Source organism: Nocardioides sp. Z30_9, from assembly GCF_058215735.1.
Map to the genome: position 1 here is coordinate 498554 of NZ_JBZAJF010000001.1, position 113555 is coordinate 612108.

A 113555-nucleotide genomic window follows, 5' to 3' on the forward strand; every position below is an offset into this window, starting at 1 on the left:
TGTGGAAGCTCTGCGCGAAGCCCGGCAGCGCCGAGCCGAAGTTGCTCCATGCGGAGGCTCCGGGGCCGCCGCCGTGCAGCATCACCAGCGGCAGCCTGCCGGTGGCGGGCTCCCCTGCCTCGTAGTAGTTCAGCGTCAGGTCGCCCGCCTTGCCGGAGCGGCGGGTCGCCTCCTTGGAGAAGTCGGTCACCTCAGTACATCCCCGGGTCGATCTTGTGGCCGAACTCGTGGGCGCCGTACATCTGCAGGGCCCGCTCCGGGTCGTTCGCGGCGTGCACCCGGCCCGCGTGCGCGTCGCGCCAGGCACGCTGGAGGTAGGTGCCGTTCGCCAGGGCGCGGCCGCCGGAGGCCTCGAAGAGCGAGTCGATGGCGTCGATGGCGCGCTGGCTGCCCAGCACCTGGTCGCGGCGCACCTTGAGCCGCGTCTTCAGCGGGATCTTCTCGCCCTTGGCGACGTAGGCCTGCTCCTCGCGGATGTTGTTGACCAGCAGCGCCCAGGCCGCGTCGATCTCGCTGGAGGCCCGCGCGATCCGCACCGCGGCGAACGGGTCCAGGGACGCCTTCTCCCCGAGGTACGCCGCACGGGTGCGCTTCTGCTGCATCTCCACGTGCTCCTCGTAGGCACCCGTCGCCATCCCGATGATCGGCGTGGTGATCGTACCGGTGAAGATCGAGTGGAACGGGAGCTTGTAGAGCTCCGAGGGGTTGTGCTCCTGCCCCGGCCCGAAGCAGCGCCCGGTGTCGCCCATGGAGAGGGTGAACGCCTCGGGGATGAACACGTCGTCGACCACGATGTCGTTCGAGCCGGTGCCCCGGAGCCCGACCATGTCCCAGACGTCGATGATCTGGTAGTTCTCGCGCGGCACCATGAACGTGCGGAAGTCCACGACGTTGCCCTCGGCGTCGAAGACGAGCCCGCCGAGCAGCACCCACTGGCAGTGGTCGCAGCCCGAGGAGAAGCTCCACTTGCCGGAGAGCTGGAAGCCGCCGTCGGCGACCACGGCCTTGCCGGTCGGTGCGTACGACGAGCTCAGCCGGGTGCCGGTGTCGCTGCCCCAGACCGCCTGCTGCGCCTCGTCGCTGAACAGCGCCACCTGCCACGGGTGCACGCCGACCACGCTGGAGACCCAGCCGGTGGAACCGCAGGCCGAGGCGATGTCGCGCACGGCGGTGTAGAAGTCGACCGGGTCGGCCTCGAGCCCGTCGAAGCGCCGGGGCTGGAGCAGCCGGAAGAACCCGGTCTCCTCGATCTCCTTGATCGACGCCTCGGGGACGACCCGCAGGCGCTCGGCCTCGTCCGCCCGTCCGCGCAAGGTGGGCAGCAGGTCTCGGACGCCGTCCAGAACCGACTGGCTCATGGGTACTCCTCGTGCAGTGGGTGGTCGCGCTGAGCCTCAATACTAGAACACGTTCTAGGTTGCAGTCCACGACCCTGTCTCTGCTGAGCGAGACGAAAGCGGCCGGCTCAGTCGTTGGCGTCCTGCTTGCTGCGCAGCTCCAGAGCGATGTCGATGAGCTGGTCCTCCTGGCCGCCGATGAGCTTGCGCTCGCCGGCGATCTGCAGGATCCGGGCACCGGAGACGCCGTAGCGCTCGGCGGCGTTGCCGGCGTGCTTGAGGAACGAGGAGTAGACCCCGGCGTACCCCATCATCATCGTCATCCGGTCGAGGCGGCACTCATCGGGCATCGCCGGGCGCACGACGTCCTCGGAGGCGTCGATGATCTTCATGAAGTCCACCCCCGTGCGCCAGCCGAGCTTGTCGCAGATGCCGACGAAGGCGTCCAGCGGCGTGTTCCCCGCACCGGCCCCGAACCGGCGTACGGAACCGTCGATCTGGGTGGCACCGGCACGCACCGCCATCACGGTGTTGGCCGCGCCGAGGTCGAGGTTCTCGTGGCCGTGGAAGCCCACGGTGGCCTCGGAGCCGATCTCGGCGACGAGCGCCGAGACCCGGTCACTGACGCCCTCCATGATCAGGGCGCCGGCGGAGTCCACCACGTAGACGCACTGGCACCCTGCGTCGACCATGATCCGGGCCTGCTTGGCCAGCACCTCCGGCGGCTGGGTGTGGCTCATCATCAGGAACCCGACGGTCTCCAGGCCACGCTCGCGCGCCAGCGCGAAGTGCTGCTCACTGGTGTCGGCCTCGGTGCAGTGCGTCGCGATCCGGCAGATCGAGCCGCCGTTGTCCTGCGCCTGCAGGATGTCGTCCTTGGTCCCGACCCCGGGCAGCATCAGGAACGCGATCTTGGCCCGCTTCGCCGTCTCCGCGGCGATCTTGATCAGCTCCTGCTCGGGGGTGCGGGAGAAGCCGTAGTTGAAGCTCGACCCGCCCAGCCCGTCGCCGTGGGTCACCTCGAGCACCGGCACCCCGGCCTCGTCGAGGGCCGCGATCACAGAGCGCACCTCCTCACCGGTGAACTGGTGGCGCTTGTGGTGCGACCCGTCGCGCAGGCAGGTGTCGGTCAGGCGGATGTCCAGGTCTTCGGACCAGGTGCGGTCCAGGACGTTGAGCTGGGGGTCTCCGGCGATGCTCATGACAGGTCCTCTCCGGGGGTCTCGACTGATCGCTCGCTGCTCGACCGCCGCTGGGCCATCCCCTCACCGGCGCGCGCGGCGGCGGCCGTCATGATGTCGAGGTTCCCCGAGTACGGCGGCAGGAAGTCGCCGGCGCCCTCGACCTCGATGAAGATGCTCACCTTGGTCTGCCCCCGGGTCGCGGTCGTGGGCGGATCGAACTGCGGGTCCTGGAGCAGCCGGTAGCCCGGCACGTAGTCCTGCACGGCCTCGACCATCCGGTGCACCGACTCCGAGATCGCGTCCTGACCCTCGTCGTAGACCTCCGGGCCGACGGCGCAGAAGATCGTGTCGCGCATGATCATCGGGGGCTCGGCAGGGTTGAGGATGATGATCGCCTTGCCGTTCTCGGCGCCACCGATCGTGGAGACCCCGCTGGCGGTGGTGCGCGTGAACTCGTCGATGTTCTGCCGCGTCCCCGGGCCGGCGGAGAGCGAGGCGACCGAGGCGACGATCTCGGCGTAGGAGACCGGCGTCGCCCGCGACACCGCGGCGACCATCGGGATCGTGGCCTGCCCGCCGCAGGTGATCATGTTGACGTTGTCCTTGTCCGCGTGCTCGTCGCCGTTGACCGCGGGGATCACCGCCGGCCCCACGGCCGCCGGGGTGAGGTCGACGGCGCGGATGCCGGCCTCGCGGTAGCGCGGGGCGTACTCGCGGTGGATGTAGGCGCTGGTCGCCTCGAAGATCAGGTCCGGCAGCTCGTCTTGCTTGAGCAGCCAGTCCACGCCCTCGTGGCTCGCCACGAGCCCCTCGTCCCGGGCCCGCCCGAGCCCGGGACTGTCCGGGTCGACCCCGATCATCCAGCGCGGCTCGATCAGCTCACTGCGCAGCAGCTTGTACATCAGGTCCGTGCCGATGTTGCCCGGCCCCACGATGGCGGCGGTCAGCTTGGTCATCTCAGTCCTCTTGGTCGGTGAAGGTCAGGTGGACGGATCCGAAGTCGAGGAACTCGGCTACGAACTCATCACCGGGTCGTACGTCGATGGCCCGGTGCACCGAGCCGGGGAGGATCACGTGCCCGGCCTCGAGGGTGACCCCGAAGCCGGAGACCTTGTCGGCGAGCCAGGCGACCGCGGTGACGGGGTTCCCGAGCACCGCGTCGGAACGGCCCTCCGCGACCTTCTCGCCGTTGCGGGTCAGCACCGCGTCGATCGCCCGCAGGTCGATCGCGCGGGGGTCGACCCGCTCGGGTCCGAGCACGAACCCGGCGGAGGAGGCGTTGTCGGCGATGGTGTCGGCGATCTTGATGTTCCAGTCGGCGATCCGGCTGTCGATCAGCTCGATGGACGGTGCGACGTACTCCGTGCACCGGAGCACGTCCTCCTCGGTGCAGCCCGCCCCGGGGAGCGTCTCGCCGAGGATGAACGCCACCTCCACCTCCACGCGCGGGAAGCAGTAGCGCCCGGCAGGGACCGGCTCACCCTCGAACAGCTCCATGTCGGAGAGCAGGTGGCCGTAGTCCGGCTCGTCGACCGACATCATCTCCTGCATCGCCTTCGACGAGAGCCCCACCTTGTGGCCACGCACGGTGGCCCCGGCCCGGAGCCGGCGCCCGATCGTGTCGAGCTGGATCTCATAGGCGTCGACGACGTCGATCCCGGGCCAGGTCTCGCGCAACGGGGCGATCGGTCGGCGGGCCGTCTCCGCGTCCCACAGGGCGTCGGCGACCGTGCGTCGTACGTCGTCGGAGAGCATGCCGCAACAATAGAACCTGTTACAGTTTTGCGCCATGAAGCCCCGTGACGAAGTCACCGACGGTTCCGTCTACGACGTGGTCGTGGTGGGTGCCGGCGGCGCCGGAATGACCGCCGCCCTGACAGCAGCCAGCCAAGGGCTGGACACCGTGCTGATCGAGAAGAGCAACTACTTCGGCGGGTCGACCGCCAGGTCCGGAGGAGGCGTCTGGATCCCGGGCAACTACGCCCTGCGGGAAGCCGGCCAGGCCGACGACCTCAGCGAGTCCAAGCGCTACCTGGACGCGATCGTCGGGGACCGGGTGCCCAAGGTCCGTCGCGACACCTACGTCGACCGCGGCTCCGAGGTGATGGACTTCATCCGCGACCGGACGCCGGTGCGGTTCACCTGGGTCCCCGAGTACGCCGACTACCTGCCCGAGCAGCCCGGTGGACGCGCCCGTGGCCGCAGCGTCGAGCCGGTCCCGATGGACGCCCGCTTCCTCGGCGAGGAGCTCGAGCACCTGCACCCGCCGTACACCAAGGCCCCGGCCAACCTGATCGTCACCCAGGCCGACTTCCGCAAGATCAGCCTGGGCATGCGCACGATCCGGGGGCCGCTCACGATGATGCGGGTGGTGCTCAGCCGGATCATCAACAGCTTCCGCGGGCGCAAGATGTATGCGATGGGCAACGCGATCGCCATCGGGCTGCGCAAGGGTCTCCAGGACGCCGGCGTGCCGGTCCTCTACGAGACCGCCCTGACCGACCTCGTCGTCGAGGACGGCGCCGTGGTCGGCGTGCGCGTGGACCACGGCGGCGTCGCGCGCACGATCCGCGCCCGCCGCGGCGTGATCCTGGGCAGCGGCGGCTTCGAGCACAACCAGGAGCTGCGCGAGAAGCACCTGCCCCAGCCCACCCAGGCCGACTGGAGCACCGGCGCCCCGACGAACACCGGCGCCGGGCATCTCGCGGGCATCACCGCGGGCGCCTCCACCGACCTGATGGACGACGCCTGGTGGGGGCCGACGATCCCGCTCCCCCGCGGCCCGTGGTTCTGCCTGGCGGAGCGCAACCTGCCCGGGTCGATCATCGTGAACTCGGCGGGCAAGCGGTTCATGAACGAGGCGCTGCCCTACGTCGAGGCGACCCACGCGATCTACGCCGGCGAGGCGACCGGCGTCTCCCACGTGCCGGCCTGGATGGTGATCGACCAGCGCTACCGCAACCGCTACCTGTTCGCCGGGCTCTCCCCGCGGCAGCCGTTCCCAGGCCGCTGGTACAAGCACGGGACGATCAAGAAGGCCGACAGCCTCGAGGCCCTGGCCGCCGAGATCGACGTACCTGCCGACGCGCTGCGTGCGACCGTCGACCGGTTCAACGGGTTCGCGCAGACCGGTGTCGACGAGGACTTCCACCGCGGCGAGAGCGCCTACGACAAGTACTACTCCGACCCGACCGTGAAGCCGAACCCCTCACTGCACCGCATCGACCAGGGCCCGTTCTACGCCGTGAAGATCGTGCCCGGGGACCTCGGCACCAAGGGCGGCCTGGTCACCGACGAGCACGCCCGGGTGCTGCGCGCCGACGGCTCCGTCCTTCCCGGCCTGTACGCCGCCGGCAACGTCTCCTCGGCCGTGATGGGCAACACCTACCCCGGGCCGGGTGGCACCATCGGCCCCGCGCTCGTGTTCGGCTACCTGGCTGCGCTCGACCTCGCCGCCGCCCCCTACGCTGGGCAGCCCGTCAGACCCGTCGACAGCGAGGCCTCCTGATGCCCATCGACCCGCAGGTCGCCATCGGTGCCGAGCTGCCCGAGCGCACGTTCTCGTGGGACAGCTCGGACGTGCTGCTCTACCACCTCGCGATCGGCGCCGGGTCGCGGCCGGGCGACAACCTCGACCCCGCCGCACTGCGCTACACCCTCGACGACGAGAACCTGCAGGTGCTGCCCAGCTTCGGGATCGTGGCGCCGTCGTTCCACGAGACCGACCCGCCGCCACTGGACCTTCCCGGCTGCGACATCAACCTGGCCCAGGTGGTCCACGGCAGCCAGGAGATCGAGGTGGCAGGCCCCCTGCCCACCTCCGGGTCGGCCACCCTGCACACCCGGATCACCGACGTCTGGGACAAGGGCAAGGCCGCGGTGATCTGGCAGGAGGGCCGGGCGGTGGACGCCGGCGGGGACACCCTGTGGACGGTGCGCTCCTCGATCTTCGTCCGCGGAGAGGGCGGCTGGGGCGGCGACCGGGGCAGCTCCACCAAGGTGGAGATCCCCGATCGCGAGCCGGACTGCGACTCGTCGTACGCCGTCACGCCGCAGCAGGCCCTGCTCTACCGGCTCTGCGGCGACCGCAACCCGCTGCACTCCGACCCTGCCTTCGCGGAGTCGGCCGGGTTCCCCGCCCCGATCCTGCACGGCCTGTGCTCCTACGGCATCGTGCTGCGCACCGTGACCGACGAGCTCCTCGGCGGCGACGCCGGCCGGGTGCGCTCCTTCGCCGCGCGCTTCGCCGGCGTGGTCTTCCCCGGAGAGACGATCCGGGTGCGCGCCTGGCGCACCGACGCGGGGCTCGTCGTCTCGGCCACGGTCAGCGGCGAGGGCGAGCGTGACGGCGCCCCGGTGCTGGCCGACTGCTTACTGACCACCGCAGCGGTCTAGTCCGCTCTGGACGGCTTCCGGTCTTCCCCGGGAGCCCTGTCGAGGTCCCGCGCCGACGAGAGCCGCTGCGCCGCCCGCATCACCGAGCGCCCGAGGGCGGGCAGGTTCTCGTCGGAGATGCGGTCGCTGGGACCCCAGATGCTCAGGACCGCGAGCAGCCCACCCGAGGGGCCGAGCACCGGTGCCGAGACCCCCCACGCGGAGGCGTCGAACTCGCCACGACAGATGGCGTACCCCCGCTCGCGCGTGCAGGCGAGCTCCTCCTTCAGGGCGGCCCTGGTGGTGATCGTCGCATCGCTGTGCCGGCGCAACCGGGACGGCAGCAGCGCCTTCACGTCGTCGTCCCTCGACCAGGCGAGCAGTGCCTTCCCGGTCGAGGTGGAGTGCAGGCTCATGCTGCGTCCTGCCCAGCGCACCGCCACCACAGAGGCGGGAGCCACCTCGTCCACGCAGGAGAGGTCGCCGTCGCGCAGCACGGCGAGCGCCGCCGTCTCGCCGGTCTCCTCGGCCAGGTCCTCGAGCACACCGTGCGCGTGCCGCAGCACGGAGTCGCGCCCGGAGGTCTGCACGATCTCGACCAGCCCCGCACCGATCCGCCACCGATTGGTGGCGGCGTCGCAGCTCACCAGGCCGTGACTCTCCAGTGTCGAGAGGATCCGCCAGGCCGTCGCGCGGTTGAGCCCGCACCTGTCCGCGAGGGCGACCGTGCCGGCTCCGAAGTCCGCCGTGTCAGCCACCGCCTGGAGCAGGTGCACCGCCCGGTCGACCGACTGCACCCGCGATGCGGGCGACACCGTCTCCCCCGGAGAAGCGGCACCGGAAGGCAACGATCGCTTTCGCAGAGATTCGGTCACGAAGCCATGTTGCCCTTGACCTTGCCCTGGAGCCAACCTAAGTTCTGTTCGGATTACAAACAGAGGAGTTCGGATGACGAACAACGCGGATGCCATGTCGGGACTCTCCAACCATTCCCGGCGCGACCTGTTTCGCTACACCGGACTCGCGGCAGCTGCCGTCGGCGGCGCCCAGCTCCTCACGGGCTGCGGCAGCGACGACGACAGCAGCGCGAAGAAGAAGACCGGCGGGATCCTGGTCCACGGCGCCACGGGCGGCAGCACCAAGGACACCCTCGACGCGCACGCCCCGGTGACCAACCCCGACATCGCCCGCGTCAGCAACCTGTTCGAGCCCCTGCTGTTCTGGGACAGCCAGTACAAGGTCTCCCCCGGCCTCGCCGAGGCCGTGACTCCTTCGGCTGACGCGATGACCTGGACCATCGAGCTGCGCGAGGGCGTGACGTTCCACAACGGCAAGGACCTCACCGCCGAGGACGTCCTGTTCTCCATCCAGCGGGTCGCCGACCCCAAGGCGCCCACCTCCGCCGGAGTGGCCCTGGCGCCGATCATCGACCTCGCCGCGACCAAGAAGCTCGACGACAAGACGATCGAGATCAAGCTCAAGTCGCCGTACGCCCTGCTCGACTACCTGCTCGCGGAGTACACCTTCGGCATCGTCCCCGAGGGCTACGACCCGTCCAAGCCCCTCGGCACCGGCCCCTTCGCCCACAAGTCGTTCACCCCCGGCAAGGACAGCGTCTTCACCAAGTACGCCGGCTACTGGGGCGACGCGGCACTGGTCGACGAGCTGCACATCCAGGACTTCTCCGACCCCAACGCACAGGTCAACGCCCTGCAGGCCGGACAGATCCAGACCATCGACAACCTGCCCTACAACCTGATCGACACCCTCAAGGGCCAGGGCGGCAAGATCCTCGAGTCCGACACCGGCGCCTGGGTCCCGTTCACGATGCGGGTCGACACCAAGCCGTTCTCCGACGTACGCGTGCGCCAGGCCCTGCGACTGATCTGCGACCGCCAGCAGATGATCGACCAGGCCCTGAGCGGCTACGGCAGCCTCGGCAACGACATGTACGCCCCCTTCGACCCGGCCTTCGCCAAGGACCTGCCGCAGCGCGAGCAGGACATCGACCAAGCCAAGTCGCTGCTGAAGGCTGCCGGCCAGGAGGGCCTGCAGATCCAGCTGTTCACCGGCGACGACATCGGCTCGGTGGCTCCCGCCTCGGCGAACCTGTTCAAGGAGCAGGCCAAGAAGGCCGGCGTCGACGTGAAGATCACCAAGAAGAACCCCTTCTACGGTGACGACTACCTCTCCTACCCGTTCGCGCAGGACTTCTGGAACACACGCAACTACCTGCCGCAGGCAGCGGTGTGCGCCCTCAAGAGCGGCACCTACAACGAGACGCACTTCGACGACCCGAAGTTCGCCGGGCTGATCGCGGCCGCCCAGCGGGAGACCGACGAGGCCAAGCGCACCACCCTGCTCCAGGACGCGCAGGAGATCGAGTACAACACCGGCGGCTACATCATCTGGGGCTTCCGCCGACAGGTCGACGGCTACTCCAGCAAGGTCTCGGGCATCGAGCCGAGCAAGTACCTTCCGTTGGGGTCGTACAAGTTCCAGAACGCCTCCGTCTCGGCCTGAGTCGTGGCCGACGCAGCGACCCTGTCCAACGCCCTGGACGAGGTGGCACCGCCCAGGTCACGAAGCGGCGCGGTCGCCTGGGCCTCCTGGCTGGCGCGACGCGTCGGGCTGGCGCTGCTCACGCTGTGGCTGGTCTCGATCCTCGTCTTCATCGCGACCACCTCGCTGGGTGACCCGGTCCGGGCGATCCTGGGCCGGGAGTACAACTCCAACCCGGCCCGGGTCCAGCAGCTCACCGAGCAGCTCAACCTCGACGACTCGGTGTTCACGCGCTACTTCGACTGGCTCGGCGGTCTGCTCACCGGCGACCTCGGCACCTCGATCGCCAGCCAGCAACCGGTCAGCGAGATGATCAGCAGCAACGTCACGAACACCATGGTCCTGGTGCTGCTCTCGGCGCTGGTGATGATCCCGATCGCCTTCGGCATCGCGATGCTCTCGGCGAACTACCGCCGCCGCCGTCCGGACACGGTGATCCAGACGCTGCTGCTGGCGCTGGCCGCGCTCCCCGAGTTCGTGATCGGCATCCTGCTCGTCGCGTTCTTCTCCACCTCGGTGCTGCACCTGCTGCCGGCGGTGACGATCGTGAGCTCGGGCGGTCACCCCTGGGACGAGCCCAAGGGGATGATCCTCCCGGTGGCGACGCTGGTGCTGGCGGTGGCGCCGTACGTCTCGCGCATCATCCGCTCCACCCTCCTCGAGGTGCTGGACAGCGACTACGTGGAGCTGGCCCGGCTCAAAGGCATCCCCGAGCGGGTGGTGATGCGCAAGCACGCGCTGCTCAACGCGATCGTCCCCGGCATCCAGGTGATCGCCCTCCAGCTGGCCTGGCTCGCCGGCGGCGTCGTACTCGTGGAAACACTGTTCAACTACCCCGGAGTCGGCTTCCAGCTCGTCGACGCGGTCCGCAACCACGACATCCCGGTGGTCCAGGCGCTGAGCATGATCATCGCCGGCGTGTACGTCGTGGTGAACCTGATCGCCGACCTCCTCTCGATCCTGCTCACCCCGCGCGCACGGACGGCGATCTCCTCATGAGCACCTCAGCGACCCCGTCCACCCCGGCCCCAGCCCCGGAGGAGCTCTCCACGTGGCGCAAGGCGCTGCAGCAGAAGCGCTTCCTCGCCGGCGGCATCCTCACCGCCTTCGTCGCGCTGATCGCGGTGGCCGGGCCGTTCCTCGCGCCCCACGGCGAGAACGAGGTGGTCGGCCCGCCGTTCGCATCCCAGGGCATCTTCGGCACCGACTACCTCGGTCAGGACGTGCTCACCCGCGTGCTGCACGGCGGCACCGAGATCCTCCTGATCGCGCTCGCAGGCACGGTGCTCAGCATGGTGCTCGGCACGCTGATCGGCGTCGTCGCGGCGTACGCCGGCGGCTGGTGGGACGAGGTGGTGATGCGGCTCAACGACGTGATGCTCGCGTTCCCCCAGATCCTGCTCGCCCTCGTCGTGCTCACGGCCGTCAACCAGCCCAAGGCCTGGATCATCATCGTGCTCGTCGGCATCTCCAACGCGCCCCGCACCGCGCGGATCGCGCGCGGCGTCGCGCTCGGGCTGGTCTCCCGCGACTTCGTGCACGCCGCCGAGGCCCTCGGCGAGCGGCGCACCCGCGTGGTGGTGGCCGAGGTGCTGCCCAACATGAACGCTCCCCTGCTGGCCGAGGCCGGTCTGCGGCTGACCTTCTCCATCGCCCTGGTGGCGTCCCTGGGCTTCCTCGGGTTCAACACCGACCCCGGCGGCGCCAACTGGGGCCAGATGATCTACGAGAACCGCCTGGGCCTGGCCACCCAGCCGTGGGGCGTGCTCGCCCCCGTGCTCGTCATCGGCCTGTTCACGATCGGCACCAACCTGATGGCCGACGGCATCGCGCAGCTGAGCCAGCGAGGAGGGGACGACTGATGACAGCGCCAGCCCGCGAACCGGACACTGCCCGGATCACGACGGGGATCTCAGTCCAGGACCTCCGGATCGGCCTCAGCGCGCGCCCGGGCGTCGACGTCGTCGACGACATCGACCTCGTGCTGCACCCCGGCGAGGTGGTCGGCCTCGTCGGTGAGTCCGGCAGCGGCAAGACCACCGTGGGCACCGCCCTGCTCGGGTACACCCGGCCGGGCGCGCAGATCGAGCAGGGCAAGGTGCTCTACCAGGACACCGACCTGCTCGCGATGACGTGGCAGGAGGTGCGGCAGCTGCGCGGCGAGGAGATCGCCTACGTCCCGCAGGACCCCGCCTCCGCGCTGAACCCCAGCATCCGCATCGGCAAGCAGATCGTCGAGCTGATGGAGCTGCGCGGTCTCGGCACCCCCGAGAGCCGGCTGCAAGGGGCGCGCGACGGACTGGCCGAGGTCGGCCTCCCGAACGACGACGAGTTCCTCCGCCGCTACGCCCACCAGCTCTCCGGCGGGCAGGTGCAGCGCGTCGCCCTGGCGATGGCGTTCCTGCCCAAGCCGAAGGTGCTCGTGCTCGACGAGCCCACGACCGGTCTCGACGTCACCACCCAGGGCATGGTGCTGCGGACGATGAGCGCGCTGTGCCGCTCCCACGGGGTGGCCGCGCTCTACGTCACCCACGACCTGGCGGTGATCGCCAACATCGCCGACCGGGTCGCGGTGATGTACGCCGGCCAGATCGCCGAGCTGGGCGAGCGCGACGTGATCTTCAACAACCCCGCGCACCCCTACACGCGCGCGCTGCTGGACTCGATCCCGCACCTGAGTCAGGCCCGTGCCCTCGCCGGGATCCCCGGCCGCACGCCCGCACCCGGTGCGCGGCCGTCGGGGTGCCGCTTCAACGACCGCTGCGAGTTCGCGATCGACCAGTGCCGCCAGGCTGTCCCCGAGCTGCGCGAGGTCGCCCCCGCCCACGAGGTGCGCTGCATCCGTGTGGGCGAGATCGGGACCTGGGACATCTCCCGGGGCGCGGTGCCCGACACCGACCCCGCGAAGCCCCGCGACATCATCTTGAACATCGAGGACCTGGGGATCTCCTACGGTCGCAAGCAGGTGGTCTTCGACGTCAGCTTCGACCTCGGCAGGGCCGAGGTGGTCGCGCTGGTCGGCGAGTCCGGGTCCGGCAAGACCACGATCTCGCGCTGCGTCGGCGGCCTGCACAAGGACTGGACCGGGAAGATCGAGTTCGAGGGCACCCAGCTCGGCCACGGCTCTCGCAAGCGCAGCGCCGCGGACCGCAAGCGGATCCAGTACATCTTCCAGAACCCCTATCTCTCCCTGAACCCGCGCCTGACGATCGAGCAGATCGTCAAGCGGCCGATGGAGCTGTTCGGCATCGCCTCCGGAAAGGCGGCGACCGAGCGCGTCGTCGAGCTGCTCGACCAGGTCGCGCTCGGGCCGGCCGTGCTGAAGTACCAGGCGAGCAGGCTCTCCGGCGGTGAGCGCCAACGCGTCGCGATCGCCCGCGCTCTGGCAGCCGAGCCCGACGTCCTGGTCTGCGACGAGATCACCTCGGCCCTCGACGTGTCGGTGCAGGGCTCGATCGTCTCGCTGCTGGAGTCGCTGCGAGTCTCGCGCGGCATCAGCATGCTCTTCGTCACCCACAACCTGGCGCTGGTGCGCTCCATCGCCGACCGCGTGCAGATCCTGAACGCAGGACGGGTCGTGGAGTCCGGCTCCGTGGTCGAGGTGATGGACTCCCCGAAGCAGGAGTACACCCAGCGCTTGTTGGCGAACAGTCCGCGCATCGACTGATGTCAGCTGCTGCCCCGTCCCGGCTCTCGGGACTGCGGTTCGTCAACCCCCAGGACGGGTTGGGCTCCGCTCTCGGTCAGGCGTTCCGCACCATCGCCGCGGTCGACGGCACTCCCCTGCCGTGGCAGCCGCAGCAGCTCGAGGTCGCCATCGCCGGGGCCGGGCGGATGTTCGACCTCGACGAGTGGAACGCCTTCACCCACGGCACCTCGCTCCTCGTCCTGCGCCGGGGCCGGGTGGTGCACGAGTGGTACGCCGACGGCCTCGGCGCCGACGACTGCTTCCTCGGCGCCTCGATGACCAAGTCGGCGCTGGCCCACCTCGTCGGGACCGCCGTCGCGTCGGGTTCGCTGCGCCTGGCCGACCGGGTCACCGACCACGTGCCCGAGCTGGCCCGCACCGGCTACGCGGCCTGCACCGTGCACGACCTGCTCACGATGACCTCGGGCGTCGACTGGGTCGAGGACCACCGCGACCCCGACGGCCCGGCCAGCCGGCTCACGGCGTGCTTCGCCGGCGACGGGGGCGACTCGCGTGCGCTGCTCTCGCAGATCGGCGCGCGCTCCGCGCCCGGGACGCGCTACGAGTACTGCACCGCCGACTCGCAGGTCCTCGACTGGGTCCGCGAACGGGCCACCGGGGCGGCGTACGACGTGGCGCTGGGTGAGCTCTGGCAGGCCCTGGGCTGCACCGGCGACGCGTACGTCGGCGTCGACTCGGCCGGCATCCCGATGGCAGGCGGCGCCCTGGTCGCGACTGCCCGGGACTGGGCCCGGATCGGCCTGCTCCAGCTCGACGGCACCGTGGGCGAGGAGCGCCTGCTCGACGAGTCCTGGGTCGAGGAGAGCCTGCGGGCGGCGTACCCGTTCCTGGCGCCGGGCCGGCTGCCGAGCTCGATCACCACGCACGCCGGCTTCGGCCGGCACTGGTGGCCCACCGACGAGACCGGGCGACGCGGCACCGCTGACGGGAGCCGCGGCCAGTTCACCTACGTGGACCGCGACCTCGACGTGGTCGTGGTGAAGACCTCGCAGTGGCCCTACGAGGACTTCGTCTCCGACCGGCAGTTCCGCGACCTGAGCTATCTCGGGCTCGCCTCGGTGGCCCGGGCGGCCGCCGCCACCTCTTGACCGATGCACCACGCACCACGCACCACCTGACAGGGAGGCACCACCGTGCAGCACACGATGAACCGCAAGGTCATGATCACCTGCGCCCTCACCGGCGCCGGCGACACCGCCGGTCGCTCCGAGCACGTGCCGGTCACGCCCGAGCAGATCGCGGAGTCCGGCATCGCCGCGGCCCGCGCGGGGGCGACGATCATCCACATCCACGTGCGCGACCCGGAGACAGGCGTGGGCTCGCGCGAGGTGTCCTACTACCGCGAGGTCGTGGAGCGGATCCGGGCGAGCGACGTCGACGTCATCATCAACACCACCGCCGGGATGGGCGGCGACCTGATGCTGGACCCGCAGAACCCCACCGACTTCGTCGAGGGCACCGACCTGGTGAACGGGGTGGAGCGGCTCAAGCACGTCGAGGAGCTCCTGCCCGACATCTGCACGCTCGACTGCGGGAGCCTGAACTTCGGCGAGGGCAGCCTGGTCTACGTGAGCACACCCGACATGCTGCGCGACGGCGCGAAGCGGATCCAGGAGCTCGGCGTCCGCGTCGAGATGGAGATCTTCGACACCGGGCACCTGTGGTTCGCCAAGCAGCTGGTCGAGGAGGGGCTGATCGACGCGCCCCCGATGTTCCAGCTGTGCATGGACATCCCCTACGGCGCCCCCGCCGACCCGCGGCTGCTGGCGACGATGGTCGAGCAGCTCCCCGACGGCGCCGTGTGGGCGTCGTTCGCGCTCGGTCGGATGCAGATGCCGTGGGTGGCGCAGTCGGTGCTGCTGGGCGGCCACGTCCGGGTCGGCCTCGAGGACAACCTCTACCTGAGCAAGGGCGTGAAGGCGACGAACGCGCAGCTCGTCGAGCGTGCGCGGACGATCATCGAGGCCATGGGCGCGGAGGTCGCGACCGCCGATGAGGGTCGCGAGATCCTGGACCTGAAGCCGAGGGCCGCATGAGCACGCCTCCGGTGGCGGTCGACGACGTACGCACCGTGTGCTGCGTCGGGGCCGGAGTGATCGGCGGCGGCTGGGCGGCGTACTTCCTGGCACGCGGGTACGACGTGGTCGCCTGGGACCCCGCCCCCGACGCGGAGGCGCGGCTGCGGCACCTCGTCGACGCGGCATGGCCTGCGCTGACCCAGCTCGGGCTGGCGGAGGGCGCGGACCGATCCCGTCTCCGGTTCGAGCCGGACCTCGCCAAGGCGCTGGCGGGCGCCCAGTTCGTGCAGGAGAGCGCGCCCGAGGACCTCGACCTGAAGGTGAAGCTGCTCGCGGACATCGACGCGGCCGCCCCGGAGGGGATCGTGATCTCGTCCTCGACCTCGGGCTACGGGATGAGCGAGATGCAGGTCGCCTGCGCCACCCCCGGGCGCACGATCGTCGGGCACCCGTTCAACCCGCCGTACCTGATCCCGCTGGTGGAGGTCGTCGGTGGAGGGGACACCTCGCCCGAGGTGGTCGCCTGGACCTCGGACTTCTTCAAGCACGTGGGCAAGTCGGTGATCACGATGGATCGCGAGGTGCCCGGGTTCATCGCCAACCGGCTCCAGGAGGCGCTGTGGCGCGAGGCGCTGCACATGATCGCCGAGGGTGAGGCGACCGTGGAGCAGATCGACCTGTCGATCACCGACGGCCCCGGGCTGCGCTGGCCGCTCCAGGGCCCGATGCTGACCTTCCACCTCGCCGGTGGCCAGGGCGGGATGGCGCACATGCTGGACCACTTCGGCCCCTCGCTGAAGTCTCCCTGGACCAGGCTGGACGCCCCCGAGCTGACCCCGGAGCTGCGTGACGCGGTCGTGGACGGGTGCGACCGCGAGGCGGACGGGCGCACCATCGACCAGCTGGTCGCCGAGCGCGACGCGGGCGTGATCGCCGTGCTGCGAGCCCTGGGCCGCGTGTGAGCGAGACACAGGCGGCTCCCCCCACCGGGCCGCTGACCACCTGGACCGAGGGCGTCCGCGACGAGTGGATCGACTACAACGGTCACCTCTCCGAGGCGTACTACGTGCTGGTGCTCGGGAACGCCACCGACGAGGTGATGGAGGCGGTGGGCCTCGGCCCGGCGTACCGCGAAGCCACGGGGTCCTCGCTGTTCACCGTGGAGGCGCACATCCGCTACCTCGACCAGGTGGGTCCCGGCGAGGAGCTGGAGGTGCGCTCGTGGGTCGTGGGCGCCAGCTCGAAGCTGCTCTGGATCTGGCACGAGCTCTGGGCGGGCGGCACCCTGCGCGCGACCGAGGAGATCCTCGGCGTACACGTCACCGGCAGCGCCTCGTCCCCGTTCCCCGACGAGGTGCGGTCGAGGATCGAGGTCGCTCTGGTGCCGCCGGGCCCGGACGCGTCCCGCGCGATCCGGATCCGCGGCTAGCGCTCAGGCGTCCCGCGCGGCGGGGGCAAGGGCGGCGACGAACTCGAGCTTCTCGAGCACCGCGTCGGGGATCACGAACGGGTAGAGGTCCTCGTGGCCCATGCTGCGGTTGATCATGTTCAGCGCCACGCTGAGCGGGACCCACACCCCCACGACGACGTCGCGGAAGTGCGAGAACCGGGTGATCGCGTTGACGGTCGCGAGGCCGTACTCGGACGCGGTCTGGATGGTGTCGCTGATGTGCAGGTAGTGCGCCCACGTCTCGGCGAAGTCCTCGAACGGGTGCATCGTGGCGTAGCTGGAGATGTAGGACGTCTCCCAGCCCTCGGGTGGGCCCTCGGCGTAGTGCCGGTCGATCTCGGCCTGGTAGTCCTTCGACTCGTCGCCGAACAGCTCGCGGCACGGCTCGATCAGGTCACCCTGCACCAGCTGCCACTCGTAGTAGTGACCGACCTCGTGACGGAAGTGCCCGAGCATGGTGCGGTAGGGCTCCCCCAGCCGCTCGCGGACCTTCTCGCGGTGGGCGACGCGGCTCTCGGCGAGGTCGATGGTGATCAGGCCGTTGGCGTGGCCGATCACGACGTTCTCCTCGACGCTGCTGAGCAGGTCGAAGGCCAGCCCGTTCTCGGGGTCCTGGGCCTTGCTGACCACAGGGAACCCGAGGGTGTCCAGCTCGGTGATCAGGTGGCGCTTGGCGGCCTCGGCCGCCGGGTAGTTCGCCAGTCCAACGGCGTCCTCGTCGTTGGGCCGGGTCCGGGTCAGGTCGCAGGCGAAGCACTGTCCCCCGTCGGTCCGCGCCAGCCAGGTGCACCCGGAGAGCCCGATGTTCGTGCACACGAACCACTCGTCCCCGTGCCCGTCGACGTAGCGCCCCTTCGCGTCCACGGGCACGATCGCCCGCTCGTCGCGCGAGTAGCCGAGGCGGCTGCCGCAGGACACGCACGCGGAGTTCTCGAAATGCAGGGGCTGGTCACAGATACGACACCGAAAAGCCTTCACCCCGAGAGCCTTCCACAATCCCCCCACCCCAACCCCCCACGGGCCAGCAGATGGTCGATCCGATCCGAGGTGGTCGAGCAGCGAGCGTCAGCGAGCGGATAGTCGAGACCACGTTGGGTGGGCCGGCAGCCAGAAGTACGACGGCACACGACCCCAAGGTGGTCGAGCAGCGAGCGAAGCGAGCGGATAGTCGAGACCACTCAGGGTGACCCGACAAGCAGACACAAGCCGCGCCGAGGGGCTGAGTCAGTAGAAGTGCGGTGGCGCGTCCGGCTGCGGCGGAGGCCGATCCGCGCTGACATCCACCGTCCCGTGCTGATCCCGCAGGAACTGGAGCCCATGCGGACTGGTCCACAAGAAGGTCCCGGGCTCCAACGTGGTGTAGCCCCAAGTGGAGTGCGTCTTCAAGCGATGATGCTTCCGGCACATCGGCGCCACATTGCATGAGCACGTGGTCCCGCCCCGGTCATGTGGCACGCAATGCTCGGAGTCGCACTTGCGCGCCGGCCGGGTGCACCACGGGAACACGCAGTTGTGGTCGCGCAGCTGGGTCTGCTCGGCCAACCGATCGGGCACCTCGTAGGCGTTCACACCGATGTGGTCGTTGAGATCGATCACCGGCTTCACGGTCACCGCCGTGTCGGGGTTGGCGCACCAGGTGCGGACCTGCTCGGCAGTCACCCCGGTGCGGGTGTTCTCCACCCGCGCCAGGTGCAAGCCGTCCTCGCCGCGGACCGCGGCGTCGGAGAGGTGCACGTAGAGGACCACCTGGCGAGGCTTGGGTCGCCGGGCTCCCTTGCGTTGCGTGGTCTCGACTGGCCGCTCGTCTCGACTGACCACTCGCTGACGCTCGCTGCTCGACGGCCCTGGGGTCGCCTCCGCGTCGGTCTGGAGGTCGAAGGCGAGCTGCCTGCGGGCGAGCTCACCGGCGGCCATCGCGCGGCGGACGTCGAGGGACTCGGTGGCTCCACACAGCGCGAGCTGCTCCGCACCCTGCGCCAGGGCGGCGTCGAAGTCGAGGGCGTCGCCGAGGTCGAGCTCACCCTCGATCCTGGTGGTGCCATTGAAGGAGACCTGGTCGTGATGGAAGGTCACGTGCCGGCCGTCGGCCGACTTCTCGGCCCGCTCGATCGCGAGGTCGGGCATGAACCGGTCCACCGCTTCTGCGACCAGCCGCTCCAGGGCGGCGAAGCCGATCTTGTGCGCGAACGGCGCCACCTGCGCGTCCACGAACCTCGCCGCCTCCAGTGACAACGCGAGGGTGGCCTCGGCGACCCGGCGAGCCCGCCACACCGGCAGCACCCCGGTCTGGATCCGCGCCCACAACCGCGGGAGGCGGTACTTCAGCTCCAGCCCGTGCGCGATCAGCGCCTTGCCAGCGTCGGTGGTCTTCCCGATCGCCGCAGCGAACTCCGCGATCGCGAACTCCGCCACCAGCGGAGCACCCGGCCCGGCCAATAGAAGCCCGGTCTCACCTCCGCCGATCCAGGTGGCTGCTTCATGGATCGACTCCGGCGGGTGCTGCTCAGCCCACAGCACCGCAGCGGTCAAGACATCAGCCTCAGCACGGTCCGCATCAGCGCGCCGCTGCCGCGCGAACGACAGCACATCCGAGGCGGTGTCGAGCTCCTCGATGCTGGCCGTCGCGGTTGCTGTCATGGATCAATCCAAGCACCGGGCACTGACAGTTTCGGGCGAGAATCCCGTTGTTTTACGGGGGATCGGGAAAATAGTTGGAGAGATTTTTCGAGCTTCATGTCCCAGGTCGGTTGGGTTCCTTGCGCGGCGCGGGTTTGCTTGCCGGGTCGCCTTGCGTGGTCTCGACTATCCGCTCGTCTCGACTGACCACTCGCTGGCGCTCGCTGCTCGACGCAAGGCTTCGCTCGCTGCTCGACCACCTTGTGGTCGCGTGCCCCGGCGTACCTCCGGCCCACCACCCCGCGCGCCGTAGCCTCTCGGTGTGATGCGGAACTTGGCGATCCGACCTCTGTCGACCAGGGACGAGGGACTGCTCGTCCGGGCCACCCTCGGGAACCTGAACTGGCGCGAGGACCGCTTCACCGAGGACGACGTGCGGGACAGGCCTGAGTTCTGGCACTACACACGCCTGGACAGTGATCGCGGGGACTTCGGGTTCGTGGCGGAGGTCGGGGGCGAGCCGGTCGGGGTGGGGTGGGCGCTGTTCCTGCCCAGCGCGGACCCGGGGTACGGCTTCCTCGACGACTCTGTCCCCGAGGTGAGCTTGTGGGTCCGGGAAGACGGCCGGGGCGAGGGCGTCGGCCGACTACTGCTGGAGCGGCTGCAGCAGGAGGCCGCGGCCCGAGGTCTCCCCCGGCTCAGTCTGTCGGTCGAGGACGGCAACGATGCCCGGCGCCTCTACGCGTCCCTGGGGTTCACCCCGATCAGCGGGCGAGAGGCAGACGGAGTGATGGTCTGGGAGCAATAGGGTTCCGAGGAGCGACGTGACCTCGTGGGCACCGGGGAAGTGTGGCGGCTCGGCCACCTAGTGGTTGCGTGCCCCCGCGTACAACTGGCTCTCGGCTCACCCAACGTGGTCTCGACTATCCGCTTGTCTCGACTCTTCGTTCGCTGCTCGCCCACCGAATGGTTGCGTGCTTCGGCGTACGGCTGCCTGTCGAGTCACCCCGAGTGGTCTCGACTATCCGCTCGCGTCGCTCGCTGCTCGACCACCTAGTGGTCCCAACGTGGTCTCGACTATCCGCTCGTCTCGACTGTCCGCTCGCTGGCGCTCGCTGCTCGACGCTCGACGCAAGGCTTCGCTCGCTGCTCGACCACCTAATGGTTGCGTGCTTCGGCGTACGGCTGGCTCTCGGCTCACCCAACGTGGTCTCGACTATCCGCTCGCTTCGCTCGCTGCTCGACCACCTAGTGGCTGCGTGCTTCGGCGTACGGCTGCCTGTCGAGTCACCCTGAGTGGTCTCGACTATCCGCTCGCTTCGCTCGCTGCTCGACCACCTAGTGGTCCCAACGTGGTCTCGACTCTTCGCCGCACGGCTTCGCTCGCCGACCTGGTCGACCACCTACGGGGTCGCGTACCTCACCGCCGGTTGGCCGGAGCCGAAGTCAGCGGCCGGCGAGGTACTCCAGTGCCTGGCGGTAGCCGTCGATCCCCTGCCCGGTGATCTCCTTCGCGGCGTGCGGGGTGACGACCGAGTGGTGCCGGAACTCCTCGGGTCGCGACTTGGGGTCGCTGATGTGCAGCTCGACCATGGGCGCGACCAGCTGGGCGCAGGCGTCGTAGAGCGCCAGCGAGTAGTGCGTCCACGCAGCGGCGTTCAGGATCACCGGGGTCTCGTCGTCGGCGGCCCGGTTGAGCCAGTCGAGCAGCTCGCCCTCGTGGTTGGTCTGCCGCACCTCGACGTCGAGGCCCAGGTCGGTGCCCCAGCCGCGGCACAGCTCGACGAGGTCGGCGTACGTCGTGGTGCCGTAGATCTCCGGCTGCCGGCGACCGAGCCGTCCCAGGTTGGGTCCGTTGAGCACCAGGACCTTCACGAGGCCACCCCCCTCACGCGTTCGTACGCCGCCCGCAGCACGTCCTCGTCGGGATCGGTGAGGATCGCGGGACGGGCCAACCCGTCGAGCACCAGGAACCGGAGCTGGGCCCCACGGGCCTTCTTGTCCACGCGCATCGTCGCGAGCACCTCCTCGAACGGCAGGTCGGCGCCGACCTCGGCCAGCGTCGTCGGCAGCCCGACCGAGGCGAGCACGGCTGCGTGCCGCTCCGCCGTGGAGTCGTCGAGCCGTCCCACCAGCCGCGCGACCTCGGCGATGAAGACCATCCCCAGGGCGACCGCCTCGCCGTGGCGGACGCGGTAGCCGGTGCCCTTCTCGACGGCGTGCGCGAGGGTGTGCCCGTAGTTGAGGGCCTCCCTGCCCGGGTGCCCGTCGGCGCCACCGGTCTCCTTGAGGTCTCCCACCACGACGTCGACCTTGACGGCGATCGCCCGCTCCACCAGCTCGCGGAGCACGGCGGACCCGGGCTGCAGCGCCTCGGCGGGCGAGGCCTCGACCAGGGAGAGGATCTCCGGGTCGGCGATGAAGCCGCACTTGAGCACCTCCCCGAGACCGGCGACGAGCTCGGCCGGCGGGAGGGTCTCGAGCACGTCGAGGTCGCAGATCACGCCGGCGGGCTCGTGGAAGGAACCGACCAGGTTCTTGCCGGCACCGGTGTTCATCCCGGTCTTGCCGCCGACCGCGGCGTCGACCATGCCCAGCAGGGTCGTGGGCACGTGGACCACGGGGACACCCCGTAGCCAGGTCGCGGCGATGAAGCCGCCCATGTCGGTGGTCGCGCCGCCGCCGACGGTGACCACCGCATCGGAGCGGGTGAACCCGGCGGCGCCCAGCTGCTCCCACGCGTCCACGGCGACTTGCGCGGTCTTGGCCGACTCCCCGTCGGGGAGCGGCAGGCGCAGCAGCTCGACCCGCTCGCCGAGTCCGGCCACGACCCGGTCGGCGAGACCGGAGAGCGCCTCGGGGTACGCGAGCGCGACCCGGCGTACTTCCTGGCCCAGCATGCCGGGAAGCTCGTCGAGGACGCCGTTGCCGACGACCACGTCGTAGGGCGAGGCGCCGACGACGTGCAGCCGGGTCCGGTCAGCCACGGGTCTCACCCGGAACCTCGTCGGTGACCTCGTTGGGGACCAGCGCGAGCACCTGCTCGACCACCTCGTCGACCGCGAGGCCGTCGGTGTCGACGACGTGGGTCGCCACGGACTCGTAGACCGGGGTGCGCTCGTCGATCAGCTGCTTGATCCGCCCGCGCACGTTGCCCAGCAGCAGCGGGCGGGAGACACCGAGCCCCACGCGCTTGGCGGCGTCGGTGAGCCCTACGCGCAGGAACACCACCCGGTGGCCGGCGAGTGCGGCACGGGTCTGCTCATCGAGGACAGCGCCGCCACCTAGGGCGAGCACCCCGTCGTGGTCGGCCAGGGCGGTGGCCACGGCCTCACGCTCCAGCTCGCGGAAGTGCCCCTCGCCGGAGTCCACGAAGATGTCGGAGACCGGCCGCCCCTCGTTGGCCTCGACGTCGTGGTCGGTGTCACGGAAGCCCACGCCCCAGGCATCGGCGAGACGACGACCGACCGTGGTCTTGCCCGCTCCCATCGCGCCGATCAGGACCAGGCGCGGCGTGCGGCTCAACGGAACCTCAGGGTGTCCAGGTAGCTCTCGACGTTGCGCCGGGTCTCGGTCACCGAGTCGCCGCCGAACTTCTCCAGCACGGCGTCGGCGAGGACGAGCGCGACCATCGCCTCGGCCACGATGCCGGCGGCCGGGACGGCGCAGACGTCGGACCGCTGGTGGTGCGCCACGGCGGGCTCGCCGGTGGCGACGTCGACGGTGCGCAGCGCGCGGGGAACGGTGGCGATCGGCTTCATCGCGGCGCGCACCCGCAGCACCTCGCCGGTGGACATGCCGCCCTCGGTGCCGCCCGAGCGTCCGCTGGTACGCCGCAGCACACCGTTCTCGGTGACGATCTCGTCATGGGCCAGCGAGCCGGGAGTGGCCGCGAGCTCGAAGCCGTCGCCGATCTCCACGCCCTTGATCGCCTGGATGCCCATCAGGGCACCGGCCAGGCGCGAGTCGAGCCGGCGGTCCCAGTGCACGTGCGACCCGAGGCCCGGGGGCAGGCCGTGAACGACCACCTCGACGACCCCGCCAAGGGTGTCCCCGTCCTTGTGGGCCTGGTCGATCCGCTCCACCATCAGCTTGGAGGCGTCGGGGTCCAGGCACCGGACCGGGTCGGCGTCGAGGTAGGCGACCTGGTCGGCCGTCGGCACCGAGCCCGCCGGGGCAGGAACCCCACCGAGCTCCACGACGTGCGCCACCATCCGGGCGCCGGTCGACTGCTCCAGGAAGGCCGACGCGACCCGTCCGAGCGCCACCCGGGCCGCGGTCTCGCGAGCCGAGGCGCGCTCCAGGATCGGGCGGGCCTCGTCGAAGTCGTACTTCTGCATCCCGGCGAGGTCAGCGTGACCCGGCCGGGGGCGGGTCAGCGGAGCGTTGCGGCCCAGCGCCTCGAGCTCGGCGGGGTCGATCGGGTCCGCGGACATCACCCGCTCCCACTTGGGCCACTCGGTGTTGCCGATCACCAGCGAGACGGGGCCGCCCTGGGTGAGCCCGTGGCGGACGCCGCCGGTGATCTGGATCTCGTCCTGCTCGAACTTCATCCGGGCGCCGCGGCCGTAGCCGAGGCGGCGACGCGCGAGCGCGTCGGCGATGTCCTCGGTGGTCACGCGTACGTGGGCAGGGAGACCTTCGAGGATTGCGGTGAGCGAGGGGCCATGGGACTCCCCTGCCGTGAGCCAGCGCAGCATGGGGGCAGTCTTTCACGCACGCCGTGCTGCGGTGATCAGCCCCTAGTAGCCGAGGGTCCGCGCGAGCCACGGACCGATCAGGACCGCGAGCAGCGCCCCCACCAGCATCGACGGCCCGTAGGGCACCCGCGCTCGCAGGCTGCCGCGCACGAGTCCGACCACGACCCCTCCGATGGCTCCCACGAACACGATCAGCACCAGCCCCATCAGCAGCTCCGACCAGCCCAGATATCCCAGTGCCGGTCCCAGCACCCGGGCGAGACGGACGTCGCCGAACCCCCAGGCGTTCAGCAGCCACCAGAACACCCAGAACCAGCCGCCGATCACGAGCCAGCCCCAGCCCGCCCGGTAGAGCGAGTCGAGGTCCTGGTCGACCAGGGCCGCGAGGGGGACCAGGACGGCCAGCAGTGCGTACGTCGGGTGGATGATCCGGTTCGGGATCAGCGTCGTACGCCAGTCGATCACCAGCAGCACCACGCCGATCGGGGCCAGCGGGACCAGGTAGAGCAACGCCCCCGTCCAGCCCAGCGTCAGGCCGAAGAGTCCGCCGACCACCCCGGAGGACACCGCCAGCCACCACGCCAGGTGCGGCCGCGCCGCGATGTCGGCGTAGGGCTCCTTGGGCGGGGCAGCCGGCAGCTCGTGCGCGAACAGCTTGCGCTCTTCCTCGGTGGCCTCACCGCCCTCCTCACCCGTCGGGGAGGCGGGCCCAGGATCGGGCGCAGGAGCGGGCTCCGGTTCCGGCTCGGGCAGCCGGGCGACGAGCAGCGGCGCGAACCAGCCGAGCAGTCCGCTCACGACGAGGCAGGCCAGGGCGGCCTGCAGGTGGGCGGGATCGGTGAGGTTCACACGGTGAGGTTAGAGGACCGCTACCGGTCCTCGGCGAAGTCGTGCACAGCCCTGCGGGCCAGCTCGGCACGCCCGGCGTCGCGGACCAGCTCCACTGGTACGACGGCGCCGGTCATCAGCTCCATCTGGAGGATCGCCTGGTGCGCGAGCAGGTCGAGCCCGCTGACCAGCCGGCGACCGGAGTCCAGGGCGGCCCGCGCCATCGGCGTCGGCCACGGGTCGTAGACGACCTCGAAGACCGACGGCACCTCCGCGCACGCCGCGAGCAGCTCCGGTGACTGCGCCGAGGTGGGGATCGTGGAGACGACCATCTCGGCGCCGGCGAGGGACGTTCCGGTCGCCTCCGCCTCGGCGATGGAGCTCACGGACACCACGGGGGCCCTGGGGTGGCGGGCCACGGCGGTGACGGTCTCCTCGGCACGGGCAGGGTCGCGCACGAGCAGGTGGGCCGTCGTACACCCGAGCTCCGCCAGGGCGAGCAGCACTGAGGTCGCGGTCGCTCCCCCGCCGAGCACGACCGCCGACGCCGGCGCCTGCGGCAGGCGCTCGGTGATCGCGGCGATGGCGCCGGGGATGTCGGTGTTGTGCCCCAGTCGTCGGCCGTGGTCCAGGACCACGGTGTTGGCGACGCCGGAGAGCCGGGACCAGTCGTCGAGGGTGTCCACCAGCGGCACCACGGTCCGCTTGAGCGGCATCGTCAGCGAGAGCCCCCGCCAGGTCTCGTCGAGACCGTCCAGGAACGCCTCCAGGCCGGCCGAGTCGACGAGGATGCCGTCATAGGTCCAGTCGAGCCCCAGATGGGCGTACGCCGCCCGGTGCAGCGCCGGTGAGAGCGAGTGGGCGATCGGTGTCCCGAGGACAGCGCAACGCACCCGCTAGCACTCCTTGTCGGTGGTGCGGCAGTACTCCTGCAGTCGCTTGACGGCCACGTTGTGCTCGGCGAGCGTCGCGGAGAACACGGTCGTCTTGTTCTCGTAGTCGGGCACGAAGAACAGCCAGTCCCCCTCGGCCGGTGCCAGCGCCGCCTCGATGGTCTCCTTGCCGGGCGACCCGATCGGCCCCGGCGGGAGACCGGTGTGCACGTAGGTGTTGTAGAGCGACTTGTTGGCGCGCTCGGCCGCCGTGGTCCACACGTCGCCCTTGCGCTTGCTGACGTAGGTGACGGTCGAGTCCAACTGGAGCTTCATCCCCTGCTCGAGCCGGTTGTAGAGCACCCGGGCCACCTTCGGGTAGTCCTCGGACCGGTTCGCCTCGTACTCCAGGATGCTGGCCAGCGTGAGCACCTGCTCGGGGTCGAGACCGACCTTGGCCGCCCGGGTCGCGATGTCCAGCGAGGCCTCCACCTCGACGGTCTTCGCCACCATCTGCTTGAGCAGCCCGAGGGCCGTCTGCTTGGGCGGCACCGTGTACGTCGCGGGGTACAGGTAGCCCTCCGGGTTCCCCTTCGCCTCGGGTGGCAGCCCGAGCGCCTCCGGGTTGGCCAGGGCTGCGGTGACGGCCTTGCGAGGGATGTCGGTCTTGTCGACGATGGTCTTGACGATCTGGTCCACCCGCGCGCCCTCGGGCACGACGACGATGCTCTGCATCAGGTTCTTCGGGTCGATCAGCACCGACAGGGCCGCGTCCGCCGGCATCTTCTTCTTCAGCTGGTAGTAGCCCACCTGGATGTTGCGCGAGCGGTCGTTCTTCTTGGCCGCCTCGGTGAAGGCGTCGACGCTCTTGACCACGTCGGCGGCCTTGAGCTCGCGGCCGATCTGCGTCGACGAGGCGCCCGACTTGACCTCGTAGAGGACCGAGCCGGTGCCGGCTCCGGAGTAGTCGGGAGCGGGAGCGAACCGGTCGCTGATCTCGCCGTACGCCCAGCGTCCGCCGAACCACACGATGGCGAGCAGCACCACCAGCGCGAGCAGCACCGGCAGGCAGCCGCGGCGGAACCGCGGCCCCCGCGGTTCGCGCTCGTCGTTCTCGTCCGTGTCCACGAATCCACCGTCCGATCCACCGAGGAAGGGTTCGCCCTGGTCGTCGACGTGCGTCTGGTCGATCTGGCTCAACGCATCTGTCCTAGTCGCTCGTGTCCCCGGCTGGCAACAGCTCCCCGGCCAGTTTGCCGGTCTGCCGTTCCCGCTCGAGGGCTCCCTGCAAGATGACGACGGCAGCAGCCTGGTCGACCACGGCGCGGCGCTTCTTGCCCTTTCGCCCCTGGGCCCGCAGCTGCCCCTCGGCAGTCACGGTGCTCAGGCGCTCGTCGCACAACCTGACCGGGACCGGGGTGACCCGGTCGGCCAGGGCACGTGCAAACGTCCGCACTTTACCGGCCGAGGGGCCCTCTCCCCCGGACATCGAGCGGGGAAGGCCCACATAGATGCGGACCGCCTCCAGCTCCTCGACGATCGCCGCGATGCGGTCCAGGTCCCCGTCGGCCCGCGGAACGGTCTCGACCGGCGTGGCCAGGATGCCGGACGGGTCACTGCTGGCGACGCCGATGCGCGCGTCCCCGGGATCGATCCCCAGGCGTACGCCGCGCAGGCCGGCGGGAGCGGAAGTCTCCATCCCGCCCTAGCGCGCGAGCTCGCGACGGATCGCCGCGAGCGCGTCCGTGGCGCGGGACGGGTCGGTGCCGCCACCCTGGGCGACGTCGTCCTTGCCGCCTCCCTTGCCGCCCAGGACCTCCGAGGCGGCACGGACGAGGGTGTTGGCGGAGATACCGGCCGCGCGGGCGGCGTCGTTGACCGCCACCACGACCGACGGCTTGCCCTTGGCCGCGCCGAGGATCGCGCTGACCCCGGGCCGGTCCGCGGGCATCCGGCCACGCACGTCCAGTGCCAGGGTGCGTACGTCGCCACCACCGGCTCCGGGCGCCTCGTGACCCACGAACAGCACTCCCCCGATGTCCTCGGCACCCGCGGCGAGCTCGCCCGCGGCGGCCAGCAGCTGCTGCACCCGGATGCGCTCGATCTCCTTCTCGGCCGCACGCAGACGCTCGACCATGTCCCCGACGCGGTCGGCGAGCTGGTCGGGCTGGACCTTGAGCAGGCCGGTCAGCTGACCGACGAGGTCGCGCTCGCGGGCGAGGTACTCGAAGCCCTCCAGGCCGACCAGCGCCTCCACGCGACGGCTGCCCGAGCCGACCGAGGACTCCGAGGTGAGCACGATCGTGCCCACCTGGGAGGAGTGCCGCACGTGCGTGCCGCCGCACAGCTCACGCGACCACGGTCCGCCGATCTCCACGACGCGGACCTGCTGGTCGTCGTAGGTCTCCCCGAACAGTGCCAGCGCGCCCCACTCCCGGGCCTCGGCCAGGGTCATGTAGTCGGCCCGCACCGCGAGGTCCTGGCGCAGGGCAGCGTTGGAGACGCGCTCCACCGCCTGCACCTGGTCGGGGCTCAGCGCCTGCGTCCAGCCGTAGTCCAGCCGCAGGTAGCCGGGCCGGTTGTAGGAGCCCGACTGCAGCGCGGTGGGGCCGAGCACCTCGCGCAGCGCGGCGTGCACCACGTGGGTGCCCGAGTGCGCCTGCGCGGCGCCGGTGCGCCAGTCGGGGTCCACGGAGGCGGCGACCGCCGCGCCGGGGCGCAGCTCACCGTCCAGCACGCGGACCTGGTGGACCACCAGTCCCCGGATCGGGCGCTGCACGTCGAGGACCTCGAGCGCGCCGCCGTCCCACTCGATCGTGCCGGCGTCGGCGACCTGGCCACCGGACTCGGCGTAGAACGGCGTCCGGTCGAGCACCAGCTCACCGACCTCACCCTCGCCGAGCGCGTCCACGGCCTTGCCACCCGAGAGCAGCGCGACCAGCGAGGACTCGGTGTCGAGGGTCTCGTAGGCGAGCCACTCCGTGGGGCCGGACTGGTCGAGGATGGACCGGTAGACGCCGGTGTCGGCGTGCTGGCCCTTCTTGGCGCGCGCGTCGGCCTTGGCCCGCTCGCGCTGCTCGTTCATCAGCCGGCGGAAGCCCTCCTCGTCGACGCTGAGGCCCTTCTCGGCCGCCATCTCCAGGGTGAGGTCGATCGGGAACCCGTAGGTGTCATGGAGGGCGAACGCCTGGTCACCGGGGAGGCTGGTGCCGCCCGCCGCGCTCACCCGGGTGGCGGCGGAGTCGAAGATCGTGGTCCCGGTCTGCAGCGTGACCCGGAACGCGTCCTCCTCGGCGTACGCGACGGCCGAGATCCGGTCCCAGTCCAGCATCAGCTCGGGATAGCCCTGCGACATCTTGTCGCGGCTGACCGGCATCAGCTCCGGCAGCGCCCGGTCCTCGTAGCCGAGGAGCCGCATGGACCGTACGGCGCGACGCAGCAGCCGGCGCAGGACGTAGCCGCGGGACTCGTTGCCGGGCCGGACGCCGTCGCCGATGAGCATCATCGAGCTGCGGATGTGGTCGGCGACGACGCGGAAGCGGACGTCGTCGCCGGGGTCGGCGCCGTAGCGGCGCCCGGTGAGCTGCTCGGCCATCTCGATGACCGGGAACATCACGTCGATCTCGTACATGTTGGGCTTGTCCTGGAGCAGGAGCGCGATCCGCTCCAGGCCCATCCCGGTGTCGATGTTCTGCTTGGGCAGCCGCCCGGAGATGTCGAAGTCGGTCTTGCTGCGCACGGCGCTGAGCTCGTCCTGCATGAAGACGAGGTTCCAGATCTCCAGGTAGCGGTCCTCGGCGCCGAAGTCGCCCTCCTCGCCGTACTCCGGGCCGCGGTCGTAGAGGATCTCCGAGCACGGGCCGCCGGGGCCCGGGACACCCATGGACCAGTAGTTCTCGCTCTCGCCCAGCCGGATCACCCGCTCGTCGGGGAGGCCGGTGACCTTGCGCCACAGCTCGGCCGCCTCGGGGTCACCGTGGTAGACGCTGGGGTACAGCCGGCTCTCCTCCAGGCCCCAGCCGCCGTCGGCGAGAGGCTTGGTGACGAGGTCCCAGGCGAGCTCGATCGCACCCTGCTTGAAGTAGTCGCCGAAGCTGAAGTTGCCGCACATCTCGAAGAACGTGCCGTGCCGGGTCGTCTTGCCGACGTCCTCGATGTCGGGCGTGCGCACGCACTTCTGGACGCTGACGGCGCGCTTGTAGGGCGGCGTCTCCTGACCCAGGAAGTAGGGCTTGAACGGGACCATGCCCGCGTTCACGAACAGCAGGTTGGGGTCCGGCACCAGCAGCGACGCCGAGGGCACAGCCTGGTGGCCGGCTGCTTCGAAGTGCGCGACGAAGCGGCGGCGGATGTCGGCGGTGTCCATGGCTTAGGTGATCTCCTGCGTCGGTGTGGTCAGTTCTCGTGGTCCGTCGGGCGCCCAGCCGAGCCGGTCGCGCAGGTCGGACTCCTTCTCGTTCATGCCGGCCCGGACCTCGTCGGCGAAGAGCTGCGCCCCCACCCCGAGACTCGAGAGCCGGTCGCGGAGGCCGTCGGGCGTCAGCGCCTCGGCCGCGCGCCTTGCCTTGACCATCGCATACACGCCCGCTCCGGCGCCCGCGACGAACCACACTCCCCTGTTCATGGCGTCCTGTTCATCGCGTGCTCATGCCGCGCCGGTGCTCTCGGTGCCCCGCTGGGCGGCGCGGGACTCCCGGATGGAGGCCTTGTTCTCCTGGCGTCGTCGCCGGCGCGCGGCGCGCACCTCTCGGCGCATCTCGAACCGGATCCGGTTGCGCGACTCCGGGGACAGCGCGCGGCGCAGGCCGTGCCCGAACGCGACCGCCTTGAGGAGCGGCTCACCCACCGTGGTGCTGAGCACCACCCGGTCGGCGACGGTGGGCTCGAGGTGGGTGGTCCCCGCGTCGGTGATCACGTACGCCGGGTCGTCGACCCGGATCATCGAGGCGGACTGCCGCTCCAGCTGCTCGGTGAGCGCGTCCAGCCTGGCGCGCAGCTCCTCGGTCTCCCTCTGGGCCGCGGCGAGTGCCGCCGCCAGCTCCTGACGCGATCGCCTGCGGGCGCGCAGCACCAGCGCCACCACGAGGGCAGCGACCAGCAGTGCGCCGACCGCGACGGCGCCGGCGATCAGGACGGGCGGTTCCATGGTGCCCGACCCTACCTGCCGCGGATCAGGCGCCTGATCCGCTCCCACCGCTCCTTGAACGCGCTCTCCGCACCGAGGTTGGTGGGCTGGTAGTAGGTCTCGTCCAGCACCACGTCGGGGGCGTACTGCTGCTCGGCGATCCCGAACGGGGCGTCGTGGGAGTACTTGTAGCCCTTGCCGTGGCCGAGCTTCTTCGAGCCGCCGTAGTGGGCGTCGCGCAGGTGCGCGGGCACGGCGCCGATCTTGCCCGCGCGCACGTCCGCGCTGGCGGCATCGATGCCCTTGATCACCGCGTTGGACTTGGGCGCCAGCGCCAGCGCGATCGTGGCCTGCGCCAGGTTGAGGCGGCCCTCGGGCATCCCGATCAGCGCGACGGCCTGGGCGGCGGCCACCGCCGTGGTCAGGGCGGTGGGATCGGCCAGCCCGATGTCCTCGCTGGCCAGGATGATCAGGCGCCGTGCGATGAACCGGGGGTCCTCGCCGGCCTCCACCATCCTGGCGAGGTAGTGCAGCGCGGCGTCGGCGTCCGAGCCGCGGATCGACTTGATGAAGGCACTCGTGACGTCGTAGTGCTGGTCACCCTGCCGGTCGTAGCGCACCGAGGCCCGGTCGACCGCGGTCTCGGTGGTGGCCAGGTCGATCACGACCGGCCCGTCGTCAGTGGTCGCGCCGTCCTTGTTGGTCGAGCCGTCCTTGTTGGTCGAGCCTGTCGAGACCGCAGCCCCGGCCGCCGCCTCGAGGTAGGTCAGGGAGCGCCGGGCGTCCCCGCCCGCGAGCCGGACCAGGTGGTCGAGGGCGTCGTCCTCGATCGTGACCTGCCCGTCCAGCCCGCGCGGGTCGGTGAGCGCTCGCTGGATCACCCCGCGCACGTCGTCGTCGGTGAGCGGCTCCAGCGTGAGCAGCAGCGAGCGCGACAGCAGCGGGGAGATCACGGAGAAGAACGGGTTCTCGGTCGTCGCGGCCACGAGCGTCACCCAGCGGTTCTCCACCCCGGGGAGGAGACCGTCCTGCTGGGCCTTGCTGAACCGGTGCACCTCGTCGACGAAGAGCACCGTCTCCTGCCCCGTGGCGACGAGCCGGTTGCGGGCGCTGTCGATGGCGGCGCGGACCTCCTTCACGCCCGCGGAGACGGCAGAGACCTCCACGAAGTGCCGGTTGGTCTGGCCGGAGACGATCGAGGCGATCGTGGTCTTGCCGGTCCCCGGCGGTCCCCAGAGCAGCAGGGACATCGGCTGGTCCCCCTCGACCAGGCGACGCAGGGGTGCGCCGGGAGCGAGCAGGTGCTGCTGGCCGACGAGCTCGTCGAGGTTGCGCGGGCGCATCCGTACGGCGAGAGGAGCCGAGGTGTGCGTGTTACCGGCCAGGGTCCCCGACGAGCCGGTAGCCGCCGTCGAGGGTCCCGATCCGGGTCCGTCGTACGCGAAGAGGCCATCCACCGTGCGACCCTATCCGGCTGTGACCCGGCTCAGGACACTCCCGCCTCGTCGATGATCGCGTCCCGCGCCTCGCGGCGGCGGCGCTGCTCGGCGGGATCCGGGACGGGCACGGCCGACACCAGCCGGCGTGTGTACTCGTGCTGCGGGTGGCGCACGATCTGGTCGCGGTCGCCGATCTCCACGATCTTCCCGCGGTACATCACCGCGATCCGGGAGGCGAGGATCTCCACCACGCCGAGGTCGTGGCTGATGAACAGGCAGGCGAAGCCCTGCTCCTGCTGCAGCTCCTGGAAGAGCTGCAGCACCTTGGCCTGCACCGAGACGTCGAGCGCGGAGGTCGGCTCGTCCGCCACCAGCAGCTCGGGGTCGAGGGCGAGCGCCCGGGCGATGCCGACACGCTGCCGCTGACCACCGGAGAGCTCGTGGGGGTAGCGGTTGCGGAAGCCGCGCTGGAGCTGCACCTTGTCGAGCAGCTTCTCGACCTCGGCGTCCAGCGCCCGGCCCTTGAGCTTGCGGTGCAGGAAGAGGGGCTCCCCGATCGACTCACCGATCGGGAGCCGGGGGTTCAGCGACGACCCGGGGTCCTGGAAGACGATCCCGACCCTCTCCCGCAGCGGCCGCAGCGCCTTGGCCGACGCACCCTGCATCGCCACGCCGCCGATCTCCAGCTTGCCGCCGGCGACGGGCAGCAGGCCCAGCGCGGCGCGGCCGATCGTGGTCTTCCCGGAGCCGGACTCCCCCACGAGCCCGACGACCTCGCCGGAGCTGATCGTGAGGTTCACGTCGTCCACGGCCCGGAACACCGGCTGGCTGCCCCGCTTGGGGTACTCCAGGACCAGGTTCTCGGCGACCAGGATCGGGCTCCGCGTGCTTCGCTCGGCACGACCCCGCTCCTCCTCGGCCCTGGCCGCGGCCTCGGCGTCGGTGACCGCGCCGAAGTGCGGCACGGCCGTGAGCAGCTGGCGGGTGTAGGGGTGCTGCGGATCGTTGAACACGGCCTCGGTGGTGCCCGACTCCACGATCCGGCCCTGACGCATCACCATGATCCGGTCGGCCATGTCCGCCACCACACCCATGTCGTGGGTGATCAGCACCACGCCCGCATTGACGCGCTCGCGCAGGTCGCGCATCAGCTTGAGGATCTCGGCCTGGACCGTCACGTCGAGGGCCGTGGTCGGCTCGTCGGCGATCAGCAGCTTGGGCTCGCACGCCAGCGCCTGGGCGATCATCGCGCGCTGCCGCTGGCCGCCGGAGAGCTGGTGCGGGAAGGCGTCGAAACGCCGCTCCGGCTCGGGGATCTCCACCATGGTCAGCAGCTCGATGGCGCGTTCCCTGGCCTGCTTGGGCGAGACGTCGAAGTGCGAGCGGATCGTCTCGACGATCTGGAAGCCGATCGTGTAGACGGGGTTCATCGCCGTCATCGGCTCCTGGAAGATCACGGCGATCTCCTTGCCGCGGATGCGGCGCATCCCCGCCCCGGTCAGCCCGACGAGCTCCTGGCCCCTGAGCTTCGCGCTGCCGGTCGCCCGGCCGTTGGCGGGCAGCAGGCCGAGCAGCGACATCGCGGACTGGGTCTTGCCCGAGCCGGACTCACCGACGATGGCCAGGACCTCACCGGCGTTGACCTGGTAGGTCACGTCCACGGCGGCCGGGAACCACTCGCCGTCGACATAGAACGAGACGCAGAGGTCCTCCACCTCGAGGATCGGGCCGGTGCCCTCGGCGGGGTTCGTGGACTGGGGGGAACCGGGGATCGGGGTGCTCACGAGCGGCCTCTCCTTGCTGGCGTGGGCGGCGTCGGGGCATCTGTCAGGGTGAGTCCATGCAACCGACGGTGCGGATCAGGTCTCGATCGGCGCAGCTGCTGGGCGTGACGATGGTGCTGGTGTCCCTCGCCGGCCTGGTGTCGCTGGTGCTGGACAGCGCCGAGGCGACGCTGCGGCTCGGCGCCCCCGTCGTGCTGTTCGGGGTGGTGGGCTGGGCAGCGTTCTGGCAGCCCTACGTGGAGGTCTCCGACGGTGGCATCACGGTCGCCAACACGCTGCGCACGGTGGAGGTTCCCTGGCCCGCCGTACAGGCCGTCGAGGGCCGCTACGGCCTGCGCCTGCGTACGGCGCTTGGGCAGGTGACCGCCTGGGCGGCACAGGCGCCCTCGGGGCGCGACCGCGCCAGGGGCGTTCCCAGCACCGCGGCCGCACTGGTCCAGGAGCGCCTTGACCAGCTGCGGGCCGAGGGACACCTGGACGACCCGCGGCTGGAGCGCCCGCAGGCTGTCGTCCGCTGGCACCGTCCCCTGCTGGCGGCGCTGGCCGTGCTCGCCGTCGCCACGGTTGCCCTGCCGCTGCTCGCCTGAGTCCGGCACGCGCTGGGGGCAGGTCATCCTGCGTCCCCGTCCCGCTTCCCGAGCCCGCCGGTCAGCAGAGCGGCGCGCTGCATCTTGCGCGCGGACGGAACCCGCTTCTGCCGGGGGTCGAAGGCGTCGCGGAGCCCGTCGCCGATGAAGTTCACCGAGAGGGCGATCAGGATGATGAACACACCGGGCCACCAGAACAGCCACGGCCGGGTGGAGAACGCGGACTGGTACTGCGCGATCATGGTGCCCAGCGAGACGTCCGGCGCCCGGACCCCGAACCCGAGGTAGCTCAGCGAGGTCTCGAGCAGGACCGCTGTGGAGGCCAGCAGGGTGGTGTTCACGATGATCACCCCCATGGCGTTGGGGATCATGTGCTTGCGGATGATCCGGAAGCTGCTGGCGCCGGCGACCTTGGCCGCGTCGACGAACTCGCGTTCGCGCAGCGAGAGGAACTCGCCCCGGACCAGTCGGGCCAGGGTCGTCCAAGTGATCCCGCCCAGCGCCACGGCGAGCCAGAAGGCACCTGCCGACCCGACGAAGTTGCCCAGGACGGCGCCGATGACGATCACCGGGAACGTGATGAACAAGTCGGTGAACCGCATCAGGAGCTGGTCGACCCAGCCGCGGAAGTAGCCGGAGACCGCGCCGATGGTCATCCCGATGAACGCTGCCAGCAGGCTGATCACGAGCATCACGTTGATCGAGGTCTGGGTTCCCTTCATGGTGCGGGCGAAGATGTCGCGACCGATCTCGTCCTGCCCGAACGGGTGATCGCCGATCGCGAACCCGCTGCCGCCGAGCCACCTCGGCAGGCTCAACGTCGGCGCACCGCCGTTCTGCACCGCACCGGTGTTCACGTGGTCGAACTTCCACCAGCCCGGGATCCCCAGGGTGCCGATGGAGGAGTAGGCCAGCAGCACGATCACCAGGAGGGTGACCAGCCCGGCGATCGCACCTCGGTGCCGGAAGAAGCGGCGCCGCACGATCTGGCCCTGCGAGAGGCCGGCGACGTCCTTGAGCTCGATCGGACTCGCGGTCGTGTCGTCAGCCACGGTGTCCGTGCGCCCCGTCGGTTCCAGGGGCGTGCTCATCGGGACCCCCACAGGAAGGTGAGCTCCATCAGCGCACTGCGTCCTCTCACGAGCAGTTCTGGTCGGTGGCTCATGCGGCCACCCGGATGCGCGGGTCGAGCACCGCGTAGATGAGGTCTGCCACCAGGCTGGCGATCACCGCGAGGATGCCCACCACGACGATGTAGGCCATCACCGGGTCCTGCTGGTTCGCGTCGAGGGACTCCACGAACAGGCGTCCCATCCCGAACCACCCGAAGACGGTCTCGGTGATCACGGCGCCGCCGAGCAGCGTGATGATGTCGATGGGGACGATCGAGGCCAGCGGGAGCAGCGCGTTGCGGAACGCGTGCCGCATGATGACCGTTCGCTCCGTGAGGCCCTTTGACCGGGCCGTGCGGATGTAGTCCTGGTTCATCACCTCGAGCATCGAGGCCCGGGAGTAGCGCGTGTAGGACGCGAACGAGATCAGGATCAGCGTCGCGGTCGGGAGCACGAGGTGGGCCGCGGAGTCGATGGTGTGGATCCAGAAGTCGCCCTGCAGGTTCGGCGTGGAGCTGCCCAGCGTGGCGATCGGTCGGCCCTTGATCGCGGGGTTGTCGTTGTAGGAGCCCCAGCTCTGCAGCACCCGGTCGACGAAGATCAGGCCCGAGACCGGCACCGCCGTGAGCACCGCGGTGCGCGCGGACCGCGCCCGGTCGGGGCCACCCCAGGCGAGGCCGATGCCTGCGCTGATCACCAGAGCGCTCAGGAACAGCGCGAGGACCAGGGGCCAGCCCAGGACGCCCGCGTCCTTGGCCCAGGCCCAGAAGAACAGCAGCGGCAGCCACAGCGCGGTGCCGACTGCGGCGACCGTCAACGAGGAGTACAGCGCCTTGCGGTTGCGCAGGCCGGTGCTCAGCGCGGTCACCGCAAGCGCCGAGCCGAACGAGCCGAGGGCGATGAGCACGATGCCCAGCGCGGGGTCGACGAACCAGTCCGTCAGGTCGAGGTAGACGAGCAGGACGGCCGTGGCGAGAGCCGCGACGGCGAAGTTGCGCAACCGCGTCTTGGCGTCACCGGCCACCGCAGAGCTCACCACGATGCCGAAGACGACCGCGCACACCGCGATCGCGGCGGTGGAGATCACCGGATCCCGCAGGAAGTCGTTGAAGTCGATCGCCAGGAAGACCTTCGCCAGCACCGCGACCCAGAACACCGGCAGCGAGTAGAGCAGGAAGGACAGGAAGGTGATCGTGTAGTCGAAGCCGCTGTACTGGCGAAGCGCGCTGATCACGCCGACCAGCACACCGAGGATGATGGCGACGATGGTCGCCGCGCCGACGAGCTGGATCGTGGTTCCCACTGCTCCGCTGAGCAGCGAGGTGACCTGCTGGTTGGTCATCCAGTTGGTGCCCAGGTCACAGTTGCCGTACAGGCACCCGCTCGCGCCGCGCAGCCAGTCGAGGTAGCGCACGAGCACGGGGTCGTTGAGGTTGAGCTCGGCGATCCGGTTCTGGATCTGGGCCGCCTTGTTGGGGGCGGTACTGGTACGGAGGTCCTCGAAGGGGTCGATCGAGATGTCCACCAGGACGTACATGATCACCGTGGAGATCAGCACGACCAGGAGCGACATGGAAAGTCGCTTGACGAAGAACGAAACCATCGGGGGACCCAACCTGTGTGGGGGCGCGCGCAGCCGGACTCGGGAGGCGCAGCACTGGCGGACGTGGTGCCGGGTGCGGCCGGGGAACCGGCCGCACCCGCCACCAGACTCTTACTAGTCAAACATGCGTCGAACAGCGGTCAGCTGTTGGGGACCTTCCAGTTCCAGAAGCCCTGGAACATGGTCGGCGACAGCGGCCCGGGCTCGAGACCCGTGACCCGCTCCTCGTTGGAGATCGTCGCCCCCGGGTGCTGGAAGATGGTCAGACCGACGGCGTCCTCGAAGAGGAGCTTCTCCACCTCGGTCTGGATCCGCAGCTGCTCCGCGGGGTCGATGGTCACGCTGACCTCGTCGAGCAGCGCGTCGACCTTCTTGTTCGAGTAGCCGTTGAGGTTGTTGATCCCACCGGTTCCGAAGGTGGGCGGACCGCTCTCGGTCACACCGGTGGTGGTGGACTGCCAGCCGAAGATCACGGCGTCGTAGGTGCCGTCGCCGAGCTTCTCGCCCCACTTCTCGCTGCCGTTGTCGATCAGCTCGAAACCGGCCTTCGCGAGCGCGGGCTTCATGATCTCGAACTGGTTCTCACGCCGGACGTTGCCCTTGGCGTACATCACGCGCACCTTGACAGGCGTGGTGACGCCGGCCTGCTTGAGCAGCTGCTGCGACTTGGCGGGGTCGACCTCGGCGTACTCCGAGGAACCGTTCGCGGCCACGACCTCGTCGTACCCGGGGGTGCCCTCGGTGTAGAGGAAGGAGTCGCGGACGTTCGCATCGGACGTGATCGGCTTGATCAGCTTGTCGACGATCTCCTGGCGCGGCACCGCGTGCAGGAACGCCTGGCGCACCTGCTTGGCCTTGGCTGCGTCGCCGCCGTAGCTCGCCGGGTCGAAGGGACCCTTGTTGTTCATCACGAGGTCGATGTGCTCGTAGGTGGCGTCGAGGCTCGACTCGATCTTTGCGTTCTTGATCTTCTCGGCGGCCTTGACCACGTCCGCGGTCACCTGTGGCGACATCACGTCGATCTCGCCGTTCTCGAGCGCCTGGACCTGAGCCATCGGGTCCTCGTTCCAACGCACCGTCAGGGTGTCGATGGCGCCCTCGTGGTCCCCCTTGTACTCAGGGTTCTTGTCGAGGGTCATGAACTCGTTCTCCTTGAACTCCGTCAGCACGTAGGCGCCGGTGGAGAGAGTGAGATCCTTGTCCTCAGGCATCTTGGTGTAGTCGAAGCCGGTGTTCCAGAAGGCCGAGATCTTCTGCAGCGCGGCCTCGTCCTTGTCCTGGACGGCCTTCACGAGGGCGTCCTTGGCCTCCTGCGGGTCCTCGATGCCGAGGGCCTTGCCAGCGGTCACGTGCGCCGGGGTGTGGACCTCGACGTCGAGCTGCCAGTCGGCGAAGGGCTTGGTGTAGGTCAGCGTGAGCGACTTGCCGTCGTCACCGATGACCGGGGTGTCCTTGACCAGTGCGAGGCCGGGGACGGCGCCGTCGAAGTAGACCTTGCCCTTGGTGTTCTGGGGCAGGCCGGTCGCCTCGTCGCGCTTGACCTGGTCGGAGTCGATGGTGTTCACGTTGCCACTGCCGCTCGCCCAGACCAGGAGCAGGTCAGCCGCGTCGACCGGGGTGCCGTCAGACCACTTGCTGTCCTCGTTGACGGTGTACTTGACCGTCAGCGGGTCCTCGCTGACCTTCTCGTAGGTACCGAAGGACTCGTTGGTCTGGAGCTCCGAGTTCTGGTCGTAGTACCAGAACTGGTCGGTCATCAGGTACTTGATGACGGCATTCGCAGTGGAGTTACCGTTCGAGGTCTCGGTGTTGTACGAGTAGAACGGCTGGTTCCAGCCGAGGCTGAGGGACGTCTTCTTGTCCCCGCTGTCCTCGTCGGCCGAGGGCGCGGAGCAGGCTGTGCCCACGAGGCTCAGCGCAGCGACCACCGCCCCCGCAGCGAAGATCCGCTTGTTAATCACGTGTGCTCCTCTTCGTGTCGTCCCACCGTGTCTCGATGGGGCCGCGGTTGGGTCAGTCGAAGACGACTGACCCAACCAACATTAGGCACAGCTCGTGACCGAACTTGACCGTTGACGACCCGAAATGGGAATTGTTACCGGAGTGCGACTATTATCCCGAAGTAACGTTGCTCACACGGGCTTTTCGGGACGTGCGTCCACACCGGCTTCCTTGCGCTGCTCCGGGGTGATCGGAGCCGGGGCCGCGGTCAGGGCGTCGTAGCCGCCTCCGCTCTTCGGGAAGGCGATCACCTCCCGGATCGAGTCCGACCCGGTGAGCAGGGCGCAGATCCGGTCCCACCCGAAGGCGATGCCGCCGTGGGGCGGGGCGCCGTACGCGAACGCGTCGAGGAGGAACCCGAACTTCTCTTGGGCGGCCTCCTCGTCGAGCCCCATCAGGGCGAAGACGCGCTTCTGCACGTCGCTGCGGTGGATCCGGATCGAGCCGCCGCCGATCTCGTTGCCGTTGCAGACGATGTCGTAGGCCCAGGCGAGCGCGTTGCCGGGGTCCTTGTCGAAGTTCTCCACGTCCTTGGGGCTGGTGAACGCGTGGTGCACGGCGGTCCATGCACCGGTGCCGACGGCGACGTCGCCCGCGGCGGTCGCGTCCGCGGCCGGCTCGAACAGCGGCGCGTCGACGACCCACACGAAGCTCCAGGCGTCCTCGTCGATCAGGCCGCCGCGGCGACCGATCTCCAGGCGGGCCGCCCCGAGCAGGGCGCGACTGGGCTTGGTGGCGCCGGCGGCGAAGAAGATGCAGTCACCGGGCTGCGCCCCCACGTGCGCGGCGATGCCCGCCCGCTCCTCCTCGCTGATGTTCTTCGCGACGGGCCCAGCTAGCTCGCCGTCCTCCTTGACCAGGAGGTAGGCCAGCCCCTTGGCGCCACGCTGCTTGGCCCACTCCTGCCAGGCGTCCAGCTTCTTCCGCGGCTGGCTGGCGCCACCGGCCATCACCACGGCACCGACGTACTCGGACTGGAAGACCCGGAACGGGGTGTCCTTGAAGAACTCGGTGCACTCCACGAGCTCGAGGTCCAGGCGCAGGTCCGGCTTGTCGGAGCCGAAGCGGGACATCGCCTCGGCGTAGGTCAGGCGCGGCAGTGGGGTCGGTACGTCGTACCCGATCAGGGACCAGACGGCGGTGAGGATGCGCTCGGTCAGGGCGATCACGTCGTCCTGGTCCACGAAGCTCATCTCGACGTCGAGCTGGGTGAACTCGGGCTGCCGGTCGGCGCGGAAGTCCTCGTCGCGGTAGCAGCGGGCGATCTGGTAGTAGCGCTCCATCCCCGCCACCATCAGCAGCTGCTTGAACAGCTGCGGGCTCTGCGGCAGGGCGTACCAGCTACCGGGCTGCAGGCGGGCGGGGACCAGGAAGTCGCGGGCGCCCTCGGGGGTGGACCGGGTCAGCGTCGGGGTCTCCACCTCGACGAAGCCCTCCTCGTCCAGCACGTCGCGGGCCGCCTTGTTGACCTTGCTGCGCAGCCGCAGCGCGTGGCTGGGTCCGCTGCGTCGCAGGTCGAGGTAGCGGTACTTGAGGCGGGCCTCCTCGCCCACCGCGCCACCGGTCGACGTGTCGTCGATCGGGAACGGCAGCGGGGCCGAGCTGCTGAGCACCTCGACGTCGGTGGCGATTACCTCGATCTCGCCGGTGGGCAGGTTGGGGTTCTGGTTGCCCTCGGGCCGGAGACCGACGGTGCCGGTGATCTTCAGGCAGTACTCGCTGCGCAGGTGGTGCGCGACGGCCTCGTCCCGGATGACGACCTGCACCACCCCGCTGGCGTCGCGCAGGTCGATGAAGGCCACTCCCCCGTGGTCGCGACGTCGGGCCACCCATCCGGCGAGGATGACTTCGGTGTCGACGTGGCTCGCGCGGAGTTCGCCGGCCGTGTGGGTACGGATCACTGTTGCTCCTGTTGGTTGCTGCGGACACGCGGGCGCAGGTCCTCGACCGGCGGCATCCACGTGGTGGGGTCCACAGCGGTCTGCTCGCCGCTGCGGATGTCCTTGATCTCGGCGGGCTGGTCGGCCGCACCGGGGAAGAGCACGAAGGGGATGCCACGGCGCTCCGCGTGGCGGATCTGCTTGCCGAACTTCTGCGCGGCGGGCGCCACCTCGCAGGGCACGCCGTTGGCCCGCAGCTGCCCGGCGAGCACGTCACTCGCGGCGCGGCTGTCCTCGTCGGTCACCGCGACCAGCACGGCGCTGGGCACGGTCCGGTCGGCTGCCACGACTCCCCTGCCGAGCAGCGGCACGAGCACGCGACTCACCCCCAGCGAGATGCCGACGCCGGGGTAGGTCGCCCGGCCGTCGCTGGCGAGTGCGTCGTACCGGCCACCGGAGCAGATCGAGCCGAGGCTCTCGTAGCCGTCGAGCCGCGTCTCGAACACCGTGCCGGTGTAGTAGTCCAGGCCCCGGGCGATCTTCAGGTCGGCGACGATCCGGACCCGGTCGGTGACCAGGGTGGCGCAGCCCTCGACCACCGCGGCGAGCTCGGTGAGCCCCTCGTCCAGCAGCTCGTGGTGTACGCCGAGCGCGCGCACCTGCTCCACGAACGAGGTGTCGGTGGTGCTGATCCGGGCCAGCGCCAGGCAGCTCTCCGCCTGCTCGGCCGTGAGCCCTGCCTCCTCCACCAGCAGCGCGCCCACGCGCTCCTCGGAGATCTTGTCGAGCTTGTCGACCGTGCGCATCACCGCATCGAGGTCGGGGACGCCCAGGCCTGCGTAGAAACCCTGGATCAGCTTGCGGTTGTTCACCTGCAGGCGGAACCCGGGCAAGAAGTCGAGGCCGGCGAGCGCGTCGAGCATCACCCGGGCGACCTCGACGTCGTGGTGGAAGGAGAGGGAGTCACGTCCGATGACGTCGACGTCGGCCTGCGTGAACTCGCGGAAGCGGCCCTCCTGCGGGCGCTCCCCGCGCCAGACCTTCTGGATCTGGTAGCGGCGGAACGGGAAGTCCAGCTTGCCGGCGTTCTCCAGGACGTAGCGGGCGAACGGGACCGTGAGGTCGAAGTGCAACCCCATCCCGGCGTCGCCCTCCTGGTCGTGGATGCGCTTGAGCACGTAGACCTCCTTGGAGGTCTCCCCCTTGCGCAGCAGCTGGTCCAGCGGCTCCACGGCACGGGTCTCGATGTTGGCGAAGCCGTGCAGCTCGAAGGTCGCGGCCAGGCGGGCGAGGACCTGCTGCTCGACGTACCTCTGCCCGGGCAGCAGCTCGGGGAACCCGCTCAGCGGGGTGGGACGGCTCATCTCAGAGGCCTCGGGTGATCGGGGCGGAGGAACCGCGTCCCTCGTCCTGGAGCTCGAGCAGGAACGGGTTGGTGGCGCGCTCGCGGGCGATGCTGGTCTGCTCGCCGTGTCCGGGGAGCACGACGATGTCGTCGGGCAGGGTGAGCACCTTCTCGCGCAGGCTGCGAAGCATCGTCGGGTGGTCGCCGCCGGGGAGGTCGGTCCGGCCGATGGAGCCTGCGAAGAGCAGGTCACCGGAGAACATCACCTCGGAGACGTCCGCGTCGGGGTACGGCGAGCGGAAGGTCACCGAGCCCTCGGTGTGCCCGGGGGTGTGGTCCACGACGAAGCTCAGGCCGGCCAGCTCGAGCGTCTGGGCGTCGCTGAGCTCCTCGACTCGATCGGGCTCGGCGAACTCGTACTTGCCGCCGAGCATCATCGCGGTGGTCTCAGCGGACATGCCGGCCATCGGGTTGGCGAGCAGGTGCCGGTCCCTGGGGTGGATCCAGGCGGTGGCGTCGTAGGTGCCCGCGACCGGGGCCACGCACCACATGTGGTCGACGTGCCCGTGCGTGACCAGGACGGCGACCGGCTTCAGGTTGTGCTCGCGCACCACCTGCTGGACTCCTTCGGCTGCGTCCTTGCCCGGGTCGATCACCACGCACTCGGTGCCGGGACCGGTTGCCGCGACGTAGCAGTTGGTGCCCCACGGTCCGGCTGGGAAGCCTGCGATCAGCACCTTGACGCCTCCTGCTTCGGGGTTGGGGACCAGATTGGACTCAGCCAGCCTACTGTCCCGGGAACCCCACCTCGGCATGCGTACGATGTGACCAGGCCGAAGAGCCGGGCCGACAGCAGGTACGGACAACGCAGGAGCAGGTGTAGCGACGTGACCGCGCAGGGCAACTCCCCCGACCAGGGCCCCCCGGCTCGTCCCGGCAAGCCCGGTCCGCCGCCGCGTCCCGCGGCACCGCCGGTCCCGCGACCCGCCCCGCCTGCCGCTGCCGCTCCCCCGGCTCCGTCGGGTCCGCCGGCCAGTGAGTGGGGGCGCGTCGAGGAGGACGGGACCGTCTACCTGCGCACCGCCGAGGGCGAGCGCGTCGTCGGCCAGTACCCGGAGGGCACGCCCGAGGAGGCGCTCGCGTTCTTCACCCGGCGTTTCGACGCGCTCGAGTTCGAGGTCGCGCTGCTCGAGCAGCGCGTGCGCGCCGAGTCGCTGAGCCCCGACGAGGCGACCGAGTCGATCAAGCGGGTGGCGGCCCAGATCGCCGAGGCCAATGCGGTCGGCGACATCGTCGGGCTCACCGCCCGGCTCGACGCCCTCGGCCCGCTGGTCGGGCTCCAGCGCAACAAGCGCAAGGAGGAGCGCGCTCGCCGGCTTGAGGAGTCGCGCGCCCGAAAGGAGCAGATCGTCGGCGAGGCCGAGAAGATCTCCCAGGGCAAGGACTGGCGCAACGGGGTCAACCGGCTGCGCGACCTGCTGGAGGAGTGGAAGACGCTCCCCCGCCTGGACAAGAAGAGCGACGACGAGCTGTGGCACCGCTTCTCCGGCGCGCGCACGGCGTACACCCGGCGCCGCAAGGCGCACTTCGCCGAGCTCGGCGAGCAGCGCGAGGGCGCCCGGGTCGTCAAGGAGCGGCTCCTCAAGGAAGCGGAGGCGATCAGCGGCTCCACCGAGTGGGGGCCCACCTCCACCCGCTACCGCGAGCTGATGCAGGACTGGAAGGCGGCCGGCTCAGCCCCGCGCGACGTCGAGGAGAAGCTCTGGCAGCGGTTCCGCACCGCCCAGGACGCCTTCTTCAGTGCCCGCGAGGCCGCCAACGCCGAGGAGGACCGCGAGTTCGCGGCCAACGCGGAGAAGAAGCGCGCCCTGCTCGTGGAAGCCGAGGCCCTGGTCCCCGTGACCGACCTCGAGGCCGCCAAGCGCGCCTTCCGCGACATCAGCGAGCGCTGGGACGCCGCCGGGAAGGTGCCGCGCGACGACATCAAGCCCCTCGAGGCCCGGATCCGGAAGGTCGAGCAGGCGATCCGCTCGATCGAGGACGACAAGTGGAAGCGCACCGACCCCGAGAAGTCGGCTCGTGCGGGCGACATGCTCAGCCAGCTCGAGCGCGCCATCGCCGCCATCGAGGCCGACCTGGACAAGGCCCGCGCCGCCGGCAACGAGAAGAAGACCAGGGAGCTGGAGGAGAACCTCGCCTCGCGCCAGCAGTTCCTCGAGATGGCTCAGAAGGCCGCCGCAGACTTCTCCTAGTCCGCCGACCGGGCAAAACGTTCCGCCGTACGACGCCGACCGGGCAGAAACCTCTCCCGTACGACGCCGACCGGGCAGTTCTGTACACGCGCCCCGGACACAAGTGCCCGCTCACCGCGCTCCGGCGAGACGTTTGTGCCCGCTCACCGCGCTCCGGCGAGAGCTACTGGGTGACGCGGTAGGCGTCGAAGACGCCGTCGACCTGGCGGACGGACTTCAAGATGGCGCCGAGGTGCTTGGGGTCGCCCATCTCGAAGGTGAACCTGCTCTTGGCGACGCGGTCGCGGTTGGTGGTCAGGGTCGCGGAGAGGATGTTCACGTGCTGGTCGGAGAGCACCATCGTGATGTCCGAGAGCAGCCGGGCCCGGTCGAGGGCGTCGACCATGATCTGGACCAGGAACGTCGACTGTGAGCTGGGGGCCCACTCCACCTCGGCGAGCCGCTCGGGCTGGCTGAGCAGCTGCGCGGCGTTGGTGCAGTCGCGGCGGTGCACCGAGATGCCGTCGCCGCGGGTGACGAAGCCGAGGATCTCGTCGCCGGGCACCGGGGTGCAGCAGCGGGCCAGCTTCACCAGTACGTCGGTGGCCCCCTTCACCACGACCCCGGAGTCGTGCGCGGCAGCGCCACGGCGGCGCGGCCGGGTGATCGTCACGGCCTCGGCGAGGTCCTCGGCGGCCCCGTCGGTGCCACCGGAGACCTCGACCACCTTGCGTACGACGGTCTGGGCACCCAGGTTGCCCTCGCCGACGGCGGCGTAGAGCGCCGTCACGTCGGCGATGTTCAGCTCGTTCGCGACCTGGGTCAGGGACTCGTGGGTCATCACCCGCTTGAGCGGGAGACCCTCCTTGCGCAGCAGCCGGCCGATCTGCTCCTTGCCCTGCTCGATGGCCTCCTCGCGCCGCTCCTTGGTGAACCACTGGCGGATCTTGTTGCGCGCCCTCGGCGACTTCACGAACGTCAGCCAGTCGCGGGTGGGTCCGGCCGTGGGCGACTTGGAGGTGAACACCTCGACCACGTCGCCGTGCTCGAGCTCGGACTCCAGCGGGACGAGCCGGCCGTTGACCCGCGCCCCGATGGTGTGGTGCCCGACCTCGGTGTGGATGGCGTAGGCGAAGTCGACCGGCGTCGACCCGATCGGGAGCCCGATCACGTCGCCGCGCGGAGTGAAGACGAAGACCTCGGCGCTGTTGATCTCGAAGCGCAGCGAGTCCAGGAACTCACCCGGGTCGTCGACCTCGTTCTGCCAGTCGAGGAGCTGGCGCAGCCACGGCATGTCGGAGTCCTTGAGACTCTTGTCGGTGTCGACGCCGTTGCGCGAGTCCTCCTTGTACTTCCAGTGGGCCGCGACGCCGTACTCCGCACGACGGTGCATCCCCACCGTGCGGATCTGCATCTCGACGGGCTTGCCGGAGGGACCGATCACGGTGGTGTGCAGCGACTGGTACATGTTGAACTTCGGCATCGCGACGTAGTCCTTGAACCGGCCCGGGAGCGGGTTCCAGCGGTTGTGCAGCACACCGAGCACGCCGTAGCAGTCCTGGTCGTTGTCCACGAGGATGCGGATCCCGACGAGGTCGTAGATGTCGGAGAACTCGCGTCCGCCGTGGATCATCTTCTGGTAGATCGAGTAGTAGTGCTTGGGCCGGCCGGTCACCCGGGCGCTGATCTTGCTGCTCCGCAGGTCGGCCTCGACCTGGGAGATCACCTGGGCCAGGAACTGGTCGCGCGAGGGGGCGCGCTCGGCGACGAGCCGGACGATCTCGTCGTAGATCTTGGGATACATCGTGGCGAACGCGAGGTCCTCGAGCTCCCACTTGAGCGTGTTCATGCCCAGCCGATGTGCCAGCGGCGCGTAGATCTCCAGGGTCTCGCGCGACTTGCGCTCCTGGGTCTCCTGCTTGACGTAGCGCAGCGTGCGCATGTTGTGCAGCCGGTCGGCGAGCTTGATCACCAGGACCCGGATGTCCTTGCTCATCGCCACGATCATCTTGCGGATCGTCTCGGCCTGCGCCGAGTCGCCGTACTTCACCTTGTCGAGCTTGGTCACGCCGTCGACGAGGGCCGCGACCTCATCGCCGAAGTCCCGGCGCAGCTCGTCGAGGGTGTACGGCGTGTCCTCGACCGTGTCGTGGAGCAGGGCCGCCACCAGGGTCGGCTCGGTCATGCCGATGTCCGCCAGGATCGTGGTCACGGCCAGCGGGTGGGTGATGTAGGGATCACCGCTCTTGCGCATCTGCCCGCGGTGGTGCTTCTCGGCGATGTCGTAGGCGCGCTCCAGCAGGGCCAGGTCGGCCTTGGGGTGGTTGGCGCGCACCGTGCGGAACAACGGCTCCAGCACCGGGTTGCCGACCTGCTTGCTGGTGCCGATCCGGGCCAGCCTCGCGCGTACGCCGCGTCCGGTCAGGGTCGACCCGCGGTCCGCGGGCGCGGGCGGGGACGTGCCGGTGCCGGTGCCGGCCGGTGCCTCGGGGGCGGCCGCCAAGCGGTCCTCAGCCAACTGACACCTCCCTCAACCGGTCGGACAACACTCCCAGTCTAGGCACCTCGGCAGGCTCGCCGTTCAGACCCTGTGCAGCACCGTCAGGGGAACCTCGCCGATGGCCTGCCTTCCGGGCAGGAAGCTCAGCTCCAGCAGGACCGCCAGACCGTGTACGACGGCCCCGAACCCCTCGATCAACTCGGCGGTGGCGCGCGCCGTGCCGCCGGTGGCGAGCACGTCGTCGATGACCAGGATCCGCTCCCCCTCCGCCACCGCGTCGGTGTGCATCTCGAGGGTCTCCGCGCCGTACTCGAGGTCGTAGCTCACCGCCGCGGTGCGCCACGGCAGCTTGCCCGGCTTGCGGACGGGGACGAAGCCGACCCCCAGGAGCAGGGCCACGGGGGCGCCGAGAATGAACCCACGGGCCTCCATCCCCACGACCTTGTCCACCACGACGGCTCCGGTCTCGTCGCGCCCGGCGTCAGCCAGTGCCGCGACCACGGCCGTGAACGCGGCGTGGTCGTCGAGCAGCGGGGTGATGTCCTTGAAGGTCACCCCGGGCATCGGGAAGTCCGCGATGTCACGAACGAGAGCATCGATCAGTGCGCTGAGCTCCTCACGGTTCTCACCCACGGCCGGCGTCCTCACTTGCCGCGCTTGGAGCGAGGCTCACGCCTCGGCTGGCTGCGCTTGGCCGCACCCGAGTCGCGCATCGGCGCCTTCGGGTCGGGCACGGTCCGTCCCGATCCCGATGCCTCCGGTCGTCGCGGCGGGGCCTTCACCGGGGCTGCGCGCTCCTCCGGCTCGGACTCGAGGTCGTCGTGGTCCACAGGGGCGTCGTGCATCGGCAGGTCCTCGGAGAAGCTCGGCACGTCGGCGTACCGGTCCACGTCGCGCTTGGCGCGGGCCCTGGCGCGGGCGTCCTGCTGGGTGACCTCCTTCTCCCCCGCCTTCAGCTGCACCGCGAGCGGTGTGGCGATGAAGATCGAGGAGTAGGCACCGGCCGCCATGCCGACGAACAGCGAGAGCGAGAGGTCCTTCAGCGAGCCCGTCCCGAGGCTGACCGTGCCGACGTAGAGGATCACGCCGACTGGCAGCAGGGCGACGATCGAGGTGTTGATCGAGCGGACCAGGGTCTGGTTCACCGCGAGGTTGGCCAGCTGGGCGTAGGTGCGCTTGCCCTTGCGTCCCTTGCGGGTGTTCTCCTTCACCTTGTCGAAGACGACGACGGTGTCGTAGAGCGAGAAGCCCAGGATCGTCAGCAGGCCGGTGACCGTGGAGGGCGTCACCTCGAAGCCCGAGATCGCGTAGACGCCGATCGTGATGATCACGTCGTGGGCCAGCGCCACCAGCGCGGCGACCGACATCTTCCATTCTCGGAAGTAGGCCCAGATGAACAGCACCACCAGGACCAGGAACACCACGAGACCGGTGATGGCGCGCTCGGCCACCTGTTGGCCCCAGCTCGCGCCGATGTCCTGGGTGGAGATGTCGTCGCGTGCGTCGACCCCGACGGCCTTCGCGATGGCGTCGGTCACCTCGTCGGACTGCGTGTCGGTGAGCTCCTCGGTCTGCACCCGGATCGACTCGCCCGAGGTGTTCACGATCGGTGAGGAGGCGGCGTCGATCCCGGTGTCGGCGACGGCGGCGCGGATCTTGTCGACGTTGTCCTGGGTGACCTGGTTGGCCGGGAGGCTCACCCGGTACTCGACCCCACCCTCGAACTCGATGCCGAAGTTGAGCCCCTTGAAGAACAACCCGGCCATGGCGACCGCGATGATCACGATCGAGATGCCGTACCAGAGCCACTTGCGGCCGACGAAGTCGATCGAGACGTCGCCCTCGTAGAGCGCGTTTCCGAGCCTGCTCATCTTGCCCATCAGGAACCTCCTCCGACGAGCTGCGGCTGCTTGGACTGGGGAGCCTCGTCGATGCCGAGGGTCTCAGGAGAGAGCCCGGAGAACCGGGACCCGGAGTTGAAGAACTTGCGTCTCGCGAGCAGGGTCATCATCGGCTTGGTGAACCAGAAGAACACCGCGACGTCGATCAGGGTGCTGATGCCGAGCGCGAAGGCGAAGCCCCGCACCACGCCGATCGCGAAGATGTAGAGCACCACGGCGGCCAGCAGCGAGACGGCGTCCGCGGCCAGGCAGGTCATCCGCGCGCTGGCCCACCCGGTCTCCACGGCCACCCGCATGGACTTCCCGTCGCGCATCTCGTCACGTATTCGTTCGAAGTAGACGATGAAGGAGTCAGCGGTGATACCGACCCCCACGATCAGTCCGGCGATGCCCGGGAGGGTGAGCGTGAAGCCGGCAGCCTTGGCCAGCACCAGCACGGTGCCGTAGGTGATCACGCCGGCGACGACCAGTGAGGCCACGACGACGATGCCGAGTCCTCGGTAGTAGACAAGGCAGTAGATCATCACGATCACCAGGCCGATGCTTCCGGCCAGGATGCCTGCGGAGAGCTGGTTGCCGGCGAGCGAGGGGCCGATGGTCTCGACGGTGCTGTCGAAGCGCAGCGGGAGGGCGCCGTACTTCAACGAGTTGGCCAGTGACGACGCATCGGCCTCACTGAAGTCGCCGGTGATCTGGGCGTTTCCGTCGAGGATCGGCTCGTTGACCCCCGCGTAGGAGATGACCGAACCGTCGAGCACGATCGCGAACGTGCCCTGGTTCTGGTTGAGCGCGGTGGTCGTGTCGCCGAACACCTTGCGGGCCGTGCTCTTGAACGACAAGTTCACGGCCCAGCCGACCCCGTTGGGCGGGGTGCCGTAGGAGGCCGACTTCAGCTCGGTGCCCTCGATCAGGGACTTGGAGAGCAGGAACTTCTGGCCCTCGTCGTCGCAGGCGATCAGCGGCTGGTTGGGGTTGTCCGCCTTGGGTGCGGCCTCGTCGGCGGTCGGGCACACGAACTCGGAGAACTTCTGGAGCCACTCGATGCCCGGGTCCTGGGACCAGGCCAGCGGGTCGTTGACCGGTGCACCCTTCTGGGTGATCTGCGGGGCCTCCTGCGTGGGCGCCTGCTCAGCGGGGGCACTCGGCGTCGGTTCGGACTCCGGTGAAGGGGTGGTCGTGGCCTGGGGCTTGGTGAAGGGTGCGGTCCGCGGCTTGGGCGTGGCCGTCGCCTCCGGGGCCTTCTGCTGCTTGTCCTGGCCGGCCTTGCCCTTGGGGGCCGCCGACGGGCTGGCCGACGGGCTCGGGGAGGCGCTGGGCTCCTCGGCGGGAGTTCCCGGCTGCGGCGAACCGGCCACCAGCCGGAAGCGGAGCTGGGCGGTGCGCTTGACCGCCTCGACGAGGTTGGAGGCGTTCTCGCCGGGGATCTCCACGATGATGTTGCGGTTGCCCTGGGTGGAGACCTCGGCCTCCGAGACACCGCTGCCGTTGACGCGGGAGTCGACGATGCTCGCCGCTTCCTTGAGCTTCTCCTGGGTGATCGAGTCGCCCGCGGAGATGGCCGACAGCGTGATCCGGGTGCCACCCTCGAGGTCGAGGCCCAGGCGCGGCTTCCAGGTCTGCCCGATCGCTGCGAGCCCGTAGAGCACGCAGATGGTCAGTCCGAAGATGACCAGCGTCCGCACTGGACGGAGCTTGTTCTTCGCCACGGCGGTGTCCTCAGTCCTCGGTCTTGGTCGGGTCGGACCCGGCGGAACGCTCCCCCGGAACCTCGCCGGCGTCAGGTGCAGCCTCGGTCCGGGGCTGGTCCCCGGCACCCTCGAGCTCGTCCACACGGCGTACGACGACCTGGCGGGCCACCGTGACCACCACGCCGGGCGCCACCTCGAGCTCGGCCTTCCCCTCGGACAACGCGCGGATGGTGCCGAAGATCCCCGAGGACAGCACGACCTCCTGGCCCACCTCGAGTGAGTTCTGCAGGTCCTGGACCCGTCGTTGCTGGTTGCGGGCAGGTCGCATGACGATGGCCCAGAAGGCCAGCATGGCGACGACGATCACAAGCAGCTGCGCAGCGGCAGACACGAGAAACAACTCCCAGGGGAAGACAACAGGTGAAGGGCGCCACCTCAGGACCGCCGCAAAGCCAGGTGGCTCCGCCGGTCCACTCAAGGTCACCGACCGTGAAGTCTAACGGCCGAGAGGCGCTCAGTCCGACTGCGACCCGAACAGAACTGGGTCTTCTCCTGCGACTCCGGGCGGGGGCTTGAGCCCCAGGTGCACCCAGGCCGCGGGGGTGGCGATCCTGCCGCGGGCGGTGCGGGCCAACAGGCCCTGGCGCACCAGGAACGGCTCCGCGACCTCCTCCACGGTCTCGCGCTCCTCACCCACGCCGACCGCGAGCGTGCTGACCCCGACCGGCCCGCCACCGAAGCGGCGGCACAAGACGTCGAGCACGGCGCGGTCCAGGCTGTCGAGGCCGGACTCGTCGACCTCGAACAGCTCGAGGGCCGCGCGGGCCAGCTCGCGGGTCACCACGCCGTCGGCACGGACCTGCGCGTAGTCGCGCACCCGGCGCAGGAGCCGGTTGGCGATCCGGGGGGTGCCGCGGGAACGCAGCGAGATCTCGTGGGCGCCATCGCGCTGCAGCTCGACGTCGAGGAGGCCGGCTGAGCGGCGCACGATCCGCTCGAGGTCGGCCGGCTCGTAGAACTCGAGGCGGGCCGTGAACCCGAACCGGTCCCGCAGCGGGCTGGGCAGCAGTCCCGCACGGGTCGTGGCCCCGACCAGGGTGAACGGCGGGATCTCCAGGGGGATCGCGGTCGCGCCGGGCCCCTTGCCGATGACCACGTCGACCCGGAAGTCCTCCATGGCCATGTAGAGCATCTCCTCCGCCGGCCGGGACATCCGGTGGATCTCGTCGACGAAGAGCACGTCGCCCTCGTTGAGACCGGAGAGGATCGCTGCGAGGTCGCCCGCGTGGGTGATGGCGGGACCGCTGGTCAGCCGGAGCGGTGCGCTCATCTCCGCGGCGATGATCATCGCGAGGGTCGTCTTGCCGAGGCCGGGGGGACCACTCATCAACACGTGGTCGGCCACCCGATGGCGGTTCCTGGCTGCCTGCAACAGCAGGGACAGCTGCTCGCGGACGCGTTCCTGGCCGACCACCTCGTCGAGGGTGCGCGGGCGCAGTGCCGCCTCCACCACTCGTTCGTCCCCGTCCGCGTCGGCCGCGGTGAGGGGTCGGGAGGTCAGGTAGGCGATCTCTGCCGCGTCGAGCTCGGTCTCGTCCACCGGGTCAGGCCTTGCTCATCGTCTGCAGCGCAGCACGCAGCAGGGGCGCGACCTCTGGAACGGGCATCGCCTGGGCCTGCGGGAGGACTGCGGTCACAGCCTGGTCGGCTTCCTTGGCAGACCAGCCGAGACCCACGAGCGCGGCTTGGACCTGCACCTTCCAACCGTCGCGAGCGGGGGCAGCGGGCCGGGTCGCGGCTGCGGAGGTGGGTGGACCGATCCGGTCGCGCAGCTCGAGGATGATGCGCTGCGCACCCTTCTGGCCGATGCCCGGGACGGCGGTCAGCGTCTTGACGTCGTCACCGGCCACGGCTCGGCGCAGCGTCTCGGGGCGGTGCACCGCCAGCATCGCCTGCGCCAGCTTGGGTCCGACCCCACTGGCGGTCTGGACGAGCTCGAACATCTGCTTCTCGTCGTCGTCGGCGAACCCGAACAGCGTCAGGGAGTCCTCACGCACGACCATGCTGGTGGGCAGGGTGGCCTCGGCGCCGATGCGCAGGCCGGCGATCGTGTCCGGGGTGCACTGCAGCTCCAGTCCCACGCCGCCCACCTCGAGGACGGCGGAGGTCAGGCCCACGGCAGCGACCCTGCCCCGCACGAACGCGATCATCGTGCGCGTCCCGAGGTCGCGTGCACGGCTGTGTGGGCAGCCACGGCCGCCTCGAGGCGGTTGGTCGCGCCCCCACGCCAGATGTGGCAGATGGCCAGCGCCAGGGAGTCGGCCGCGTCAGCCGGTTTCGGCACCTCGGTGAGCCGCAGCAGCCGGGTCACCATGGCTCCGACCTGGGCCTTGTCGGCGCGGCCGCTCCCGGTCACCGACGCCTTCACCTCGCTGGGGGTGTGCAGGGCCACCGGGATGCCGCGCCGTGCCGCCACCAGCAGGGCGATGCCGCTGGCCTGGGCGGTGCCCATCACCGTCTTGACGTTGTGCTGGCTGAAGACCCGCTCGACCGCCACGGCGTCGGGCCGGGTCGCGTCGAGCCACTCCTCGAGGCCGGACTCGATCAGGCACAGCCGCTGCGCGAGCGGCATCTGCGCCGAGGTGCGGACCACGCCGACGTCGACCAGCGAGAGTGGCCGGCCGACCGAGCCCTCGACTGCACCCACACCGCACCGGGTGAGGCCGGGGTCGATCCCGAGCACACGCATGAAGACTCCTCGCTCGTCCGAACACCTGTTCGCACCACGCTAACCGGGCGACCCCGCCCGGGGCGGCCCGACTCGCCGGGAGCGGGCCCGGAGCCCCTCACGCGTCGAGGGCCGCCAGCACGTCGTCGGGGACGTCGAAGTTGGCGTAGACGTTCTGGACGTCGTCGAGGTCCTCGAGCGCCTCGACCAGCCGGAAGACCTTGCCGGCCCCGTCGGCGTCCAGCTCGACCTGCATGCTCGGCACGAACGAGGCCTCGGCGGAGTCGTAGTCCACGCCCGCGGCCTGCAGCGCGGTGCGTACGGCGACCAGGTCGGTCGGCTCGCTGACCACCTCGAAGGCGTCCCCGTGGTCGTTGACGTCCTCGGCACCGGCCTCCAGCGTGGCCTCGAGGACGTCGTCCTCGTCGACGCGCTTGCCCTCCTGCTCCGCGGGCACCACGACGACGCCCTTGCGGTGGAACAGGTAGGAGACCGAGCCCGGGTCGGCCAGCGAGCCGCCGTTGCGGTTCATCGCCGTCCGGACCTCCATCGCGGCACGGTTCTTGTTGTCGGTGAGGCACTCGATCAGGAACGCGACACCGTTGGGGCCGTAGCCCTCGTACATGATCGTGCTGTAGTCGGCCCCACCCGCCTCGGCGCCCGAGCCGCGCTTGACCGCGCGGTCGATGTTGTCGTTGGGGACCGAGGACTTCTTGGCCTTCTGGATGGCGTCGTAGAGCGTGGGGTTCCCGGAGATGTCCCCTCCGCCCATCCGGGCGGCGACCTCGATGTTCTTGACGAGCTTGGCGAACATCTTGCCGCGCCGGGAGTCGATGACGGCCTTCTTGTGCTTCGTCGTCGCCCACTTGGAGTGACCTGACATCAGCGGTTCCCTTCCGTTGCACGTGCGACTACGAGGTCACAGAAGAGACGGTGGATGCGTACGTCGGATCCCACCTCGGGGTGGAACGACGTCGCCATCAGCGATCCCTGCCGGACGGCGACGATCCTACCCGCGGCAGCGCCGGTGGCGGCCCGGGCAAGCACCTCGACACCAGGTCCGGCCGACTCCACCCAGGGAGCGCGGATGAAGACGGCGTGCACGGGGTCCTCGAGACCGGCGAAGTCGAGCGGCTCCTCGAAGGAGTCGACCTGGCGGCCGAAGGCGTTGCGACGGACGGTGACGTCGAGTCCCCCGATGCCCTCCTGGTCGTGAGTGCCGTCCACGACTCGGTCGGCCAGCAGGATCATCCCCGCACAGGTGCCGAAGGCCGGCATCCCGCCCCGGACCCGGTCGCGCAGCGGCTCGAGCAGGTCGAAGATCCGCGCCAGCTTCGCGATCGTGGTCGACTCCCCGCCCGGGATCACCAGGCCGTCACAGCTCGCCAGCTCCTCCGGGCGGCGTACGGCGAACGCCGCGACCTCGAGCTCGGTCAGCACCCGCAGGTGCTCGCGGACGTCGCCCTGGAGGGCGAGTACGCCGACACGGGGCCCCGTCACCGGATCACCGGAACCGGTCGGGCGAGGCGGCCACCGAGGTCCCGATGGGGTGCCTCCCCCGCGGCGGCACCCCACCGGGACTGGTGGGTTGATCGCGCTAGGCGATGCACCGCCAATGGTGGCCTAAAAAACGGGCAGATGCCATCGTTTTCGGCAAAAGTCACAAACCGCGCATAGCGGACGGGATTCGTCACCAGCCGCGTTCGGCCAGCCGGTGCGGCTGCGGGATCTCCTCGACGTTGATGCCGACCATGGCCTCACCGAGCCCGCGGGAGACCTTGGCCACCACATCGGGGTCGTCGTGGAAGGTGGTCGCCTTGACGATCGCCTCGGCACGCTCGGCCGGGTTGCCGGACTTGAAGATGCCCGACCCCACGAAGACCCCTTCGGCCCCGAGCTGCATCAGCAGCGCTGCGTCGGCCGGTGTCGCGATGCCTCCCGCGGTGAACAGCACCACCGGGAGCTTGCCACTGGACGCGACCTCGGCAACCAGGTCGTAGGGCGCCTGCAGCTCCTTGGCGGCGACGTACAGCTCGTCCTCGGCGAGGGAACCCAGCCGGCGGATCTCGCGACGGATGGTGCGCATGTGCGTGACGGCGTTGGAGACGTCACCCGTGCCGGCCTCGCCCTTGGAGCGGATCATCGCCGCGCCCTCGGTGATCCTGCGCAGCGCCTCCCCCAGGTTGGTGGCCCCGCAGACGAAGGGAACCGTGAAGGCCCACTTGTCGATGTGGTTGGAGTAGTCGGCCGGGGTGAGCACCTCGGACTCGTCGACGTAGTCCACGCCCAGGCTCTGCAGCACCTGCGCCTCGGCGAAGTGCCCGATCCTGGCCTTGGCCATCACCGGGATGCTGACGGCTTCGATGATGCCGTCGATCATGTCCGGGTCGCTCATCCGCGAGACGCCGCCCTGGGCCCTGATGTCGGCGGGGACGCGCTCGAGCGCCATCACGGCGACGGCGCCCGCGTCCTCGGCGATCTTCGCCTGCTCGGCGGTGACCACGTCCATGATCACCCCGCCCTTGAGCATCTCGGCCATGCCGCGCTTGACGCGCGAGGTGCCTGTCTCGGGAGAGCTCTGGGTGATCGAGGGGTCCTGGGTCATAGTCGAAGCCTACGACTGCGTCACACCACGACCACCGCCGGTCGTCAGTCCTGGCGCTCCTCGGCCAACGCCTGCTGGCGCACCATCAGGATGCGGCGGGCGACGGTCTCGGTGCTGGCCAGGGCCAGCGCCCACAAGGTGACCAGCATCAGGATCGGCAGGTCGAAGATCGCACCGAGGCCGGTCATCACCAAGATGGCCACGAGCCGGTCCGCCCGCTCGGCGATCCCACCCTTGGCCTGCATCCCCAGGGATTCCGCCCGGGCCCGCGCATAGCTGGTCACGGCGCCCATCACCAGGCAGTAGAGCGAGAGGCACAGGTAGAGGTAGCTGTCCCCCGGCCCGGCGAAGTAGAGCACCAGGCCACCGAAGATGGCTGCGTCACCGATCCGGTCGAGCGTGGAGTCGAAGAAGGCACCGAACTTGGACGTGCGGCCGGTGGCGCGGGCCATCGCACCGTCGACGAGGTCGCTGAACACGAAGGCGGTGATCACCAGGACGCCGGTGAGCAGCTTCCCCTGGGGGAAGAACACCAGGGCGCCGGCGCTGACACCCAGGGTGCCGACGAGCGTGACCGCGTCCGGACTGATCCCCAGCCTGATGAAGGCGTTCACGATCGGCGCCAGCATGACGCTCTGCCAGAAGTGCTTGAACCGGTCCAACATGTCGCGATGAGGCTACCGTCCGGCAGTCGGCCTGCTTGCGCAGGGCGTACGGTCTGGTCACGGAGCCATTCAGGCTTCCCATGAAAAGGGTCCCGATGAGCGACAAGTCGCCTCGCCAGAGCATGACCAAGAAGACCGGCAAGTCCATCAAGGAGAAGCGGGCCGCCAAGCGGGAAGACGCTCAGGACACCCCCCTCGCCAAGACCCCCCAGGTCGGCAAGAAGCGTTGAGTTCCGCGGCGCTACGCCTGGGAGTCATCGGTTCGTCGTCGAAGGAGAACGAGCACCGGCTCCCGCTCCACCCCGACCACCTCGACCGGATCCCGAGCGAGCTCCGGCGACTCATCACCCTCGAGCACGGCTTCGGCGCACGCTTCCGACGCACCGACGCCGAGCTCGCGGGGCTCGTGGCGGGTTTCGCGACGCGTGAGGAGATCCTCGCCGACTCCGACGTCGTGCTCCTGCCCAAGCCGCAGCCCTCGGACGTCGAGGCCATGCGCCCCGGCTCCGTGTTGTGGGGTTGGCCGCACTGCGTCCAGGACCCGGTCGTGACCCAGATCGCGATCGACCGGCAGCTCACCCTGATCGCATTCGAGGTGATGAACCACTGGACTGTCGATGGCAACGTCGGACTGCACGTGTTCCACAAGAACAACGAGCTGGCCGGCTACTGCTCGGTGCTGCAGGCACTGGAGCTGACCGGTTCGACAGGAGACTACGGTCGTCGGCTGCAGGCGGTGGTGATCGGGTTCGGCGCGACTGCTCGAGGCGCGGTCACCGCCCTGAACGCGCACGGGATCCACCAGGTGGCCGTGCTCACCAACCGAGGAGTGGCCGCCGTCGGCTCCCCGATCCATTCCGTGCAGATCCGGCAGTTCGACCACGACCCTGAGCCGCCGTACAAGAGCCACGTGATCACCGAGCGTGGCCGGACGCCGCTGGCGGACTACCTCGCCGAGAACGACATCGTCGTCAACTGCACGCTCCAGGACACCGCCGCACCACTCACGTTCCTCTCCCTCGACGACCTTGCCGGGTTCCGCCAGGGCAGCCTGGTCGTCGACGTCTCGTGCGACGAGGGAATGGGGTTCGAGTGGGCCAGGCCCACCTCGTTCGAGGACCCGATGTTCACGGTGGCCGACAAGATCGACTACTACGCGGTCGACCACTCCCCGTCGTACCTGTGGAACTCGGCGACCTGGGAGAACAGCGAGGCGCTGCTGCCCTTCCTGCCGGTCGTGCTGGCCGGACCTGCCGCCTGGGACGCGAACGAGACGATCAGTCGCGCGATCGAGGTGCGGGACGGTCACGTCGTCAACCCGGCGATCCTGAGCTTCCAGGGGCGCAGGGCCGAGCACCCGCACGAGGTCAGCTGACCGGATCCACCCAGGCGCCGGCCAGCAGGTCCCGCGTGTCCTGCAGCAGCTCGGGCAGGGTCTTGGTCTGGCCGATGATCGGCATGAAGTTCTGGTCGCCCAGCCAGCGCGGCACCACGTGCTGGTGCAGGTGCGCGGCGATCCCGGCCCCTGCGACGGCACCCTGGTTCATCCCCACGTTGAAGCCCTGGGCGCCCGAGACGCTGCGCAGCGTGGTCATCGCGCTCTTGGTCAGTCCGGCGATCTCGGCGACCTCGGCCTCGGTGGTCTCGGTGTACTGCGCGATGTGCCGGTAGGGGCAGACCATCAGGTGACCGGGCGCGTAGGGGTAGAGGTTGAGCACGACGTAGGCCAGCTCACCGCGGTGTACGACGAGACCCTCGGCGTCCCCGAGCGAGGGGATCCGGCAGAACGGGCACTCCCCCGCGGTGTCGTCGGCCGGCTTGCTCTCCCCGCGGATGTAGGCCATCCGGTGGGGTGTCCAGAGCCGGTCGAGCCCGTCGGGCTCGCCGATGCCGTCCTGGCGGATCACCCGGTCGCTGCCCTGGCTCACACCTGCACCCTGGCCGCGACCGCCTCCGCGACGCGGGCGATGGCCTCCTCGATCGGGACGCCGTTGTCCTGGCGCCCGTCGCGGTAGCGGAAGCTCACGGCGCCCGCCTCGACGTCGTTGTCGCCCGCGATCACCATGAACGGGACCTTCTGCAGCTGCGCGTTGCGGATCTTCTTCTGCATCCGGTCGTCGGAGTCGTCGACCTCCACGCGGATCCCCTGCGACCGCATCTGGGCGGCGATCCCGGCCAGGTAGTCGTTGTGCCGCTCGGCGATCGGGATCCCCTGCACCTGCACCGGCGCGAGCCATGGAGGGAACGCTCCGGCGTAGTGCTCGGTGAGCACCCCCATGAACCGCTCGATCGAGCCGAACTTGGCCGAGTGGATCATCACCGGCTGCTGCCGGGTGCCGTCGGCGGCGACGTACTCGAGGTTGAACCGCTCGGCGGAGGGCTGGTTGAAGTCGTACTGGATGGTGGACATCTGCCAGGTGCGGCCGATGGCGTCGCGGGCCTGCACGGAGACCTTGGGCCCGTAGTACGCCGCCCCGCCCGGGTCCGGGACGAGCTCGAGGCCGGTCTCGGTGCACACGTCCTCGAGGACCTTGGTCGCCACGGCCCAGTCCTCGTCGGACCCGATGAACTTGTCCTTCGACGCGTCGCGCGTGGACAGTTCGAGGTAGAAGTCGTCGAGCCCGAAGTCGCGGAGCAGGCTGAGCACGAACCCGAGCAGGTGCCTGATCTCGTCGGGGGCCTGCTCGGCGGTGACGTAGGAGTGGGAGTCGTCCTGGGCGAAGCCGCGCACCCGGGTGAGCCCGTGGACCACGCCGGACTTCTCGTGCCGGTAGACGTGCCCGAACTCGAACAGGCGCAGGGGCAGCTCACGGTAGGAGCGCTGCCGCGAGCGGAAGATCAGGTTGTGCATCGGGCAGTTCATCGCCTTGAGCCGGTAGTCCTGGCCGTCGACGTCGAGTGCCGGGAACATCCCCTCGCCGTAGTACGGCAGATGCCCGGAGGTGTGGAAGAGCCCCTCCTTGGCGATGTGCGGCGTACCGACGTACTCGAAGCCCTCCTCGATGTGGCGGCGACGGACGTAGTCCTCCATCTCGCGCTTGATCACCCCGCCCTTGGGGTGGAACACCGGGAGTCCCGAGCCGATCTCGTCGGGGAAGCTGAACAGGTCGAGGTCGCGACCGAGCTTGCGGTGGTCGCGGCGCTCGGCCTCCTCGATCCGGTGGAGGTGCGCGTCCAGGGCCTCCTTGCTCTCCCAGGCGGTCCCGTAGATGCGCTGCAGCTGCTTGTTCTTCTCGTTGCCGCGCCAGTACGCCGCCGCGCTCCGCATCAGCTTGAACGCGGGGATCCGCTTCGTGGTGGGCAGGTGGGGCCCGCGGCAGAGGTCCTTCCAGGCCACCTCGCCCTTGCGGTTGACGTTGTCGTAGATCGTCAGCTCACCGGCGCCGACCTCGGCGCTGGCTCCCTCCGCGGCCTCGCCCGCCGACCCCTTCAGCCCGATCAGCTCGAGCTTGTAGGGCTCCGCGGAGAGCTCGGTCCTCGCGTCGTCGTCGGAGACCGCACGGCGTTCGAACCGCTGGTTCTCCTTGATGATCTTGCGCATCCGGGACTCGATCTTCTCGAGGTCCTCGGGCACGAACGGCGTCTCGACGTCGAAGTCGTAGTAGAAGCCGTTCTCGATCGGCGGCCCGATGCCGAGCTTGGCGTCGGGGAACAGGTCCTGCACGGCCTGGGCCAGCACGTGGGCGGTGGAGTGACGCAGGATGTCGCGCCCGTCGGGGCTCTCGATGCTCACCGGCTGCACCTCGTCACCGTCGCCGAGCACGTGGGAGAGATCACGCAGCGCGTCCCCGACCCGGACGGCGATCACGTCGGGGGTCTCGGTGAACAGCTCCCAGGCCTTGGTCCCGTCGGTCACCGTCCGGTCCTCGCGCGCGGCGGCCCCGTCGTCATGGACGAGATGGACGAGGATGTCGGACACGAGGCGGGCTCCCTGACGTGGTGGGGGGTGCGAGATGAAGGCTTCTGCCGGGGGCAGCGCAGCCTGGAGCGATCGTATCGACGTGCGCCCCGGACGCGGTACCGGGATTGCCGCCGGCGGATCCGCCACAACGCACAGAGCCCGGCCGCTGGGGCCGGGCTCTGTGCAACTGGTGGGCGATACTGGGTTCGAACCAGTGACCTCTTCGGTGTGAACGAAGCGCGCTACCACTGCGCCAATCGCCCGGGGATACCCCGGAGCATCCCTGCTGTCGGACGAGTTGTCGCCGACGGGATGATCCGGAGGAACCTTAGCGCAGGTTCCGGCGTGGTTCGACACGGGGTCACGCCACCCGGTTGGCGCTCAGGTCCCATAGCCGTTCGACCGGCAAGACCTCGCATTTGGGCTATTGCTGACTAGACCACTGACAACCGAAAATAGACCAGCAGCGTGAGAAAGTTAGACCACTCGTGGGATAAAACGGACATATCGGTAGAAGCCCTGTGCGACTTCCCATTCGCGCCCCAGAATCAACTCATCGCGTGGAGGGCGCGTTGGGGTTTCTGGAGGGAGACCCCGATGAGAGCAAGGGGAGTTTCGATGAAGCAGACGAAGACCGCTCAGGTCGTCACCGAGAACGTCGAGCTGGAGTTCGTGGACCCGCAGGGCGAGGCGACCTCGATCGAGGCGGACCTGGTCTTCGACCCGGCCGACCCGTACGCCGTGACCATGGTGTTCCGGACCGGCGTGCAGGAGGTCCTGTGGACCTTCGGTCGTGAGCTCCTCGTCGACGGGCGCTACGAGCCCACCGGCGACGGCGACGTCCACGTCTGGCCCTGCCTGAGCTCCGACGGCTGCGCCGTGGTGATCATCGAGCTGTGCTCCCCCGACGGCGAGCTGCTCGTCCAGGCCGCGGCGCGCAGCGTCGACCGGTTCGTCACCGCGATGCTCGCCTCGGTCCCCGACGGCCAGGAGAGCGCGTTCGTCGACTTCGACGACGAGCTCGCCTCGATCCTCAGCATCTGACGCACCCGCCCACAGCCCGGCGACCCGTCCTCACGGGTCGGGGTGCTGTGCCTGCCTGGTCGACCAGGTGGCCATCAGCTCACGGGTGACCGGTCCGGGCGCTTCCAGCACGCGGTCGTCGATGCGCTCGACTCCCTGCACGTCGCGCGTCGTCGACAGCAGGAAGATCTCGTCTGCGGTGTCGAGCACCTCGATCGGCTCGTCAACCTCGGTGACGTCGTACCACTCCAGCAGCAGGGCCCTGGTGACCCCGGCGAGGCATCCCGACGCCAACGACGGGGTGCGGACCTCACCGCCCACGACGTAGCCGACGTTCGAGCCCGTGCCCTCGCACAGGTTCCCGGCCAGGTTCGCGAAGATCGCCTCGCTAGCCCCTCGCCTGGCCGCCTCCGCGAGCGCCACCACGTTCTCGGCGTACGACGTGGTCTTGACCCCCGACAGGGCCCCTCGCTCGTTGCGTGGCCACTGCACGCGCGCCACGGCTGCTGTGGGGGATGCCGCGCTCATCGGGGCAGCCAGCACCACCACCGTGGGTGGTCCCTCTCCCCTGCCGGAGCCCAGCGGAGCCGCACCGCCGGTGTAGGTGACCCGGAGCCGTCCCAGCTCGAGGTGCTCGCGTGCGAGCACCTCGGAGACCCCGGACCGGATCTCCCCCAGGTCCGGACCGGGCAGGCCCAGCGCCGCCGCGGAGCGGCCCAGCCGCTCCAGGTGCCGGGTCAACGCGAACGGCTCCCCGTCGACGACCTTGATCGACTCGAAGACCCCGTCCCCGACGGTGAATCCGTGGTCGGTGACGCCGATGACCGGCTCGTCCGGATCCTCGAGCAATCGGCCGTTCACCCAAGCGCGCATGGGTCGAGATTAGCCCGTGGCACAGGGGAAACAGGGCTGTCCGAGGCGCGAAGGATGCCCCGAGTTTGTAGCCGTTCAGACATCGGCTATGGTTTCCCACGCAACGCCGGTTCGCCGGCAAGCAAGCGGACGTAGCTCAGTTGGTAGAGCGCAACCTTGCCAAGGTTGAGGTCGCGAGTTCGAGTCTCGTCGTCCGCTCGGAGTAAAGCCGAAGCCTCCACGGTGGGTTGGCCGAGAGGCGAGGCAACGGACTGCAAATCCGTCTACACGGGTTCAAATCCCGTACCCACCTCGATTTCGTTAGAGTGCAACATCCAGGGCGATTGGCGCAGTGGTAGCGCGCTTCCTTGACACGGAAGAGGTCACTGGTTCAAACCCAGTATCGCCCACCAGAGAAACAGCAGGTCAGAGGCCCTTTCGGGGGCCTCTTTCTGTATCCCGTGCGGATACGTGCGCAATCACTAATGAGTAGGTCTGAGTTCAGGAGACTGACCTCGGTTTGGTATTCGCCTCGGGCGGCGTACCTGTCAGTGGTGGCGATACCCCAGGTAAGAGCAGCAAACACCTGCATCCGGAGACTAGACACGGCCCGCGGCGCGGCGCGCAGATTTCTAGCCCCACCTGACCCAGTGAGACTCGGATCACTCAGACATTCCGGTTGGTCGTGTGTCTTGGGGGCACGGAGTAGGTGTCCCGCCAACCGTCGGGTAATGACGCTTGCACCTCTCGCTTCAGCATCGAGGCATCTGTGCCCGCACTACGCAACAGGAGTCTCACCATGTCGAACGTCGACACCACCGCTCGCAACGACCACAACACCGCCACCCACGCGCACACCCCTGCGCGCCGTGTCAGCACCGAGACGAAGGCATCGTTCAAGACGACCGAGCTCATCGCCTACGTCGCCGCCGTCATCGCCGTGCTGATCGCCTCGGCGATCGTCGACTCGAGCGACTTCGGTGCCCAGGAGGCATGGCGCTATGTCACCTTCCTGACCATCGGCTACATGATCAGCCGCGGACTCGCGAAGTCCGGCAGCCGCGACTACTTCGACGACAACGGGCACGACGCTCGCTGACTTACCTGTTGAAGGGCCCCGGACATCACGCAGGTGACCGGGGCCCTTTCAGATCGCGAAAGCCGATCGCCAGCCAGATTGCGCGTCCCGGGCACACTGACCCGAGGCCCGCCCGCTTCCTCACCCGCGAACAAGTCGCGGAAGAACTCAACATCTCCGAGTCCCAGGTCTACGCACTCATCCGCCGCGGCGAACTCCGGGCAGCCAAGTTCGGCGGACGAGGCATCTGGCACGCGGTCGCGACGACATCGAGGCATACATCGAGCGCACGTATGCGGACACCGAGCGCTGATCAACGAGCACCCGTTCGCGGCACAGTTGGGCGAAGAGGTCGATCCGTCAGGAGACGAGTGACCGAGGGTCTGCGGGCGCTTCGCGCCCGCTGCCCCCCTTCCGGGGGGTTCGGAACGGCGCGGAAACCGCGGGCTTCGTGTTGGAGTTGCCGTAGTAGACGTATCTCCATGTGTACCCATTCGGCTTGAACCTCCATTTGAAGGTGCCGTTCTTCTTGGTGCGGTTGCCTTCGACGTAGGACCAATCACCGCCAATGACGGCCTGGATCGCAACGGGTTGGCGGGCATAGGCGCGGCCGGAACGGGTGAGTCGCCCCGTGACCTTCCACTTGAACTTGCCACCAGTCCGCTTGGCCTTTCTTGTGAGCGCTGTGTTCGCCCGCCACGGCACGACCTTGGTGAACTTGAAGCTCTTGGTGGCGGTAGCCACCGTCGCGTTCTCGTAGTTCTCGTCATTCCCCTCGGCCCGGACTCGCACGGTGTACCAGCCGGGGGTGTCGTAGCCCCCACAGAGCTCGACGTGAAACGAGACAGATGCGGAAGGCTCGTCATAGAAATAGTCACCTGCCGTGTACTCGCCGTTGGGCCCCGTCACGGTGGCGTCGATGGAGTTGTACGCGTCTCCCGCCCAGTCGCCAGCGACGGTGACCCAGGACCCGCCGCAGGCGTCATTCTTGACGCTGATGTTGGGTGCGGTGATGCGCACTGACGTGACCGCTTGTGCCGGAGTTGCGACGACCGAGAGGCCCGTCCCCACCAAGACAACCGCGACTAGGGCGGCGGCGAGCTTCTTCATGACGATTCCTCTTCGAGAGCTGTCTGAGTGCCCGCCCGAGCGGCCGGCTCACAGACAATGGGGCGCACGGGACCCTATTGACCAGGCGGTCCCGGCATGTGGTCTGTCTGGGCTGGACCACTCGTCTTGACAGTCTCAGCCGTTGACCGCCATGCGCTCGGGCGAACGGTCCGACACTTTCATTGGGTGGCTGGCATTGCAGCTTCCTCGCTACCCATGTTCAGTACCCGCCACCCCTCTGTGGGTCGCGTCTCATCAGCATCGGGAATCCCTGTTTGGGACTGTCCAGGGGCGACCGACGAGACGTCGGGTGGGAACAGCACGATCACGTGAACATGCCGGTCGGAGGCTCTGGACTGTGACACACGTCAGCACCCGATGCCGCCTAGTGGCCGCCGCACTCCCTACGGAGGCCAGCCACCGCGTCCAACCCGATGTCGAGCGCGGGTGCGGAGTGGGTCAGGGCGCCGACGGCGAGGAAGTCCACACCGGTCTGCGCCACCGCGCGGGCGTTCGCGAGGGTGAGTCCGCCGCTGGCCTCGAGCAGCGTGCCGGGGGCACGGGAGCGGGTACGCCGGACGGCTTCGCGGAGGTCGTCCACGGCGAAGTTGTCGAGCAGGACCTGCGGTACGCCGTGTGCCAGCGCCTCGTCGAGCTGCGCGAGGTCGTCCACCTCGACCTGGACCGGCACCCCCCGGGCCGACGGCGAGGCCGCGACCGCGGCGAGCGCGGCCGAGACACCGCCCGCAGCGGCGACATGGTTGTCCTTGATGAGCACGGCGTCGTGCAGGCCGGCGCGGTGGTTCACACCACCCCCGCAGCGCACGGCGTACTTCTCCAGCGAGCGGAGCAACGGCATCGTCTTACGCGTGTCACGCACGCGCGCGCCGGTGCCCTCGAGAGCGGCGACCCAGGCAGCCGTGACCGTGGCGACACCGGAGAGGCGGCTGAGCAGGTTGAGCGAGGTGCGTTCCAGAGCCAGCACGCCGCGGGCCGGGCCCGTGAGCTCGGCGAGCACCTCACCTGGGCCGACCCGGGCGCCGTCGGCGACCTTGACCAGCAGGCGCGCGCTTCCACCAAGCCTGTCCGCCACCATGGCCGCCAGCACCGGCAGTCCGGCGACCGTGCCCGGCTCTCGCGCGACGTAGCGGACCTCCAGCCTGGCCGCCTCGGGCACGGTGGCCAGCGAGGTCAGGTCACCGGCCTCCCCCAGGTCCTCCGCAAGCGTGGCCCGCACCAGACGGAGGACCAAGTCGGGGTCCAGGCCGGCCGCCCGCAGCGCGTCCCGCGGTCCCGGGTTCAAGCCACCCTCGCCACGGCCGAGTCGACACCGGCTCTTGGGACGCCCGCTTCGTCGACCCGCACCGAGACGTGCCTGCGCCAGCGCTCGGAGGCGACCGGGTGGTCGGCGCGGAAGTGGGCGCCACGGCTCTCCTCCCGGGCCGTGGCCGCGGCAAGGACTGCGGAGGCGACCAACCACGTGGGGTCCTGACGCGGTCCGCCGGCCAGCAGACGACCCGCCCGGTTCAACCCCTCACCGCTGCGGACCACCCCCACGTGAGCGCTCATGGCGCGGCGGATGGCGTCCCCGGCGCCCGGGTCGGGCACGAGCGACACCGTCGGCATCTCGTCGACGGCGGGCTCGGGGAGCTCGAGCGCCAGCCGGGCCGCCGTGCGCCGCCCGAAGACGAGCCCTTCGAGCAGGCTGTTGGAGGCCAGCCGGTTGCCGCCGTGCACGCCGGTCGCCGCGGTCTCCCCCACGGCGTACAGCCCGGGGACGTCCGTGGCGCCCCACCGGTCGGTGGCCACCCCACCGCACAGGAAGTGTTCGGCCGGCGCGACCGGCAGCCACTCCCGGGCCGGGTCGAGACCGACTTCTGCGCAGGTGGCCGTGACGGTGGGGAACCGCCGCAGGACGTCGGGGACCGACGTGGCGTCGAGCCACACGTGGTCGCGGCCTTCCGTGCTCATCACCTCGTGGACCGCCCTCGCCACGACGTCGCGCGGCGCGAGGTCGGCCAGTGGGTGCCGTCCGACCATCAGCGGGCGACCTTCGTGGTCGCGCAGCACCGCGCCCTCGCCGCGCAGCGCCTCGGTGACGAGCGGCAGCTGACCGCGCCCGGCACCGGTGCGCAGCGCTGTGGGGTGGAACTGCACGAACTCCATGTCACGCAGGGTGGCCCCGGCCAGGAGCGCGAGCGCCAGCCCGTCGCCGGTGACGCCCGCGGGGTTGGTGGTCGAGGCGTACGCCGCCCCGATGCCGCCCGTGGCCAGCACGACGGCGCGGGCACGCACGAGCCGCGCACCTGCCGGGCTGTCCAGCAGGGCACCCGTGACCTGCGGCCCGCCGGCGGCCGACCCCCGGGTCAGTCCGACCACGCGGGTCTCGGGCCACCAGGTCAGGTGTGCGGCAGCGGCACGGAGCGCTCGGGCGACCTCTGTCCCGGTGGCGTCGCCACCCGCGTGCACGACCCGGTGGCGGTGGTGCCCACCCTCCCGGCCGCGGGCCAAACGACCGGCGCCGTCCCGGTCGAACCGGGTGCCGAGGGCGAGCAGTTCCGCCAGTCGCTGCGGCCCCTCCTCCACCAGGCAGGTCAACGCACGCGTGTCACACATCCCGGCTCCGGCCACCTCCGTGTCCTGGGCGTGCTCATCGGCATCGTCGCCAGGGGCGAAGGCTGCCGCGATTCCCCCCTGCGCCCATCCCGTGCTGCCCTCCCCGGCCGAGACCACTGCGACCCGGCGGCCGGCGGCGTGCAGCCCGAGTGCGGCCGACAGCCCAGCCACTCCTGCGCCCACGACGAGTACGTCGACCTCGCTGGTCACTCCGCGCCTCCGGGCTGGCCGATGGCGATCATCCGCTCCACGGCCCGGCGGGCCAGGGCTGCCGTCGCGGGGTCGACGTGCACCTCGTCACCGCCTCCCCGCAGCGTGTGGAGGAGCAGCTCGGGCGTGGTCATCTTCATGAAGCGGCACGACGCCTGGGGGTTCATCGGCAGGAACGTCGTGGTGTCGTTGACCTTGCGCAGCTGGTGCAGCATGCCCACCTCGGTGGCGACCAGGGAGACCGGTGCCGTCATCTCCCGCGCGGCCTCGACCATCCCACCCGTGGAGAGCACCTGGGTGCGCCCTGCCGGGAGGTCCCCGACCCCGGCCAGCCACAGCGCCGAGGTTGCGCAGCCGCACTCGGGGTGGACCAGGAGTTCGGCGTCAGGGTGTGCTGCCACCTGGGTGCGGACATCGGCGGGGGTGATGCCCGCGTGCACGTGGCACTCCCCCAGCCATACCGACAGGTTGGTGCGGCCGGTCTCCCGGCGTAAGTGCGCCCCCAGGAACTGGTCGGGCAGGAACAGCACCGGCGTCTCGCGCGGGATCGCCTCGACGACCTGCACTGCGTTGGAGGAGGTGCAGCAGTAGTCGGCCTCTGCCTTCACCGCAGCGCTGGTGTTCACGTAGGCGACCACGATCGCCCCGGGGTGCTCGGCCTTCCAGGCGCGCACCTGCGCGGCATCGATGGAGTCGGCCAGGGAGCACCCTGCCTCCGCAGTCGGCGCCAGCACCGTCTTGTGCGGAGCCAGGATCTTGGCCGTCTCCGCCATGAACCACACGCCGCAGAACACGATCGTGCTCGCGTCGGTCGTCGCGGCGATCCGCGAGAGCGCCAGGGAATCACCGACGTGGTGAGCGACGTCCTGGATCTCCGGTCGCATGTAGTTGTGCGCCAGCACGACCGCATCGCGCTCCTTCGCGAGGCGGTGGACCTCGTCCTGCCACGTAGTGGTGACGCTCATGCGGTCTCCTGAGGTTTTCGACTGGTAGGCGATAACTGACCCGACGCTACCATCACGCCATGTCGACGAGCGGACCATCCACGGGCGGCGCCGGTCTCGCTCGTTTCGCTCACGAGGTCCTGGCCGTGGTGCTCTCGGTCCGAGAGGACCGTCTCTCGGTGCTGCTCTGGCGCCGCGACCTTGCCCCCGACGATGGCCACTGGGCCCTTCCTGGAGGCGGGGTGCTGGCCGACCAGCGCCTGCGGGAGGCGATCAGCACCCACCTGGCAGCCAAGGTCGACGTCCGCGACGTCTCCTGGCTCGAGCAGGTGGCCACTCACAGCAAGGTCGACCGCGACCCGCGCGAGCGCGTGCTCGCCACCGGCTACCTCGCGCTGGTTCCAGTCGACGTCTCCCCCGCGCTGCCTGAGGACACCTCATGGTTCGACGTCTCCCGGCTTCCGCAGACCGCCTTCGACCACCACCACTTCGTCCAGGCGGCCGTCGAGCGGCTACGCGCAAAGCTCAGCTACACCAACATCGGCTTCGCCCTGGCCCCGTCGGAGTTCACGATGCCGGTCATGCGCGACATCGTCAGCGCGGCACTCGGCCACCCGGTCTCGACGACCAACCTGACCCGGGTGATGACCCGACGCGACATGGTGGAGCCCACCGGGGGCAGGGCCGCGCCCGGCCCACATGGCGGCCGCCCGGCCGCGCTCTACCGGTTCCGCGAGCGGACACTCACGGTGACCGACCCGTTCGCCGTACTGAAACCACCCTCGGGCTGAGCCCGCTCGCCCAGCCCAGCGCAGTGCGAAGACTCCCCGGGAGCCGCCTGTCGGAGTCGAAACACGGGACGGCGATCGCGCGTGGTCCCCCACGTCTCCCCGGCGCTCCGGAGCGCCTTGCGCAGCTGGCAGCAGGGAACCACTCTGCTCTGGTGGCAGGCGTTCGCAGGCATGCGAAGGGCCAGGCTGGAGGGCGAGTGGATGGCGCGCGCCGCGTGTGCGAGGGCCTCCCCGAGGTTGACGACCATGAGGTGTCTCTCTAGCGGTGGTGCACGAAGCGGCGCACAGAGAAGCGTTCGCCAGACGAAGGACTGTGAACCTGCAGGCCCGGATTCGGGTCGCGGAGGAGCACCCAACCTACGCCTCGCGCCAGGTGCCGAGTCGGGTCCAGCCCGTGGCATCGCCGACCGTCGCCGAATGCCCACCGGCTTCCGGGGGTACACCGCTTGCATGAGTACGACACCGAACGGACCGAGCACCGACCCAGCAGTGGATCCTGACGCGCACCCCGAGGGCGAGCCGAGCCGTCCCCACGGCGATCCCTTGATCCCGGACGAGGTCGAGGATTGAGCAGCGGGGGCACGGCCGAACCCTCACCCCCGGCCAGCGACCCGGGTGCCGTCGGAGACAGAGGGCGGCGCGCCGACCACGATCCGCTGCGCGGATCGCGCACCAGCGGGATCTGGATCAGCGTGATCGTGCTCTCGCTCGTCCTGCTCCTGCTGGCGGTCTTCATCCTCCAGAACACCCAGGAGGTGGAGGTCTCCTACCTGGGGTGGCACGGGCGCGCTCCCCTTGCCGCGGCTGTCCTGATCTCCGCCGCAGCGGGCGCGCTCCTGGTCGCCAGTGCCGGCGCCCTGCGCATCCTCCAGCTCCGGCGCCGGATCAAGCGCGAGAGAAAGCCCTGACCCACTCTTCGACGTGACCGAGACCCTCGCTCCGTGCCATCAAGAGTTAGAATGTCCCGTTTACGTGTTTCGGGAATTTCGGGCGGCGTCTGCGTCGCCCCTCAGGCTGAGTGACGGCCCGGAGAACGCCGCTTGGATTCCCAGGGCTCTGTCGCCTGTCGTGGGAGCACCACTTCCTTGCCAGGCGCATCCGGCGCCGCGTGCCGCCCCTCGGGGGCCGCGGCCAGCTCCTGCCGCGCGGCGTACTCCTGCTGGGTGAGCACGTGCGCGGTGATCGGCTCGGCTCCGGTGGCGGCCCTGGCGAGCGCAGCCGCCTTCGTGCAGGCATGGGCGAGCCCGGTGGCGGTGAACGTCATCTCCACCTCGACCCAGCCCCGGGATGAGGTTCCCAACGCCGGCCGGTAGTCGGCCAGCACCTTCATGGCCTCGGCCACGTCGAGGGATCGCGTGGTCTGCACCTCGACGGCCGCCACGTACATCATCCGCATTCAAGTTCTCCCCTGGTCGTGCGGCCATACTGCGGGGCGGAACCCGGTTGGGCCAACCTCGACACCAGCGGCCGGACAGGCGAACTAGACCGATTTGCGAGACTCTTCCCTGCACGAGGGTTTTCGGGCTATGCCCGGTACAGCTGCCGGTCTCAGCGAGGGGTGACCGGGCGCTGCCCGTCGTCGTCGAGCTCGGCGGCGGCGACCTCGTCGCCCTTGATCTCACGGAAGTTCAGGTAGCTGTAGACCACCATCACGCCGGCGATGATCCCGGAGCCGATCAGCGTCGCACCGGTCCCCCAGCCACCGACCAGCCACAGCCCGTCGTCCAGCGGCCACCAGGAGGGCGCAGGCGGGTGAACGCACCACAAGGTGCCGATCGCGACCAGGGACAGCACACCGGCGCACGACGTCAGGATCCGCGGCCAGGTCTTCACTCCGTCGGCAGCCGTACGCAGCGCCGCCGCCTTGACCTTGTCCAGCCGACGCTCGGCCCATTCGTACTGCGTCGCGAGGAGCGTGACCCCGGCGAACAGCGCGAGCAAGCCAGGCCCGGGCAGCACGAGGGCTGCCAATCCCACGAGCACCAGGATCCAGCCCAGTCCCTCGAGAAGGACGCGCTTGGCGATCTGCACCTACTCCCCCACCCTGTTCTGCCGGTCCGTGCGACCGGAGTGACCAAGACTACGAGGTCCCTGGCAAGGACCGGCGATGTTCACTGCTCCTCGTCGGAGCCGACCTCGTCGTGGGTGCCGGGACGGGGCGCCCACGGCAGCTCCTTGGAGGGGCGTACGACGATCAGCTGGTCGCCTCGCGCCAGCAGCGTGACGGTCGGGTCGAAGTAGCGGTAGACCTTCTCGTCGCGGACCACGGCGATCACCTGGTCGGGCAACGACTGCGGAGCCTTGCCCACCTCGTTGATCAGCAGGTCCCGCTGAGCCACCTCGAGACCCTCGCCGTAGGTGAGGAGGTCCTCCATCACCCGGCCCAGGTTCGGGGAGTAGGAGGCGAGCCCGAGCAGCCGCCCCACCGCGTCGGAGGAGGTGATCACCGAGTCCGCCCCGCTCTGGCGCACCAGCGGCACGTTGTCGGCCTCCCTGACCGCGGCGACGATGTAGGCCTCCGGGTTGAGCTGGCGCACCGTGAGGGTCGCCAGCACCGTGGTGTCGTCACGGGCAGTGGTGATGATCACCTGCCGGGCGCTGCCGACGTGGGCGCGGCGCAGCACCTCGCGCCTGGTGGCGTCGCCGGTGACGATGGCCAGGCCGTCGGCGTGGGCCTCCTCCTGCGCGACCGTGCCCGGGTCCACAACCACCACGGAGTCACGGGAGGTGCCGTTGTTCACCAGCGTCCCCACGGCGCTGCGTCCCTTGGTGCCGTAACCGATCACGACGACGTGCTGGTCCATGTGCTTCCTCCACCGGGCGACCCGGAACATCTCGCGCCCCTGCGCGGCGAGTACTTCGAGCGTGGTCCCGATCAGCAGCACCAGGAAGGCGATGCGGAGCGGGGTGATCAGGAACGCGTTGATCATCCGGGCGTTCTGCGTGAACGGCGCGATGTCGCCGTACCCGGTTGTGCTCAGGGTGACGGTCGTGTAGTAGATCGCGTCGCTGAGGTCGACGATCCCGTTGGGGTGCCTGGCGCTGATGTCGGTGCTGTCGCGGTAGCCGTCGCGGTCGAAGTAGACCAGCAGCACCGTGACGACCAGGATGCCCACGGCCGCCAACACCCGTCTGCCGAGCTCCCACCACGGCGAGCGCGTCGGCGCCGGCAGCTTCAGCTGGCCGGCGTAACCCCCGGCGTTGACGTCGTCGGGCACGGGGACCTAGTCCACCACGTCGCCGAAGATCACGGTCTGCTCCTTGGCCTTGCCGTCCACCTCACCGGTGGTGCGCACGGAGACGAAGCGGAACACGTCGCCCTTGCGGGGCGTCTGGGAGCTGGGCGTACGCCGCAGGGTGCCGCACAGGTGCCCCTCGGGGTCGGCCCCCTCCTGGTCGGTGATGGCGTCGCCCTCGAGGCACAGGCGTGAGTTCTTGGCGTCGAAGCTGACCACCTGCGCGGTGGTGCGCTCGGGGGTGTCAGGCCCCACGACGGCTCCCGCGAGGTAGCCGGCCACGAGGCACAGGGCGCCGCCGGCCAGGAACACCGGCGTCGGCAGCGTCACGTTTCCCACGCCTGCATGATCGCACGCAGAAGGGGTTCATTCGTGCAGCGCCCCTCAGTCGCGAGCGCTGTGTTCGGGCGGGCCCACGGGCACTGCGGGGTCGTTCGCCTGGGCGGACCGATCCTGCTCGACGGCCCCCTCCAGCGAGGACCGCCACGGCAGCACGTTCTCCAGCTTGAGCCGCTTGATCCGCTCGAGCCGGGCCGAGGTGAGCTCCTTCTGCGGCCAGATCTGGTCGAACGCCGCGTTGAGCGCAGCGCCGATCAGCACGGCGATCGCGAGCAGGTAGAGCCACAGCAGCACCGCGATCGGAGCGGCGAGCGGGCCGTAGATCGAGGTGGAGCCCTGCGCCGTACCGACGAGGATGAAGCGCAGCAACGCGGACCCGAACACCCAGCAGAACATCGTGAACACGGCGCCCGGGAGGTTGTAGCGCCAGGCCGTCCGCACCGGCACCGACACGTGGTAGAGCGTGGCGAGGAAGCAGACCCCGAGCAGCAGCACGATCGGCCAGTAGAGGCTGGTCAGCGGTGAGAGTCCCTCCGGCATCCACTTGGCCACGAGGGTGGGGCCGGCGACCACCAGCGGGATCGTCACCACCCCGGTGACCATGCCGAGGACGTAGAGCAGGAACGAGAGCGCCCGGGTCCGCACGATCCCGCGCTGGCCGCCGAGGCCGTACATGATCGTGATCGTGTCCACGAAGACGTTCAGCGCCCGGGAACCGGACCACAGCGCCAGCACGAACCCGATCGAGACAACGTCGTAGCGTCCGCCGCCGTCGAGCACCTCGTCGAGCGTCGGCTTGATGATGCTGTCCACGGTCTGCGGCGTCAGGGCCTGGCTGGACAGTGAGAGCACGGTCTCGCGGACCTCGTCGATCTGGCTGTCGCTGAACTGCGCGAACACGTAGCCGATCGATCCCGCGAGCGCGAAGATCAGCGGCGGCAGGGAGAGCACCGCGAAGAACGCGGCCTCGGCCGCGAGGCCGGTGACCCGGTTGCGCATGCAGGTGCCGACCGTCGAGACGACCAGCCGCCACAGCGCGTCGCGCACCCGGCGCCACGCAGGCGACGCCGTGCTCGCGGTGCTCGCGTCCGCTCCGCCCTCGGCTGCCATGGCAACTACCGTAAGGCCATGACGCCGCTGAACTCGGACGACAACCGGGTGGCCCGCAACCAGGCTCCCCCGCTCGCCGGCCACAACGTGGTCACCTCGGATCTCGCCCTGGTCGAGGCGGTCACCCGCCACGCCCCCGGCGTGGTCGACGACCTCACCGCGCTGGGTGCCGAGGCAGGCTCCGCGGAGGCCCGCGAGCACGGCATGCTCGCCAACGAGTTCCACCCCGAGCTGGTGCCGTTCGACCGATACGGCAACCGGGTCGACGAGGTCCGCTTCCACCCCTCGTGGCACTGGCTGATGGAGCGGGGTGTGGGCCACGGGCTCCAGGCCGCGCCCTGGGAGTCCGAGGACCCGAACGCCCACCTGCGGCGCGCGGCCGGCTTCTTCGCCTGGTCGCAGACCGAGCAGGGCCACGGGTGCCCGATCTCGATGACGTACGCCGCGGTCCCGGCCCTGCGGGCAGATGACGCCCTCGCCAAGGAATGGACGCCCAAGCTCGCCGCCACCTCCTACGACTTCGGCCTGCGCCCGGTCGCGGACAAGAGCGGGGCCCTCGCCGGCATGGGGATGACCGAGAAGCAGGGCGGATCCGACGTCCGGGCCAACGAGACCCGGGCCGTGCCGACCGCGGTCGACGGCGAGTACACCCTGCACGGCCACAAGTGGTTCACCTCCGCTCCGATGAACGACGTCTTCCTCGTGCTGGCCCAGGCCCCCGGAGGCATGACGTGCTTCCTGCTCCCCCGGGTGCTGCCGTCGGGCGAGCGCAACCGCCTCGACGTCGTACGCCTCAAGGACAAGCTGGGCAACCGCTCCAACGCCTCCTCTGAGCTGGAGTTCCACGGCACCTGGGCGCAACGGCTCGGCGACGAGGGACGCGGTGTGCGCACGATCCTGGAGATGGTCGCGGCGACCAGGCTCGACTGCGTGCTGGGCTCGGCGGCGCTGATGCGGCGTGCGCTCGCCGAGGCCTCCTGGCACGTCGCCCACCGCTCGGCCTTCGGTGGGCTGCTCGCGGACAAGCCGCTGATGCAGAACGTGATCGCGGACCTCGCCGTGGAGTCCGAGGCCGCGACGGCGCTCGCGATGCGCCTCGCGACCGCAGTTGACCGCCGGGACTCCCCTCACGAGGCCGCGCTGCGCCGGATCGCGCTGCCGCTCGCGAAGTTCTGGGTCTGCAAGCGCACCCCGATGATGGTGGCCGAGGCGCTGGAGTGCCTCGGCGGCAACGGGTACGTCGAGGAGTCCGGCATGCCGCTACTGTTCCGCGAGTCGCCGCTGAACTCGATCTGGGAGGGCTCGGGCAACGTCAACGCCCTCGACGTGCTGCGGGCCCTCGGCCGTGAGCCGGAGGTGCTCGCCGCCTGGCTGACCGAGGTCGGCCTGGCCCGGGGCGAGGACCCTCGCCTGGACCGGGCGATAGAAGGCGTGCTCACCATGTTGGCCGACACCACCACCCTGGAGGTCTCCGCCCGCCGCCTCGCCGGCCAGATGGCCGCCTGCCTCCAGGCCTCCCTCCTGGTGCGCTTCGCCCCCTCCGCGATCTCCGACGCCTTCTGCGCCACCCGCCTCGGCGGCGACTACAACGGCACCCTCGGCACCCTCCCCATCGGCACCGACCTGGCCTCGATCGTGGAGCGGACCACGCCTGTGGCTGGTTGAGGCGACCCTGCTTTTCGCGTATGCGAGATCAGCCGAGCGCGGAGGAGACCACGTCCCGGGCCTCGGCCTGCACGGCGGCGAGGTGGTCGGGGCCGCGGAAGGACTCGGCGTAGATCTTGTAGACGTCCTCGGTGCCGGAGGGGCGGGCGGCGAACCAGGCGGACTCGGTGGTCACCTTGAGGCCGCCGATCTTGGCGTGGTTGCCGGGCGCCTCGGTGAGCTTGTCGATGATCGGCTCCCCGGCCAGCTCGGTGGCGGTGACGTCGTCAGGTGAGAGCGCGGCCAGCTTGGCCTTCTGCTCACGGTCGGCGGGGGCGTCCACCCGGGCGTACGCCGGCTCGCCGTGCTCCTTGACCAGGTCGGCGTAGTGCTCGCTCGGGGTGCGGCCGGTCGCCGCGAGGATCTCCGAGGCCAGCAGGGCGAGGATCAGACCGTCCTTGTCGGTCGTCCAGGTGCCGCCGTCGCGGCGCAGGAACGAGGCCCCGGCCGACTCCTCGCCGCCGAAGCCGAACGAGCCGTCGAGCAGGCCCGGGACGAACCACTTGAACCCGACCGGCACCTCCACCATCGGCCGTCCCAGCGAGCTGGCGACGCGGTCGATCATCGACGAGGAGACCAGGGTCTTGCCGATCCGCGCCCCGGCCGGCCAGTCCGGGCGGGCACCACCGAAGAGGTGACCGATCGCCACCGCGAGGAAGTGGTTGGGGTTCATCAGTCCCCCGTCGGGCGTGACGATGCCGTGCCGGTCGGCGTCCGCGTCGTTGCCGGTCGCGAGGTCGTACTCGTCCTTGCGGCTGATCAGGGAGGCCATCGCCGAGGGCGAGGAGCAGTCCATCCGGATCTTCTCGTCCCAGTCCAGCGTCATGAACCGCCACGTGGGGTCCACCAGCGGGTTGACCACGGTCAGGTCGAGGCGATGCCGTTCGGCGATCTCCGCCCAGTAGGCCACGCTCGCCCCGCCCAGCGGGTCGGCCCCGATCCGCACGCCCGCCTCCCGGATCCGGTCGAGGTCGAGCACGTTGGGGAGGTCGTCGACGTAGGTCCCCATGAAGTCGTACGCCGAGGCCGCCGCCCGGGCCCGCGCGAACGGCACCCGCTTCACCTCGCGCAGACCTGCGGCGATCAGCTCGTTGGCCCGCCTGGCGATCACGCTCGTGGCGTCGGTGTCGGCCGGACCACCGTGCGGCGGGTTGTACTTGAAGCCGCCGTCGCTCGGGGGGTTGTGGGAGGGCGTCACCACGATCCCGTCGGCCAGACGCGACCCCGTCTGCGGGTCCTTGCCCCGGTTGGCGCGCAGGATCGCGTGCGAGACCGCGGGCGTGGGCGTGTAGCCGTCGCGGTCGTCGACGAGCACGGTGACGTCGTTGGCGACGAGCACCTCGAGGGCCGTGGACCACGCCGGCTCCGAGAGGCCATGGGTGTCGCGGCCGATGAACAGCGGGCCGTCGTACCCCTGCTCGCGGCGGTAGTCGCAGATCGCCTGCGTGGTGGCGAGGATGTGGTCCTCGTTGAACGAGGTCTTCAGGCTGGAACCGCGGTGGCCGCTGGTACCGAAGGCGACCTGCTGGTCGACGTTCTCCGGGTCCGGTGTCCCGGTGTAGTAGGCAGTGACGAGGTGGGAGACGTCGACGAGGTCCTGCGGCTGGGCCGGCGTACCGGCGCGGGACTCGGTCACGCGACGACCTCCTGGTCCTTGGCGATCACGGTCAGCCCGTCCTCGACGACGAACCCGCGCGCCCGGTCGGCCTCGTGGTCGACGCCGATCTCGCAGCCGGGAGGGATCGTGACGAACTTGTCGATGATCGCGTTGCGCACCACCGCCCCGGCGCTGATCTTCACCGAGTCGAGCAGCACCGATCCGGAGACCTCGGCCCCCGACTCGACCCGGCACGCCGGCGAGAGCACCGAGTTGCTCACCGCGCCCCCGGTGACGATCACCCCCGGAGACAGGATCGAGTTCCAGGCCGTCGGCCGCGCCCCGCCGTCCCCGCCGACGAGCTTCGCAGGAGGCTGCGGCCCGTAGGTGGTGAAGATCGGCCACTCGGAGTTGTACAGGCTGAAGTCCGGCAGCGGCGCCACCAGGTCCATGTGCGCGGCGTAGTAGGAGCGCATCGTCCCGACGTCACGCCAGTAGTCGCGGTCACGGTCGGTCGATCCCGGCACGTCGTTGTCGCGGTAGTCGTAGACGGCCGACTCGGTGCGGTCGACGAACCACGGCACGATGTCGCCACCCATGTCGTGCTCGGAGCGCTCGCGCGCGGCGTCGCGGGTGACGGCGTCCCGCAGAGCGTCGGCGTCGAAGATGTAGTTGCCCATCGAGGCGAGCACCTCCTCGGGAGAGTCCGGCAGCCCGGCGGGGGCCAGTGGCTTCTCCAAGAAGGCCCGGATCCGTTCCGGCGAGGACGGGTCGACGTCGATGACTCCGAACTGGTCGGCGAGCTTGATCGGCTGCCGGATGGCCGCCACCGTGCACGCTGCCCCCGACTCCACGTGGGCGTCGAGCATCTGGCTGAAGTCCATCCGGTAGACGTGGTCGGCCCCCACGACGACCACGATGTCGGGCCGCTCGTCGTTGAGCAGGTTCAACGACTGGAAGATCGCGTCCGCGCTGCCGAGGTACCACCGCTTGCCCACGCGCTGCTGGGCCGGGACCGGCGTGACGTAGTTGCCGAGCAGGGTCGACATCCGCCAGGTCGTGCTGATGTGCCGGTCCAGGCTGTGTGACTTGTACTGCGTGAGCACGACCACCTTCAGGTAGCCGGAGTTCACGACGTTCGACAGCGCGAAGTCGATCAACCGGTAGATCCCGCCGAACGGCACCGCGGGTTTCGCCCGGTCCGAGGTGAGCGGCATCAGCCGCTTGCCCTCACCCCCCGCCAGCACGATCGCGAGGACGTTCTTCCGAGATGAGGGGCTCATGGGTCGAACCTAGTTCGCCACGGCACGAGCGGTCGAGACATCGGCGCGAGTAGGTTCAGATCCATGCGCATCGATGTCGTCTCCCGTGAGTACCCGCCCGATGTCTACGGAGGTGCCGGAGTGCACGTGGCCGAGCTGGTGCGCGCACTGCGGAGCGTCGACGGTGTCGACGCCCGGGTGCACTGCTTCGGTGAGGACCGGCCCGAGGCCGGGACCACGGCGTACGCCGATCCCCCTGGCCTGAGCACCGCCAACGCGGCGATCCGCACGCTCGGGGTCGACCTCGAGATGGTGCAGGGCATCGGCGGGACCGACGTGGTGCACTCGCACACCTGGTACGCCAACATGGCCGGACACCTGGCCAAGCTGCTGCACGGCGTACCCCACGTGGTCACCGCGCACAGCCTGGAGCCGCTGCGCCCGTGGAAGGCCGAGCAGCTCGGCGGCGGGTACGCCGTCTCCAGCTGGGCCGAGAAGACGGCCTACGAGTCCGCCGACGCCGTGATCGGCGTGAGCGCGGCGATGCGCGACGACATCCTGCGCAGCTATCCCGCCATCGACCCGGCCCGCACCCACGTCGTGCACAACGGCATCGACACCGAGGAGTGGCAGCCCCTTCACGACCCACGGAGAGTGGCCGAGCTCGGGGTCGACCCGAACCGGCCGAGCGTCATCTTCGTCGGCCGGATCACGCGACAGAAGGGCCTGCCGTTGTTCCTGCGGGCGGCCGCCGAGCTGCCCCCGGAGGTGCAGCTGGTGCTCTGCGCGGGGGCACCGGACACGGCCGAGATCGAGGCCGAGGTGCAGGCGCTCGTGGACGGGCTGGCCCGCGACCGGGAGGGCGTGGTGTGGATCCGCCAGATGCTGCCCCGCCGTGACGTGGTCACGCTGCTGACCGCCGCCACGGTGTTCGCCTGCCCCTCGATCTACGAGCCGCTCGGCATCGTGAACCTCGAGGCGATGGCCTGCGAGACCGCAGTGGTGGCGACTGCCACTGGTGGGATCCCCGAGGTCGTGGTCGACGCCGATTCCGCGTCCGGGCTCCCTCCGACCGGGTGGCTGGTGCCGATCGAGCAGGCCACCGACGGCACCGGGACACCGCTGGACCCCGACCGGTACGTCGCGGACTTCGCCGCCGCACTCAACGAGGCCATCGACGACTCCGAGGTGGCCAGGGAACGTGGTCTGGCCGGACGCAAGCGTGCCCAGGAGGCGTTCAGCTGGGACGCGATCGCCCAGCAGACCCTGGAGGTCTACCGCTCGGTGACCTGAGCGCTCGGCTTCTCCGACGGCACGGCGTCACGGTCGACTCCCTCGACGGAGTCGGAACGCTCACCCTCGGAGTGGTCCTCGTCGAGCATGTACCTCTCGTCGAACGGGTCCTCACCCGCCAGCACCCGGTCGAGCTGCTCGCGGTTGTAGGTCCCGGTCCAGTGCCCGACCAGCACGGTGGCCACGGAGTTGCCGGCGAAGTTGGTCAGGGCCCGGGCCTCGGACATGAACCTGTCCACCCCCACGATCAAGCCGACTCCGTCGAGCAGCTCGGGACGGTGCGAGGACAGTCCGCCGGCAAGGGTCGCGAGCCCGGCGCCGGAGACACCCGCCGCGCCCTTGGACGCGATGACCATGAAGACGAGCAGCGAGATCTGCTCGCCGATGGACAGCGGGTCGCCCAGCGCCTCGGCGATGAAAAGCGCCGCCATCGTCAGGTAGATCGCGGTGCCGTCCAGGTTGAAGGAGTAGCCCGTCGGGATCACCACGCCGACCGTGGTCCGGTCGACCCCGGCGTGCTCCATCTTCGCGATGACCCGCGGCAGCGCGGACTCCGAGGACGAGGTGGACAGGATCAGCAGGAACTCGCGAGCGAGGTACCTGAACAGGCTGAAGATGTTCACCCCGGTGACCATCTTGAGGATGGTGCCGAGCACCAGGAAGACGAACAGGAAGCAGGTGATATAGAAGGCGACCATCAGCACGGCCAGGCTCTTCAGGGCCTCCCACCCGGTCTCGCCGACGACGGCCGCGATGGCGCCGAAGGCACCCACGGGTGCCGCCCACATCACCATCGCCAGGACCCGGAACACCAGTCGCTGGAGGTGCCCGATCCCGGTCAGGATCGGCTGCCCCTTGCTCCCCATGGACTGGAGCGCAAAGCCCACGAGCAGCGCGACGAAGAGGGTCTGCAGCACCTCGCCGGAGGTGAGCGAGGAGAACAGCGAGTCAGGGACGATGCCCTGGATGAACTCGGTGGTGGAGCCGGCGCCCTTGGCCTGCTCGGCGCCCGCCTGGGCGGTCTCCTCGGTGATGTTGAGGCCGTCGCCGGGGTGGATGATGTTGCCGACCACCAGCCCGATGGCCAGGGCGACGGTGGACATCGAGATGAAGTACGCCAGGGCCAGGCCACCGACCTTGCCGACGCTGGCAGCGCTGCGGACCGAGCCGACCCCGATCACGATCGTGCAGAAGATGACCGGTTGGATCATCATCTTGACCAGGGCGACGAAGGTCTCCCCGATCCAGGCGAGGCCCTTGGCGAAGTCGGGTGCCGCGAAGCCGACGGCGATGCCGAGGACCACGGCCACGATCACCGCGACGTAGAGGTAGTGGGTTCGGTCCTGCTTCTTGCCGGGCGCTGGTGCGGGCGTCTCGTTCGCGGGAGCGGTCATGGATGGACTCACCCTTCGGGGTGCGAGCCGTCGAGAGCCCGACGACGTGGCCTACCGGACCCTCACATCAAATCCCTCGGCCTGCCGCACGTCCACCATCGATACTGCGCCCACGAACGGGGCGCCCGGGGTCAGGTGAGCTCGAGACCCGGGTACAGCGGGTGCCGGTCGAGCATCTCGTCGGCCCGGGCCTGCACGCGCTCGGCCACCCCGTCGGCGGTGCTGTACGTCGCCTTCGACGGCGCCCCTGCCTTGTTGGTGCCCGCCGTGGTGTTCGAGAGCACCTCGTGGACCAGGTCGGCGACGTTGTCGAACTCGTCGTGCCCGAACCCGCGGGTGGTCAGCGCGGGCGTCCCGAACCGGATCCCGCTGGTGTACCAGGCCCCGTTGGGGTCGCTCGGCACCGAGTTGCGGTTCGTGACCACGCCCGCGTCGAGCAGGGCCGACTCGGCCTGGCGCCCGGTGAGGCCGTAGGAGGTGACGTCGAGCAGCACCAGGTGGTTGTCGGTGCCCCCCGTGACCAGCTTGGCGCCACGGGATAGGAAGCCGTCGGCGAGCGACTTGGCGTTGTCGGCGATGTTCTGGGCGTAGGTCTGGAACGCCGGCTGCCGGGCCTCGGCCAGCGCGACCGCCTTGGCGGCCATCACGTGCGAGAGCGGTCCGCCGAGCACCATCGGGCAGCCGCGGTCGACGTCGGCGGCGAACTCCTCCTGGGCCAGCACCATGCCGCCACGCGGGCCGCGCAGCGACTTGTGCGTGGTGGTGGTGGTGACGTGGGCGAACGGCACGGGGTTCTCGTCGCCGGTGAACACCTTGCCGGCCACGAGGCCAGCGAAGTGGGCCATGTCGACCATCAGCACTGCGCCGACCTCGTCGGCGATCTCGCGCATCTTCGCGAAGTTCACCCGGCGCGGGTAGGCGGAGTAGCCGGCGACCAGGATCAGCGGCTTGAACTCGCGGGCCTTGGCCGCCACGACGTCGTAGTCGAGGAGCCCGGTCTCCGGGTCGGTGCCGTACTGCTGCTGGTGGAACATCTTGCCGCTGATGTTGGGGCGGAACCCGTGGGTGAGGTGACCGCCCGCGTCCAGGGACATGCCGAGCAGGCGCTGGTTGCCGAACTCGTGGCGCAGCGTCTCCCAGTCGGCCTCGGAGAGCTCGCTGACGTTCTTGGCGCCGAGCTTCTTCAGGGTCGGCGTCTCGACACGGTTGGCGAGGATCGACCAGAACGCGACCAGGTTGGCGTCGATGCCGGAGTGCGGCTGGACATAGGCGTACGGCGCCCCGAACAGCTCGCGGGCGTGCTCGGCCGCGAGCGACTCGACGGTGTCGACGTTCTGGCACGCGGCGTAGAAGCGGTGACCGACCGTGCCCTCGGCGTACTTGTCGGAGAACCAGGTGCCCATGGTCAGCAGCACCGCCGGCGAGGCGTAGTTCTCCGAGGCGATCAGCTTCAGCGACGACCGCTGGTCGGCCAGCTCCTGCCGGGTGGCCTGGGCGATCCGGGGCTCCACCGCCGCGATCACCTCGAGCGCGGCGTTGTAGGCCTGGGAGGCCGTCTTCGCGAGGTTCTCCGCAGGCACCTCGGCCGCCGTGTCATCCGGCCCGGGGACAGTCATGTCGCTCATGGGGCCAGCCTAGGCGACGGGCTCCCGTGCCCCGGTGAGCACCGCCTCGGAGCCGATCTTGCGTCCACATTCTGGACTCTCGTCTCACGACATGAGATTTGAGTTTGTGGTCAGGGCGTCCGAACGATGAGACTCGACCCCATGATCAGCTCTGCAACCTCGACCTGGCTCGTGGCACGCCGCCACGTGGACCTCGGTCGTACCCGCAGCAGCATGTGTCGTTGCGCGCGCTGAACCTCGACAGGATTCCCCCGCCGCACCCCCGTTGACCGTCACGACAGCGCCGTCGTACGACGTCCGGGCCCACGATCCCCAAGGACTCGACACTGTGACCTCCACTGCCAGCACCGCCCCGCAGACGGCCCCCGAGGGCCGGGTCGGGCGATCCGGCCGCTCGCGCCCCAAGAAGGGCGAGGGCCAGTGGGCACTCGGCTACACCGAGCCGCTGAACAAGAACGAGCAGACCAAGAAGGACGACAACCCGCTCAACGTCCGTGCGCGGATCCTGAACATCTACTCCAAGCGCGGATTCGCCTCGATCGACCCCGCCGACCTGCGTGGCCGGTTCCGGTGGATGGGTCTCTACACCCAGCGGGCCCCCGGCTTCGACGGCGGCAAGACCGCGATGCTCGAGGAGGAGGAGCTCGACGACGAGTTCTTCATGCTCCGCGTCCGCAGTGACGGCGCCCTGCTCGACGCGGCCAAGCTCCGCGCCCTGGGCAGCATCTCCACCGACTTCGCCCGCGGCACGGCCGACATCACCGACCGGCAGAACATCCAGTACCACTGGATCGAGATCGAGTCCGTCCCCGAGATCTGGGACCGGCTCGACGCGGTCGGGATGACCAGCCTCGAGGCCTGTGGCGACTCCCCGCGGCCGTTCCTCGGCTCCCCGGTGGCCGGCGTGGCCTCGGAGGAGATCATCGACGCGACTCCGGCCCTGGAGGAGATCAAGCGCCGCTTCATCGGCGACCCGCGCTACTCCAACCTCCCGCGCAAGTTCAAGACCTCCGCCAGCGGGCACCCCAGCCTGGACTGCGTCCCCTCGGTCAACGACGTCTCCTTCGTGGGCACCGTCCACCCCGAGCACGGCCCCGGCTTCGACCTGTGGGTCGGCGGCGGGCTGTCCACGAACCCGATGCTCGCCCAGAAGCTCGGCGTGTGGATCCCGCTCGAGGAGGTGGCCGATGCCTGGGAGGGCGTCGTCTCGGTCTTCCGCGACTACGGCTACCGCCGCCTGCGCGCCCGTGCCCGGCTGAAGTTCCTGGTGGCCGACTGGGGCGTGGAGAAGTTCCGCGAGGTCCTCGAGACCGAGTACCTCCACCGCAAGCTGGTCGACGGCCCCTCCCCCGAGGCCACGATTGACGGCGGTGACCACATCGGGGTGCACCCGCAGCGCGACGGCAAGTTCTACATCGGCGTTGCTCCCGTCGCCGGCCGCATCAACGGCGCCACCCTCACCGGGGTGGGCGACCTGGTGGAGAAGTACGGCGCCGCCGGCGCCCGGCTGACCGCCCAGCAGAAGCTGGTCGTGCTCGGCGTGGACGAGGCCGACGTGGAGCCCCTGATCGCGGACCTCGCCGGGATCAACCTGGAGGCCCGGCCCTCGAACTGGCGTCGCTCCACGATGGCGTGCACCGGCATCGAGTTCTGCAAGCTGGCGATCGTCGACACCAAGCAGCGCGCGATCGACCTGGTCTCCGAGCTCGAGCGCCGCTTCCCCACCATCGACACCCCGATCACGGTCAACGTCAACGGGTGCCCCAACGCCTGCGCCCGTACCCAGGTCGCGGACATCGGCCTGAAGGGGATGCTGGTCCTCGACGAGGACGGCAACCAGGTCGAGGGGTTCCAGGTCCACCTCGGCGGCAGCCTCGGGCTGACCAACGGGTTCGGCAAGAAGCTGCGCGCCCACAAGGTCACCAGCGCGGGCCTCGACGACTACATCACCACCGTGGTGGGCAACTTCCTGGCCGACCGGGAGGGCGCGGAGACCTTCGCCGCCTGGACCGTCCGTGCCGACGAGGTCCTGCTCCGCGGCGACAAGGCGATCGCATGAGCGGCCGCGCCGTCCCTTTCCACTGCCCCTACTGCGGCGACGAGAACCTCTTCCCGCACGAGGTGCTGGCCGAGGACGGGTCCGCGCACGCGTCCTCCCACGGCGCCTGGGAATGCAGGTCGTGCCTGCGAGCGTTCAAGGTCAGCATGATCGGACGCCTGCGGCCCCCGTCGACCGCCACCTCACGGGGGGCCGCGCGATGACCGCCCTGACCACCCTCGCCGCCCGGGCCCGCCGCGGCTCCGCCACGGAGGGCCGCAACACCGACGAGCTGCGCGAGATCGTCTCCCACGTCGGGGCCGAGCTCGAGCTCGCGCCCGCCGAGGACATCATCGAGTGGGCGGTGGCCACCTTCGGCTCCCGGTTCTGCGTGACCTCCTCGATGAGCGACGCGGTCCTCTCCCACCTCGCGTCCAAGGTCGCCCCCGGCGTGGCCGTGGTCTTCCTCGACACCGGCTACCACTTCGCCGAGACGATCGGGACCCGGGACGCCGTCGAGGCGACGATGCCGGTCAACCTGATCAGCATCACGCCGGTGCAGTCGGTGGCCGAGCAGGACGCGACGTACGGCAAGGACCTCTACAAGACCGACCCCGACCTGTGCTGCAAGCTGCGCAAGGTGCAGCCGCTGGCCGAGGGCCTCTCGCAGTACGACGCGTGGGCGACCGGCTTGCGGCGTGCCGAGACCCACAACCGGGTGATCGCGCCCGTCGTGGGCTGGGACGAGAAGAAGCAGAAGGTCAAGGTCTCCCCCATGGCCCGGTGGTCCGACGAGGACGTCGAGAAGTACATCGCCGAGAACGGGATCCTGGTGAACCCGCTCCAGTACGACGGGTACCCCTCGATCGGCTGCTGGCCGTGCACCCGTCGCGTCGAGGAGGGCGAGGACGCCCGCGCCGGCCGATGGGCCGGGACCAACAAGACCGAGTGCGGCATCCACCAATGACCCACGCCACCTCGGCCCATCCGCGCCACCACACCGCCAACGACGACGAAGTTCGCGGCACGAGCACGAAGGGAGACGGATCGTCATGACCGCTCCAGCACTGATCACCCTCGCCCACGGCAGCCGTGACCCGCGTTCTGCCGCCACCATCAACGCCCTGGTGGCCGAGACCCGCAAGCTGCGCCCCGACCTCCGGATCGAGGCGGCGTTCCTCGAGCTCACCAAGCCCGACTTCGGCAGGGTCGTGGACCGGCTCGTGAAGGCCGGCTACGAGGAGATCGTGGTCGTCCCGCTGCTGCTCAGCGAGGCCTACCACGCGAAGGTCGACGTACCCCGTGCGATCGCGCAGGCCAGCGAGCGGCACCCGTCCGTGCAGATCCGGCAGAGCGGCATCCTCGGGCTCGAGCCGACCTTCCTCGAGGTGCTCGACCGACGTCTGCGCGACGCCCTGAGCAACGCCCGCGTGCGCGAGCTCGACGCGCTCGTCCTCGCGGCCGCGGGGTCCTCGGACCCGATGGCCAACCAGGCGATCGCCCGGCTGGCGCGCGTGTGGGGTGCCCGGCACCGGCTCCCCGTCACCGCGGCGTTCGCGTCCTCGACTCCCCCGGCCACCGGTGAGGCCGTCCGCGCCTTCCGCGCGGAGGGTCGCCGGCACGTCGCGGTCGCCTCGATGTTCCTGGCTCCGGGGTTCCTCCCCGACCGGGCCGCGGAGCTGGCCGTCGAGGCGGGCGCCGTCGCGGTCTCCGACCCGCTGGGCTGCGACCCCGAGCTCGCCCGCACGATCCTGGCGCGCTACGCCGTGGGCGCCGTGGAGCTCGTACCGGTCTGAGCCGGCCTCAGCCGACGAGCGCGTCCAGCAGCCGCTGCAGCTCGGCGGCAGGGTCCTCGGTGAGGCCGCCGTGCACGGGTCCGGGCTGTACGACGGTGCTGCGCGGAGCACGCAGGAACCCGAACCTGGTGCTCTGGTCGTCCTTGCCCTCGCGCACGCCGTACGCCGTGGCCCGCTGACCGACCCCGAAGTCGACGTGGGCCTCCCCGCGGCACACCTGCTCCACCGCGGTGAGGGCCTCGCGCACCGCCGACACGTCGAGGCTGGGGTCGAGCGCCCGCAGCCGGTCCTCGTCGAGGCTGAACGCGGAGCCGAGGAAGTCAGCGGCCTGGCAGTACAGCACCACGCCCACGTTGACGAACTCCTCGCGCTCCACGCGGGGCACGCACCGCAGCGTGACGTACTGGTAGCCGTTCACGCGGCCCCCTCGGCAGCGGGCAGCCATGCCCGCGGAGCGGCGACCCGGGCGAGGAGGTAGTCGACGTACCGCTCCCGCAGGGCCTCCGGGGTCTCCGCGCCCGGGACCGGCTCCAGCCACTCGTCGGGCACCTGCGCGAGCGCCTCCCGCAGCACCTCGCCGGTGACCCTGGCCGCGAGCTCGGCGTCCTGGGCGCGCGCCTGCGCCACGTAGCGCCGCATGATGTGCTCGCTGACGTCGAAGGGCTGCGCCGCGAACCGCTCCGGGGAGCCGCCGCCTCCGGGCCAGGCGTGGTGGAAGTACAGCGCCGCGCCATGGTCGATCGCGAACAGGTCCCCGCGCCAGACCAGCAGGTTCGGGTTGCGCCACGACCGGTCCACGTTGGCGCACAGGGCGTCAAGCCACAGGATGCGGCCGGCGAGGTCCGGGTCCGGCTCGTAGGCGCTGTCATAGCCGAAGGCGCCCGGGAGCAGGTCGACGCCGAGGTTGAGGCCCAGGCTGTTGTTGAGGAGGTCCTGGACCTCCTGGTCCGCCTCGTAGCGGCCGATCTCGGGCGCGAGGTCGACGGTGACGAGGTCGGGGACCGGAACCTCGACGACGCGGGCGATCTCGGCGACGACCACCTCGGCGACGAGCACGCGTAGCCCCTGCCCGGCGCCACGGAACTTGCAGACATAGATGCCGAGGTCGTCGGCCTCGATGATGCCCGGCAGCGAGCCGCCCTCACGCAGCGGCGTCACGTAGCGGGTCGCCCGGACGTGCCTCAACGACCGCCCCCGTTTGCGGTGTCCGTGTCCCCGGTGTCCTTGTCTTCGGTGTCCTCGCCCTCGAGCCGCGCCCGCTGCTCGTCCACGTCGTAGTCGGGCTCGGGCCACTTCAGCTGCATCCCGCGCAGCGCCTCGAGGAGCAGCTGTCCCACGGCCCAGTTGCGGTACTTCTTGTGGTCGCCGGGGACGACGTACCAGGGAGCGGAGTCGGTGTTGCAGCGCTCCAGCGCGGCCTCGTAGGCCTTCTCGTAGTCACTCCAACGGGCGCGCGCGTCGAGGTCCCCGGGCTTGAACTTCCACTGCTTGTCGGGGTCGGCGAGCCGGTCGAGGAGCCGGTCACGCTGCTTGTCGGCGGAGATGTGCAGCATGCACTTGATGATCACGGTGCCGTCGTCGACCTGGGCCTTCTCCCAGTCGTTGATCGCCCGGTAGCGGCGCTCGATCTCCGCCTCGTCGGCCAGCTCCTCGACCCGGCCGACCAGGACGTCCTCGTAGTGGGAGCGGTCGAAGACCGCGACCATGCCGGGCTCGGGCAGTGCCTTCTCGATGCGCCACAGGAAGTCGTGGGCCAGCTCTTCCTCGGTCGGGTTCTTGAACGAGGTCACCCGCAGGCCGTTGGGGCTCAGCAGGCCTGCGACGTGGTCGATCACGCCGCCCTTGCCCGAGGTGTCCATGCCCTGCAGGACGACGAGGACCCGACGGCGGCCACCGACGTACGCCTCGGCCGCCATCTTCTCCTGCAGCTCGGCGAGCTCGTCGGCGAGGCCCGCGAGCTCGACCGCGAGCGTCTTCGTGTCCTTCGCCCCGGGGGTGGCGGCCGGGTCGTGCTCGGAGAGGCGCACGGGTCCCTGGGCCAGCCTGAGGCTGTCGGTGACGGTGTAGTTCATGGAAGCGAGTATGTCCGTGCTCGGCGACGGGGTGAAGCCGGTGTCCGTCTCCCCGCGGCACGACTCGTCAGTGCTGGCTGCCACTTCCCCGCCGGTCTACGGTCGAGCCATGGACCTCCCCGTGATGCCGCCCGTGCAGCCGATGCTGGCCAAGTCGGTCCCGGCGATCCCAGATCCGGCGAAGTTCGACGACGGCCTGTCCTTCGAGCCCAAGTTCGACGGCTTCCGTTGCATCGTGTTCAAGGACGGCGACGAGGTCGAGCTCACCTCGCGCAACACCAAGCCGCTGACCCGCTACTTCCCCGAGGTCGTCGAGGCGTTGCGGGAGCAGCTCCCGGCGCGTTGCGTGCTCGACGGGGAGCTGTTCGTGGCGATCGGGCCCCGGATGGAGTTCGAGGTGCTCCAGGAGCGGATCCACCCGGCCGCCTCGCGGATCACGATGCTCGCGGAGTCGACCCCGGCCTCGCTGGTCGTCTTCGACGCGCTGGCGATGGGCGACGAATCTCTCGTCGACCGTCCCTTCGGGGAGCGCCGCCGGCTGCTGGAGGCCGAGCTCGGCGGGCTCACCGGTCCGACGTACCTCACCCGCACGACCACCGACGTCGGGGAGGCGCAGGGCTGGTTCGAGCAGTTCGAGGGCGCCGGGCTCGACGGCGTGATCGCCAAGCCGCTGGGATCGCCGTACCGCCAGAACGCCCGCACGATGCTGAAGATCAAGCACGAGCGCACCGCCGACGTCGTGGTCGCCGGCTACCGGCTGCACAAGACCTCCACCCCGGACAAGCCGCTCCTGGGCTCGCTGCTGCTCGGCCTGTACGCCGACGGCGACCTCCAGCACGTCGGTGTCTCCGCCTCGTTCACCGCCAAGCGGCGTGCCGAGCTGCTCGAGGAGCTGCAGCCCCTGGTCTGCGACATCGCGGACCACCCCTGGGGCCGGTGGATGGAGGCCGCCCCGAAGGGGAGGTCCGACGGCGGCGACTCCTGGGGGATCGCCAACCCCGACCGGGTGCCCGGCACGCAGAGCCGATGGAGCGGCGGCAAGGACCTCTCGTTCACGCCGCTGCGTCCCGACCGGGTGCTCGAGGTGAAGTACGACTCGATGGAGGGCCGGAGGTTTCGGCACACGGCGCACTTCAAGCGCTGGCGTCCGGACCGGGATCCCGAGTCCTGCACCTACGAACAGCTCGAGCAGCCGGTGAAGTACGACCTCGGCAGCGTGCTGCGGATCAGCTGAAGCCGTTGCGCGACGCACCCGAGGGCGAGGAACCGATCAGCCACGACCTCACTAGGGTGCTGGGTATGAACCCCACAGGAGGTGCCGCATGAGCGAGTACGACGTCGTGCTGCTCGTCGAGCAGCCGTTCAGCCCAACCGATGCCAAGAACGTGCGCAGCCTGCACGAGGAGATCGAGGACCCGGTCCGCTACCACGTGCTGATGCCGGTCGAGGACGCCTCTGCCCGGGTGGAGACCGCGATGGGCTCCCTCGCCACCGGCGAGATGCTCTCCACCCCGCCGGTCGCGATGGGCCAGGAGGACCTCGAGGGCCTGCGCGCCGAGCTGCTCTCCACCTGCCGTGCCGGCGTGGACGCCACCGTGCAGGCGATCGAGGCCGCCGGCGGCCGCGCCACCGGGGAGCCGGTCACCGACGACCCGGTCCGTGCCCTGATCGCGAAGGTCACCGAGGTCGACGCCCGCGAGGTGATCATCCTGACGCGCCCGCACGTCGTGAGCGAGTTCTTCCACGTCGACTGGACCTCCCGTGCCCGGCGCAAGCTCGGCGTCCCGGTGCTGCACCTGCTCGAGCACGAGAACTTCGACGAGCAGGCCGGCGAGGGCGAAGGGATCTCGGGGTTCTAGTGGCGCTGTTCAAACGACGTTCCACCGGACCCGACACCCCCGTCACGGCGTTCTGGCGGTGGTGGCGCGACGAGGGTCGCGCGCTGGCCGAGCAGACCATCGCCGGCGAGCTGCCCTCGGCGGACTTCGCCTCGACCATGGCCGAACGGGTCCGCTCGGTGGGCGAGCTCGGCTGGGAGCTCGCCCCCGGGGAGACCTCCCAGCACGTCCTCGTGATCACCTCCGAGGGCGATCACGCTGACCGGGCGCTGGCGCGGCGGGTCGTCCTCGCGGCACCCGACGCCGACGAGACCTGGTCCTACGTCGACTCCAGGCCGGCTGCCGTCGACCTCGAGTCGATGGTGCTGAGCACGCCCGCGGCAGCCGAGGTCGCCCTGTCGCGGGTGCAGGTGTCCGCGCGCAAGAACGGCACCCGGTTCGACGTACAGGTGCACCACCCGGCTTTCGCGGACCTGTCGGCGGAGGACCGCAGCCAGATCGCCTTCCTCGCCCTCGATGCCGCCCTCGGCGAGAACGACGTGGAGCTGTGGCTCGGCGAGATCCAGCCGATCGAGTTCCCCCCGCTGGACGGGTTCGGACTGATGGCGTTGCGGGCCCTGATCCGCGACCACCGCAGCAACAACCTCGACGCCGACGGCCGCCCCCGCTGGGCGATGCTGCGCGGCGAGACTCCCAGCGGGCCGCTGCTGGCGATGGTGCAGTCGCCGCTGCACCCGCTGACCGCACCCCAGCTGGACACCTACGTGCAGGTGGCCGTGCCCTACTCGGACCGCACCGAGTCGGGTCTGCCCGACGGAAGGTCGCTGCAGACGCTGCGTGACCTCGAGGACCGGCTGGACCGCACCCTGGGGGTGAGCGGCAAGGTGGTCGCCCACCTGAGCACGGCCGGCACCCGCACGCTGCACCTCTACGTCGACTCCACCACCGACGCCGTGGCCACGGTCAAGGAGATCGCCCGGTCCTGGCGCGAGGGCAAGGCCGTGGTGCACGAGATGCTCGACCCGGAGTGGGCGGCGGTCGCACACCTGCGCACCTGAGGAGATCAGTCCTCGATGCGCTCCCCCGCCTCGTTCCAGTGCGCGGCGACCTTCTTCGAGGGCTGCACCCGGGGCGGCTCGCCGGGCATCTTGGGATAGTCCGGCGGGTAGTTGGCCTCCCCCTCCCCGGACTCCTCGTAGAGCCTGATCAGCGGCTCGAGGTCGTGCGCGACCTCGTCGATCCCGGCCCACGGGTCGCCGTCGGCGATCCGGTCGGGGACGGTGAACAGGTTGAACCCCGCCGGGGAGGTCAGCTCCGCGAGCTCGACCCAGGTCACCGGGGTGGAGACGGGTGCGCCCGGCAGCGGGCGCAGCGAGTACGCCGAGGCGATCGTGCGGTCGCGGGAGTTCTGGTTGAAGTCGACGAAGATCCGCTCGCCGCGCTCCTCCTTCCACCACTTCGTGGTCACGCGCTCGTCGCGCTTCTCCAGCTCGCGGCCGAACCCGATCGCCGCGTGCCGCACGTCCACGAAGTCCCAGCGGGGGTCGGCGCGCACGTAGATGTGCACCCCGCGGTTGCCGCTCGTCTTGGGGTAGCCGGTGATCCCGAGCTCCTCGAGGAGCTCCCGGGCCACCCCGGCGACCTCGACCGCGTCGCGGAAGGTCGTCCCGGGCTGGGGGTCGAGGTCGATACGCAGCTCGTCGGGGTGGTCGTTGTCCGCGCCGCGCGTCGGCCACGGGTGGAAGGTGATCGTGCCCATCTGCGCGCACCACGCGACGGTGGCCAGGTTGCTCACGCAGACCTCGTCGGCGGTGCGGCCGCTGGGGAAGGTGATCTGCGTGGTCTCGACGTACGACGGCGCGCCCTTGGGCACCCGCTTGCTGTAGAACGCGTCGCTCTTGTCGCCGCGGCCGGTGGCCAGCTGGATCCCCTCGTGGACGCCGCTGGTCCACCGCTCGAGTGCCGTGGGGCGGTCGCGGAGCGCCCGCATGATCCCCTCGCCGACGCTGAGGTAGTACTCCACGACCTGGAGCTTGCTGACCTCGGGGGTCTCGTCGGTGGCGGGATAGATCAGGCGGTCCGGGCTGGAGACCCGGACCGCCTGCCCGTCTGCTTCGACCTCGGCTGCTTTGGCAGGCATGGCCGTCAATCTACGGCCAAGCCCGCGCCCGGAGCAGTCCTTGCGGCTACATCGCCCGGGTTTCGATCACGGAGTTCGGCGCGAACACCGAACTGGTTTCGTCGCTCTCGCCCGTGGGGCGAATGAACTCGAAGCCCGACGTGGTGACCAGCACCCAGCCGCCCTCCGGCGGCGAGGCCTGCCCCAGGGCGACGCTGTAGGAGTCGGCCCACACCGCCAGGGCTGCCTCCGCACAGGTGACGTGCGAGGGCGGGAAGTGGAACTCGTTGCGCTCCGCCTCCTGCACGCTGCCCAGGAAGGCCACGGGGCGGGCGAGGCTGTCCCCGCACACCCCGCAGATCCTGCTCAGCGCGCACTGGGTGACCTTGCGCTTGTCCAGCCCCAGGTCACCGCGGCTGGCGAACGGAATGTCACCACGGTGCATGTCCTGGCCACCGCGAGGCATGTCGATCAAGCGGAGGCCTTCGAGGTCCAGCCACCGGTCTCGGTACGACGCGTGGGGCGGTCGTCGAGCCGGCGTCCCCGCGGGACCTCGGGGGTCTCGGGGTAGTCACGCCGGTCCGGCTTGGTGAACTTGTTCGGCAGCGACAGCTTCATGATCGTCCGCAGCGCCTGGCCGTACTGCCGGTACAGCGGACCCGTGGTGTAGGGGATGCCGTACTTGTCGCACAGCGGCCGCACCCGCTCGCTGATCTCGGAGTACCGGTTGCTCGGCAGGTCGGGGAACAGGTGGTGCTCGATCTGGTAGCCCAGGTTGCCCGACATGATGTGCAGCAGCGGACTGCCGGTGAAGTTCGCCGAGCCGAGCATCTGCCGCAGGTACCACTCGGCGCGGGTCTCGTCCTCGACCTCCTCCTCGGTGAAGTGCAGCGCACCGTCGGGGAAGTGCCCGCAGAAGATGATCATGTAGGACCACAGGTTGCGGGTCAGGTTGGCCAGACCGTTGGCCGCGGCGGTCTGCACGAAGGCAGGGCCGGTCAGCGCGGGGAAGAAGATGTAGTCCTTGCCGATCTGCTTGCGGATCTTGCGCCAGATCTGGAGGAGCTGCTTCTTCATCACCTCCGGGTCCTTCTCCATCTTGCGGATGGCCTCGATGTCGAGGTCGTGCAGCGCGACGCCCCACTGGAACAGGGTCGCCAGCAGCGCGTTGTAGACCGGCTGCCCCAGGTTGAAGGGGCTCCACCGCTGCTCGCGCGCCATCCGCAGGATGCCGTAGCCGATGTCGTTGTCGAAGCCGAGCACGTTGGTGAACTGGTGGTGCACGTAGTTGTGCGAGTGCTTCCACTGCTCGGCCGGCTGCGCGGTGTCCCACTCCCAGGTGCTGGAGTGGATCTCGGGGTCGTTCATCCAGTCCCACTGGCCGTGCATCACGTTGTGGCCGATCTCCATGTTCTCCAGGATCTTGGCCGCACCCAGCATCGCGGCGCCGGCGAAGAACGCCGGCTTCCACCTGCTGGCGAACAGGGTGATCCGGCCGGCGGCCGCGAGGCGGCGCTGGATGGTGATCATCCGATTGATGTACGCCGCATCGGCGTCCCCACGGGACTCCTCGATGTCGGCGCGAATCGCGTCGAGCTCACGCCCGAGCTCGTCCACCTCCTCAGCCGAGAGGTGGGTGTACTCCTTGACGTCGGCGATTGCCATGTTGCTCCTCGTGTTGTTTCAGATGTCGAGCGTGCAGTCACCGGCTGCTGCAGTGACGCAGGTCTGGATGGGCTCGTTCGGGCCGGAGGTCTCGTCGCCGCTGCGCAGGTCGCGGACGGTGCCCTCGACCAGCGTGAGCGTGCAGGTGTGGCAGATGCCCATGCGGCAGCCGTAGGGCATCCCGATGCCGGCTTCCTCGCCGGCCTCCATCACCGTGGTGGCGCCGTCTGCCTCGATGGTCTTGTTGGAGTTGCGGAAGGTGATCGTGCCGCCCTCGCCGCCCTCGCCGCCGAGCTCGAGGGTGAACCGCTCGAGGTGCAGGGCGTCCTCGATCCCGGCCTTCTCCCAGTGCTCCTCGGCGGCGTCGAGCATCGGCCCGGGGCCGCAGGCCCATGTCTGCCGTTCCTTCCAGTCCGGGCAGACGCGGTGGAGGTCGTCCATCTCGAGCATGCCGTGCTCGTCGGTGTGCTGCTCGTGCAGCGTGAGCTTGGCGTGCTTCTCGCTGAGCTCGACGATCTCGTCGCGGAAGATCATCCGGTCCTTGGTCGGCGAGCTGTAGGCGACCACGACGTCGGGCATCGTGTCGCGCCGGTTCAGGGTGCGCAGCATCGCCATCACGGGGGTGATGCCGCTGCCGGCGACCAGGAACAGGATCTTCTCCGGGGGCGGCTCAGGTAGGACGAAGTCACCGTTGGGCGCGGCCAGGCGGATGATCGTGCCCGGCTCGAGGCCCTTGACGAGGTGCTCGGAGAGGAACCCCTCCGGCATCGCCCGGACGGTGATGGAGAGCAGCCGGCCCTCCTGCGTGGGCGGGGAGGACACCGAGTAGGAGCGCCAGTGGAACTTGCCCTTGACCTGGATCCCGATGCCGACGTACTGCCCGGGCTTGTGGTCGTAGTGCCACCCCCACCCCGGGCGGATCACGATGGTCGCGGCGTCCTCGGTCTCGGGGATCACCTTCTCGATCCGGCCGCGCAGCTCGCGCGCGGTCCAGAGCGGGTTGATCAACGAGAGGTAGTCGTCAGGGTGGAGCGGCGTGGTGAGGCGAGCCCCGATCTTGCGGACCCCGGCCCACGAGACTCGTTCAGCGACCATGCGTCGTGCCTCCTGCGATGGTGAGCAAGCAGAGTCTGTCAGTGAACAGTCGTGCACTCGGCACGTCAAGCCATCGCCCGCAAAATCTCGCCTTGGGACGGTACTAACATCACTTGCATGAGCTACCAGGTGAACAAGAGCGACGCACAGTGGCGCGAGGAGCTCTCCCCCGAGGAGTTCCAGGTGCTGCGCCAGGCAGGGACCGAGGCCCCGTTCGTGGGCGAGTACACCGACACCAAGACCGTCGGCGTGTACAACTGTCGCGCCTGCGGGACCGAGCTGTTCCGCTCGGAGACCAAGTTCGACTCGCACTGCGGCTGGCCGTCGTTCTACGCGCCGCTGGCCGAGGACCGGGTCGAGTACCTCGAGGACCGCTCGTTCGGCAGCGTGCGCACGGAGGTCCGCTGCGCGAACTGCGGATCGCACCTCGGCCACGTCTTCGAGGGCGAGGGCTACGGCACGCCGACCGACCAGCGCTACTGCATCAACTCGATCGCGATGACGCTGACGCCGGTCGGCGGCCCCGAGGACGCCTGACCCCGAGGACGCATGAATCAGGGCAGCGCGGTGACCAGCTCGCGCGGCGTACGCCGGCGGCCGGTGTAGAAGGGCACTTCCTCGCGGACGTGCCTCCGCGCGTCCGAGGCGCGCAGGTGGCGCATCAGGTCGACGATGCGGTGCAGCTGGTCGGCCTCGAAGGCGAGCATCCACTCGTAGTCCCCGAGGGCGAAGCTGGCGACGGTGTTCGCCCGCACGTCCTTGTAGTCCCGAGCCATCTGGCCGTGCTCGGCGAGCATCCGGCGGCGCTCGGAGTCCTCGAGGAGGTACCACTCGTAGGAGCGCACGAACGGGTAGACGCAGATGTAGTCCCGCGGCTCCTCCCCGGCGAGGAAGGCCGGGATGTGGCTCTTGTTGAACTCCGCCGGCCGGTGCAGGGCGACCTGCGACCACACCGGGTCGAGGCGGCGCCCGAACGTCGTACGACGCAGCCGGTGGTAGGCGTCCTGGAGGCTCTCGATCTCCTCGGCGTGCCACCAGACCATCAGGTCGGCGTCCGCGCGCAGCCCGCTGAGGTCGTAGAGGCCGCGGACGACGACGTCGCCGGCCTCGAGCTCTGCGACCAGCTGCTCCACCTCGGCCGCCTCGCCGACGCGGTCGGCGTCCTCACCGAGCACGTCGCGCAGGCTGAACACCGACCACATCGTGTAGCGGATGCTGTCGTTGAGCTCTCGGGCCTTCTTCGCGGGGGCGGTCATGGGCCCATTCTGGCAACAGGCACCGAAGGCCGCGGGCCCGGGTTCCAGATGCGACGTCTCGGCGGGGGCTGGGGTTTCAGATGGGACGTCTCGGCGGGGGCTGGGGTTTCAGTTGCGACGTGTCGGCGGGGGCTGGGGTTTCAGATGGGACGTGTCGGCGGGTTTCAGGGGATCAGGGCCAGGTCGGTCTCTATCTTCTCGGCCGCGCGGTGGGCGGAGGCGATGCAGGCGGGGATGCCTACGCCGTCGTAGGCCGAGCCGCAGACTGCGAGGCCGGGGATGGCCACGAGCTCGTGGCGGATCGAGGCGACCCGGTCCAGGTGGCCCACGGCGTACTGCGGGAGGGCGCCGCCCCAGCGCTGGACGTGGGTGTCGACCGGGTGGACGGGGCGCCCGACCGCCTCGGTGAGGTCCGCGAGGGCGATCTCGACGATCTCCTCGTCGGAGACCTGCAGGATCTGCTCCTCGCGGTGGCGGCCCAGGGAGCAGCGCAGCACGAGCAGGTCCTCCCCCGAGCCGGTCCCCGAGCCGCTGGCGGCGCCGGCCTCGCGGACCCAGGCCCACTTGGCGAAGGAGAACGTGGAGGCCTTGATCGCCCGGCCCTCGACGGGGGCCACCAGGAACCCGGAGCCGGCGACCTCGGGGAAGTCGCGGGCGGCCACGGCCATGGTCACCACGGCCATGGAGGCGTACTCGATCCTTGCCAGGGTGAGCGCGGCCGAGGGAGCGACGTCGCTGAGCAGCCGCGCGGTGCTGCGTGCGGGGGTCGCCAGGACCACGGCGTCGGCCTGGAGCACCTCGGGGTCGTGCGCCGAGCCGACCACCAGGTTCCAGCCTCCGTCCGGGCGCCGGGCGAGGTCGCGCACGGTCGCCCTGGTGCGCACGGTGGCGCCGGACGCGGCGGCGACGGCCCCGGGCAGGCGGCCCACTCCCCCGCGGATGCCCGCGAACACCGGTACGGCGGCGGCCGGGTCCGGGGGCGGTGTCGCTGCGGCCGCGGCGCGGCTCAGGGAGCGGTCGCGGTCCAGGAGCGCCACGAGCTGGGGCACCGCGGCCCGGGCCGAGATCTCACGGGCGTGCCCGGCGTACACGCCGCCGAGCAGGGGCTCGACCAGCCGGTCGACGATCTCCTTGCCGAGCCGCTCCTGGACCAGGTCGCCGACACTGATGTCGCGGCCCTCGAGGTCGGTGGGCGGGAGCACGGTGTCCATCGCCGCCCGCGCGATCCCCTTGGCCGAGATGATCCCCTCGAGCGAGCGCAGGTCGAGCGGGACACCCATCATCGTGCGCGGCATCGGCACCAGCCGGCCGCGGTTCCACAGGTTCGCCGAGGTCGTGGCCGGGTGCACGAGGTCCTGCTCCAGCCCCACCTCGGTGGCCAGGGCGACGCCCTCGGGGCGCCGGTAGAGCATCGCCTCCGCGCCGACGTCGACGGTGATGCCGCCGACCTCGGCGGTGTGCAGGCTCCCGCCGAGACGGGGGGACCCCTCGAGCACGATCACTTCGGCCTCCGGGAGGTCGCGCACGATCCGGTGCGCGGCCGAGAGACCGGAGACACCGCCACCCACGACCACGACACGTGTCTTTCTCGGCAGCCCGTCCACCCGACCAGCGTGGCACAGCGGATCCGGTGGCCGGGAACCGATCGCGGGTGGGCCGCGTCACACCCGCATGAGCAACCTGAAGCGTGTCCTGGTCGCCGTCCCGGTGCTGTTCCTCGTCGGCGTGCTCGCCGTCGCGACGTTCGGCTGGACCCAGGACCGATCATCCTCCGACAGCAAGATCGGCACGGCCTCGGACAGCCTGGCCACCGACGACTCGGGCGGGACCGCCGATCGCGCCGAGTCCGTGACGAAGCCCGGCCGCGGCGACCCGAACACGATCTCCACGGGTGCGGCGTCCACCCAGCCGATGAACCGGGCGGTCATCTCCACCGGGCAGGTCGCCCTGCGTCCGGAGTCGGTCACTCGCGCCCGCGCCGAGGTGATGCGGCTGGTGGCGTCCTGGGGCGGCACGGTCGCCGACGAGCAGAGCACCAGCGACGAGCGCGGGCGCCTGGTCGAGTCGGCGCTGACCCTGCGCGTCCCGAGCCCGAGGTTCGACGAGGCGATGAACGCCTTCGCCGGGCTGGGCAAGGTCGCCGACCAGAGCCGCAAGGCAGAGGACGTCACCACCAAGGTGATCGACAACGATGCCCGGGTCAGGGCGGCCGAGCGGAGCATCCGGCAGATCGAGAACCTGCTGGGCCGGGCCGAGGAGCTGCGTGACGTGATCGCGATCGAGGCCGACCTGGCGCGGCGCCAGGCCGACCTGGACTCGTTGAAGTCGCAGCAGGCCTACCTGGCCGACCAGACCGCGCTGAGCACGATCAACGTCCACCTCTCGCGGACCGCGCCAGCCGGCTCCGCCGACCCCGAGGACCGCGGCTTCATCGCCGGTCTGGCCGGCGGCTGGGACGCGTTGCAGGGCGCCACCGTGGTGCTGCTGACGGTCGTGGGCGCGGTGCTCCCGTTCGCACTGGTCCTGGCGCTGCTCGGCGTACCCGTGTGGCTGGTGCTGCGACGCCGCGCCGCCCGTGGCCCGGTCAGCGGCGGGAGTGCTCCTGCACGAAGTGCGTGAGGCGGGCCAGCTGGTCGGGGTCGGTCGAGGGGATCACGCCGTGACCGAGGTTGAAGATGTGACCGGGGGCGGCGGTGCCCGCCTCCAGGACCTCCGCGGCCCGCTGGAGCATCACCTCGGTCGGCGCGAAGACCAGCGTCGGGTCGAGGTTGCCCTGCACGGCACGGCCCCCGACGCGCTCGATCCCCGCAGCCAGCGGCACCCGCCAGTCCACCCCGACGACGTCGGCACCGGCCTCGCCCATCAGGTCGAGGATCTCGCCGGTGCCGACCCCGAAGTGGATCCTGGGGACCCCGGTGGCCCCGATCCGCTCCAGCACCCGGGCCGAGTGCGGCAGCACGTGGGTGAGGTAGTCCTGCCGGGTCAGCGCCCCGGCCCAGGAGTCGAAGAGCTGCACCGCCGAGGCGCCCGCCTCGACCTGCACCTCGAGGTAGGTCGCGGCGATGTCGGAGATCTTGCGCATCAGCGCGTCCCACACGTCCGGCGCACCGAACATCAGCGCCTTGGTCCGGGCGTGGTCCTTGGACGGCCCGCCCTCCACGAGGTACGACGCCACGGTGAACGGCGCGCCCGCGAAGCCGATCAGCGGGGTGTTGCCCAGCTCGCCGACGAGCCCGTGCACCGCCTCGGTGACGAAGCCGACGTGGTCGGGGGTCAGGTCGGGGATCGCGTCGACGTCGGCGAGGGTGCGCACCGGCTCGGCGATGACCGGTCCCACACCGGGGACGATGTCGAGGTCGACCCCGATCGCCTTGAGCGGCAGCACGATGTCGGAGAAGAAGATGGCGGCGTCGACGCCGTACCTGCGCACCGGCTGCATCGTGATCTCGACGACCATCTCCGGGCGCATGCACGAGTCGAGCATGGTCACGCCCTCGCGCACCTTGAGGTACTCCGGGAGCGAGCGCCCGGCCTGGCGCATGAACCACACCGGGGTGTGCGCCGCGCGCTCACCGCGAGCCGTCTTCAAGAAGACCGATTCGTGCAGTTCGGGGTTGGTAGTCGATGCAGCGGGCATGCTCCGATCTTCGCAGGCCAGGCGGCGAGTCCTGCCCCCGGGACCGGCCTCTCGGCCTAATCTGTCCACATGGCGGCACCAGAGAAACCCCGCATCGAGCCTCCCACGGCTCCGCTGGAGTTTCGGCGTGCCGTCTCCCAGCTCAGAGCTGCGAAGTTCCGCGCCGAGATCTTCGCCGAGGAGATGCCCGCACCGCAGCGCATCGCGCCGTTCGCCTCGGCGCTCTCGGCCGACGTGACCATCGATGGCGAGGACGTCGGCTCGGGCCGGATCGTGGTGCTGCACGATCCCGCCGGCAACGACGCGTGGGCCGGCACCTTCCGGTGCGTGGCCTACGTCCGCGCCGAGATCGACCCGGAGCTGGTCAGCGACCCGATGCTCGCCGGGGTCGGCTGGAGCTGGCTGACCGAGGCGCTGTCCGCCCACGGTGCGGAGTACGCCGTGCCCTCGGGCAGCGTGACCTGCGTGGCCTCGGAGAGCTTCGGCGGGATGGCCGAGGAAGCACCCACGGCCCAGCTCGAGATCCGCGCCTCCTGGTCCCCGATCGGCGACCTCACACCGCACGTCGAGGCCTGGGGCGAGCTGCTCTGCACGGCGGTGGGACTGCCGCCGGTTCCCGAGGGAGTGGCGACGATGCCCTCCCGCCGCGGACAACGTGGCCCCGGCTGATGGCGGAGGACGAGACCCAGCCGAGACCCCCAGCCGAGTCGCCAGCGGACGACACAGAGACCGCTCCTGCTGAGGTCACGCCCGCCCCGCTGCTCACCCTGCGCGACGGGCTCCCGGAGGTCACCGAGACACAGGCCCAGCTGGACGAGGTCATCGCCCGCGTGGCGGCCGGCACCGGCCCGATCGCCCTGGACGCCGAGCGTGCCTCGGGCTACCGCTACTCCCCCCGCGCCTACCTGATCCAGCTGCGGCGCGAGGGCTCCGGGACCGCGCTGATCGACCCGATCGCGTTCGGCGACCTGACCGCGCTCAACGATGCCTTCGGCGGCGCGGAGTGGATCCTGCACGCCGCCAGCCAGGACATCCCCTGCCTGCGCGAGGTCGGCCTGGTGCCGACCCGGCTCTTCGACACCGAGCTCGCCGCTCGCCTGCTCGGCTACCCCCGTGTCGGCCTCGCCACGCTGGTCGAGGTGATCATGGGCCGCTCGATGCGCAAGGAGCACTCCGCGGTCGACTGGTCACGCCGGCCGCTGCCCGGCCCCTGGCTGGAGTACGCCGCACTCGACGTCGAGGTTCTCCTCGAGCTGCGCGAGGTGATCGGCCGCGAGCTCGAAGAGTCCGGGAAGGCCGAGTGGGCGGCGCAGGAGTTCGAGCACCTGATCCACTTCGCCCCTGCGCCGCGACAGGACCCGTGGCGGCGTACCTCCGGGATCCACAAGGCAAAGGGACGGCGCGCGCTCGCGGCCGTCCGCGAGCTGTGGACGACACGCGACGAGATCGCCCAGCGCCAGGACACCACCCCCGGGCGCCTGGTCCCCGACTCCTCGCTCCTCGTCGCGGCCAACTCGATGCCGACCACCACGTCCGACCTGCTGGACACCCCCGGCTTCCACGGCCGTGGCGCGCGCCGGTACGCCGACCGGTGGATCGCCGCGATCGAGCGGGCCCGCAAGCTGCGCGACAGCGAGCTGCCCCCGGTGACCATCCGCTCCGACGGCCCCCCGGCACCGCGGGTGTGGGCCGAGCGCGACCAGGTCGCGGCCGCTCGGCTGGCCACCGCCCGAGAGCTCGTCAACGCCTTCGCCGAGGAGCGTGGGGTGCCGGTGGAGAACCTGCTGACGCCCGACTACCTGCGCCGGGTGCTGTGGAAGCCCCCGGCCGCCGAGCGTGGCGAGATGGTCGACGCGGTCGCCGAGGAGCTGCGCGCCCTTGGGGCCCGCCGCTGGCAGGTGGAGATCATGGCCCCGATGCTGGCCCAGGCGATCCTGGACCCGAAGCCGGTCGAGCCGCCGGAGAAGCCGCGCGGGGACGCACCGGCCTGACCTGGACCGGCCTGACCTGGACCGGCCTGACCTGAACCGGAACGGCCTCACGTGGCCGGCCTGGCGCGACCGGCTGCTCCGGGCCGACCCAGCAGGGCCGCCCGTGGGGCTGGCTCAGGGAGTGGAGTCGTCGCCCGGAGTGGCGGTGGGAGCCGGGCTCGGGCTGCCGCCGGTGTCACCGGCTTCGGGATCGAGCACCGGCACCGAGGCCTCGTCGATCGCCTTCAGGCTGTCCTCCAGCGACAGGATCACCGGCTCGTAGAACAGCTTGGTCAGCTCCTGCGACGCGTTCTTGCTCACCTCCGGCCAGGTGGGCGTGCTGGGCAGCAGCCGGGTGTCACGCACCTCCTTGGAGAAGACGCTCGCGTTCAGGGGGCGCTGCCCGGACTGCAGGAATTCGTCGCTGTTGAGCACGTCGAGGTTGGCCGGCATCACGTAGCCGGTCTTGGCCAGCGTGCCCGCGCCCTCGTCGGAGATCACCGAGGTGAGGAAGTCCGCGGCCTCGGAGGTGTGCTTGGAGCCCGAGGAGATGCACACCCCGGACATGGTGGCGATGGTGGCGCCGCTGCCGATCCTGGGCAGTGGCATCACGTCGAAGGAGAGGTCCTGCTTGGCCCGCAGCTCCGGGGTCAGGTCACGGAAGCCCAGGAGCATCCCGAGCTTGCCGGCCTTGAACCGGTCCAGGGCCGAACGACGCTCCAGCGCGGTCTGGCCGAAGGTGAGGGCCGGGTCGCGGACCAGCTCGAGCAGCTTCTCGGTGGCACTGGCCGAGGCGCCCTCGGCGAGCGTGAGCGTGGTCGGGTCCTGCTGGTCGTCGACCACCTCGCCGCCGCCGGACCAGATGAAGGGGGCGACCTGCTCCAGCGTGGGCGCGACGTAGAGGCCGCGGACACCGGGGCTACGCGGCTGGAGCGCTGCCCTGCCGAACTCCTCCAGCGACCAGCCGGCCTCCTGGTCGACCGGGTTGCGGCCGGGCTCGGCGATCTGGTCGAGCTCGATCAGCTTGGGATTGAAGTAGACGACCAGGGGCGAGACGTCCGAGGGCATGCACTGCAGGGCGGAGTCGAGGCTGAACGCCTCCAGGCCGTTGCGGGTGTAGCCGTCGCCGAAGTCCACCTCCCGGGCAGCGAGCAGGTCGTCGAGGCGGCGTACGGCCTTGTCCTCGGCGAGCGTGGCGAGGTCGTCGCGATCGGTGAGGAACACGTCGGGGGGATCGCCGTCGGCCGTGCCCTGCCGGACGGCGGCCATCGCGCGGTCGTGGTCGGGGTAGGGCTTGACCACGACCTTGGTGCCGGGGTTCTCCAGGGTGAACCGGGCGGCGATCTCCTTGTAGGCGGCGATCACCGGCTCCGGGCCGTAGACGGCGAAGTCGATCTCGACCGGAGCCGCGGGCGTGGCCGACGGCTTCGCCTTCGGCTGCTCGTCGTCGCCACCGGAGGAGCATCCGGCGCCGATGAGGCCGAGGAGCAGCAGAGCGGTCACCGACCTGGTCACCTTGTTGGTCACCGTCGATCTGACTGACATGTCCGCCCCATCGTCCTTCCACGTGCTGGTCCGGCCTGCTGCCGGGCCGACTGGCCTCGGCCACGATATCGGGACGCGCCACACCGTCGTGAGCCGCCGTGCAGAAGGCATCAAGGGCTCTACGCTGACGCCATGTCAAAGACTCGGATGCGTACCGCCCTCGTCGCCCTCGCCACCGGCGCTGTGATCAGCAGCCTCACCGGCTGCTCGATCTCGCGCGACGAGCCCGACGCCTCCCCCGGAACCAGTACCGAGGAGCCGGCAGCCACCGAGGAGCCGACCGCCGACGCGACGCCGGAGCCGACCGCGACCGTCACCGTGACCCCTTCGGCCGAGCCGACCCCCGCTGCCACCAAGACCCCGGCGCCCGCGGCCACCCCCCAGGCGGCCCTGCTCAGCGCGGCGGAGATGCCCCGGCTGAACCCGGGCTCGAAGTGGACCCAGCGGCGCACCGGCCCGGCCGGCCAGGAGCCCTTCGGGCTGTGCCAGAAGTTCGACCTCCTCACCATCGGAGCCCTGACCGCGGTCGAGCGCACCTACGCCTCGGGCAAGGACACCGCCGGGCAGCAGGTCGCGGAGTTCCCGGACGCCAAGAACGCGATGCGCGCCAGCAAGGTCGTCGAGGCCTGGCAGCGCGACTGCGCGGGCCGCGTGAAGGGTCAGGGCGTGAAGGTGCGGCCGATCACCGACGTGGCCGTCCCGCACGGCAAGGGCTGGTCCTACCTGGTCACCTACGAGCGCGCCGGTGCCGGCCAGGTCCACTCCCTGGGAGCCGTGCTCTCCGGGACCCGGATGAGCCTGGTCCGGATCGACCACGCCGGGCAGGACCACAACTACGGGCCCGGCAAGGACCCGGTGCAGCTGGCCGTCAAGGCGGTCTCTGCAAAACTCGGTTGACATGAGTTCGGAGCGTCACCACCACCGGCCCCGGTTGCCGGGGGCCAAGCACTTCGAGGCCCTCGAGGACCACGTCGACCCCGCCGCGCTCAGCGAGGCGGCGGACCGGGCCGCCGGCGCGCTGGTGCGTGGCGCTCGTGACCAGGTCGACGAGGAGCTGGTCGCCCGGGTCATCCACCTCGCCGACTCCGAGGGCCTCGAGACGCTGGCCGAGCTGTGGTCGGGCGCCCCTGCCGACTCCCTGGCCGGATCCCTGTGGCGCCTCTACCTGCTCCGCAGCTGGGTGTACGCCGACCCGGCGACCGCCGCGAGCGAGTTCGACCGGGGCCGGGCCAGTGCCCCGGTCGCGGAGGTCATCTCCGGCGTGGTGGAGCCTCCCGGTCCAGACGAGGTGCGGGCCCTGGTCGACGAGGTGCTCAGCGGCGTCGTGGTCGGCGACTTCGCCGACACCCTGTTCCGGGCGGCCGCCTTCGCCAGGGTCGCGGCCGCCGGCCGGGTGCAGCGCACCTCCGAGCGTGAGCATTCCCACGCCTCCCACGCCTCCGACGTGTCGGCGGCACGCCTGCTCACGCTGGCTGACCAGCTGCAACGGGCCGCTCACCTCGAGCTCGCCGGCAAACTGGCCTGAGCGGAACTCCACGCGACGTGGTCCGGGCTTGTAGCATCGGGCGTGCGCCGGGCCGTGGCAGCCCCGGGTCCCAAATGAAGCCGCTACGAGCGGCCACGCGCCGTGAGGCGCTCCCGGTCCGGCGCTCTACTTCTCCCCGACGTGGAGGTTCGCGATGCGGTTCCACCTCCCCCGCATCCGCGCCGTGCGCCCGATCGTGCCCCCGATCGGGCCGAGCCTGCGCAGGACGCAGACCCGCCGGGCAGCGCTCCGCGCCGACCCCGCAGCGGGCTACGCACCCCGCCAGGACGGCCGGCCCGACCCGGGCGAGGTGGTGTGGGCCTGGGTCCCCTACGAGGAGGACCCGCAACGGGGCAAGGATCGACCGGTGCTGGTCATCGCTCGCGACGGAGATCAGCTCCTCGCCCTGCCGATGACCTCGCGCGACCACGACGTGGACGCGGCCCAGGAGTCACGCGACGGCCGGGAGTGGATGGACATCGGCACCGGCACCTGGGACGCGCGCCGCCGACCGAGCGAGGTCCGGCTCAACCGCGTGCTGCACCTCGAGGAGCAGTCAGTACGCCGCGAGGGCGCCGCGATCCCCGGCGACCTGTTCCGAGCAGTGCTCGAGGCCGCCCGCCCTTATCTGTGAGGGCTGGTTACGACGGGCTCAACCGGCGTGGGGCTCCGCGCCTCACCCCAGCGCCTTGCGGATCCGCCCGTCGGAGACCGGCTGCGCGGTGCCCAGGCTCTGCGCCCACAGCGAGACCCGGTACTCCTCGAGCATCCAGCGCACCCGGCGCAGGTCGGCGCCCATCGGACGCCCCTCGGGGAGGGCGTCGACGCGGTGCTGCCAGGCCCGCTGCAGCTCCTGGACTCGGTCCATCAGCTCACGGTCGCGTGCCTGCTCCGGCAGCCGCTCGATCCGGGCGGCCATCGCCTTGAGGTAGCGGGGGTACTCCCGCAGCGCCGCGGTGCCCGCCTCGGCGATGAACCCGGGGTGCACCAGCCGCTCGAGCTGCCCCCGGAGGTCGGTCATCGCCGGCAGCAGCGCCATGTCCACCCGTCCGTGCAGCGACTTCTCCACCGGGCGCCACTCGGCCAGCAGCCGGATCACCAGCTGGAGCACCGCGGCGGCCGCCTCCGGCAGGGTGGCCCGCGCCTGGTCGAGCAGCGCGGAGAAGGCCTCGGGGTCCCGGACCGGGGGGTTGCGGTCCACCAGGTCGCCCACGGCGGCGCTCACGCAGTCCTCGACCAGCGCCCGGACGTTGGGGTAGGGAGAGGCCGCCAGGCCGAGCTTGGCGGTGTTGTCCAGCCCCTCGATGAGCGTGGCGGCCGGTGAGCGCACCGCCAGCAGCACCAGGCGGCGTACGCCGAGCCGGTGGTAGGCCTCCTGCTCGTCGGGCGTCGCCGCGATCCGCAGTCCCACGGTGGCGCCCTCGTCGACCAGGGCCGGGTAGCCGCGGACCTCGTGCCCGGCGCGGGTCTGGGTGAACGAGGGGGCGATCGTGCCGAAGGTCCACTCGGTCTGCCCGGTCGCGGTCACCCCGGACTCCTCGGCGACCTGGCGCATCGCCCGGTCGAACGAGGGACGCAGCGGCTGCTTGAGCGCCTCGAGGTCCTTGCCGGTCGCGACCTCCTGGCCGGTGTCGTCGACCACGCGGAAGGACGGGCGCAGGTGGTCGGGCACCTTGTCCGGGTCCCAGGCGGTCTCGGGGACGTGCACCCCCGACAGCGAGCGCAGGTAGCGCGACAGCGCGGTTAGCAGCGGCTCCTCCCCCGGCGGGACGTCCTCGAGGAAGCGGCGGGCCACGTCGGGTGCCGGGACGAAGTTCACCCGCAGCTTCTTGGGCAGCGAACGGATCAGCGCGGTGACCAGGTCCTGGCGCAGGCCGGGGACGTTCCAGGTGAACGGCGCCGACCCGACGGTGTTCAGCGTGGCCACGGGGACGTCGATCGTGACGCCGTCGGCCTCGTGGCCGGGCTCGAAGTGGTAGCGCAGCGGCAGGGTCAGCGTGCCCTCGTGCCACTCGTCGGGGAAGTCCCCGGCGCGCACCTCCTCGGCGCGGTCGTGCACCAGCATCGAGGGGTCGAAGGTGAGCAGGTCGGGGCGGGTACGACGCTCCTGCTTCCACCAGGTGTCGAAGTGGGCACCGGAGACGACGGAGGCGGGGATCCTGGCGTCGTAGAAGTCGAACAGCGTCTCCTCGTCGACCACGATGTCGTGGCGGCGGGCGCGGTGCTCGAGCTCCTCGGCCTCCTCCAGCAGGCGCCGGTTGGTCTCGAAGAACCGGTGCCGGGCGCGCCACTCCCCCTGCACGAGCGCGTGCCGGATGAACAGCTCGCGGGCGACGTCGGGCTGGTGCCGGCCCAGGGGCACCGAGCGGTCGGCGACCAGCGGTACGCCGTACAGGGTGACCCGCTCGTGGGCCATCGCCGACTCGCGCTTCTTCGACCAGTGCGGCTCGGAGTAGGTGCGCTTGATCAGGTCCCCGCCGAGGCGTTCGGCCCACGCGGGGTCGATGGCCGCGTTCTGCCGCCCCCACAACCGCGAGGTCTCCACCAGCTCGGCGGACATCACCAGGTCGGGCTGCGACTTGAACAGGCCCGATCCGGGGAAGATCGCGAACCGGGTGCCGCGGGCGCCGAGGTAGTCGCGGCGCTCCACGTCGCGTAGGCCGATGTGGGACAGCAGCCCGGACAGCAGCGCCTGGTGGATCGCGTCACCGTCGGGGGCCTCGCCGTCGCTGGCGGACCTGCCGGTCGTGAGGCCCACCTGCCTGGCCACCTGGCGCAGCTGGGACTCGAAGTCCTGCCACTCCCGGATCCGCAGGTAGTTCAGGTGCTCCTCGCGACACATCCGCCGGAAGGCGCTCGAGCCCATCTCCTGCTGCTTCTCGCGCAGGTAGCGCCACAGGTTCAGCCAGGCCATGAAGTCCGAGCGCGGGTCGCGGAAGCGCGCGTGCAGCTGGTCGGCCCGGGCACGCTTCTCCACCGGGCGCTCGCGGGGGTCCTGGATCGAGAGCGCCGCCGTGATCACGAGTACGTCGGGCAGGCACCCGAGCCGGTCCGCCTCGAGGATCATCCGGGCCAGCCGGGGGTCGATCGGCAGCCGAGCGAGCTTGCGGCCCACGCCGGTGAGCCGCGGTCCCTTGCGGGACGCGGGCGCCGTGGGGACCAGCGCGCCGAGCTCCTCGAGCAGCTGGACGCCGGCGCGTACGGCGCGGTTGTCGGGCGGGTCGACGAACGGGAACTGCTCGACCTGGCCCAGGCCGAGCGAGGTCATCTGCAGGATGACGCTGGCCAGGGAGGTACGCAGGATCTCCGGCTCGGTGAACTCCGGACGGCCGAGGAAGTCCTCCTCGCTGTAGAGCCGGATCGCCACGCCCGGCTCGACCCGTCCCGAACGTCCCGAGCGCTGCTGGGCCGAGGCCTGGCTGATCGGCTCGATCGGCAGCCGCTGGACCTTGGTCCGCGAGGACCACCGGCTGATCCGGGCCAGGCCCGTGTCGATGACGCCGGTGATCCCGGGGACGGTCAGCGAGGTCTCGGCGACGTTGGTGGACAGGATGACGCGGCGGCGGGTGTGCCGCTCGAAGACCCGGTGCTGCTCGGCCGAGGACAGGCGGGAGTACAGCGGCACGATGTCGAAGCCCCGGGGTCCCTGCGCCCGGCGCTTGAGGACGTCCTCGGTGTCGCGGATCTCGCGCTCGCCGGGGAGGAACACCAGGATGTCGCCGGGTGTGTCGGCGAGCAGCTCGACCACGGCGTCCTCGATCGCCTCGGTCTGGTCCCGGAAGACGCGGTCCCCCTCGGGGCTGTCGGGGTCGTCGTAGGACTCCTCGAGCAGCGGCCGGTAGCGGACCTCGACGGGGAAGGTTCGCCCCGAGACCTCGATGATCGGGGCCGGCTTGCCGTCCGCGTCGGCGAAGTTGCGCGCGAACCGCTCCGGGTCGATGGTCGCGGAGGTGATCACGACCTTGAGGTCGGGACGCTGCGGCAGCAGGCGGCGCAGGTAACCGAGGAGGAAGTCGATGTTCAGGCTGCGCTCGTGCGCCTCGTCGATGATCAAGGTGTCGTAGCGCTTCAGCATCCGGTCGTGCTGGAGCTCGGCGAGCAGGATCCCGTCGGTCATCACCTTGACCCGGCTCTGCTTCGACGTACGGTCGGTGAACCGGACCTGGTAGCCGACTGTCTCCCCGAGCTCTTCGCCGAGCTCCTCGGCGATGCGCTCCGCGACGCTGCGGGCAGCGATCCGGCGCGGCTGGGTGTGCCCGATCATCCCGCCACCGGGAGCGGTTGGGTCCCCGCGTCCGAGGGCGAGGCAGATCTTGGGCAGCTGGGTGGTCTTCCCCGAGCCCGTCTCCCCCGCGACGATCACCACCTGGTGGTCACGGATCGCCTCGGCGATGTCGTCGCGACGGGCCGAGACCGGCAGGTCGGGAGGGAATTGGATGCGCACAGCCCCACCATTGTCCCTGTTTCCCGATCCGGTGGGGCACAGCCCGTCCCGCGCGGGGTTCACAGGGAAGTCACAGGGAACTCACGGGTCCCTGCTTTCGTGGGGAGGCACAGTTGACGCATGAGGAGGACGCCCGCCGAGCTGACCCGCGCGGACGGCACCCCGCTGCGGGTGCTGGTGGTCGACGACGAGGAGAACATCGCCGAGCTGCTGCGGATGGCGCTGCGCTACGAGGGCTGGGACGTCGAGGTCGCGCTCAACGGCAGCAAGGCCGTCAGCACCGCCAAGCGGCAGCGTCCCGACGCCGTCGTGCTCGACATGATGCTGCCCGACTTCGACGGCATGGAGGTGCTGCGCCGGCTCCGGACCGACCAGCCCGACGTACCGGTGCTGTTCCTCACCGCCCGCGACTCGGTCGAGGACCGGGTGGCCGGGCTGACCGCGGGCGGCGACGACTACGTCACCAAGCCGTTCTCGCTCGAGGAGGTCGTCGCCCGGCTGCGCGCCCTGATGCGGCGCGCCGGCGCACGCCAGGCGGATAGCGACTCGGTCCTGCACGTCGGTGACCTCGCCCTCGACGAGGACAGCCACGAGGTGACCCGCGGCGGGGAGGAGATCTCCCTGACCGCGACCGAGTTCGAGCTGCTGCGCTTCCTGATGCGCAACCCGAGGCGCGTGCTGAGCAAGGCCCAGATCCTCGACCGGGTGTGGAACTACGACTTCGGCGGGCAGGCCAACGTGGTCGAGCTCTACATCTCCTACCTGCGCAAGAAGATCGACGCCGGCCGGGCACCGATGATCCACACCATGCGGGGGGCGGGCTACGTCCTCAAGCCCGCCGAACCGGCGCAACGCGCCAACGACGGCTGAGCCGTGGGCGTCCCGAGGACGCTCAGCGCCCGCCTCGTGGCGACGGCGGTGCTGCTGGTCGCGGTCGTCTCGCTGCTGGTCGCCGCGGTCACCACGCTGGCGATCCGCTCATCGCTGATGGAGCGGCTCGATCAGCAGGTCGTCTCCTCGGTCGGCCGGCTGAGCGGCGAGGACCCGGGGTACGAGCGAGGGCCGGACCGGGGCCGGCCGTTGCCCGCCCCGAACAACCAGGGCCCGGGCACGCTGATCGCGATCGTGGACTCGCCGGCAGGGTCCGCCGGTGTCGTGCTGACCGAGCGCCGGGGAGGCGAGCGAGTCCTCTCCACCTCGACGCTGAAGAGGCTCGAGCACATCCCGGCGGACGGCGACGTCCACGGCGCCGACCTCCCGGCGGTGGGCTCCTACCGTCTCTCGGCCGCGCCGGGTCCCCAAGGGAGCCGGACGGTCAGCGGCCTCCCGACCAAGGAGGTCGACGAGACCGTGAACGCGCTGATCGGCTACGAGCTGCTGCTGATCACGCTCGGGGTGCTCGCCGCGGCCGGGCTCGGAACGCTGCTCGTGCGACGCCAGCTGCGTCCGCTCAACGCGGTAGCGGAGACCGCCCATACCGTGGCGCAGCTGCCGCTGTCGTCCGGAGAGATCGACCTGACCGAACGCGTCCCGGCGGAGCTGACCGACGAGCGCACCGAGGTCGGGCGAGTGGGCTCCGCGCTGAACCTGCTGCTGGCCCACGTGGAGTCCTCGCTGGAGGCGCGGCAGCGCAGCGAGCAGCAGGTGCGCCAGTTCGTCGGGGACGCCTCGCACGAGCTGCGCACCCCGCTCGCCACGATCCACGGGTACGCCGAGCTGTCCCGCCGCACCCCCGACGACCCGGCCGCGCTGTCCGCTGCGCTGGCCAAGGTCGAGACGGAGGCGGAGCGGATGAGCAGCCTGGTGGAGGACCTGCTCCTCCTGGCGCGGTTGGACTCCGGTCGCCCCCTGGAACGTGTCGAGGTCGACCTCACCCGGCTCCTGCTCGAGTCCGTCGCCGACGCCCGCGTGCTGTCCCCGGACCACCGGTGGCAGCTCGAGCTCCCCGAGGAGCCGGTGACCGTCACCGGTGACGAGCAGCGCCTGCACCAGGTGGTCACCAACCTGCTCGGCAACGCCCGTCACCACACACCACCGGGGACGACCGTGACGGTCTCAGCACAGGTGGCCGACGACGGCGTCCGGATCCTGGTCCACGACGACGGTCCCGGACTGCCCGAGGGCCTCGCCCCACACGCCTTCGAGCGGTTCACCCGCGGCGACACCTCGCGCACCCGCGTCTCTGGCGGAGCCGGCCTCGGGCTCTCGCTGGTGGCGGCGATCGTCGCGGCCCACGGCGGGAGCGCCCACGTCGACTCCCGCCCCGGCAGCACCACCTTCAGCGTGCTCCTCCCTCGCTGAGCCGCCCCAGGGAAGGCTCACAGCCAGGACACAGATCGGCCACACGGCAGCCGAAGGCCCGGATCGCACAGTGGCGCCATGGACACCACGAGCATCCTGCCGCGGCCCACCGGAGGGGCCGCCACCCCCACCAGTCAAGGTTCCGGATCCACCCCCGGCCTGCTCCGCTGGCTGTGGCGTGGCCGCACCGACGACCCGGCCTGGGCCCGCCCGGCCCTGCTCGGCCTCCTGCTCGCCACCGGCGTGCTCTACGTGTGGGGCCTGGGCGAGAGCGGCTGGGCGAACTCCTTCTACTCGGCTGCCGTGCAGGCCGGCTCGGAGTCGTGGAAGGCGTTCTTCTTCGGCTCCAGCGACGCCGCCAACTCGATCACCGTGGACAAGACACCGCTGGCCCTGTGGCCGATGGCGCTGTCGGTGCGGTTGTTCGGGCTCTCCAGCTGGAGCATCCTCGTCCCCCAGGCCCTTGCGGGGATCGCCACGGTGGCGCTGCTGCACCACACCGTCCGGCGTACGACGGGCTCGGCAGCCGCGGGCCTGCTCGCCGGCGCCGTGATGGCACTGACCCCGGTGGCGGCGCTGATGTTCCGGTTCAACAACCCCGACGCGCTGCTCACCCTGCTCCTCGTCGCTGCCGCCGCCGCGACCCTGCGCGCGATCGAGGCCACCCGAGGTCCGACCCGCCCCGGGGCCTCGACCGGTCACCCGCTCCGCTGGCTCGCACTGGCCGGCGCCCTGGTCGGCCTGGCTTTCCTGACCAAGATGCTGCAGGCGTTCCTGGTGCTGCCGGCCCTGGCACTGGCCTACCTGCTGTGCGCGCACACCTCCTGGGGCAAGCGTCTCGGCCACCTGCTGGTGGCGTTCGGCTCGATGCTGCTGGCCGGTGGCTGGTGGATCGCGGTCGTGGAGCTGTGGCCAGCCGCGAGCCGTCCCTGGATCGGTGGCTCGCAGAACAACTCGATCCTCGAGCTGACCCTCGGCTACAACGGGTTCGGCCGGCTGAACGGCAACGAGGTCGGCTCGGTGGGCGGTGGCCCGGGTCGAGGCTGGGGTGAGACCGGACTGCTGCGGCTGTTCGACAGCGAGATCGGCGGCCAGATCGCCTGGCTGCTCCCGGCAGCGCTGGTCCTGGGCGTCGCAGCCCTGTGGTTCGGGCGTCGCCAGGTCAACCTCCGGGCCGCGGTGATCCTGTGGGGCACCTGGCTCCTGGTCACCGGCCTCACGTTCAGCCTGATGGCCGGCATCTTCCACGCCTACTACACGGTGGCCCTGGCCCCGGCCGTGGCCGCACTGGTCGCAATGGGCGCCTGGGTCCTCTGGCAGCACCG

105 protein-coding genes, 4 tRNA genes and 1 pseudogene (2 of these 110 running past the window's edge) are annotated in these 113555 nt (G+C 70.3%); 42 read left to right on the forward strand and 68 right to left on the reverse strand.

Annotation, left to right across the window (positions count from 1 at the left end):
• The 5 genes from hsaD to AC4BGB_RS02555 all read right to left on the reverse strand — a co-directional run.
• Positions 1-190, reverse strand: partial view of a 4,5:9,10-diseco-3-hydroxy-5,9,17-trioxoandrosta-1(10),2-diene-4-oate hydrolase gene (gene hsaD, locus AC4BGB_RS02535; protein WP_490544434.1) — the 5' end (the start) only. 707 nt of this gene lie to the left of the window's left edge; the window shows 190 of its 897 coding nt (coding positions 1-190); its start codon is at positions 188-190; its stop codon lies off the left edge, out of view.
• A gap of 1 nt (position 191) precedes the next feature.
• Positions 192-1358, reverse strand: a complete 1167-nt coding sequence (gene hsaA / locus AC4BGB_RS02540) for a 3-hydroxy-9,10-secoandrosta-1,3,5(10)-triene-9,17-dione monooxygenase oxygenase subunit (RefSeq protein WP_490544436.1) — start codon at positions 1356-1358, stop codon at positions 192-194.
• 107 nt (positions 1359-1465) lie between these two features.
• Positions 1466-2539, reverse strand: a complete 1074-nt coding sequence (gene dmpG, locus AC4BGB_RS02545) for a 4-hydroxy-2-oxovalerate aldolase (RefSeq protein WP_490544438.1) — start codon at positions 2537-2539, stop codon at positions 1466-1468.
• Positions 2536-3477: an acetaldehyde dehydrogenase (acetylating) gene (locus AC4BGB_RS02550; RefSeq protein WP_490544440.1), complete on the reverse strand. Its 942-nt coding sequence runs from the start codon at positions 3475-3477 to the stop codon at positions 2536-2538. Before AC4BGB_RS02550 ends, dmpG begins: the two co-directional genes overlap by 4 nt.
• A 1-nt stretch (position 3478) precedes the next feature.
• Positions 3479-4276 carry a 2-keto-4-pentenoate hydratase gene (locus AC4BGB_RS02555; protein WP_490544441.1) on the reverse strand — a complete coding sequence of 266 codons (798 nt, stop codon included), beginning with the start codon at positions 4274-4276 and terminating at the stop codon, positions 3479-3481.
• 34 nt (positions 4277-4310) lie between these two features.
• Here AC4BGB_RS02555 and kstD point away from each other — a divergent pair, with 34 nt between their 5' ends.
• Positions 4311-6029 carry a 3-oxosteroid 1-dehydrogenase gene (kstD, locus tag AC4BGB_RS02560; RefSeq protein ID WP_490544442.1) on the forward strand — a complete coding sequence of 573 codons (1719 nt, stop codon included), beginning with the start codon at positions 4311-4313 and terminating at the stop codon, positions 6027-6029.
• Complete coding sequence (locus AC4BGB_RS02565; RefSeq protein WP_490544444.1) at positions 6029-6916, forward strand: MaoC/PaaZ C-terminal domain-containing protein; 888 nt, start codon at positions 6029-6031, stop codon at positions 6914-6916. The genes kstD and AC4BGB_RS02565 overlap by 1 nt, the downstream gene beginning before the upstream one ends.
• On the opposite strand, the gene AC4BGB_RS02570 is transcribed toward AC4BGB_RS02565, so the two are convergent.
• A complete protein-coding gene (locus AC4BGB_RS02570; RefSeq protein ID WP_490544446.1) occupies positions 6913-7710 on the reverse strand; it encodes an IclR family transcriptional regulator in 798 nt (265 codons plus the stop codon). The genes AC4BGB_RS02565 and AC4BGB_RS02570 overlap by 4 nt on opposite strands.
• Before the next feature lie 133 nt (positions 7711-7843).
• On the opposite strand from AC4BGB_RS02570, the gene AC4BGB_RS02575 reads away from it, so the two are divergent.
• From AC4BGB_RS02575 to AC4BGB_RS02610, 8 genes are read left to right on the forward strand one after another with little or no spacing between them, the layout of a single operon-like run.
• The gene (locus tag AC4BGB_RS02575; protein WP_490544448.1) at positions 7844-9418 is read left to right on the forward strand and encodes an ABC transporter substrate-binding protein; all 1575 of its coding nucleotides are present in this window, start codon (positions 7844-7846) and stop codon (positions 9416-9418) included.
• Positions 9419-9421: 3 nt separating this feature from the next.
• Positions 9422-10456 carry an ABC transporter permease gene (locus AC4BGB_RS02580; RefSeq protein WP_490544450.1) on the forward strand — a complete coding sequence of 345 codons (1035 nt, stop codon included), beginning with the start codon at positions 9422-9424 and terminating at the stop codon, positions 10454-10456.
• Positions 10453-11319, forward strand: coding sequence for an ABC transporter permease (locus tag AC4BGB_RS02585; RefSeq protein ID WP_490544453.1), 867 nt, complete (start codon positions 10453-10455; stop codon positions 11317-11319). Before AC4BGB_RS02580 ends, AC4BGB_RS02585 begins: the two co-directional genes overlap by 4 nt.
• Entirely contained in the window at positions 11319-13124 is a 1806-nt protein-coding gene (locus tag AC4BGB_RS02590) for an ABC transporter ATP-binding protein (protein WP_490544455.1), read from the forward strand. The genes AC4BGB_RS02585 and AC4BGB_RS02590 overlap by 1 nt, the downstream gene beginning before the upstream one ends.
• On the forward strand, positions 13124-14254 hold the full coding sequence (locus AC4BGB_RS02595; RefSeq protein ID WP_490544457.1) for a serine hydrolase domain-containing protein: 1131 nt from the start codon (positions 13124-13126) through the stop codon (positions 14252-14254). The genes AC4BGB_RS02590 and AC4BGB_RS02595 overlap by 1 nt, the downstream gene beginning before the upstream one ends.
• A 57-nt stretch (positions 14255-14311) precedes the next feature.
• On the forward strand, positions 14312-15202 hold the full coding sequence (locus AC4BGB_RS02600) for a beta-keto acid cleavage family enzyme (protein ID WP_490544459.1): 891 nt from the start codon (positions 14312-14314) through the stop codon (positions 15200-15202).
• Positions 15199-16146, forward strand: a complete 948-nt coding sequence (locus tag AC4BGB_RS02605; RefSeq protein ID WP_490544461.1) for a 3-hydroxyacyl-CoA dehydrogenase NAD-binding domain-containing protein — start codon at positions 15199-15201, stop codon at positions 16144-16146. The genes AC4BGB_RS02600 and AC4BGB_RS02605 overlap by 4 nt, the downstream gene beginning before the upstream one ends.
• Positions 16143-16613 (forward strand): thioesterase family protein, encoded by a 471-nt coding sequence (locus AC4BGB_RS02610; RefSeq protein ID WP_490544462.1) that lies wholly within the window; start codon positions 16143-16145, stop codon positions 16611-16613. The genes AC4BGB_RS02605 and AC4BGB_RS02610 overlap by 4 nt, the downstream gene beginning before the upstream one ends.
• A 3-nt stretch (positions 16614-16616) precedes the next feature.
• On the opposite strand, the gene AC4BGB_RS02615 is transcribed toward AC4BGB_RS02610, so the two are convergent.
• Both AC4BGB_RS02615 and AC4BGB_RS02620 read right to left on the reverse strand, forming a co-directional pair.
• The gene (locus AC4BGB_RS02615) at positions 16617-17639 is read right to left on the reverse strand and encodes a zinc-binding metallopeptidase family protein (protein ID WP_490544464.1); all 1023 of its coding nucleotides are present in this window, start codon (positions 17637-17639) and stop codon (positions 16617-16619) included.
• 219 nt (positions 17640-17858) lie between these two features.
• The gene (locus AC4BGB_RS02620) at positions 17859-19271 is read right to left on the reverse strand and encodes an HNH endonuclease signature motif containing protein (RefSeq protein WP_490544466.1); all 1413 of its coding nucleotides are present in this window, start codon (positions 19269-19271) and stop codon (positions 17859-17861) included.
• A gap of 313 nt (positions 19272-19584) precedes the next feature.
• Between AC4BGB_RS02620 and AC4BGB_RS02625 the strand changes: the two genes are divergently transcribed.
• A complete protein-coding gene (locus AC4BGB_RS02625; RefSeq protein ID WP_490544467.1) occupies positions 19585-20058 on the forward strand; it encodes a GNAT family N-acetyltransferase in 474 nt (157 codons plus the stop codon).
• Positions 20059-20696: 638 nt separating this feature from the next.
• Here AC4BGB_RS02625 and AC4BGB_RS02630 read toward each other — a convergent pair.
• Genes AC4BGB_RS02630 through AC4BGB_RS02690 form a run of 13 tightly spaced genes read right to left on the reverse strand, consistent with a single transcriptional unit; the run spans position 20697 to position 33998 of the window.
• Positions 20697-21125, reverse strand: a complete 429-nt coding sequence (locus tag AC4BGB_RS02630) for a type II 3-dehydroquinate dehydratase (RefSeq protein ID WP_490544469.1) — start codon at positions 21123-21125, stop codon at positions 20697-20699.
• A complete protein-coding gene (aroB, locus tag AC4BGB_RS02635; protein WP_490544471.1) occupies positions 21122-22237 on the reverse strand; it encodes a 3-dehydroquinate synthase in 1116 nt (371 codons plus the stop codon). The genes AC4BGB_RS02630 and aroB overlap by 4 nt, the downstream gene beginning before the upstream one ends.
• Positions 22230-22775: a shikimate kinase gene (locus AC4BGB_RS02640; RefSeq protein WP_490544473.1), complete on the reverse strand. Its 546-nt coding sequence runs from the start codon at positions 22773-22775 to the stop codon at positions 22230-22232. Before AC4BGB_RS02640 ends, aroB begins: the two co-directional genes overlap by 8 nt.
• Entirely contained in the window at positions 22772-23950 is a 1179-nt protein-coding gene (gene aroC, locus AC4BGB_RS02645) for a chorismate synthase (RefSeq protein WP_490544475.1), read from the reverse strand. Before aroC ends, AC4BGB_RS02640 begins: the two co-directional genes overlap by 4 nt.
• A gap of 42 nt (positions 23951-23992) precedes the next feature.
• Positions 23993-24799, reverse strand: a complete 807-nt coding sequence (locus tag AC4BGB_RS02650) for a prepilin peptidase (protein ID WP_490544477.1) — start codon at positions 24797-24799, stop codon at positions 23993-23995.
• A gap of 20 nt (positions 24800-24819) precedes the next feature.
• Positions 24820-25671 carry a shikimate dehydrogenase gene (locus AC4BGB_RS02655; protein WP_490544479.1) on the reverse strand — a complete coding sequence of 284 codons (852 nt, stop codon included), beginning with the start codon at positions 25669-25671 and terminating at the stop codon, positions 24820-24822.
• 3 nt (positions 25672-25674) lie between these two features.
• Positions 25675-26850, reverse strand: coding sequence for an endolytic transglycosylase MltG (mltG, locus tag AC4BGB_RS02660; protein ID WP_490544480.1), 1176 nt, complete (start codon positions 26848-26850; stop codon positions 25675-25677).
• Positions 26851-26860: 10 nt separating this feature from the next.
• On the reverse strand, positions 26861-27349 hold the full coding sequence (gene ruvX, locus AC4BGB_RS02665; RefSeq protein WP_490544482.1) for a Holliday junction resolvase RuvX: 489 nt from the start codon (positions 27347-27349) through the stop codon (positions 26861-26863).
• A 6-nt stretch (positions 27350-27355) separates the two neighbouring features.
• A complete protein-coding gene (gene alaS / locus AC4BGB_RS02670; protein ID WP_490544484.1) occupies positions 27356-30016 on the reverse strand; it encodes an alanine--tRNA ligase in 2661 nt (886 codons plus the stop codon).
• Positions 30017-30019: 3 nt separating this feature from the next.
• Entirely contained in the window at positions 30020-30274 is a 255-nt protein-coding gene (locus AC4BGB_RS02675) for a DUF6167 family protein (protein ID WP_490544486.1), read from the reverse strand.
• A 21-nt stretch (positions 30275-30295) separates the two neighbouring features.
• Positions 30296-30796 (reverse strand): hypothetical protein, encoded by a 501-nt coding sequence (locus AC4BGB_RS02680; protein WP_490544488.1) that lies wholly within the window; start codon positions 30794-30796, stop codon positions 30296-30298.
• A gap of 11 nt (positions 30797-30807) precedes the next feature.
• Positions 30808-32232, reverse strand: a complete 1425-nt coding sequence (locus AC4BGB_RS02685; RefSeq protein WP_490544489.1) for a replication-associated recombination protein A — start codon at positions 32230-32232, stop codon at positions 30808-30810.
• A gap of 29 nt (positions 32233-32261) precedes the next feature.
• Positions 32262-33998 carry an ABC transporter ATP-binding protein gene (locus AC4BGB_RS02690; protein ID WP_490544491.1) on the reverse strand — a complete coding sequence of 579 codons (1737 nt, stop codon included), beginning with the start codon at positions 33996-33998 and terminating at the stop codon, positions 32262-32264.
• Positions 33999-34054: 56 nt separating this feature from the next.
• On the opposite strand from AC4BGB_RS02690, the gene AC4BGB_RS02695 reads away from it, so the two are divergent.
• The gene (locus tag AC4BGB_RS02695; protein ID WP_490544493.1) at positions 34055-34585 is read left to right on the forward strand and encodes a PH domain-containing protein; all 531 of its coding nucleotides are present in this window, start codon (positions 34055-34057) and stop codon (positions 34583-34585) included.
• Positions 34586-34608: 23 nt separating this feature from the next.
• Here AC4BGB_RS02695 and AC4BGB_RS02700 read toward each other — a convergent pair whose 3' ends face one another.
• The 6 genes from AC4BGB_RS02700 to AC4BGB_RS02725 form a co-directional block, all read right to left on the reverse strand.
• The gene (locus AC4BGB_RS02700) at positions 34609-35676 is read right to left on the reverse strand and encodes an ABC transporter permease (RefSeq protein ID WP_490544495.1); all 1068 of its coding nucleotides are present in this window, start codon (positions 35674-35676) and stop codon (positions 34609-34611) included.
• A gap of 70 nt (positions 35677-35746) precedes the next feature.
• Positions 35747-37300, reverse strand: a complete 1554-nt coding sequence (locus AC4BGB_RS02705) for an ABC transporter permease (RefSeq protein WP_490544497.1) — start codon at positions 37298-37300, stop codon at positions 35747-35749.
• Between the two features lie 140 nt (positions 37301-37440).
• Positions 37441-39261 carry an ABC transporter family substrate-binding protein gene (locus tag AC4BGB_RS02710; RefSeq protein WP_490544499.1) on the reverse strand — a complete coding sequence of 607 codons (1821 nt, stop codon included), beginning with the start codon at positions 39259-39261 and terminating at the stop codon, positions 37441-37443.
• 171 nt (positions 39262-39432) lie between these two features.
• Positions 39433-41202 carry an aspartate--tRNA ligase gene (gene aspS, locus AC4BGB_RS02715; RefSeq protein WP_490544500.1) on the reverse strand — a complete coding sequence of 590 codons (1770 nt, stop codon included), beginning with the start codon at positions 41200-41202 and terminating at the stop codon, positions 39433-39435.
• A complete protein-coding gene (gene hisS / locus AC4BGB_RS02720) occupies positions 41199-42545 on the reverse strand; it encodes a histidine--tRNA ligase (protein WP_490544501.1) in 1347 nt (448 codons plus the stop codon). The genes aspS and hisS overlap by 4 nt, the downstream gene beginning before the upstream one ends.
• A gap of 1 nt (position 42546) precedes the next feature.
• Positions 42547-43263 (reverse strand): MBL fold metallo-hydrolase, encoded by a 717-nt coding sequence (locus AC4BGB_RS02725; protein ID WP_490544503.1) that lies wholly within the window; start codon positions 43261-43263, stop codon positions 42547-42549.
• 150 nt (positions 43264-43413) lie between these two features.
• Between AC4BGB_RS02725 and AC4BGB_RS02730 the strand changes: the two genes are divergently transcribed.
• Positions 43414-44778, forward strand: coding sequence for a DUF349 domain-containing protein (locus tag AC4BGB_RS02730; protein WP_490544505.1), 1365 nt, complete (start codon positions 43414-43416; stop codon positions 44776-44778).
• Between the two features lie 163 nt (positions 44779-44941).
• Here AC4BGB_RS02730 and AC4BGB_RS02735 read toward each other — a convergent pair whose 3' ends face one another.
• The 12 genes from AC4BGB_RS02735 to pgsA form a co-directional block, all read right to left on the reverse strand.
• Positions 44942-47275: a RelA/SpoT family protein gene (locus AC4BGB_RS02735; protein ID WP_490544507.1), complete on the reverse strand. Its 2334-nt coding sequence runs from the start codon at positions 47273-47275 to the stop codon at positions 44942-44944.
• A gap of 63 nt (positions 47276-47338) precedes the next feature.
• Complete coding sequence (locus AC4BGB_RS02740; RefSeq protein ID WP_490544509.1) at positions 47339-47890, reverse strand: adenine phosphoribosyltransferase; 552 nt, start codon at positions 47888-47890, stop codon at positions 47339-47341.
• Between the two features lie 11 nt (positions 47891-47901).
• On the reverse strand, positions 47902-49137 hold the full coding sequence (secF, locus tag AC4BGB_RS02745; protein WP_490544511.1) for a protein translocase subunit SecF: 1236 nt from the start codon (positions 49135-49137) through the stop codon (positions 47902-47904).
• Positions 49137-50864, reverse strand: a complete 1728-nt coding sequence (gene secD / locus AC4BGB_RS02750) for a protein translocase subunit SecD (RefSeq protein WP_490544513.1) — start codon at positions 50862-50864, stop codon at positions 49137-49139. Before secD ends, secF begins: the two co-directional genes overlap by 1 nt.
• 10 nt (positions 50865-50874) lie before the next feature.
• Positions 50875-51237 (reverse strand): preprotein translocase subunit YajC, encoded by a 363-nt coding sequence (gene yajC / locus AC4BGB_RS02755; RefSeq protein ID WP_490544514.1) that lies wholly within the window; start codon positions 51235-51237, stop codon positions 50875-50877.
• 123 nt (positions 51238-51360) lie between these two features.
• Positions 51361-52416: a Holliday junction branch migration DNA helicase RuvB gene (gene ruvB / locus AC4BGB_RS02760; protein WP_490546773.1), complete on the reverse strand. Its 1056-nt coding sequence runs from the start codon at positions 52414-52416 to the stop codon at positions 51361-51363.
• Positions 52417-52450: 34 nt separating this feature from the next.
• Positions 52451-53056 carry a Holliday junction branch migration protein RuvA gene (gene ruvA / locus AC4BGB_RS02765; protein ID WP_490544516.1) on the reverse strand — a complete coding sequence of 202 codons (606 nt, stop codon included), beginning with the start codon at positions 53054-53056 and terminating at the stop codon, positions 52451-52453.
• Positions 53053-53595 carry a crossover junction endodeoxyribonuclease RuvC gene (gene ruvC, locus AC4BGB_RS02770; protein WP_490544518.1) on the reverse strand — a complete coding sequence of 181 codons (543 nt, stop codon included), beginning with the start codon at positions 53593-53595 and terminating at the stop codon, positions 53053-53055. The genes ruvA and ruvC overlap by 4 nt, the downstream gene beginning before the upstream one ends.
• Before the next feature lie 97 nt (positions 53596-53692).
• Positions 53693-54457, reverse strand: a complete 765-nt coding sequence (locus AC4BGB_RS02775) for a YebC/PmpR family DNA-binding transcriptional regulator (protein WP_490544519.1) — start codon at positions 54455-54457, stop codon at positions 53693-53695.
• Positions 54457-55074, reverse strand: coding sequence for a pyridoxal 5'-phosphate synthase glutaminase subunit PdxT (gene pdxT / locus AC4BGB_RS02780; RefSeq protein WP_490544520.1), 618 nt, complete (start codon positions 55072-55074; stop codon positions 54457-54459). The genes AC4BGB_RS02775 and pdxT overlap by 1 nt, the downstream gene beginning before the upstream one ends.
• A 190-nt stretch (positions 55075-55264) precedes the next feature.
• On the reverse strand, positions 55265-56179 hold the full coding sequence (gene pdxS, locus AC4BGB_RS02785; RefSeq protein WP_490544521.1) for a pyridoxal 5'-phosphate synthase lyase subunit PdxS: 915 nt from the start codon (positions 56177-56179) through the stop codon (positions 55265-55267).
• 44 nt (positions 56180-56223) lie between these two features.
• Positions 56224-56844: a phosphatidylinositol phosphate synthase gene (pgsA, locus tag AC4BGB_RS02790; RefSeq protein WP_490544523.1), complete on the reverse strand. Its 621-nt coding sequence runs from the start codon at positions 56842-56844 to the stop codon at positions 56224-56226.
• Between the two features lie 95 nt (positions 56845-56939).
• On the opposite strand from pgsA, the gene AC4BGB_RS02795 reads away from it, so the two are divergent.
• Positions 56940-57074, forward strand: a complete 135-nt coding sequence (locus AC4BGB_RS02795; protein WP_490544525.1) for a hypothetical protein — start codon at positions 56940-56942, stop codon at positions 57072-57074.
• Entirely contained in the window at positions 57071-58219 is a 1149-nt protein-coding gene (locus AC4BGB_RS02800) for a N(5)-(carboxyethyl)ornithine synthase (protein ID WP_490544526.1), read from the forward strand. The genes AC4BGB_RS02795 and AC4BGB_RS02800 overlap by 4 nt, the downstream gene beginning before the upstream one ends.
• Here the strand turns inward: AC4BGB_RS02800 and AC4BGB_RS02805 are convergent.
• The 3 genes from AC4BGB_RS02805 to AC4BGB_RS02815 form a co-directional block, all read right to left on the reverse strand.
• Positions 58212-58772 (reverse strand): HIT family protein, encoded by a 561-nt coding sequence (locus AC4BGB_RS02805; protein ID WP_490544527.1) that lies wholly within the window; start codon positions 58770-58772, stop codon positions 58212-58214. The genes AC4BGB_RS02800 and AC4BGB_RS02805 overlap by 8 nt on opposite strands.
• Positions 58769-60763, reverse strand: a complete 1995-nt coding sequence (gene thrS, locus AC4BGB_RS02810) for a threonine--tRNA ligase (RefSeq protein WP_490544529.1) — start codon at positions 60761-60763, stop codon at positions 58769-58771. The genes AC4BGB_RS02805 and thrS overlap by 4 nt, the downstream gene beginning before the upstream one ends.
• Before the next feature lie 170 nt (positions 60764-60933).
• Positions 60934-61008 (reverse strand) — tRNA-Val (locus tag AC4BGB_RS02815).
• Between the two features lie 355 nt (positions 61009-61363).
• Here AC4BGB_RS02815 and AC4BGB_RS02820 point away from each other — a divergent pair.
• Entirely contained in the window at positions 61364-61789 is a 426-nt protein-coding gene (locus tag AC4BGB_RS02820) for an SsgA family sporulation/cell division regulator (protein ID WP_490544531.1), read from the forward strand.
• Between the two features lie 30 nt (positions 61790-61819).
• Here the strand turns inward: AC4BGB_RS02820 and AC4BGB_RS02825 are convergent, their stop codons facing one another.
• Complete coding sequence (locus AC4BGB_RS02825; RefSeq protein ID WP_490544533.1) at positions 61820-62641, reverse strand: aminotransferase class IV; 822 nt, start codon at positions 62639-62641, stop codon at positions 61820-61822.
• 125 nt (positions 62642-62766) lie between these two features.
• Between AC4BGB_RS02825 and AC4BGB_RS02830 the strand changes: the two genes are divergently transcribed.
• The 5 genes and pseudogenes from AC4BGB_RS02830 to AC4BGB_RS02850 all read left to right on the forward strand — a co-directional run.
• Positions 62767-62839: transfer RNA gene (locus AC4BGB_RS02830), tRNA-Gly, on the forward strand.
• Positions 62840-62862: 23 nt separating this feature from the next.
• Positions 62863-62933, forward strand: a tRNA-Cys gene (locus tag AC4BGB_RS02835).
• Positions 62934-62958: 25 nt separating this feature from the next.
• Positions 62959-63033: transfer RNA gene (locus AC4BGB_RS02840), tRNA-Val, on the forward strand.
• 386 nt (positions 63034-63419) lie between these two features.
• Complete coding sequence (locus AC4BGB_RS02845; RefSeq protein ID WP_490544534.1) at positions 63420-63719, forward strand: hypothetical protein; 300 nt, start codon at positions 63420-63422, stop codon at positions 63717-63719.
• Positions 63614-63892, forward strand: a pseudogene (locus AC4BGB_RS02850) (hypothetical protein); the annotation flags it as partial. The gene AC4BGB_RS02845 and the pseudogene AC4BGB_RS02850, both read left to right, overlap by 106 nt.
• A gap of 166 nt (positions 63893-64058) precedes the next feature.
• On the opposite strand, the gene AC4BGB_RS02855 reads toward AC4BGB_RS02850, so the two are convergent.
• The 4 genes from AC4BGB_RS02855 to nadA all read right to left on the reverse strand — a co-directional run bounded on the left by AC4BGB_RS02855 (position 64059) and on the right by nadA (position 68599).
• A complete protein-coding gene (locus AC4BGB_RS02855; RefSeq protein ID WP_490544536.1) occupies positions 64059-64808 on the reverse strand; it encodes a hypothetical protein in 750 nt (249 codons plus the stop codon).
• A 385-nt stretch (positions 64809-65193) separates the two neighbouring features.
• On the reverse strand, positions 65194-66111 hold the full coding sequence (gene nadC / locus AC4BGB_RS02860) for a carboxylating nicotinate-nucleotide diphosphorylase (RefSeq protein WP_490544537.1): 918 nt from the start codon (positions 66109-66111) through the stop codon (positions 65194-65196).
• Positions 66108-67634, reverse strand: coding sequence for an L-aspartate oxidase (gene nadB / locus AC4BGB_RS02865; RefSeq protein ID WP_490544539.1), 1527 nt, complete (start codon positions 67632-67634; stop codon positions 66108-66110). The genes nadC and nadB overlap by 4 nt, the downstream gene beginning before the upstream one ends.
• Positions 67631-68599 (reverse strand): quinolinate synthase NadA, encoded by a 969-nt coding sequence (nadA, locus tag AC4BGB_RS02870; RefSeq protein WP_490544541.1) that lies wholly within the window; start codon positions 68597-68599, stop codon positions 67631-67633. The genes nadB and nadA overlap by 4 nt, the downstream gene beginning before the upstream one ends.
• A gap of 59 nt (positions 68600-68658) precedes the next feature.
• On the opposite strand from nadA, the gene AC4BGB_RS02875 reads away from it, so the two are divergent.
• Entirely contained in the window at positions 68659-69369 is a 711-nt protein-coding gene (locus tag AC4BGB_RS02875) for an NUDIX hydrolase (protein WP_490544543.1), read from the forward strand.
• Between the two features lie 566 nt (positions 69370-69935).
• Complete coding sequence (locus tag AC4BGB_RS02880; RefSeq protein WP_490544545.1) at positions 69936-70277, forward strand: LapA family protein; 342 nt, start codon at positions 69936-69938, stop codon at positions 70275-70277.
• 101 nt (positions 70278-70378) lie between these two features.
• Here AC4BGB_RS02880 and AC4BGB_RS02885 read toward each other — a convergent pair whose 3' ends face one another.
• The 5 genes from AC4BGB_RS02885 to AC4BGB_RS02905 form a co-directional block, all read right to left on the reverse strand.
• The gene (locus AC4BGB_RS02885) at positions 70379-70765 is read right to left on the reverse strand and encodes a hypothetical protein (protein ID WP_490544547.1); all 387 of its coding nucleotides are present in this window, start codon (positions 70763-70765) and stop codon (positions 70379-70381) included.
• Positions 70766-70917: 152 nt separating this feature from the next.
• Positions 70918-71400, reverse strand: a complete 483-nt coding sequence (locus AC4BGB_RS02890) for a PGPGW domain-containing protein (protein WP_490544549.1) — start codon at positions 71398-71400, stop codon at positions 70918-70920.
• 80 nt (positions 71401-71480) lie between these two features.
• On the reverse strand, positions 71481-72587 hold the full coding sequence (locus tag AC4BGB_RS02895; RefSeq protein ID WP_490544551.1) for a potassium channel family protein: 1107 nt from the start codon (positions 72585-72587) through the stop codon (positions 71481-71483).
• A 6-nt stretch (positions 72588-72593) separates the two neighbouring features.
• Positions 72594-72944 (reverse strand): hypothetical protein, encoded by a 351-nt coding sequence (locus AC4BGB_RS02900; protein WP_490544553.1) that lies wholly within the window; start codon positions 72942-72944, stop codon positions 72594-72596.
• 45 nt (positions 72945-72989) lie between these two features.
• Positions 72990-74054, reverse strand: coding sequence for a YihY/virulence factor BrkB family protein (locus tag AC4BGB_RS02905; protein WP_490544555.1), 1065 nt, complete (start codon positions 74052-74054; stop codon positions 72990-72992).
• Positions 74055-74072: 18 nt separating this feature from the next.
• On the opposite strand from AC4BGB_RS02905, the gene AC4BGB_RS02910 reads away from it, so the two are divergent.
• The gene (locus tag AC4BGB_RS02910; protein ID WP_490544557.1) at positions 74073-75719 is read left to right on the forward strand and encodes an acyl-CoA dehydrogenase family protein; all 1647 of its coding nucleotides are present in this window, start codon (positions 74073-74075) and stop codon (positions 75717-75719) included.
• A 28-nt stretch (positions 75720-75747) separates the two neighbouring features.
• On the opposite strand, the gene pgm is transcribed toward AC4BGB_RS02910, so the two are convergent.
• Both pgm and glgC read right to left on the reverse strand, forming a co-directional pair.
• Positions 75748-77394 (reverse strand): phosphoglucomutase (alpha-D-glucose-1,6-bisphosphate-dependent), encoded by a 1647-nt coding sequence (pgm, locus tag AC4BGB_RS02915; RefSeq protein WP_490544559.1) that lies wholly within the window; start codon positions 77392-77394, stop codon positions 75748-75750.
• Positions 77391-78638, reverse strand: coding sequence for a glucose-1-phosphate adenylyltransferase (gene glgC, locus AC4BGB_RS02920; RefSeq protein WP_490544561.1), 1248 nt, complete (start codon positions 78636-78638; stop codon positions 77391-77393). The genes pgm and glgC overlap by 4 nt, the downstream gene beginning before the upstream one ends.
• Before the next feature lie 63 nt (positions 78639-78701).
• Between glgC and glgA the strand changes: the two genes are divergently transcribed.
• Positions 78702-79910: a glycogen synthase gene (gene glgA / locus AC4BGB_RS02925; protein WP_490544563.1), complete on the forward strand. Its 1209-nt coding sequence runs from the start codon at positions 78702-78704 to the stop codon at positions 79908-79910.
• Here glgA and AC4BGB_RS02930 read toward each other — a convergent pair.
• Together AC4BGB_RS02930 and AC4BGB_RS02935 are read right to left on the reverse strand one after the other, a co-directional pair.
• Positions 79892-81304 carry a cation:dicarboxylate symporter family transporter gene (locus AC4BGB_RS02930; protein WP_490544565.1) on the reverse strand — a complete coding sequence of 471 codons (1413 nt, stop codon included), beginning with the start codon at positions 81302-81304 and terminating at the stop codon, positions 79892-79894. The two genes, glgA and AC4BGB_RS02930, sit on opposite strands and share 19 nt — an antisense overlap.
• Before the next feature lie 131 nt (positions 81305-81435).
• A complete protein-coding gene (locus AC4BGB_RS02935) occupies positions 81436-82920 on the reverse strand; it encodes a glycine hydroxymethyltransferase (protein WP_490546774.1) in 1485 nt (494 codons plus the stop codon).
• A gap of 337 nt (positions 82921-83257) precedes the next feature.
• Here AC4BGB_RS02935 and AC4BGB_RS02940 point away from each other — a divergent pair, with 337 nt between their 5' ends.
• From AC4BGB_RS02940 to AC4BGB_RS02955, 4 genes are all read left to right on the forward strand, one after another.
• On the forward strand, positions 83258-84988 hold the full coding sequence (locus AC4BGB_RS02940; protein ID WP_490544567.1) for a nitrite/sulfite reductase: 1731 nt from the start codon (positions 83258-83260) through the stop codon (positions 84986-84988).
• Entirely contained in the window at positions 84985-85191 is a 207-nt protein-coding gene (locus AC4BGB_RS02945) for a hypothetical protein (RefSeq protein ID WP_490544569.1), read from the forward strand. Before AC4BGB_RS02940 ends, AC4BGB_RS02945 begins: the two co-directional genes overlap by 4 nt.
• Complete coding sequence (locus AC4BGB_RS02950) at positions 85188-85934, forward strand: phosphoadenylyl-sulfate reductase (protein WP_490544571.1); 747 nt, start codon at positions 85188-85190, stop codon at positions 85932-85934. The genes AC4BGB_RS02945 and AC4BGB_RS02950 overlap by 4 nt, the downstream gene beginning before the upstream one ends.
• Before the next feature lie 85 nt (positions 85935-86019).
• Positions 86020-86763 carry a sirohydrochlorin chelatase gene (locus tag AC4BGB_RS02955; RefSeq protein WP_490544573.1) on the forward strand — a complete coding sequence of 248 codons (744 nt, stop codon included), beginning with the start codon at positions 86020-86022 and terminating at the stop codon, positions 86761-86763.
• Positions 86764-86770: 7 nt separating this feature from the next.
• Here AC4BGB_RS02955 and AC4BGB_RS02960 read toward each other — a convergent pair whose 3' ends face one another.
• Genes AC4BGB_RS02960 through AC4BGB_RS02970 form a run of 3 tightly spaced genes read right to left on the reverse strand, consistent with a single transcriptional unit; the run spans position 86771 to position 88835 of the window.
• Entirely contained in the window at positions 86771-87181 is a 411-nt protein-coding gene (locus AC4BGB_RS02960) for a DUF3037 domain-containing protein (RefSeq protein WP_490544575.1), read from the reverse strand.
• Positions 87178-87948 carry a HipA family kinase gene (locus AC4BGB_RS02965; protein ID WP_490544577.1) on the reverse strand — a complete coding sequence of 257 codons (771 nt, stop codon included), beginning with the start codon at positions 87946-87948 and terminating at the stop codon, positions 87178-87180. The genes AC4BGB_RS02960 and AC4BGB_RS02965 overlap by 4 nt, the downstream gene beginning before the upstream one ends.
• On the reverse strand, positions 87945-88835 hold the full coding sequence (locus tag AC4BGB_RS02970; RefSeq protein WP_490544578.1) for a PPK2 family polyphosphate kinase: 891 nt from the start codon (positions 88833-88835) through the stop codon (positions 87945-87947). Before AC4BGB_RS02970 ends, AC4BGB_RS02965 begins: the two co-directional genes overlap by 4 nt.
• Before the next feature lie 109 nt (positions 88836-88944).
• Between AC4BGB_RS02970 and AC4BGB_RS02975 the strand changes: the two genes are divergently transcribed.
• From AC4BGB_RS02975 to AC4BGB_RS02985, 3 genes are all read left to right on the forward strand, one after another.
• Positions 88945-90069 (forward strand): ATP-dependent DNA ligase, encoded by a 1125-nt coding sequence (locus tag AC4BGB_RS02975; RefSeq protein WP_490544580.1) that lies wholly within the window; start codon positions 88945-88947, stop codon positions 90067-90069.
• An 88-nt stretch (positions 90070-90157) separates the two neighbouring features.
• Complete coding sequence (locus tag AC4BGB_RS02980) at positions 90158-90694, forward strand: hypothetical protein (protein ID WP_490544582.1); 537 nt, start codon at positions 90158-90160, stop codon at positions 90692-90694.
• Positions 90694-91731, forward strand: a complete 1038-nt coding sequence (locus tag AC4BGB_RS02985) for a DUF695 domain-containing protein (RefSeq protein ID WP_490544584.1) — start codon at positions 90694-90696, stop codon at positions 91729-91731. Before AC4BGB_RS02980 ends, AC4BGB_RS02985 begins: the two co-directional genes overlap by 1 nt.
• A 5-nt stretch (positions 91732-91736) precedes the next feature.
• Here the strand turns inward: AC4BGB_RS02985 and AC4BGB_RS02990 are convergent, their stop codons facing one another.
• From AC4BGB_RS02990 to AC4BGB_RS03005, 4 genes are read right to left on the reverse strand one after another with little or no spacing between them, the layout of a single operon-like run.
• Positions 91737-92813 (reverse strand): DNA polymerase domain-containing protein, encoded by a 1077-nt coding sequence (locus AC4BGB_RS02990; protein ID WP_490544586.1) that lies wholly within the window; start codon positions 92811-92813, stop codon positions 91737-91739.
• Positions 92814-92859: 46 nt separating this feature from the next.
• Complete coding sequence (locus AC4BGB_RS02995; protein WP_490544587.1) at positions 92860-93267, reverse strand: hypothetical protein; 408 nt, start codon at positions 93265-93267, stop codon at positions 92860-92862.
• The gene (locus tag AC4BGB_RS03000; protein ID WP_490544589.1) at positions 93264-94457 is read right to left on the reverse strand and encodes a fatty acid desaturase family protein; all 1194 of its coding nucleotides are present in this window, start codon (positions 94455-94457) and stop codon (positions 93264-93266) included. The genes AC4BGB_RS02995 and AC4BGB_RS03000 overlap by 4 nt, the downstream gene beginning before the upstream one ends.
• 18 nt (positions 94458-94475) lie before the next feature.
• Positions 94476-95552 carry a ferredoxin reductase gene (locus tag AC4BGB_RS03005; RefSeq protein ID WP_490544590.1) on the reverse strand — a complete coding sequence of 359 codons (1077 nt, stop codon included), beginning with the start codon at positions 95550-95552 and terminating at the stop codon, positions 94476-94478.
• Between the two features lie 117 nt (positions 95553-95669).
• On the opposite strand from AC4BGB_RS03005, the gene msrB reads away from it, so the two are divergent.
• Positions 95670-96089, forward strand: coding sequence for a peptide-methionine (R)-S-oxide reductase MsrB (gene msrB / locus AC4BGB_RS03010; protein WP_490544591.1), 420 nt, complete (start codon positions 95670-95672; stop codon positions 96087-96089).
• Between the two features lie 17 nt (positions 96090-96106).
• Here the strand turns inward: msrB and hemQ are convergent, their stop codons facing one another.
• Positions 96107-96808, reverse strand: a complete 702-nt coding sequence (gene hemQ, locus AC4BGB_RS03015; protein ID WP_490544592.1) for a hydrogen peroxide-dependent heme synthase — start codon at positions 96806-96808, stop codon at positions 96107-96109.
• 164 nt (positions 96809-96972) lie between these two features.
• On the reverse strand, positions 96973-98412 hold the full coding sequence (gene hemG, locus AC4BGB_RS03020) for a protoporphyrinogen oxidase (RefSeq protein WP_490544593.1): 1440 nt from the start codon (positions 98410-98412) through the stop codon (positions 96973-96975).
• Between the two features lie 67 nt (positions 98413-98479).
• On the opposite strand from hemG, the gene AC4BGB_RS03025 reads away from it, so the two are divergent.
• Positions 98480-99427, forward strand: coding sequence for a DUF4349 domain-containing protein (locus AC4BGB_RS03025; protein WP_490544595.1), 948 nt, complete (start codon positions 98480-98482; stop codon positions 99425-99427).
• Here AC4BGB_RS03025 and hemE read toward each other — a convergent pair.
• Positions 99393-100445 carry a uroporphyrinogen decarboxylase gene (gene hemE, locus AC4BGB_RS03030; protein WP_490544597.1) on the reverse strand — a complete coding sequence of 351 codons (1053 nt, stop codon included), beginning with the start codon at positions 100443-100445 and terminating at the stop codon, positions 99393-99395. The two genes, AC4BGB_RS03025 and hemE, sit on opposite strands and share 35 nt — an antisense overlap.
• A 69-nt stretch (positions 100446-100514) precedes the next feature.
• On the opposite strand from hemE, the gene AC4BGB_RS03035 reads away from it, so the two are divergent.
• Both AC4BGB_RS03035 and AC4BGB_RS03040 read left to right on the forward strand, forming a co-directional pair.
• Positions 100515-101114, forward strand: coding sequence for a DUF3000 domain-containing protein (locus AC4BGB_RS03035; RefSeq protein ID WP_490544599.1), 600 nt, complete (start codon positions 100515-100517; stop codon positions 101112-101114).
• A complete protein-coding gene (locus AC4BGB_RS03040) occupies positions 101114-102436 on the forward strand; it encodes a ribonuclease D (protein WP_490544600.1) in 1323 nt (440 codons plus the stop codon). The genes AC4BGB_RS03035 and AC4BGB_RS03040 overlap by 1 nt, the downstream gene beginning before the upstream one ends.
• 114 nt (positions 102437-102550) lie before the next feature.
• Here AC4BGB_RS03040 and AC4BGB_RS03045 read toward each other — a convergent pair whose 3' ends face one another.
• Entirely contained in the window at positions 102551-103960 is a 1410-nt protein-coding gene (locus AC4BGB_RS03045) for an extracellular solute-binding protein (protein WP_490544602.1), read from the reverse strand.
• 132 nt (positions 103961-104092) lie between these two features.
• On the opposite strand from AC4BGB_RS03045, the gene AC4BGB_RS03050 reads away from it, so the two are divergent.
• From AC4BGB_RS03050 to AC4BGB_RS03060, 3 genes are all read left to right on the forward strand, one after another.
• Positions 104093-104857 (forward strand): hypothetical protein, encoded by a 765-nt coding sequence (locus AC4BGB_RS03050; RefSeq protein ID WP_490544603.1) that lies wholly within the window; start codon positions 104093-104095, stop codon positions 104855-104857.
• 1 nt (position 104858) lies between these two features.
• Positions 104859-105485: a hypothetical protein gene (locus AC4BGB_RS03055; protein ID WP_490544605.1), complete on the forward strand. Its 627-nt coding sequence runs from the start codon at positions 104859-104861 to the stop codon at positions 105483-105485.
• Positions 105486-105639: 154 nt separating this feature from the next.
• Entirely contained in the window at positions 105640-106119 is a 480-nt protein-coding gene (locus AC4BGB_RS03060; protein WP_490544607.1) for a type II toxin-antitoxin system PemK/MazF family toxin, read from the forward strand.
• A gap of 42 nt (positions 106120-106161) precedes the next feature.
• On the opposite strand, the gene hrpA is transcribed toward AC4BGB_RS03060, so the two are convergent.
• Entirely contained in the window at positions 106162-109929 is a 3768-nt protein-coding gene (gene hrpA / locus AC4BGB_RS03065; protein ID WP_490544609.1) for an ATP-dependent RNA helicase HrpA, read from the reverse strand.
• Positions 109930-110049: 120 nt separating this feature from the next.
• On the opposite strand from hrpA, the gene AC4BGB_RS03070 reads away from it, so the two are divergent.
• The 3 genes from AC4BGB_RS03070 to AC4BGB_RS03080 all read left to right on the forward strand — a co-directional run.
• On the forward strand, positions 110050-110799 hold the full coding sequence (locus tag AC4BGB_RS03070) for a response regulator transcription factor (RefSeq protein WP_490544611.1): 750 nt from the start codon (positions 110050-110052) through the stop codon (positions 110797-110799).
• 3 nt (positions 110800-110802) lie between these two features.
• Entirely contained in the window at positions 110803-112230 is a 1428-nt protein-coding gene (locus tag AC4BGB_RS03075) for a sensor histidine kinase (protein WP_490544613.1), read from the forward strand.
• A 78-nt stretch (positions 112231-112308) separates the two neighbouring features.
• Positions 112309-113555, forward strand: the 5' portion of a protein-coding gene (locus AC4BGB_RS03080; protein WP_490544615.1) for a mannosyltransferase YkcB-related protein. 895 nt of this gene lie beyond the right edge of the window; the window shows 1247 of its 2142 coding nt (coding positions 1-1247); it begins with the start codon at positions 112309-112311; its stop codon lies off the right edge, out of view.

Bases quoted from the DNA above. Each gene is read 5' to 3' on its own strand.
- aroC (WP_490544475.1), bottom strand. From the start codon at position 23,950: ATGCTGCGCTGGCTCACGGCAGGGGAGTCCCATGGCCCCTCGCTCACC.
- AC4BGB_RS03070 (WP_490544611.1), top strand. From the start codon at position 110,050: ATGAGGAGGACGCCCGCCGAGCTGACCCGCGCGGACGGCACCCCGCTG.
- AC4BGB_RS02550 (WP_490544440.1), bottom strand. From the start codon at position 3,477: ATGACCAAGCTGACCGCCGCCATCGTGGGGCCGGGCAACATCGGCACG.
- hemE (WP_490544597.1), bottom strand. From the start codon at position 100,445: ATGCCCGCTGCATCGACTACCAACCCCGAACTGCACGAATCGGTCTTC.
- AC4BGB_RS02585 (WP_490544453.1), top strand. From the start codon at position 10,453: ATGAGCACCTCAGCGACCCCGTCCACCCCGGCCCCAGCCCCGGAGGAG.
- AC4BGB_RS02605 (WP_490544461.1), top strand. From the start codon at position 15,199: ATGAGCACGCCTCCGGTGGCGGTCGACGACGTACGCACCGTGTGCTGC.
- AC4BGB_RS03005 (WP_490544590.1), bottom strand. From the start codon at position 95,552: ATGGTCGCTGAACGAGTCTCGTGGGCCGGGGTCCGCAAGATCGGGGCT.
- AC4BGB_RS02595 (WP_490544457.1), top strand. From the start codon at position 13,124: ATGTCAGCTGCTGCCCCGTCCCGGCTCTCGGGACTGCGGTTCGTCAAC.
- AC4BGB_RS02700 (WP_490544495.1), bottom strand. From the start codon at position 35,676: ATGAGCACGCCCCTGGAACCGACGGGGCGCACGGACACCGTGGCTGAC.
- AC4BGB_RS02565 (WP_490544444.1), top strand. From the start codon at position 6,029: ATGCCCATCGACCCGCAGGTCGCCATCGGTGCCGAGCTGCCCGAGCGC.
- AC4BGB_RS03040 (WP_490544600.1), top strand. From the start codon at position 101,114: ATGGCGGAGGACGAGACCCAGCCGAGACCCCCAGCCGAGTCGCCAGCG.
- ruvA (WP_490544516.1), bottom strand. From the start codon at position 53,056: ATGATCGCGTTCGTGCGGGGCAGGGTCGCTGCCGTGGGCCTGACCTCC.
- pdxS (WP_490544521.1), bottom strand. From the start codon at position 56,179: ATGACCCAGGACCCCTCGATCACCCAGAGCTCTCCCGAGACAGGCACC.
- AC4BGB_RS02705 (WP_490544497.1), bottom strand. From the start codon at position 37,300: ATGGTTTCGTTCTTCGTCAAGCGACTTTCCATGTCGCTCCTGGTCGTG.
- AC4BGB_RS02825 (WP_490544533.1), bottom strand. From the start codon at position 62,641: ATGCGCGCTTGGGTGAACGGCCGATTGCTCGAGGATCCGGACGAGCCG.
- msrB (WP_490544591.1), top strand. From the start codon at position 95,670: ATGAGCTACCAGGTGAACAAGAGCGACGCACAGTGGCGCGAGGAGCTC.
- kstD (WP_490544442.1), top strand. From the start codon at position 4,311: ATGAAGCCCCGTGACGAAGTCACCGACGGTTCCGTCTACGACGTGGTC.
- AC4BGB_RS03035 (WP_490544599.1), top strand. From the start codon at position 100,515: ATGGCGGCACCAGAGAAACCCCGCATCGAGCCTCCCACGGCTCCGCTG.
- glgA (WP_490544563.1), top strand. From the start codon at position 78,702: ATGCGCATCGATGTCGTCTCCCGTGAGTACCCGCCCGATGTCTACGGA.
- AC4BGB_RS02945 (WP_490544569.1), top strand. From the start codon at position 84,985: ATGAGCGGCCGCGCCGTCCCTTTCCACTGCCCCTACTGCGGCGACGAG.
- alaS (WP_490544484.1), bottom strand. From the start codon at position 30,016: ATGGACACCGCCGACATCCGCCGCCGCTTCGTCGCGCACTTCGAAGCA.
- AC4BGB_RS02680 (WP_490544488.1), bottom strand. From the start codon at position 30,796: ATGGAACCGCCCGTCCTGATCGCCGGCGCCGTCGCGGTCGGCGCACTG.
- AC4BGB_RS02975 (WP_490544580.1), top strand. From the start codon at position 88,945: ATGGACCTCCCCGTGATGCCGCCCGTGCAGCCGATGCTGGCCAAGTCG.
- AC4BGB_RS03055 (WP_490544605.1), top strand. From the start codon at position 104,859: ATGAGTTCGGAGCGTCACCACCACCGGCCCCGGTTGCCGGGGGCCAAG.
- AC4BGB_RS02910 (WP_490544557.1), top strand. From the start codon at position 74,073: ATGACGCCGCTGAACTCGGACGACAACCGGGTGGCCCGCAACCAGGCT.
- glgC (WP_490544561.1), bottom strand. From the start codon at position 78,638: ATGAGCCCCTCATCTCGGAAGAACGTCCTCGCGATCGTGCTGGCGGGG.
- AC4BGB_RS02930 (WP_490544565.1), bottom strand. From the start codon at position 81,304: ATGACCGCTCCCGCGAACGAGACGCCCGCACCAGCGCCCGGCAAGAAG.
- pgsA (WP_490544523.1), bottom strand. From the start codon at position 56,844: ATGTTGGACCGGTTCAAGCACTTCTGGCAGAGCGTCATGCTGGCGCCG.
- AC4BGB_RS02990 (WP_490544586.1), bottom strand. From the start codon at position 92,813: ATGCCTGCCAAAGCAGCCGAGGTCGAAGCAGACGGGCAGGCGGTCCGG.
- AC4BGB_RS02555 (WP_490544441.1), bottom strand. From the start codon at position 4,276: ATGCTCTCCGACGACGTACGACGCACGGTCGCCGACGCCCTGTGGGAC.
- ruvC (WP_490544518.1), bottom strand. From the start codon at position 53,595: ATGCGTGTGCTCGGGATCGACCCCGGCCTCACCCGGTGCGGTGTGGGT.
- AC4BGB_RS02950 (WP_490544571.1), top strand. From the start codon at position 85,188: ATGACCGCCCTGACCACCCTCGCCGCCCGGGCCCGCCGCGGCTCCGCC.
- AC4BGB_RS02795 (WP_490544525.1), top strand. From the start codon at position 56,940: ATGAGCGACAAGTCGCCTCGCCAGAGCATGACCAAGAAGACCGGCAAG.
- AC4BGB_RS03060 (WP_490544607.1), top strand. From the start codon at position 105,640: ATGCGGTTCCACCTCCCCCGCATCCGCGCCGTGCGCCCGATCGTGCCC.
- AC4BGB_RS02695 (WP_490544493.1), top strand. From the start codon at position 34,055: ATGCAACCGACGGTGCGGATCAGGTCTCGATCGGCGCAGCTGCTGGGC.
- AC4BGB_RS02620 (WP_490544466.1), bottom strand. From the start codon at position 19,271: ATGACAGCAACCGCGACGGCCAGCATCGAGGAGCTCGACACCGCCTCG.
- hemQ (WP_490544592.1), bottom strand. From the start codon at position 96,808: ATGACCGCCCCCGCGAAGAAGGCCCGAGAGCTCAACGACAGCATCCGC.
- AC4BGB_RS02600 (WP_490544459.1), top strand. From the start codon at position 14,312: ATGAACCGCAAGGTCATGATCACCTGCGCCCTCACCGGCGCCGGCGAC.
- AC4BGB_RS03050 (WP_490544603.1), top strand. From the start codon at position 104,093: ATGTCAAAGACTCGGATGCGTACCGCCCTCGTCGCCCTCGCCACCGGC.
- secF (WP_490544511.1), bottom strand. From the start codon at position 49,137: ATGGGCAAGATGAGCAGGCTCGGAAACGCGCTCTACGAGGGCGACGTC.
- AC4BGB_RS02935 (WP_490546774.1), bottom strand. From the start codon at position 82,920: ATGACTGTCCCCGGGCCGGATGACACGGCGGCCGAGGTGCCTGCGGAG.
- AC4BGB_RS02885 (WP_490544547.1), bottom strand. From the start codon at position 70,765: ATGCGGATGATGTACGTGGCGGCCGTCGAGGTGCAGACCACGCGATCC.
- nadA (WP_490544541.1), bottom strand. From the start codon at position 68,599: ATGAGCGTCACCACTACGTGGCAGGACGAGGTCCACCGCCTCGCGAAG.
- AC4BGB_RS02575 (WP_490544448.1), top strand. From the start codon at position 7,844: ATGACGAACAACGCGGATGCCATGTCGGGACTCTCCAACCATTCCCGG.
- AC4BGB_RS02980 (WP_490544582.1), top strand. From the start codon at position 90,158: ATGAGCGAGTACGACGTCGTGCTGCTCGTCGAGCAGCCGTTCAGCCCA.
- AC4BGB_RS02905 (WP_490544555.1), bottom strand. From the start codon at position 74,054: ATGGCAGCCGAGGGCGGAGCGGACGCGAGCACCGCGAGCACGGCGTCG.
- AC4BGB_RS03000 (WP_490544589.1), bottom strand. From the start codon at position 94,457: ATGGCAATCGCCGACGTCAAGGAGTACACCCACCTCTCGGCTGAGGAG.
- AC4BGB_RS02675 (WP_490544486.1), bottom strand. From the start codon at position 30,274: ATGAACAGGGGAGTGTGGTTCGTCGCGGGCGCCGGAGCGGGCGTGTAT.
- AC4BGB_RS03025 (WP_490544595.1), top strand. From the start codon at position 98,480: ATGAGCAACCTGAAGCGTGTCCTGGTCGCCGTCCCGGTGCTGTTCCTC.
- AC4BGB_RS02820 (WP_490544531.1), top strand. From the start codon at position 61,364: ATGAAGCAGACGAAGACCGCTCAGGTCGTCACCGAGAACGTCGAGCTG.
- dmpG (WP_490544438.1), bottom strand. From the start codon at position 2,539: ATGAGCATCGCCGGAGACCCCCAGCTCAACGTCCTGGACCGCACCTGG.
- hisS (WP_490544501.1), bottom strand. From the start codon at position 42,545: ATGAGCCGTCCCACCCCGCTGAGCGGGTTCCCCGAGCTGCTGCCCGGG.
- hsaA (WP_490544436.1), bottom strand. From the start codon at position 1,358: ATGAGCCAGTCGGTTCTGGACGGCGTCCGAGACCTGCTGCCCACCTTG.
- AC4BGB_RS02970 (WP_490544578.1), bottom strand. From the start codon at position 88,835: ATGAACTACACCGTCACCGACAGCCTCAGGCTGGCCCAGGGACCCGTG.
- AC4BGB_RS02875 (WP_490544543.1), top strand. From the start codon at position 68,659: ATGTCGACGAGCGGACCATCCACGGGCGGCGCCGGTCTCGCTCGTTTC.
- AC4BGB_RS02775 (WP_490544519.1), bottom strand. From the start codon at position 54,457: ATGTCAGGTCACTCCAAGTGGGCGACGACGAAGCACAAGAAGGCCGTC.
- ruvX (WP_490544482.1), bottom strand. From the start codon at position 27,349: ATGGAGACTTCCGCTCCCGCCGGCCTGCGCGGCGTACGCCTGGGGATC.
- AC4BGB_RS02855 (WP_490544536.1), bottom strand. From the start codon at position 64,808: ATGAAGAAGCTCGCCGCCGCCCTAGTCGCGGTTGTCTTGGTGGGGACG.
- AC4BGB_RS03045 (WP_490544602.1), bottom strand. From the start codon at position 103,960: ATGTCAGTCAGATCGACGGTGACCAACAAGGTGACCAGGTCGGTGACC.
- AC4BGB_RS02845 (WP_490544534.1), top strand. From the start codon at position 63,420: ATGTCGAACGTCGACACCACCGCTCGCAACGACCACAACACCGCCACC.
- AC4BGB_RS02590 (WP_490544455.1), top strand. From the start codon at position 11,319: ATGACAGCGCCAGCCCGCGAACCGGACACTGCCCGGATCACGACGGGG.
- AC4BGB_RS02955 (WP_490544573.1), top strand. From the start codon at position 86,020: ATGACCGCTCCAGCACTGATCACCCTCGCCCACGGCAGCCGTGACCCG.